Here is a 114478-nt window from a genome sequence, read left to right as displayed (position 1 = left end):
CGAAGCCGCCCGATGCGAACAGCGGCACGACATAGGGTTCGCCAAGACGATCCTGATCACCCGCGAGTTCCACGGCCACGGTGGCAGTGAAAGCAGGCCGGCTCGAACCGCCTACCGAAATGCGCGACACTGCGGCAGTCAGGCGGTAACCCTTGTAAACCATGTTGTTGTGAAGCATAAGCCTCCCGTCATTGATCAAAAGGCCCCAAGGGGCCTTCATTCACAAGGTGCGGATTTGCGTGGCGTGGGGGCCTTTGGCGCCCTGGGCCGTAACGTAGCTGACGCGCTGGTTTTCAAGCAGCACCTTGTGGCCGTCGCTCACGATTTCCGAGAAGTGGGCAAACAAATCCTTGCCGCCGTTCTCGGGCATGATGAAGCCAAAGCCTTTGGCGTCGTTGAACCATTTGACGATTCCGGTTTCCATAATCCATTCCTTTAAATAGCGGGCAGCGCCCGCGAATTGAGCCTGTCAAGGAAAGGACTGCGAACAATGAAGCGCCCCGCAGTGGGGGAGCAAGACCGGACGAAAATCACGATGCTCGAAAAGCTTCAAGTCCACTATGGGTGCAGGGGCAACTAATGTCAATCGGCGTTTCCAATTACCACCCTTATTGAATCTGGTCGCATCTATTGCCTGCTTTTCGCGCAAAAGCGGCCTTATATCCCGAAGAAATCACGTTATTCATGCGTTAAATCGTCTTTATGCGTTACACCCGGGGCTTTTTCATACGGCCCCGCGGCAAAGCGCGTATCCTGCAAAGAATGGTGCTTGAACGCGCGTCCCTCGCCGCATCGCCATGCACAGGAGCACGGCCATGAACAAGCAGCCGCAGCAGCACTCGCACGATTCGCAGTTTTCGACGCCCTCTTATTACGACTTCCCTCTTTACGACTTCCCTCGCCCCGTCCGCGCGCTACCGGCAGCGCTCACATGAGCGCCTTCAGGCGTTCCGTCGCGCGCTTCGCCAACGCCTGCGTCAAACTGCTGCCCAGCGCCTCAAGCCCGCCGCCGGGTGGAACGCCACGCAACGCATCGCACGCGGATGCCCGGCCCAGCCACGCTGCGATCTCATCGCCCTGGCGCATCTACCGCATCTACGCGCGCCCCGACCATCTGCTGATCCGCAATGAACATGGGCAGATTCTCGACCTGGGCATCATGAAGGGCAGCGAGCCCAATCTGGCGTACCGCTTGAATGCCCGGAACCTGCAGGGCCAGGGCTTCGCCACGCGCACCCTGCTGCTGGACGACATTGCGCGTCGCATCGAAGCCGGTGAAATCGGCCGCGAACTGCTCACGCTGCCCGAATGCAGCATGCCGCTGGGCGCCGACCTCGACCGTGGCACCCATACCGACGTTTCCATGAAACTGGCGCGCTAGCCAGTCTGCGACGCGAGCGCGTCAGAACGTCGGCAGCCGCTTCAGGCAGACGTCGGCCACCGCTACCACCGCCTTTTCCAGCCGCTCGCGCTCGGCGGCGGGGCCGGCGCTGATCAGCAGCTGTTCGTAGCGCTGGAAATCCTGCAGCGGCACCTTGTCCTGCAGGCCGTCCAGCACGCATTGGCAATAGCCCTTGGCCTTCGCATCGACATTGCCCAGGTCCGCGGGCGCCTTGGCCTTGAAGGCCTGCACGCAGGACCCATAGGTGGCGCGCTGCACCTCGGCCGGATACTCCACTTTCTTGCCGCAGGCGGCAAGCAGCGACAGCGCCATCACGCATGCGCCCAAGGCGCGGCACGACCCGATCGGCATGGCATTTTCCTGGTCCTGGAGACGAAGACCCGATTTTGGCACGAGCGGCCGGGGCTGTCCTCTTGCGACGGTCCTGTCTCGGCTGCCCTCTTGCGACCGCCTTCTCGCGCCAGTCCCGCAGTTGCCGCCGCCTTGGCGCGCGTGCTACAAGACGGCCCGTTGCCCCTTCCCTTATCGCCCCATGTTTTCAGTCTCGGCACTCAGCCTTTTCGTGGCCGGCATCGCTTTGGTGCTGGCCATGCCCGGCCCCACCAATACCCTGTTGGCCGCGGCCGGCCTGCGTCAAGGCTTTGCCCGTTCGGCCCGGCTGACAGGTGCCGAATTGGCCGGCTATCTGGTGTCGATCACGGTCTGGGGACGCTTTCTGGGCCAGGCCGCACAGATCGTGCCGTGGCTACCGACGGCAGTGCGCATCGCCAGCAGCGTGTACATCGCCTGGCTGGCCTGGCGCATGTGGCACGCGGCGCGTGCCGTGCCATCGGCCGCGCAACAGGTCATCGGCCTGCGCACCCTGTTCACAGCCACCTTGCTCAATCCCAAGGGCATCCTGTTCGCCAGCACGATCTTTCCCGCGGCGGCGTTCACCAGCTTGAGCGGCTATGCCATCTGCATGGCCGTGTTCTCCATGCTGCTGGTCCCCATCGGCCTGGGCTGGGTGCTGTTCGGCGCCATGCTGGGCGGCGAGCGGCTCAAGGAAATCGACCCGGCCCGGATGCAGCGTGCGGCCTCGATCGTGCTGGGCGCGTTTTCGGTCACGGTGGCCTGGTCGGTCTTCAAGTAGGCCCAAGACGCCAGGCGCCAGAACGGGCCGCGAAAGCGCCGGCAAGCGCAAGAACCGGATAGCCCGCGCGCGCGGCGATGCCTATCGTTCCGGGGTCAACCTCCCTCAAGGATCGATCATGCATCAATTGGCTGGCAAAGTTGCCATCATCACGGGCGCCAGTTCCGGAATCGGCTATGAAACGGCAAAGCTGTTTGCGCGCGAAGGCGCGCGGCTCGTGCTGGTGGCGCGGCGGCAAGCCGAACTGGACAAGCTGGTGGCCGACATCGAAGCCATGGGCACGCATGCCGCGGCGCTGGCCGGCGACGTGCGCGACGATGCACTGGCACAAGCCGCGGTGGCCACCGCCCTGGACCGCTTCGGCGGACTCGATATCGCCTTCAACAATGCCGGCATGACCGGCGACGCGACGCCTGTGCACAAGGTCTCGGCCGACGCCTGGCACGAGATCCTGGACACCAACCTCACCAGCGCCTTTCTCGGCGCGCGCCACCAGATTCCCGCCCTGCTCGAACGCGGCGGCGGCTCATTGATCTTCACGTCCACGTTCGTCGGCCACACGGCCGGCTTTCCCGGCATGGGGGCCTATGCGGCCAGCAAGGCCGGCGTGATCGGGCTGACGCAGGTCATTGCGGCGGAATATGGCGCGCAGGGCATCCGCGCCAATGCCCTGCTGCCCGGCGGCACCGATACGCCCATGGGCCGCGCCTCGATGAATACGCCCGAAGCGCGCCACTATGTCGAAAGCCTGCACGCGCTCAAACGGCTGGCCACGCCCGCCGAAATCGCGCGGTCGGCGCTGTACCTCGCGTCGGACGCATCCAGCTTCACGACGGGCACGGCGTTGCTGGTGGATGGCGGGGTGTCTATCAACCGCGGCTGACCGCCTCCGCCCGCCGATGCGCCACGGGCGGGTGCGGCGGGTCTCTGCCGCTTCAGGCCGCCAGGCGCAGGTCGTCGAACTGCACCTTGCCGCCCTGCACCACCAGCGGAATCCGTTCGCCCTGGCCCAACAGGCACGACACGTCGCGCAGCGGATCGCCGTCGACCACCAGCAGGTCGGCCATGGCCCCCGGCGCGATGCAGCCCAGCTTGCCCTGCATGCCCAGCACCTCGGCGCCCACCTGCGTCGCGCTGGCGATCACTGCCTGCGCCCCCAACACCTCGGCGCGCAGGCGGAATTCGTCGCTCTGCAAGCGCTGCGACGGCCCCAGCAGGTCGCTGCCGTAGCCCATCTTCACGCCCGCATCGCGGTAGATCTCCAGCGAGCGCAGCCCCGCATCGCGCACCTGCGAAATCTTGGCCACGCTTTCCGGCGGCAGGCCGAAGTCGCCGCCCTCGGTGGCCAGCGCTTCGTAGGTCACCAGCGTCGGCACCGCGTAAGCCTGGCTCTGCGCCATCAACCGTGCCGTTTCGGCATCGACCAGGTTGCCGTGCTCGATGGTGCGCACGCCGCAACGCACCGCGCGGGCGATGGCTTCGGCGGTGTAGGCATGGGCCAGCACATAGGTCTGGCGGCCGCGCGCCTCGGCCACGATGGCGCGGATCTCGTCTTCGGAATAGCCCCAGGCGCCCACCGGGTCGGTCGGCGAGGCCACCCCGCCCGATGCCATGATCTTGATCTGGTCCGCGCCCATCTGCAGTTCCTGGCGCACGGCGCGGCGCACGGCGTCCACCCCGTCCGCCACCCGCGCCAACGCCCCCACCCGCACGCAGCACGGGCACGGCGAATCGTCGTTCAGGAAATCGCTGCGGGCCCGCATGTCGCCATGGCCGCCGGTCTGACTGAGCGCACGGCCGGATACGAACAGCCGCGGCCCCTGCACCAGCCCCAGTTCGACCGCCTGCTTGAACGCGTGGCCGGCGCCGCCGGCATCGCGCACCGTCGTGAAGCCGCGCCGCAACATGCCGCGCAGGATCGGCGCCGACCGGAACGTGACCAGCACGTTGGGCATGTACACCTGCTGCGCCAGGTTCAGTTCCACTGCGATCACATGCACGTGCAGATCGATCAGGCCGGGCATCAGGGTCTTGCCCTTCAGGTCGATCACCCGCGCCGAGGCGGCCTGCAAGGGTCGGTCGGACACTTCCTTGATGAGGCCGTCTTCCACCAGCACGTCGTGATCGCCCTGCAATTCGGCCCGGGCCGGGTCGAGCAATGCGGCGTTCTTGAACAATAGGGTTTGCATGATGTTCCCGCGATCAAAGGGTGAGTAATGCCGGCAGCACCGCCGGCAGCGCCAGTTGCGCATACGGGCGGCACGCGGCAGCGTCGGCGGGGCCGTACCAATGGGCCGCGTGCAGCAGGTTCAGTGATCCGAGCGTGCGGCCGCGCCAACGGATCGGCATATTCAGCACGCTCTGGCAGCCCAGGGAATCGATCAGCGCGTGGTCCGAAAACACCTGCCGCAGGTCGTCCAGCGTCTGCCCGATATAGGCTTCGCCACGATCCAGCACCGCTTCGGTCCACGGCCCCTGCGCCACGGTCTTGCTGCCGCCGGCCGGGTACGCGTCCGGCAGGTTGGAATACAGGCGCGTCGCCAGCGATGTGTCGGGGTCGTAGGCCAGGATGGTGAACAGCCGGTGGCCGATCTGCGCGGCCAGCGCGCGGTCGACGGCGGCGAATACCGCCTGCGGCTGATCGGTGGCGGCATGGGCGCTTGCCACGGCGTCCAGTTCGGGCGCCACCGGTGCCGGCGGGCTTGTTCGGGTCATCTTCATTGCGTTTCTCCTGCGGCGATTTCCTCGAGCGAGCGGCCTCGGGTCGGCACGCCCATCAACACGACCACGGCGGCGCCCAGCAGCAGCACGATGGTCGTGATGCCGAACACCCCCATGAAACCGAAATTCGGATACAGATAGCCCACCAGGATCGGCGACACGATTGCGCCCACCCGCCCGATGGCCGACGCCAGGCCCGCACCGGTGGTACGCACGGCCGTCGGGAAGACCTCGGCGGTATAGGCGTAGACGCCCGCATAGGTGCCGTTCATGAAGAACGACATGCAGATGCCGGCCAGCATGATCTGCTCGTTGCTGCTGGAAAACGCCAGGCCCATCGCGCTGGCCCCGCCCAGCAGCATGTAGGTCGCGATCGTGGCCTGGCGCCCGATCTTCTCGTTGAACCAGGCGGCGCTGAAGTAGCCCGGCACCTGTGCGCAATAGATCGCCAGCGAATACGAGAAGCTCTTGGTGATGCTCATGCCGGTCTCGACCAGCAGGCCCGGAATCCACACGAAGAACGAGTAGTAGCTGAACGTGATCGACAACCACATGATCCACGTCATGATGGTGATGCGGGCCTGGCGCCCGGCCAGCAGCAGCATGAAGTTCTCGCGCAGCGTACCGCTCTTGCCGGTAGCCCCGGCCGGTTCGGGTTGCGGTGCGGCCAGCGTATGGCCCCGCCGAGCGAAATCCGCTTCGATTTTGTCCAGGATGCGCGAGGCCTCGTCCGTACGCCCCCGGCTTTCCAGCCAGCGCGGCGACTCGGGCAGCGCCCGGCGCCACCACAGCAGCATCACCACCGGCAGCGCCGTGATCACCAGCACCATGCGCCAGCCCTCATCGTGCGCCGGCACGATGAAATACCCCAGCAACGCGGCCGCCACGAACCCGAACGAGAAAAAGCCCGCCAGCGACCCCGTGAAACTGCCGCGAAAACGCCGGGCCACGAATTCGGCCAGGTACGGCGCGATGATGGCGCTTTCGGCGCCGGTGCCGATGCCCGCCACGATGCGCGCGGCAAAGAACGGCGGCCAGCTGTTCACGAAGGCGCTGACCAGCGAGGCGACGCAGTACAGCGCCAGCGCCCAGATCATCACGGTCCGGCGCCCGATCAGGTCGCCCAGGGTGCCGGCCAGCAAGGCGCCGAAGAAGAAGCCGATATAGGTGCTGCTGCCCAGCAGGCCGATCTGCACGCTGGACAGTTCCCAGGTCTTGCGCAGCACCGGCAGGATGAACGCCAGCACCGCAGCGTCCATGGCATCGAACATGTAGCCCAACCCGCCCATCAGCAGCAGGTGTCTATGGAAATGCGCGAACGGCAGACGCTCGATGCGTCCCGAAATCATGGACATGCGGTTCCCCTTGGTCGACGGCTTGGGCCGTACTGGATGAGAGAACGCATGATAGGCACGCGTGGTTTTATCGCACCAATTTATAGTTATGATGCCCTGCATCACCAATGTGAATGACCTGCCATGACCTTCCGTACGCTCGACCTGAACCTGCTCAAGGTGTTTGAAGCCCTGATGACGGAAGGCAGCGTCACGCGCGCCGCCAATGCGTTGTTCATGACCCAGCCGGCCGTCAGCAACGCGCTGGCCCGCCTGCGCGACGGGCTGCAGGACCCGCTGTTCGTGCGGTCCGGCAATGGCGTCATGCCGACCCAGCGCGCCGCCGTGCTGTGGGCCGAGCTGGGCGAAGCCCTGGGCCGCATGCGCGGCGCCCTGGACGCGCAGGCCTTCGACCCGGCCCTGGCCTCGGTGGAATTCAGCCTGTCGATGTCCGACTACACCGCCGGCGTCGTCATGCCGCGCCTGTGCAACCATCTGGCGCAAGTGGCCCCGCTGGCGCGCGTGCGCACGATGCCCAATACCGTCCTGAACATCGCCGACCAGCTCGAAGACAACCGCGTCGACTGCGTGCTGAGCGTCTACGTGAACGAAGCCCAGCACGCCAACCACATCCGCTCGCGTTCGTTGTGGCGGGTGGACTACGCCTGCTTCATGCGCGCCGGCCATCCGCTGGCCGCCATGAAGCGCTTGAGCACCCGCGCCTTCCTGGCGGCGCGCCACGTCGACGTCAGCTTGGCCGGCACCGCGCTGCCGTCCTACGACATCTACCTGGCCGCGCGCGGCCTGTCACGCAACGTGGTGGCCACCGTCAACCACTACGGCGTCGCCTACGAGATGGTGCGCCATTCCGACATGCTGGCGGTACTGCCGCGCAACCTGGGCGCGCAATCGCCGCACGCGCCCTACCTGCACACCATGCCGCTGCCCCTGCACGCCCCGCCGCGGATCCTGAGCCTGTTCTGGCATCAACGCAACGACACCGTGCCGGCGCAGCGCTGGCTGAGGCAGACGCTGGTGGACATGTTTGCGAGCGGGGAGAATGCGTAGGCGGCGTGAGCGGGCCAAGACCCTTTTTTTACCGGAACGCCGATTACACTCGTCATCCCGCGATCTCTACCCCCAGCCCCACCATGACGTCCCAGCCCGCCTATCCCGCCGCCATCGACCCCGACCTGGTCGGCGAATACCCCGCCCTGACCCATTCGGGCGGCGGCTATTTCTATGACGACGTGCTGGAATACCGGGTGTGGGTGCATCCCCACGCCGGCGGCGAAGACCTGTACGAGGGCGATGATTATTACTACGCCTTTGCCACCTTCGAGGAAGCCGCCGAATGCGCGGATGAAACGCCAGGCGCCGAGCATCCGCTGGTGCTGGTGCGGCAACGGGAATGCATCGGCGAGCCGACGCCGGGTGTGTTCGAGCATGTCACAGTCGAACGCATCACCGAGTGGCGCGTGGAATGGCTGGCGGACTGCAAGCGTACCGCCAACTCGATCCCCGACTTCCTGCGTAGCCGGGGCCAATAGGGCCTGCGGGCGCAGGCCCCGAGCCCTAGCTCATGTACACGCCGCCGTTGATGGCGTAGTTGGCGCCGGTCACGAACGCCGCCTCGTCCGAGGCCAGCCAGGCGCACAGCCCGGCCAGGTCTTTGGCTGTGCCCAGCCGGCCCACCGGCACGCTTTCGATGATGCGGTCCAGCAGTGCGGGCGGAAACGCCTTGACGGTGTCGTCGGCGATGAAGCCGGGCGACACCAGGTTGACGGTCACGCCGCGCGCGGCCACTTCCTGCGCCAGCGACCGGGTGAAGCCGATGACCGCACCCTTGGCCGTGGCGTAGTTGATCTGGCCGATCTGGCCTTTCTCGGCAGCCACGGAACCGATGTTGATGATGCGGCCCCAGCCGCGGTCGGCCATGCTGTCGACCACTTGCTTGGTGCTGTTGAACAGCGTGTCCAGGTTGCTGCGCAGCACCGCCGACCAGTCGGCGTGGCTCATCTGACGAAAGCGCATGTCCAGCATCGCGCCGGCGTTGTTGACCAGCACGTCGATGTCGCCGACCTCGCGGCGCACCTTGGCAAAGGCGGCCTCGGTCGAGACCCAATCGGTGGCGTCGCCTTCGGACGCGATGAAGTCGTAGCCCAACGACTTCTGTTCCTTCAGCCAATGATCCTTGCGTGACGAGCGCGGTCCGCAGCCGGCGACGACGCGGTGCCCCGCGTGGTGCAGTGCCTGGCAGATCGCGGTGCCCGTGTGGCCCATCCCGCTGGTGACGTAAGCAATGCGCAAAGCCATGAACGACCTCCTTTGAAGAAACAGGTCAGGCGACGGCGCCGACCAGGGGGAACAGACCGAATGCCAGGGCGGCCGCCAGCATCACCAGGCAGACCAGCGTGGCCCACTTGAGCGAATAGCGCTGGTGGTCGCCGAATTCCACGCCGGCCAGGCCCACCAGCAGGTAGGTGGACGGCACCAGCGGGCTGAGCAGGTGCACGGGCTGGCCGATCAGGGACGCGCGCGCCATTTCCACGGGGGTGATGCCGTAGCCCTGGGCGGCTTCGCTCAGGATGGGCAGCACGCCGAAGTAGAAGGCGTCGTTGGACATGAAGAAGGTGAACGGCAGGCTGACCAGCGCGGTGATGCCCGCCAGATAGGGGCCGAGCGCGTCGGGAATCACGGCCAGCAGGCTGCGCGACATGGCTTCGACCATGCCGGTGCCGGACAGGATGCCGGTGAATATGCCCGCCGCAAAAATCAGCGACACCACCGACAGCACGTTGCCGGCGTGTTGCGCCACGCGGCGGCGCTGTTCGGCCAGGTTCGGGTAGTTGATGATCAGCGCAATGGCAAAGGCGATCATGAACAGCACGGGCAGCGGCAGCACGCCCATCACCAGGCTGACCATCAGCGCCAGGGTCAAACCGGCATTGACCCACAACAGCTTGGGGCGGCGCAGGTCGTGGTCGACTTCGATCTCGGGCAAATTCTTGGGGCCATCTTCGTCGTAGCCGGCATGCAGCGAGGCGCCTTCCGGCAGGGCCAGCACGCCCAGGCGGCGACGTTCGCGCAGGCCCAGGAAGAAGGCCAGGATCAGAATGGCGACGATAGCCACGCCCATGACGGGCACGAGCGGCACGAAGATGTCGCCGGCATCCACGTGCAGGGCGCTGGCGGCGCGCGCGGTGGGGCCGCCCCACGGCGTCAAGTTCATGACGCCGCTGGCAAGCATGGCCAGGCAGGTCATGGACAGGGCGTTCATCTTCAGGCGCCGGTACAGCGGCAGCATGGAGGCGACGACGATCATGTAGGTGGTCGAACCATCGCCGTCCAGCGAAATGACGAGCGCCAGGACGGTGGTGCCCACGACGATTTTCAGGGGATCGCCTTTGACGGCGCGCAGGATGCGGCCGACGATGGGGTCGAACAGGCCGGCGTCGATCATGACGCCGAAGTAGAGGATGGCGAACATCAGCATGACGCCGGTGGGCGCGATCTTGCGGATGCCGTCGAGCATCATTTTGTCGATGCCGGCGCCGAAGCCGCCGAGCAGGGCAAAGATGATGGGGACGAGGATCAGGGCAACCAGGGGCGACAGGCGCTTGGTCATGATCAGCGTCATGAACGTGATCACCATGCCGAAGCCGAGCAGGGTCAGAAGCATGAGGGGGGTATCTCCGACTAGTCGTTGTTATGTGCGGCCTTGGCTTGCAAGGCGCTGGGGCGCAAGACTAGGAAGAAAAGCTGTCTGGAACCTGTCGGAAATATTGGGGTCGGGGCTGGGTTGGGGATTGTTGCTGTTGGGGGCGGTGGGTATGTAGGCCGTCCGGGGTGGCGTTCGCCTGGGAGGCCGCGCCAACGATTGCGGTCCGGCGCGCGGGCGCCGGACTGGCCTAGGCGGCCCCCCCCTTCGTCATCGTCGTACGCCTTCGGCTCCCTTCCGATTCCCTCGGGCGCATCGACGGCGCGGCCTCCCAGGCGAACGCCACCCCGGACTACGAATGTCTTGGCTTGGGGCGCTGCTGGGCCACGACGGGGCGGGAGAGAGGGGCGGGGCCCGCCATTTTTGGCCGCGCGGGCGGCCAAGAAATGGCTTACGCGGTGGGGTGCGTTGGCGGGGTGGTCGCTGCGCGCTTGCGGGGGGTGAAGTGCGGGTAGTGGTGGTAGGGGTATGGGGATTTTTGTGACAGATTGAACGTTGGCTGGTGGCTGGTCGGGTGGAGGGCGGCGGTGGGGGGCATGCGACAATTTGGGGATGCGGATACTCGTTATTGAAGATGATGAAGATTTGGCCGACGCGCTCGTGCGACGATTGCGGCGGCTCGGGCATGCCGTGGATTTTCAGGGCGATGGGCTCAGTGCGGATGGTGTGTTGCAGTACGAGACCTTTGATCTGGTGATTCTGGATATCGGGTTGCCGCGGATGTCGGGGTTTGATGTGTTGCATCGGTTGCGGGATCGGGGCAGCAAGACGCCGGTGTTGGCGTTGACGGCGCGGATCGATATTGAAGATCGGGTGCACGCGCTGGATACGGGGGCCGATGATTACCTGGCCAAGCCGTTTGATTTTCGTGAGCTGGAAGCGCGGTGCCGGGCGTTGTTGCGGCGGCCCAGTGCGCAGGCGGCGGGGGTGTTGCGGTTTGGGGAACTGGTGATCGATAGCGCGGCGCGGCATGTCAGCCTGGCGGGGCAGCGGATTGAATTGCCCAAGCGTGAATACAGCCTGCTTGAGATTTTGCTGGCGGGCATGAACCGGGCGGTGAGCAAGTCCGAGATCGCGAACAAGCTGTTTGCGTTCGATGACGACGCGGCGCCGAATGCGATCGAGGTCTATATCGCGCGGCTGCGCAAGAAGCTGGAAGGGTCGCCGCTGCGGATCGAGACGCAGCGGGGCACGGGGTATCTGCTGACGGCGGTGGACGAGGCTGGGGCGGTCCCCGCCGACACGGCCCCCACGCGCAATGCCGACTCGGCGACGGCATCGGCGCCCTTGCCCGAGCCTTCGCGAGACTGATTCGTGCAACCCGGGCGCATCTCCGTTCGCCGTCGCTTGCTGGCGATGCTGCTGGCGCTGTTCGTGGCGGGCCTGGGTGCGCTGTATCTGCTGGTGCGCGGCTATGCGCAGCAGACGGCCGATACGACCTATGACCAGTTGCTGCGCGCGTCCGTGCTGTCGATGGCCGACAGCCTGCAACTGGTGCAGGGCGACTGGCAGATGGACATGCCGTATGCGGCGCTTGCGCTGCTGGAGCAGGCGCCGCGCGACCGGGTGTTCTACCGGGTGGCGGCGGCCGATGGCGGCTTGATTTCCGGGTATGCCGATTTGCCGGCGCCACCTGCTCGCGGTGCGGACACGGCCGATACGCCGCAGTTATATGCGGCCAGCTACCAGGGCCAGCCGGTGCGGGTGGCCTGGATGGAACGCAAGGTGGCCGGCCCGCGCGCGACCGAAGCCGCGCGCATCCAGGTGGCGCAGACGCGCGAGGCGCGCGATGCGCTGGCCGACAGCATTCTGTGGCAAGGCACGCTGGCGTTGATTGGTTTTACGGCCGCGGCCTTGGCGCTGGCCTATTGGGGCCTGCACCGTTCGCTGTCGCCCATCCAGCGCATCGAACGCGAATTGGCCGGGCGCAGCGCATCGGACCTGCATCCGATTGCGGCGCCGGTGCCCGAAGAACTCGACACGCTGGTGCATTCGCTGGACGGCTTCATGGCGCGCCTGTCGGAAAACCTGGATACGCTGCGCCTGTTCATCGCCGAGGCGGCGCACCAGTTGCGCACGCCGCTGGCGGCGCTGCATGCGCAGATGGAAGTGGCGCTGGACGAGGAAGACCCGGCCGAACAGCGCCGCAGCCTGCTGGCCGTGCTGCGCAACGCGGAAAAGCTGTCGCGGCTGGTCAACCAGCTGCTCAGCGACGCCAGCGTCATTCACCGCAGCAACCTGCGAAAATTCGAACCCGTGGATCTGGCCGACCTGCTCGACCAGGCGGTGTACGACACGGTGCCGCAGGCAGATCCGCAGCCCGATGTGCGGCTGCACCTGCCGGACGCGAACACCCCGCCCGCCCGCGTGCCCGGCGACAGCCTGATGCTGCGCGAGGCCTTCAAGAACCTGGTCGACAACGCACTGCGCCACGGCGCATCGGCCGACGGGCACATCGACATCCGGCTGGAACCTGACGACGGGCACTGGCGCATCACCGTCTCCGACTGCGGGCCCGGCATTGCCCCCGCGTTGGCGCACAGCGCTTTTGAACGTTTTTCACGCGGGCCCAATCCGCGCACGCCCGGCGCGGGCCTGGGGCTGTCGATCGTCAAGCGCGTGGTCGACATTCACCAGGGCCGGCTCAGCCTGAGCAACCGGCCCGAGGGCGGCCTGCAAGCCCAGGTCATTCTGCCGATCAATCGCCATGACACGTAGACTCGCCCCCCTGGCCCGCGTGGCCGCCGCCTGCGCCGCCCTGCTGCTGGGCACGGCCAGCCAGGCCGTCGAAACCAGCGGCGACGGGCTGACGCTGGGCCCGGCCGCCAGCAAGCAGGTGCTGGTGGTGCATGCGTCCAACAGCGTGCAGGTGTTTCGCGGCGTGCTGGAAGACTTCAGCCGGCTCAACCCCGGCGTGCGGCTGGAATACACGGAACTGTCGACCCAGGCGCTGTACAACGACACCGTGGCGCGGGCGTCCCAGGGGCTCGATGCAAAGACCGGGCCGGACCTCATCATCAGCAGCGCCATGGACTTGCAGACCAAGCTGGTCAACGATGGCCATGCCCAGCCCCATGTATCGCCCGAGACGCGCGCCCTGCCCGCCTGGGCCAACTGGCGCGATGAGGTCTTCAGCATCGGCACCGACCCCATCGTGATGGTCTACAACACCCGCCAGCTGGACGCCGCCCGCGCACCGCGCACGCGCCGCGACCTGCTGGCGCTGTTGCAGGCGCCCGGCCAGCCGCTGGCGGGCCGGATCTCGACCTATGACGTGGAAGGCAGCGGCTTCGGCTATCTGGCCGCCACGCAGGACGCGCGCCTGGACAGCCTGGCCGGCGCCCTGCTGGCCGCCTTCGGCCGCAACCGGGTCGCCGTGCACGAGTCGACGGAAGACGCGCTGGACAAGCTGCAACGCGGCGACATCACGCTGGCCTACAACCTGCTGGAATCCTATACCCGCCACCGCATCGCCCAGGGTGCGCCGCTGGCGGTGATCTATCCGCAGGACTACACGCTGATGCTGTCACGCACCGCCCTCATTCCGCGGCAGGCGCCGCGCGCGGACCTGGGCGCCCGTTTCCTGGACTACCTGCTGTCTGCGCGCGGACAAGAGATGATCGCCCGCCAGTCCGGCATGCGGCCGGTGGCGGCCTCGATCGTGCCGGCTGCGGGCGTGCCGGCAGCCGGCGTGCGGCCGGTGGCGCTGGGCGTGGGCTTGCTGGTCTACCTGGACCCGTTGAAAAAACGCCATTTCCTGGACGTGTGGCGAGCCGCCGCACAGCCTCAGTAGCGGCACGCCTACCCTCCCAGCTGACCGCCCGCCCGCACCAGGTCGGCCAGCGTGCGCACCTGCATCTTGCGCATCACCCGTCCGCGCCGCACCTTCACGGTGATCTCGCTGACATTCAATTCGGCGGCGATCTGCTTGTTCAGCATGCCGCGCACCACCCGTTCCATCACGGCCTTTTCGCCGTCGGTCAACGTATCCCAACGCGCCCGCACCTCTTGCGACCCCGTCAGGTTGGCCAGCTGCGCGCGGTCTTGCTCGATTGCCGCGTGGATCGTGTCCAGCAAGTCCTGATCGCGAAACGGCTTGGTCAGGAAGTCCACGGCGCCCAGCTTCATGGCCGCCACCGACATCGGGATGTCGCCATGGCCGGTGATCATCACCACCGGCAGGCGCCGCTGCGCCTGTTGCATGCGGCGCAGCAGGTCCATGCCGCTCTGGCCCGGCAGGCGTACGTCCAGCACCAGGCAGCCGGGGCCGGCATCCGCACCGCTATCCAGGAATTCCTGCACCGAACCGTAGCCGCGCACCGGCAGGCCGACCGAATGCATCAGGTCTTCCAGCGACTCGCGCAGCGAGGCGTCGTCGTCGACGATATGGACGGTAGCGGGTTCAAGCCGCGCGGATGCATTCATGGTGATTCTTCCTCGGGGGCTGCCGGCAGCGTGAAACAGAACACCGCGCCGCCGCGCCCGGCAGGCTCGGCCCACAAGCGGCCGCCATGGCCTTCGATGATGCCGCGGCTGATGGTCAGGCCCAGGCCGGTGCCGTCCGGCTTGGTGGTCCAGAAGGTGTCGAACAGCCGTTCGCGCGCCTGCGGACTCAGGCCCGGCCCGCTGTCGGTCAGCGAAAACTGCACCAGCCCGGGTTCCTGCAAGGCCAGGCGCAGGATCAGGTGGCGCGCGCCCACCGGGGTGTCCTGCATGGCTTCGATGGCGTTCAGCACCAGGTTCACGACCACCTGCCCCAGCTGCACGCGGTCCCCCAGCACGGCGGGCACGCGTTCCTGGATACGGGTGGACAACGACACCTCGTGGCTGGCCAACTCGCCGCCGGCCAGTTCCAGCACGTCGCCGATAACGTCGGCCAGGTCCAGCCGCACGCGCTGCGGCGTGGCATTGCGGGCATCGCGGCGAATGCGCGCAACCACCTCGCTGGCGCGCGTCACATCATCGATCATGCGCTGCAAGGCTCGCAGGGCACGCTCGATGTTCGGGGGATCGTGTTCCAGCCAGCGCTGGCAGGCGCTGCCGCTGGTAGCAATGGCCGCCAGCGGCTGGTTGATCTCGTGGGCAATCGACGCGGTCAGCTCACCCAGACTGTGGATGCGAGCCATGCGCGCCAGTTGCGAGCGGGCCTCGAAGGCGGCGTCTTCCGCCGCTGCGCGCTTCAAGGCCAGGTACGCGGTGACGCCAATGGCCGCGATACTGATCAATGCGTTGATCACCCCCAGTTCGCGCAGCGCCCCGCCGTTGGGCGTCAGGTACAGGCTGAGCAGGGTCAGCACCGCGCACGCCACCGCCACCAAGGTCACCCCGCGCCGGGGCAGGAAGCTGAACGCGGCCAGGATCACGGCCACGTAGAAGACCGCCACCGCGATTTCCAGGCGGGTGAAGGTGTCGGCCAGAAACACCACCGCCATCAGCACGACGAGCAGCGCAATACCCGCGCCCGGGCGCTGTTTCAAATACCTGGCCGGCTTCTGGAACATGGCGCAACCACCCTGTTGGTAGGAAAGCGACGCCCGCGGACCGCCGCCGCGCGCCGCGACACGCCATTGTAGAGACAGGCAAGGCCCCCAGCCTACCTCGGGAAAGCGGGCGTATACCAATGTATATGCCGGCCAACCCATTCCCGCCTCGCGCCGCACCGGGCCGGTTTCTATAATTTTCCAACCCTCGGGGCGGCGCGGCCGTGCTGCCCTTCCTTCACCGCTCATCGGCAGCCTCCCATGAAACTTTCCATCAAGACGCTCTGGATCGCACGCGGCGCCGTGCTGGTCGGCATCTGGATCGCGCTGGGCGTGATCCAGATGCTGCACGGCGGCGCCTGATCGGCACGGCCTATCCTCCCCGACGCCACCACCGTTCATCCGCTCCAACGAAAAGGGCAAGACCGACATATCGGTCTTGCCCTTTTCAATGCCTCACCGTATCAGGGCAGCAGGCACAGGATGCCGCCCACGCCCAACGTCCAGACCAGCAGCATCGGCACCAGCAGCCGCAGCGGAATCAACGGGCCGTCCGGAATGTCGGGCAGGTCGCCCCCGCGGCGCGCCATGCGTTCGGATTCGTACTCATGCATGTCGCGCGAGAACTTGCGCATTTCCTCGAATGCCTTTTCCATGACGATTCTCCCGGCATGTCAGTACCACCGGCCGTAGCGGCGGATGTAGAACGTCTTGACCTGCTGCGTCAGCGCGATGTAGCCCAGGATCGTCAGCGCCAGCCAGCCGAAATACACGGGCGGCAGGGCCACGAACCCAATCGACTCGGCAATCGGCGAAAACGGCAGCCAGCACGCCAGCCCGATGGCCGCCGTGGTGGACAGCAGCACCGGCAGCGACGCCGTGCTTTGCAGGAATGGAATCTTGCGGGTGCGCAGCATGTGCACCACAAAGGTCTGCGACACCAGGCCTTCGATGAACCAACCGGAATTCATGATGGTCTGGCCACCGTCGCCGCCATGCAGCGCGTAGGCCGCCCCGGCGCCGAACACCGTCCACATCAGGAAGTACGTGGTGATATCGAACACCGACGACGTCGGGCCCAGCCACAGCATGAAGCGCTGGATGTTGCCCGCTTCCCACTTGCGTGGCTTCTTCAGGAACTCTTCGTCCATGCGGTCCCACGGCAGCGTCAGTTGCGAGATGTCGTAAACCAGGTTCTGGATCAGCAGCTGCAGCGACAGCATCGGTTCCCAAGGCAGCCACGCGGATGCCACCAGCACCGAGAACACGTTGCCGAAGTTCGAGCTGGCCGTCATGTTCAGGTACTTGAGGATGTTGCCGAAGGTCTCGCGGCCCTTGATGACGCCCTGCTCCAGCACCATCAGGTCCTTTTCCAGCAGCACGATGTCGGCCGTTTCCTTGGCGATGTCGGCGCCGCTGTCCACCGAAATGCCCACATCGGCGTCGCGCAGGGCCGGCGCGTCGTTGATGCCGTCGCCCAGAAAGCCCACGGTATGGCCGTTGGCCTGCAGGGCCTTGACCACCCGCGACTTCTGCAGCGGCGTCAGCTTCGCGAACAGCACCGCCTTCTCGACCCGGCGGCACAGCGCCACGTCGTCCATCTGCTCGATATCGCTGCCCAGCACCACGCGGCCATCGCGCTCGGTGCCCAGGTCCAGGCCGACATCGCGGCAGACCTTGGCGGCCACGATGGGGTTGTCGCCCGTCAGCACCTTCACCGCCACGCCGTAATCGTTCAGCGCACGAATCGCGGCCTGCGCCGAATCCTTGGGCGGATCCAGGAACGTCAGGAAGCCGCGCACCACCAGCCCGCTTTCATCAGCGGTCTGGAACTGCGTGCGGCCCGTGTCTTCCAGACGGCGCGAGGCCACCACCAGCACCCGGAAGCCGTCGCGGTTGTAGGCCTCGGCGCTACGCAGCAGGCGCTTGCGCATGGCGGCATCCAACGGCTGTTCGCGGCCATTGCAGACCACGCCGGTGCTCACCGCCAGCATTTCCTCGACCGCGCCCTTGGTGATCATCTCCAGGCTGCCGTCGGCCCCACGCACCACCACGGACAGGCGCCGCCGCACGAAATCGAACGGAATCTCGTCGACCTTGCCGTAGGCGTCGCTGCGATCCCAGCCGCGCAGGTCCAGCGCGCGGGCCAGAATGGCTCGATCCATCAGGTTGCGCTGGCCGCTCTGGTTCACGCTGTTCAGCCACCCCAGGCGCAGCACCTCGTCGTCGATCTCGCCGTCGACGTTGAAATGGTGTTCAAGAATGATGCGGTCCTGCGTCAGCGTGCCGGTCTTGTCCGTGCAAAGCACGTCCATCGCGCCGAAGTTCTGCACCGAGTTCAGGCGCTTGACCACGACCTTGCGCCGCGCCATCGCCACCGCCCCCTTGGCCAGGTTGGCCGAGACGATCATGGGCAGCATCTCGGGGGTCAGCCCCACCGCTACCGCCAGCGCGAACGTCAGCGCGGTGACCCAGTCGCCCTTGGTGACGCCGTTGATGACGAACACGATCGGCACCATCACCAGCATGAACTTGATCAGCAGCCACGACACGCTGTTCACGCCGCGGTCAAAGCTGGTCTCGACCCGCTTGGTCGACACCACGTTCTTGGCCAGCGAGCCAAAGTACGTATTGGCGCCCGTGCCCACCACCACTGCCGTGGCGGTGCCGCTGACCACATTGGTGCCCATGAAGCAGATGTTGGCCAGGTCCAGCAGCTCGGCGTTTTCACCGGCCTGGGCGTCCGCACGCTTGGCGCTGACGCTGCCCAGGGTGTCGTACTTTTCCACCGGCAGCGCCTCGCCGGTCAGGATGGCCTGGCTGATGAACAGGTCGCGCGATTGCAGCAGCCGGATGTCCGCCGGAATCATGTCGCCCGCTTGCAGCTCGACGATGTCGCCGGGCACCAGCTCATTCATCGGCACCTCGCGCCGCGCCGGCTCACTGGCCTGGCTGTCGCGGCGCAGCACCGTGGCGGTGCTGCGCACCATGGACTTGAGCTTTTCCGCGGCGCGGCCCGAGCGGTATTCCTGGATGAAACGCAGCAGGCCGCTGATCGACACCATCGTCAACATGATGATGATGCCGGTCCAGTCACGGTCCGCCGGATTGGCAAACTGGATGTCGGTCAGGTACGACACCGCCGCCAGGCCCAACAGCACGAGCACGAACGGATTGCGGAACGCGCGCAGCAACTGCAGCCAGGCGGGCGCCGGCTTGTCGTGCGCCACTTCATTCAGGCCATCGACCGCGCGCCGCACCACCACGTCGGCCTCGGCCAGGCCGGACCGCTGCGTCTGCAACGCCTGCAGGCTGTCGTGCACCGACAGCCCCGCATGGCGCGCCACCGGCATGGTTCGGCGCTTGTCCGCCGCCGCATCCGGCGTGCGGTTCTTTTCGCTACGCGGCCCGCCCGGGGCCGGCAGCGTCGCTTCTTGGACTTGTTTCATGTTCGCTGCTCCCGCCCGCGCTCATCGTCGGCCGGGGTGTGCCGGCGCGCGAGCGCAGGCGTCCCCGGTCCATGGCGAGCGCGGGCTCGATGGATATGGAAAATCGAAAAAGGTTGAATCAGAGGTGCGTCGGCGCCACCACCGGCGCGGGCTGCGCACGGGCCGCTGGCGACACGCCCACGCGCAGCGTCTGCACGCCCATGTCGCGGCACAGATCGCTGAGCCAGGTGATCAAGGGCCAGGGGTTGCCCGTGTCGCTACGCAAGCTGATGGCCGTGCAGGCCTGGTCGCCGTCGGCGGAATAGCGAACGTCGGCCACGCTTTCGTCGCGTTGGCGCAGTTCCTCGTACAGCCGCTTGCGGATCGAGGCCAGCACGGCGGGGCTGCCGTAGAACGTCAGGGTGATGAAGGCCGGCGCGGTCGGCGCCCGGCGCACGGAGGTCGGGGATTGGGTCGAGAAATGCATGCGCGTCTCCTGGAAACAGGGAGATCCGCCCGAAGGCGTTCTGGTGGCGCATGCGTGGCGCGGCTCCGTTATCGGGATGCGCGCGGCGGCTGGCAATACGTGTCGTGCAGACCTGTCATGCCCGGCATGCGCCGTCGGTTCGGGTACTTCCGTCGTCTTCCACGGCGGGCTCCTTTAGGTTTGCGACAAGCGGCAGTGTAGGGGCGGCCCCGCGTTCCAAACAGGCCGGTGGGCATATACCTTGGTATCGATCGTGCGCGACTAGACGTTTCCACTACTGGGGAAGACCCTGAATTCAGTATCAGACGGGTCCTAGTCAACCACCGACGCCATGAACGGTAGGGTCTTGCCTTGCGAATCACAAAGGCATCTCGCCATGGTTTCGAACACGCTCACGCCCTCTCTGCCCTGCCCCTCGGCAGCCGACGAATCGCCGGCATCGCCGGACACCACCTTGCATCCGATCAGCCCGCGGCTGCACAACGCCGACCTGGCCCCATCCCAGGTCGAGGGCCGGCGCTGGGGCGCCTACAGCCTCTTTGCGCTCTGGACAAACGACGTCCACAACATCGCCAACTACACCTTTGCCATCGGCCTGTTCGCCATGGGTATGTCGGCAGGCCAGATCCTGGCGGCCATGGCGCTGGGCGCCACCCTCGTGTACCTGCTGATGAACCTGTCCGGCTACATGGGCCAACGCACCGGCGTGCCGTTTCCCGTCATCAGCCGCTTGAGCTTCGGCATTCGCGGGGCGCAGTTACCCGCCCTCATCCGGGCGGTCATCGCCATTGCCTGGTTCGGCATCCAGACCTACCTGGCCTCGGTCGTGCTGCATGTGCTGCTGGCTGCGGTAGCGCCCGACCTGACCCGCTACGACCACGGCAGCCTGCTCGGGCTGTCGGGCCTGGGCTGGGCCTGCTTCCTGGCCGTCTGGCTGGCGCAACTGGCCATCCTGGCCTACGGCATGGAAATGGTGCGCAAGTTCGAAGGCTGCGCCGGCCCCGTCATCCTCATCACGATGCTGGCCCTGGCGGTCTGGATGGTGTCTCGGGTCGACGGCCGCATCGCCTGGTCCACCGGCGCCGCCCCCACCGGGCTGGCCGCCTGGAACAGCGTGTTCTCGGCGGCAGCCTTGTGGCTGTCCATCTATGGCACGCTGTTGCTCAATTTCTGCGACTTCACCCGCTCGGCCCCCAGCGAACGCAGCATCCGGCGCGGCAACTTCTGGGGGCTGCCGATCAATATCCTGGTGTTCGCGGGCATCAGCGCCGTCTTGGCCGGCGCGCAATTCAGCATCGACGGGCGCGTCATCACCAGCCCCGCCGACATCGTCGCGGCCATTCCCGACAAGCTGTTCCTGGTGCTGGGCTGCCTGGCGCTTCTGATCGTGACGCTGGCCGTGAACCTCATGGCCAACTTCGTCGCCCCCGCCTTCGTACTCACCAACCTGGCGCCGCGCTACCTGACCTTTCACCGCGCCGGCCTCATCAGCGCCACGCTGGCGGTGTTGATCCTGCCCTGGAAGATCTACGGCAACCCCGTGGTCATCGTGTATTTCCTGTCGGGGCTGGGCGCGCTGCTGGGGCCGCTGTACGGCATCATCATGGCCGACTACTGGTTGATCCGAAAAACCCGCGTGCACGTCCCCGACCTGTATACCGAGGCCAGCGCCGGCACCTATTTCTATACTCGCGGCGTCAACCCGCGCGCCCTGATCGCCCTGGCCCCATCGGCCACGCTGGCCATCGTCATCGCGCTGGCGCCGGGGCTGGAAGCCCTGGCCCCTTATTCCTGGTTCCTGGGCGCCGCGGTCAGCGGCGGGCTGTACTGGCTGATTTCCGACCGCCGGCGCCTGCATGTGCATGACGCGGGCGAACACCTGGCGGTGGCCAGCGGCAGGCATTGAGGCGCCTGGCCCCGCCAGGATGGTCCGATCCGCCCTCAGGCCAGGTACTCGGCCACTTCGTCCGGCGTCAAATACCGCGTGAACGTCATCAATGGCTGCTGCGCGTCGTGGATCGCGCCATTGAAGCCCGACCAATTGCGCTTGATGCCTTCGTCCGTTTCCAGTGCAATCAGCACACGCTTGCCGGCCTTGGCGGCGTTGTCGCGCAGCGCCGCCTCGCCCCAGGCCAGGCGCATGATGTTCTGCAGCGCGCCGTCGGCGTAGGCGTCCACCTGCAACCACTGAAAATCCGCGGTGTCGCCGTCCGCATCCGGCTCGCGCGGCGCGATCTCGCGCCGCACGCCCAGCGCCTGGGCATGCTCGCCGATCAAGATCTGCAATAACGTAAAGGCATGGAAATTGTTGTTGATGCCGTGCGCCCGGGCCACGAAGCCCGTGCCCGACGCCGGCAACAGCACCACCAGTTCGTCCTCATAGCTGATGCGCGAGGCCAGCCACAGAAAATGCAGCTGCTCGAACGGCAGGCTGTCGTTCATGGTGGTCATGGCATACAGGCGCTGCAACAAGACATCGTCGTCGATCAGCGCCTGATGATTGCGCCGATCGCGCATCACCATCGCCATCATCGGCAGCACCAGCGTATCCACGGCTTCAACCCGCGCCTCGACCTGCCAGCGCTGGTCGTCCGGCAACGCCTCGAGCCGGGCCTGCGCGTCGCGCCAGGCCTGGCGATCCGCTTCCTCGACCTCGTCGTCATCCTCTTCGACTTCCTGCGCGCAATACGGCTGCAAGGTCTCCAGCCACGGGCGCAGCAGCGCCCGCAGCGTCGGAAAGAGCAACACCGGATCGGCGCCGTCTTCCACCAACGACCCGCACATCAACGCCAGCGCCGAGGCGCGGCTGGGATGCAGGGTCGGCAGCAGGTCGGCGCAGAATCGCAAGGCGGCGTCGGCCTGCTCCGGCTCCTGGATGTCGCCGTAGAACGCGCTGACTTCCGGACGCTTGAAGAACGTCTCCAGGGAATCCAGGTCGGCGGGGGTGCGGACCGGGGTCTGCAGGGCGGCGGCGAGAGCGGTGTGGGAGGCGGGCATCTGATATGAGTCAAGAGAAAGGCGCAGACCAGTTTACAGAATGCCCAAGCGCTACCGCCAGGCCAGGCAACTCGTCAAGCTGGAAGCAATAGGTATGATCTGCCCTATCGCCTAGCATTCGCCCTCGGAGCCCGCATGCCCATCCCCGACATCGCCACCGCCCTGGATGCCCCCGCCGACGTCCTGGACGCCGACGAACAGCGCTTCGTCAGCCAGATCCGCGAACACGGCTGGTTTCGCACCGAGATCTTCGCCGAAGGCGACCAGCCCGGTTTCTCGTTCACCTGCGGCTTCTGGGTGGGTCACGGTTTTCCCGAGGTCATCGTCTTTTCCCTGCCCCGCGAAGTCACCCACGACGTGCTGTGGAACCTGTACCGCATGATCGAGGCCGGCAACGCGCCGCCCATCGGCGTTCCCGTCGACACCCTGTTCCGCGGCTTCAACGCCCTGCTCGTGCCCGTCGACAAATCCCACTACCCCGATCACCTGGGCTGGAACCGCTGGTTCCATGGCGGCGACGACTTTCCCTGCGTGCAATTGTTCTGGCCCGACAAGGCCGGTGTGTTTCCGGGGCAAGCCGGGGCAACGGACGCGTTCAAGGCGTTGCAGCCGGATCTATCGGAAAGCGGCTGGGCATGGCCTGCCGCCCCCTCGAAACCGTCCCAAGGATAATGCCAGCATGGCCTCGATCAATCACGCCCAGGCCCTGAAGAAGCTGGCCGCAGACACCTTGGTACAAACGCTGGACGAAGACCTGGCCCGGCTCATGACACGCCTGATGGCCTATGCCCGGCACGATGAGGCCTTGGCAGCCAACCTTGGCGCCCGCGCGTTGCCACAGGTGCTGCGCCGCTGGAACTGTGTGCTGCAGGCAAACGACGACGCGGTGTCGGCCCTGTACCGCCAAAAGACCGCTGTCGCGCTGGTCATCCTGCTGCACAAGTACGGCATCGCCGACGCCACCCTCTCAGCACAGGCCGATGCCGCCATCGACGCCCTGAATGACGCGGTCGCGCTCAGCGACGACTTTCACCGCAAGACGCCGGATATCAAGCAGGCGTTCCTGCATACGCCGCCCACCCCGCTCAAGCGCGCCCCCGGGCAACCCGACAGCCTGACCTTCTACCGGGCCGGTGATGTCGTGTCCTACCAACTGGACGGCCGCTACCACGCCGCCTACGTCCATCGCTGCGCCAGCACCAACAGCAGTCCAATCATCGAGTTCTACGACGCGGTCTTCGACCACGTGCCATCGATGGATGAACTGAACGGCATCCCCGCCAGGGGCCGCCGCTACAACGATGGCACCGTGCGCATCGAACGCCTGTCGGTGTCCGGCATGAAATTCATGCCCGACCCGGCGGGACAGTTCGTGTTGGTCAAGGCTTGCGTGGAAACACCGCCGGATAACAGCCGCCTGCAAAAGAGCGTCGGGCTGTATGGGGTATCGGATGTGTTTGAGATACAGGAGCAGGTGGCGGGGATGTTCGGCGGATAATTCCGCTGAGAAATCCACGGTCAAAGCAATCTGGTGCTTTGCCCCAAGTGCCCGAGCCTATGGATCAAACCGTGGCCTTAGTCAGACTCAAAATGCGAAGGCTGGCAACAGGCTAGCTCTTGCTCAAACGCATCACGTACAGACTTCAGTCGGCTTTCAAGCGAAATCCGTTGGATGACGGCAGTAGCAGGAATGCCGTCCAACATTTGCTCCAGCTCTCGAATTTCTGAAGAAAGCACGTCACGGCGCTGAATCATGGCAAGACTCCCTGCTTTACCCGGCTTTGAATGAAAGGCTGCACAGCCGAAGCATCCTTGATACTGTTCCAAGCTGGAATCATGCACTTCTCTCTGAAATCGCGTCGATGTGGTGGCGCTGTGCGCCTGAACTCAAGCCACGATCATAGAGAATCACGCAGACACTTACAGCGAGATCTAGTCTGCTAATGCACGAAGATGCGACGCGCTCATCACTCCCCTCGCACGCCCAGGCCCGCCATGGTCTGCTGAAATTCGGGCAAGACGTATACCCTGGCCAGCGCCGCTTCCCATATCTTCACGACTTCTTGGGGCGTGTCCCTGAGTGCCATCACCAGGTACCCGAACGTGGCGTCGTAACCTTCCAGCGCCTTCACGCCTGATTGGCCTACGGTGGGAACGTCGGGCAGATCCGGGGCCCGCGTGCTGCCGGCCACCGCCGGCGCATAGGCGACGGGATGCTTCTTCGCGTGACGGGCATGGTCTGGAGGGAAGCCGCGCAGTCGTCGGACCACGCGGTGTATTTCATGGAGAGTTTGCGATTGGCGCGTTGATGGCGCACTCATCAATACCGGTAATTCACCCCCAGCATCGCGCTGAATGGCGCCCCGTAGTAATTGCTGTAGACGTTGGTGCTGGCGTAATACTTCTTGTCCAGCACATTATTCAGGTTCAGCGTGGCGGACCATTGGCGGTTGAACTGATATCGCGCCATCAAGTCCAGCAAGGCATAGGCGCCTTGTGAAGCCTCGGCCTGACGGCCGCCAGGCCCGCGGCTGGAATAGCCGCTCTGGCTTTCCCAGCGCACGCCGCCGCCTACCGTCAGGGCGCTCCAATCGCCAGGCAGGCGATAGGTGGTGTAGAGCTTGGCGATGTGGCGCGGCAGGCCCACCTGCGTCGTAAAGCCCTGGGGCAGCTTGCGGTCCACATAGGCGTACGACAGCTGCATCTGCCAGCCCGGCGTGAGCTCGCCGCTCACTTCCGCTTCTACACCGCGCATCACCGCGCCGTCGGCGGCAACGAACGCGCTGTCGCCGTTGGGCGCCAGGCGGTCGCCGTCCAGCATCGCGTAGTTGTCTTGCCGCGTGCGGAACAGGGCCACCGATCCGTTCAGGCGGCCGTCCAGCAGCGTCGTTTTCAGGCCCACTTCATACGTGTTGCCCTTGATGGGCGCCAGCACGCTGCCCGACACGCTCTGCGCCTGTTGGGGCAGTAAGATGCTGGTGTAGCTGGCGTAGGCCGACAGGTTGCTTGTCAGGTCGTAGACCACCCCGGCATAAGGCGTGTAGACGCCTTGCTCGCGCATGTCGTCCGGGTAGGAAGAACCATCGTTATAGGTATAGGACGCTTGCTGGTCCCACCACGTCACGCGCGATCCCAGCACCAGCGACAAGGCCTCGGTGGGACGCAGACGCACTGCCCCGTAGATCGACGCTTGCTTCTCGGTGTAATAGCGCTTGCCGGTCGACTGCCAATCCGGCTCGGGCATGTCGCCGTTCCACGCGCGGATGTCCGGAATCTTGGGGTCATAGCCGGGCGCCAGCCACAGCGGATAGGTGTCGTAGTCCGCCTTGGTACGCGACGCGTTGACGCCCAGCACCAGGTCGTGCTGGCGGCCCAGCGCGTTGAAGGCGCCGGACAGGCTGGCATCCACGGCGTTCTGGGTCTTGGGGATAGGCCATTTCGCGACCCAGACCGAGGCGCCCTGCCCCGTCTGCGGATTGGCCCAGCCGTTGCTGCTGAACCAGCCGTAGGTGCGGTCGTTGTCGTCGCCGGTGCGCGACAGGGTGACAGACCCTTTCCACAAGGGCGCAAATTCGTGGTCCAACGTGGCAAAGACGTTATAGCGCGTGCGTTCCTGGCGGCTCCAGTTGGTCGCCGAGTTGAAGCGCTGGGGAAAATCCGTCTCGGAGCCGTCCGCATACACGGCGGGAAAGCCGAAGTACGAGCACGCCGTGCATTTCTTGCGCTGATATTCCGCGCCCAGCGTCAACAAGGTGCGCTCGGCCAGGTCGGCCTCGACCACGCCATACAGCAGTTGCGAGTCCTGCTTGACGCGGTCGATGAACGAGCCGCCTTCCTGCCATGCGCCGACCAGCCGTCCGCGCAATTTGCCGGACTCGTCCAGCGGGCTGCCCAGGTCGAACTCGGTGCGCTTGTAGTCCCAGGACCCCACGGTGACGCCGGCGCCAGCCTCGAATTCCCGCGTGGGCCGCTTGCGCACAAGGTTGATGGATGCGGCAGGGTTGCCCGCACCGCTCAGCAGGCCGGTGGATCCGCGCACGACTTCGATGCGGTCGTACAACGCGGTGTCCAGGCCCAAGGCGTTGAAATCCTTGTGCGTCGGCACGCCGTCCACCTGCATGTTGGTGATTTCCATGCCGCGCGCGTACAGGCCTTTCTCGTTGTCATCGGCCGACCCCTTCTTCTTGAAGGTCAGGCCAGGCGTGTTGGCAATGGCGTCTTCCAGGGTGTTCAGGCCCTGGTCCGTCATCCGCTGGCGCGTCATGACCGACACGGACTGCGGCGTTTCGCGCAGGGTCATCGGCAGCCGGGTGGCGGTGGTGGACAAGCCGACGGTGTACGAGTCCGTTCCCTCGCTGGGCCCCGGCTCGCGCGAGCCCAGGACTTCCACCGGCGCCAGTGTCTGCGTGCCGGCGATGCGCAAACCGTAATTGTTGGCGCCCTGGTTGATGGCCTCCAGGCCGGTACCGGCCAGCATGGCGGCCAGGCCCGCGGCAACGCCATAGCCGCCTTGCAGCCCGGCGCTTTGCTTGCCCTGGGTCAGTTGCGCGTCGAACGACAGCACCACGCCCGCCTGGGCGGCGAACCGGCTCAACGCCAGGCCCAGCGGCCCCGCAGGAATGTCATAGTGGCGGGCGGTCTCGACATTGGGCGCGGCTTGCGCCTGCGCCGCAGGCGCGGCGCCGATCGCCATCGAGGCCGCCAGGACGGCCAGCGCCAACGGCGCGAAAGCAAAGAAAGGGCGGCAGGAAGCAGTAGTAGAGGACATGAACAAAGGTTTTCCGTGACTTGAATCCAACGTGATCCCTGCTAAGTCGGACGAGCACGAAAAAAGGACAATGCCTCTGGAAAATAAATCAGCCGCGTGCCACCACGCGGACGTAGTAGCGGGTGAAACGCGATATCTGGACCGGTAGCGCCCGCTCGACGGCGGCCAGCGCCCGGTCGGTGTCGTCGATGGGGAACGCGCCGGATACGCGCAAGGAAGCCACGGCGTCGTCGCACCGCAGCCGGCCGGGACGGTAGCGGTCCAGCTGGTCGATCAAGTCGCCCAGGCGCCAGTTGTCCACGATCAGCAAGCCCCGCGTCCAGGCGTCGGGTTCACCGGTGATGGCCCCGGCGTGACGGGCACCCGAGGAATCCAGGGTGCCCTGCTCGCCGGCCTGCAGGATCACCTCGTCGCCGCCCGCCGCCGCTTGCAACGCCACGGCATGGCGCAGCACGGCCACCTGCGTCCGGCCCTCTTGGCGATTGACGATGAAGCGCGTGCCCAACGGACGCACGGTGCCGTGCACGGTGGCGACGCGCAGCGGCGGCAGGCCCCGAGCCGCGTGTTCAGTGTCGATCAGGATTTCGCCCGAATGAACGGTGATCTGGCGACCCTGCGCGTCGATCTTGACGTCCACCGCGCTGGCGCTGTCCAGCCACAGCAGGGTGCCGTCCGCCAACCGCAGTTCGCGGCGCTCGCCCGTGCCGGTGCGATAGTCGGCCAGCAGATCATCCACGGGCAAGACGCGCCAGGCCAGCAGGCTTCCCGCGCCCAGCAACGCCACGGCGCCCAGGCCATTGCGCAGCACCGCACGGCGACGGGCAAAGTGGTGGTCGACCCGGTTCAGGGTGTCGGCCGCCAGCCGGGCGGGCGCGGCACCCAGGGTGCCGCGCAGACGTTCGACCTGGCGCCAGATGCGCGCGTGCTCCGGGTCTTGCGCCAACCAGCGGCCATGCGCGGCCAGGTCAGCAGGGGTGACGTCGTCCGCACATAACCGCGCATACCATTGCGCCGCGGTCGCGATTGTCTTGTCCGCCATGGCCGCCTACTGCCGGGCCAGCGCGTACACGAGGCAATGCTCGGTGGCGCGGGCCATGTATTTCTTGACGGAACTGACCGTGACGCCCAGGGTGGATGCGATCTCGGCGTAGCTGGCGCCCTCCAGTTGCGACATCAGGAAGGCCCGCCGCACCTTGTCGCCCAGGCCGCTCAGCATGGCGTCGATCTCGCGGATGGTTTCCAGCAGGATGGCTTGGGTCTCGGGAGAAATGGCGCTGGCTTCGGGCTGCTGCGCCAGCGTTTCCAGCCAGGCGCGTTCCAGCACCTGGCGGCGGATATGGTCGACCAAGGTGCGCTGGGCCACCGTGGCCAGGAAACTGCGCGGCTGACGGATGCCCTGCAATTGCGCCATGGATGCCGGCGAGGCCAGCAGGCGCAGGAAGGTGTCCTGCGCCAGGTCGGCCGCCTCGGCCGGCACGCTCAGGCGCCGCAGCAGCCAGCCGCGCAGCCAGCCATGATGATCGCGATAGAGCCTGCCGAGCTCGCGGTGCTCCAGGGATTCCGTGGACGACATGGCCGTGGGGTGACTGCTTTCAGATTTTCGGGAATGGGAATTGTAATCATTATTGATGGAAGCGAACAATCCGTCCGCCTCCGCTCCCCGTCATCCGGCCCCGGCGCCGTCCGCTAGAACTTGTAGCTGACCTTCATCCACACATTCCGGGGCGTCCCGTAGTTGTACCCGTTGTACCCGCCCAGCCCGCTGTAGTAGCGCTTGTCGGTCAGGTTATCGATGTTGATCGACGCGGCAACCTGCCGGCTGAATTCATAGCGGGCCATCAGCCCCAACAACGTCACCCCGCCCTGCGTCGCGCGGCCCAGGCCGCTGGATTCGTCGTAGTAGATCCCGCTCTGGTAGTTCACGCTGGCGCCGACCGTGAGCTTGCTCCATGCCCCGGGCAGGCGATAGCTGGCCGCCACCCGGAACAGACGCTCGGGGTAGTTCGGCAACAGCAAAACGCCTTCGTTATCGCGCTTGGCGAAGTAGGTATATCCGCCCATCAGCTGCAAGCCACGCGCGACTTCGCCGGCCACCGTCACCTCGAAACCCTTGCTGCGCGCCCCCGCCACGGACCGGTACGGCGTGCTGCCGTCCGGCAACGGCGTGCCGCTGGGGTCTTCGACCGGCACATTGGCTTCCTGGGTGCGGAAGACGGCAAAGCTGGTGTTGAGCTTGCCGTCCAGGTGCTCGCCCTTGAGGCCCAGTTCGTAGTTCTTGCCGGTTTGCGGCGGCAGCAGCGCATTGGCGGCGTCGCGTTCGGTGCGGGGAATGAAGATCCGCGTATAGCTGGCGTAGGCCGAGAACGTGTCGTTCAGGTCCAGCACCGTACCGGCATAGGGCGTGAATTCGCCATTCGCCTTGGCGGTGGGATTGGTGGTCCAGAGATTGGCGGGGCCGTTGTAGGACTTGGATTTTTCTTCGTACCAGGTGGCGCGGCCGCCCAGCACGAATGACAGCGGCTCGGCGATTTTCAGGCGGGCAGAACCGTAGACGGCGGTTTCCTTGGCGTCCAGGAAGGTGTTGTAGAAGGTGTAGAACTGGCTGGGCTTGGGGAAATTCTGCAGCTGGTAGAAATTGAGCGGCCGGCGGTCCCAGCCGTTGGGGTTGGCCGAATCCAGGTTCAGCTCGCTGGTGTAGTCGTTCACGCTCACGCCCAACGACGCCTGATGCTCCCTGCCGAATGCCTGGAAGGGGCCGGTGGCGTACAGGTCAAAGGACTTGTTGGTGGAGTTGGCCGGATTCTTGCGAATCTCGATAGTGGAATCGCCGTTCTGCTCGACGGGGAAGTATTCGAAGAGGTAGCCCCAGACCGCACGGCGTTCGTTCTTCAGGCGGCTCGCGTCCATCTTGATGCGCCAGCCGTTATCGAAGCGATGGTCCAGCGTGACGAAAATCTTGTCGCTGTACATGTCCCACTGGCTCCATGGGGTGCCGGGGTTGAACGAGCGCGGAAAGTCCGTACGCGTGCCGTCGCTGTAGAACAGGGGCGCCTGGCCGAAGTTGGCGCCGTCGATGGCGGTCTTCTGATGTTCGAAGCCCACGCTCAGCAGCGTGTTGGGCGTGATATCCGCTTCAAGAATGCCGTAGAAAACATCGTCGGACCGCTTGCGCTTGTCGATGAAGCTGTCGCCCGCAGTGCGCGAGGCGATGGCGCGGCCCCGCACGGAGCCGGAGCTGTTCAGCGGGCCGCCCAGGTCCATCTCCAGGTTGTAGTTGTTCCAGCGGCCCGCGCCGGCAGTGACATGGCCGGCGAATTCGCCGGTGGGCCGCTTGCGGATCAGGTTGATCGAACCGCCCGGCTCCCCCACCCCATTGAGCAGGCCGGCTGCGCCGCGCACGACTTCAATGCGGTCGTAGATGACAGTGTTGATCATGCCGACCTCGGCCGCGGGCGTCTTGAACGCAAACGTGGGCACGCCATCGATCATGGTGTTCATGGCGAAGCCGCGCGACGTGATGGTGACGCGCTCGTCCTGCTTGTCCGCCACGACGCCAGGGGTCTGGCGCAGCACGTCGTCCAGGGTCGTCAGATTCTGGTCATCCATCTGCTGCCGGGTGACGACGCTGACCGACTGGGGCGTCTCGCGCAGGGACAAGTCCATGCGGGTCGCCGACGAGGCCGCCCGCGTCGTGTACGAACCGGTGCCTTCGCTGACCGCGTCGCCGTCGCGGCTGCCCGTCACGGTGACGGCGGGCAGCGCGGTCACGTCCGCCTGGGGCTGGCGGCGCAGCGTGTAGCCGCCATCGGTCCGCCTCAAGGGCTCCAGCCCGCTGCCGTCCAGCAGCTTGCGCAAGCCCTCTTCGAAGCCATATCGGCCATTGAGCCCCGCCGTGCGCAGGTCGCGCGTCAGCGCCGGATCGAACGACAGCAGCACGCCGGCGCGCGCGGCGTAGGCCGACAACGCGGCGCTGAGCGGGCCGGGTTCGATCGCCACCGCGACCGGCGCGGCGGACGTCTGCGCAAGGACGGGCGCAGCCAGGGCAGCCAGCGGCAGCGCGAACGCGCGGGCGCCGCATAGGGCGCGACGGGACGCGCGGGCGCGCAGACGGGGAAAACGCGGGGGCATGACGGGGCACTCCAACTGTTGGTCTTACCCTCGTAGCCAGATGAGACGCGAAAAGTGCTAATCGCGTTACAAATTAGTTTTTCCGCCCCGCGGCAGCACGGACACCCAGTAGCGCGTGCGGTAGCGCACCTGCAGCGGCAGGGTGTCGGCGACGGTGGCCAGCACCCGGTCGATATCCCCCAGCGGGAATGCGCCCGAGATCGGCAGATGGGCCACTTCCGGCGCGCATTCGATCCAGCCGCTGCGGTAGCGTTGCAGCTCGGCCAGGAATTGCCTGAGCGGCATGCCGTCCACCTGCAGCATGCCGTGCTGCCAGGCCGACGGATCGCCCGCGATGGGTTCGGGGCGGTCGGCCAGGCCGTCGCCAAAGCGCAAGCCCATGCCGGCCGGCACCACCAGAGCGCCATCGGCAGCCGCGCCGCGCGGCGCCACGCGCACGGCGCCTTCCAGCACCTGCACGGCCGATACGCCGTCGTCGCGCCGCACCACGAAACGGGTGCCCAGCGCGGTGATGCTGCCTTCGCGGGTGCGCACGATGAACGGCCGGGCGATGCGTTCGGGATCGGGCGCAGTCTCGACCAGGATCTCGCCGGCATGCAGCGCGATCAGCCTTTGCTGGGCGTCGAACAGCACGTCCATCGCCGTGGACGTGTTCAAGACGACGCGGCTATGGTCGGCCAGCATCACCTCGCGTCGCCCTCCTGCCGGCGTGCGGTATTCGGCGACCCAGTTGCGCCAGGCGTCGTCGCGGTACGCCAGCCAGGCCGCACCGCCGGCGCTCGCCAACAACGCCAGCTTGCCCAGCACGCGTCGCCGGCCCACTGAGCGCGGACGGCCCAATACCGGCAGCAGGCCCTTGGGCAGCACCTCGAACCGGCGCGTCAGGGCTTCGGTGCGTTGCCAGGCTCGCTCATGTTCTGGATCGGCCCGGCGCCAGGCCTGCCAGGCCGCGTGGTCGGCGTCGCTGGCGGTGCCGGACGTCAACCGTAGAAACCATTCCACCGCGCCGTCCAGCGCGCGCGGGTCGATGCCCCCGCCGCTCACGGCGCCAGTTCCAGACATTGGCGCAAGGCGCGGGCGATGTACAGGCGCACCGACCCTACCGACACGCGCAGCGTCTTGGCGATCTCGGCATGGGTCATGCCTTCCAGCTGGCACAGCAGGAACGCACGCCGGGCCGCGACGGGCAGGCCGTCGAGCATGGCGTCGATCTCGCAAAGCGCTTCCAGGGCAAGCGCGCGGGATTCCGGCGAGGGAGCCAGGGGCTCGGGCAGATGCGCCAGCGTTTCCAGGTAGGCGCGTTCCAGGTCGCGGCGCCGCAGGTGGTTCACCATCAAACCGTGAGCGATGGTGGCCAGATACGAACGCGGCTCACGGATATCGCCGGGCTCGCGGCGGCTCAGGACCCGCAGATAGGTGTCGTGCACCAGATCGGCCGCATCGAATGCGCACCCCAGCTTTTTACGTAGCCAGCCCTGCAGCCAACCCTGGTGGTCCTGGTAGAGCGTGTGAAGCGTGTGCTGCGGGGTGGGGTCGGTGGCAGCCATGGAAGACGCGCGGGCATAGATGAGAATAACTATAATTTACAATATACCCGTCCGATATTGAATCTAGCGACATTGACCCATCATAAATAGAGGTTTAATCTCAATAAACCTACTTTTTTGATGGTTCATCGTGCCCACAAAGCTACACGCCTCCGACGCCGTTCCCACCGCTATCGCGAGCCGTCTGACGATGTGGGGCCGCGCCATACGTGCTCAACGGGTCGGCCAACACATCAAGGCCGCCGATCTATGCGCACGTATGAATATCTCCGAAGCGACACTGCGACGAATCGAACGCGGTGACCCCGGGGCAAGCGCCTCGACGTACCTGACCGCCTTGTGGGTATTGGGCATTTTCGAGGCCGCGGCGCCTGCCCTGGATGCCCGCTACTGGCAACCTATCGACCCGCGCGCACGCGCACGCAGTCCGGCGACAGACGATGACTATTTCTGAGAAACCGCTCTACGTCTATCTGCAGCGCCCCGATACGCATGAGTGGGTGACGGTAGGGAAATGGGCAAAAAAGGCTGACGAGACGTTCGGCACATTCGTGTACGCGCCCAGCTATCTTGAGGCCGCGCACCCGTGGGCCATCGACCCCGCCAACCTGCCGCTTATTGCCGACACAACCTATCTCGCGCACCGCTACCAGGGCCTGCACGACGTGCTGCGCGATACTTGTCCCGACGCGTGGGGACGCGCGCTGATCAATCGCAGGGAAGGCCTGCGCCACGACGCTGCAGACGTCGTCTACCTTGAAAAGGCCGGCAACAGCGACCGGTGGGGCGCCCTCGCCGTGGGACGGTCGCGCAAACCCGCCGTGGCGACGCTCAGGGTTCCGCGCCTGGGCCAGCTTGAAATTCTGGTCAGAGAACTGCAAGCCATGGCTATGCACAAGCCCCCGATCGACGCTGCCATGCGCAAAACGCTCACATCGTCGCCAAGTTTGGGAGGCGCAAGGCCCAAAAGCACGGTGTTGGATGACGACGGTATCCATTGGTTGGTCAAACCCCGCCTGAATACCGATATCACTGACGTTCCCTGGGTGGAATATTTCGCCATGCAATGGGGCGCCAAGGCGGGCATGCGCTTCGCCGAAACGGTGCTTCACGCAGACTCCGATGCACCGACAGTCCTGCGCATCAAGCGTTTTGACCGTATGGCGGGGCATCGCAACATGGCGATCAGCGCCGCTTCTTTGCTGGGCACGGAATACCCCAATGGCGACACCGAACGCTGGAGCTACCCTCTGCTTGCCCAAGCCCTGCGCAAAATTGGCGCGCCGCCTGAAGACCTGCAAGAGCTGTTCAATCGAATGGTTTTCAATGGCGTCGTGCGCAACGACGATGACCATCCGCGCAACCATGCCGCAATCTATGATGCCGACGCCCGTTGCTGGCGGCTGTCGCCCGCATTTGATGTGGTGCCCAACATGGCCGACGACGATGCGCGGCCTGCCCCTCTCATGATGCAGCTATCCCTGGGCAGGCGCGATGTCTCGCGTGATTCGATACTGGCAGATGCGGTTCATTTTGGTTTTCGCTCCCGCGAAATGGCGGCCGTCCATCTGGACCAACTGCTGGACCGCATCGAAGCCGCATTTCCGGAAGATATCGCCCAAGCCATGCCCCAAGGCTTGGCTGGGCAATTGCGCGATCAAACCCGGGTGTCGATGCGCGTCTTGCGCAAACACAAGTAGGTCGCGTGCGCGAGGCACGCGACCCGCGCCTTACTTTTTCTTGCCCGACGCGTCCTGCTCAACCACCATGTCCAGCACATACACCTTCGACGGCGCATCGGCGGGCGGGTTCTTCCAGTCGTAGCGCTTGACGCGCAGCACGGTGCGCACACCGTCGCGGTGGTCGTAGCCTTCGACCGACTGGTACAGCGGGTGCCATTCTTCCTGCGGCGGCAATTGCACGCCGGCGTCGTTATAGCGGCGTTCGCGCACCATCAGGCACTGGTAGTTCGGAATCATCGGATGGCTGCATTGGGTGCGCTTGGCGGCCACTTCCAGGAAGATGGTTTCACCGGCGCTGCCGTACAGGGTTTCCGGGGTCGGCTCGCCCACGAACTTGAGCACGCTGCCGTCCTGGGCCACCAGCGTCAGGCTGGGTTCCGAAGTGTCGCCGGCCAGCGTGGCGCGCAGGTCGCCCTTCAAGCGACGGCCGATTTCGGCGTCCAGCTGCATCAGGCTTTGCTCGCACGCCTTCATGGTGGATGCCAGGTTGGCCACGTGCAGCACGCCGTCTTTATAGGTGTAGCCGCCGAACTGACCGTTGCAGCCCCCGCGGATGTTCATGGCATCGGCCGAGAACGACAGGCGCAGCGGCTGTTCGATGCCCTTTTGCAGCGCGGCGATGGGCGTGCCCGATGCGTCGGTCGCGGCCGCCAGGCGCCAGTAGTACGCCGGCAGGCTCAGCGAGGTCGCGGACGAGGTAGCGGCGGTGGTGGGCATATTGGACGATCCTTGGCCAGGGTTGGAAACTGGTGCGCAGGCCTGAAGCAGCGCGGCGCAAGCAGACGCCAGGAGGATTATTTTTTTCATGGGTCGTTCCTTTCAGCCAGATGGCACTGAAGAAAAGCGGGATTCTACGTCCGCAGTATGGACGAAAAAGCCGAACCCAGCCTTGGCGAGTATCAAAATTTTGCAGGAAAACTGAATGGCGGCTGACAGAAACCGGCGGTCAGGTGGCCCCCTCGCCCTGCGCAAATCCCTGATGTGACGAGGGCTGCCAACACATTGGCAGCCCCGGATTCGCAATTACAGTCTGACACGCACACGTCGGATTTCCGTGCGACTGCGTCGCAACGATCCGCCCGATTGTGCAAAGGATTGCGGCGTCAAACCACTCGCAGGATCCCCGCCGCATCGCCGATGCGCCCCTGTGCGGCCAACATCGACACCGCCAGGCCGATGCGGGTTTCCGCATCCGCCAGGGTCCGCGACAGGCCCAGCAGCCGGCACACCGACTTGATCACGTCCGCCTTGGGGGCATTGCCGGTCATGGCCATCACCCGCAACACGCCGTTGGCCAACTCCTGCAGGCACACGTCGTCGATGCGGCGGCGCGAGGCCTCGTCGTCGCCCGCGCCGCGAAAGCCCGTCCAGGCATCCGGCTGCACGCCGGTGGGCCAGTAATAGGTCACCTCGCCTTCGCGGGTTTCGGCGACGTCGGCCGGCGTCAGGGTGCGCAGGCGTTCGACGATGCGCACGCCTGTGCGTTCCAGACCCCAGGCGCGAGCCACTCGCCGATGCAGCACGGTTTCAGGGATAGGGCCTTCGGTATCGATGACCTGGCGCAGCGCCTCGGCCAGCCTGGCATTGTTGGTCCGGGTGTAGAACGCGTCGCCTTCGCCGGGCGGCACATCGGCCACCTGGTAAGGCGTGATATCGCCCATGCGATCGATCAACGGCGCCGCCCCGGTCGACGCGCCGGACAGCGTCGTGGACGTGGCGGCCCCCGACCATCCCGCCACGCCCTCTTCGGTCGTGATCACGAATTCCCCGCCATCGGCAGCCGTGTCGTCTTCCGCCGGCACGTCTTCTTCGGCCGGCTCGTCCTCGCCCCGTTCCAACTCCGCCGCCAGGCGCGCCAGCAGTTTTTCCACTTCGCGCTCGGGGTTGATCCACCAATCCGTGGACCAGACCCGGTGCAAGCGCCAGCCCAGCCCTTCCAGCACCACCTGCCGCAGGCGGTCACGGTCGCGTGCGGTCGCGCCGGAATGGTAGGCGCGGCCATCGCATTCGATACCCAGCAAGTAGCGGCCGGGTGCGCGCGGGTCGACCACGCCCATGTCGATGCGGTAGCCGGAGCAGCCCACCTGCGGATGCACCACCCAGCCGCGTTCGCGCAGCACCTTGATGACCTGCGTCTCGAACGGGCTGTCGGGCTCGCGGCCGGTGGGCAGCGATTGCTCGACCAGCGCGCGCGGCCCCTTCAACGCGAATTCCAGGTAGTGCTTCAAATCGCGCACGCCGGCCGCGCGCACGCGCGACAGGTCGATCTGCTCGGGCAGCAGCGTGCTGTAGATCACCACGCCTTCGCGGGCCCGCGAGATCGCGACGTTCAGGCGGCGATGGCCGCCTTCGCCGTTGAGCGGTCCGAAATTCATCGTCATCTTGCCGGACGCATCGGGGCCGTACGTGATCGAGAAATAGATCACGTCGCGCTCGTCGCCCTGCACGTTCTCCAGGTTCTTGATGAAGAGCGGCTCGCGCGACTGCGCCGAGATGGCCTTGTCCAATTCCGCGTTGGCGCGGCGGCGGGCATCCAGCAGGGTTTCGATCAACGATTGCTGCGGTTGGTTGAACGTGACCACCCCCAGCGTCTGGCGGCGGCGCGCCTTGTCCAGGTAATGCTGCTCGATGCCCCGGACAATGGCTTCGGCCTCGGCCCGGTTGGTGCGGCTGCCGCCGCGATCGTAGACGCCGGACACGCGTTCCAGCCGCACGGCCACGTCATCGGTGACAGGCGACGGAAAGGTGATCAGCTGCGAGTCGTAGTAGGTGACGTTGCTGAAGGTGATCAGGCTTTCGTGCTTGCTGCGATAGTGCCATTGCAGCCGCAGGCGGTTCATATCGGCGCCCAGGCATTCGTCCAGGATGCTTTCCAGGTCTTCCACCTGGCCGTCGTCGACGGCGCCTTCTTCATCGTTGGTGGACTTGCTGAAAAAGCTGGTGGGCGGCAACTGCTTGGTATCGCCCACCACCACCAGTTGCTGGCCGCGGGCAATGGCGCCCACCGAATCCCAGACGGGAATCTGCGAGGCCTCGTCGAACACCACCACATCGAATTGCGAATGGCCGGCATCCAGGTACTGCGCCACCGACAGCGGCGACATGAGCAGGCAGGGTTTCAGCTTGGGCAGCAGCGACGGCAGGCGCTGCATCAATTGGCGCACCGGCACGTGGCGGGTTTTCTTCTGCAACTCGCGACGCAGCAGGCCCAGTTCGCTGTCGGGGCTGACCAGGATGCCATTGCCGGCCGGCACTTTGCCCGCGAGCCGCGCGCCGATATAGGCCGACGTCAGTTGCTGGAAGCGGTCATCGGCCTGGCGGAATTCGCGGATCTTGCGTTCGTGGTCGGCGCTGGAAAAAGACCGCAGCACCGGCGAACGGTCGATGGTCTTCTTGACCCACCAATTGCGATAGCTGAATTCGAAATGGGCTTCGACCTGGGCCAACGGCACGCGCCCCTGTTCCAGCGATGCCACCAGGCCCTGCAATTGCAACGCAATGGCCTGCCCGCGGGCCTGGCGCCACACACACCAGGGCATCAGGGTCTGCCGGTTGTGTCGCCAACCGGCCAGCACGGCCTGAATACGCTCCAGGGCGCCGTTGTCGTCGGCATTGCCTTGCAGCGGTTCGGCTGGCTGGGCTTGCGCCTGAACCGCGGCCAGCTTGTCCTGCAGGTCGCGCCAGGCATTACGGGCGTCCAGTAAGTGCTTGCCCAACGCGGCGCCGGGTTGCAGAAAGGCGCGATTCTCGCCCACCAGGGGTTGCAGCCGCGTTCGCAGGTCGGTCGCTGCCGACGGATCGCCCGCCATCAGCGTGACCGCTTCGGCAAATCGCTCGGCCCATTGCTCATGCCGCGCCACCTGTTCCCAATCCGTGGCCAGGCCGGCGTAGTCGTCCTGCAGCAGGCGCTGCGCGTCGGCCTGCAAGGCGGCCAGCGCCTGGTCTTCGGCATTGACCAGCGCCAACGGCGCCAGCACGGCGTGGATGGCGCTGTCGTCCGGGCGTTGGCCGTCAGTGCGCAGCAAGGCCACGCGCTTGCGGATGCCGCGCTTGGCAAACGCCGACTTGGGCCACCAAGTGGCGCACGCGGCCTGCCATTCGGCCTTCAGCGCCTTGGCGTCCACGTCTGCCAATGACGCATGCCATGTCGTGCCCACCTGCGCCCAGTGCGCATTGCGCGCCAATCCATGGCGAGCCAAGGCCTGCACCCGCTGCCGCGCGGCGGGGTCATGCGCCTGGGCCGCCAGGCCTGCCGGCACCTGCGGCGCGGCCAGCAGTACGTCGATCAAGCCGTCCAGCCGGGCATAGGCGTCCAGGCTCAGACCTGCGGCCGGCAGGCCCAGGCCATCGCCCGCGGCGCCGATGCAGGACTTGAAGGCGTCCACCGCCTCGTCCAGCGCCTGGGCCGACGCCAGCAGCGCGTCTTGCCAGCTGGGGCTCCAGTCGGCCATGCCGATGTGGGCCAGCGGGTGGCCATGCAACGCGCCCAGCTCACCGGACAAGGTCGCCATGCGCCGCGCGGCCTCGCGCAGCTGCGCCAGGTCGTCGTAGCCATGAGCCTGGGCGTCGGGCCAATACATGGGCGACGGCTCCTGCCCGGCATGCTGGATGCTGGTGCCGATGGCGTCATACACCGTCAAGCCGTTGGGATGCAGGAAATGCAGCGCATCCACCAGGCCGTTCAGATCCTGGCGCAGCACCGCCAGGCGCTCGGCCTCGCGCTGCCAATCTTCGCTGGTGCGCTGGCCGCCCAGCTCAAGCGCCTTGCCCAGCTGCTGCAACACTTCGGATTTACGCGCCTTGGACGAATGCAGTTCCAGGCAGAACGGCCCCAGGCCGATGCTGGCCAGGCGGCGGTGCACCACTTCCAGCGCCGCCATCTTTTCCGAGACGAACAGCACGGTCTTGCCGCTGGCGAGCAGGTGCGCAATCAGGTTGGTGATGGTCTGGCTCTTGCCGGTGCCCGGCGGGCCTTCCAGCACCAGGTCGCGGCCGGCATCGACCGCGCAGATCGCTTTCAGCTGCGACGAATCCGACAGCAGCGGCGTCATCAGGTCCTGCGGGCGGTAGCTTTCGTCCAGCCGGTCGAAGCGCGCGTCCCAGGGCGTCTGGGCAAAGGCCTGGCCGGGATGGTCGATCAGGTGCTGCACCACCCGGTTGGCCTTGAGTTGCGCGCTGCGGTCCTGCAGATCCTTCCACATCAGGTACTTGGTGAACGAGAAGATGCCCAGGTGCACCTGCTCCAGCACCTCCCACCCGGCAATCTCGCGCACCGCCAGGCGAAACGCCTGCAACACGCGGGCCACGTCCACGCCCTTGTCGTCGGCCGGCAACGCATCCAGGCCGGGAATGCGCAATTCGTAGTTGTTGCGCAGCATCTGCAGCAACGTGGGGTTGATGATCGTCTCGTCATCGTGGCGCACCAGCCGGAAGCCGCTGCGCACGGATTGACGCTGCAGCGACACCGGCACCAGGATCAGCGGCGCCAGGTGCGCGCTTTCCGCAGCCGGGTCTTCGGTCCAGCGCAGCATGCCCATGGCCAGGTACAGCGTATTGGCGCCGCCCTCTTCCAGGCCCGTGCGCGCCGCGCCGAAAATGGTCAGCAGGTTGGCGTCCAGCGCCTCTTGCGGCACCCGCGCGATCAATTCCTGGTTGCCCAGCGCTTCCAGCGCCATGTCGTCCAGCGGCGCACGGCCGCCGCGATCCACGTGCACCTGCGCCACGCGCGGGTCGCTGCCTTCCATCAGCGCCGTCGGCAGCGGCCGGATGCGGAACTCGCTGCCGTCGGCAATCGCGTCTTCCAGGCGCGCCAGGTCCGGCGCCACCAGCGGCAGCGTGGACTTGGTGTTCTTGAAATTCAAGAGCCGGTTGCGCAACGTCAGGTCCAGCAGGCGCGACTTCCACTTGGCCAGGCGCCCTTCGGGCGTGTCGTCGGCCGGCTCGAGATTGATGACGAATTCGGGGTCCAGCGGCGGCAGGTCGGGCGTGGGTTCGATGGCGGCGGGCGGCTCGGCGGCCTCGGCCTCGCCCGGCACGGCGCCAACGCCCCGCGACGGCAGCGGCTTGATCTGCAGTTCGCGCGCACGGTGCACGTCGATGGCGTAGCGGAAGGTGTCCTCTTCGCGCAGGTGCGCCGCGCCCTGTTCCAACGCCCGCCGCAGCGACGGCCGGAAATTCGGGTGCTGGGCGATACCGGTCGTCTCGAAGACCAGGAATTCACCGCTGTCCACGCGCTTGCGCACCGCCTGCACATCGTCGGTCAAGGGATCCGCGAAGCAGGCCGGGTGCAGCCATACGCCGACCCAGGCGTGCCCTTCCTTCATCAGGATCACCGGACGCAGGCCCGCCTGCTCCAGGCATGAAGAGAACAGCATCGCCAGGTCCAGGCAGGTCGCCACGCGAGCTTCCAGGATGCGGTCCGGGGTGCGGATCTTCTGGCCGTCCACGCCGAACGATGCCGGCGGCTCGGCGTAATGCAGGCTTTCGGCGGCCAGCGTGCTGTAGATGGCCGACACCTGCTTCCAGACCACGTCGCGGCTCTTGGACTGATAGCCGTTCAGGGTCAGCTCGGCGTGCTGGCTGCGCAGCAGCCGCGCGGCCTTGCCGATCAGCACGTCCACGGCGGGATTGTTCGGCATCGAGAACGCGGCCAGCAATTCCGGCAGGGCGCGCATGCCGGCCCATTGGTCATAGGCCAGCACGGCAACGGGCTGCGAGGCGCGGCCCAACTCCTGCGTGCGGGTCGATTGCAAGCCGCTTTCCTGCCCACCGGTCTGCACCACCACGTCGATGCTGGCGCGCTGCGATTCCTGCAGATCGGCCAGGTAGGCATGGTCCGGCGTCAGGTCGAGCGGCGAGATACGACGGATTTCGCCGGGCACCAGCACGTCAAAACGCAGCCGCACGGGCTGCGCAAAGGCCGGATTGCAGCGGACATGCACCTCAAGATTCTCGAAGGTGTCCTGCGAACGGTTGGTCAAACGCAAGGACCGCACGATCGGCACGGCGTTCTGGATCGAGGCATAGCCCAGGGTAGGGTCAGCCTCGATATCGACGGCGATCGCGTCGCGGGCAAGCGGTTCCGGACCAGGCTGCGACACGGCATGCGCCGCGCCTTCCTGGACGGCCGGGGGTTCCAGGTCTTGTCGCTTATCCATCGCTATCTCTTGGTTTGGTTCAGCCCCGGAAATATAGACCGAAATACCAGGCTGGCCGGGCTTGTGTCCGATTTTTTTAGGGGCAGAACCCAGGCTTTTGCAAGAGATCATGTCGCACTTGGAATCACTCCGGGAAAGCGGCTCGCATCACGCATGGAATATTCGGGCGTGCCGCAACGTCCATACCCATGCAGCGCCAATCGCCCTGTGCCTTCCTCAACCCGCCGGCCGCGCGCAGTCCGGGCGCATGCCGGTATCCGCCGGAGCTTTCCCGATATGAAGTCGAACACGCTGCTGGCCGGCGCCGTCATGGCGCTGGCATCCCTGGCCGCCCACCCCGCCTGGGCCGCGCAAGACCTGAATGTCTATGGCCCCGGCGGCCCCGCCCCCGCCATGAAAGAAGCCGCCCAGGCCTTCGGCAAACAGCATGGCATCCAGGTCAACGTCACTGCGGGCCCCACCCCGGCCTGGGCCGAACAGGCCAGGCAGAACGCCGACGTGCTGTTCAGCGGCGCCGAGAACATGATGAGCGGCTTCGCCACCGCCCTGCCCGGCGTGTTCGACCTGCGCGACGCACGCACGCTGTACCTGCGGCCGTCGGCGATCCTGGTGCGTCCGGGCAACCCCAAGGGCATCCAGGGCTTCAAAGACCTGCTCAAGCCCGGCATCAAGGTCATGGCGGTTTCCGGCGCGGGCCAGACCGGCCTGTGGGAAGACGTGGCCGGCCGCCTGGGCGACATCGATACCGTGCGCGCCTTTCGCGCCAACCTGGTCCTGCCCGAGGCCGGCAACAGCGCCCAGGCCCGCAGCCAATGGACCGACGACAAAAGCATCGACGCCTGGCTGATCTGGAACATCTGGCAGGTCTCGAACCCCACGTTGGCCGACGTGGTGCCGGTAGAAGAACCCTATCGCATCTACCGCGATGCCGGCGCCGTCGTCACCCGCCACGGCAAGGCCAATCCGCAGGCCCAGGCCTTCGTGGACTATCTGGCATCGGCCGATGGCCGCGCCATCTTCAAGAAGTGGGGCTGGAAAACGGACTGACCATGCGTGGGCACGAGGCGGCCATCGCAAGCATCGGCGCGGTTTTCCTGACAGTTTGCTGAGCGAATCTGCCGCTGGCCAGCCGCCGCCGTTCAGCGATAATCAGGCAACTCAACCACCGCCTGGTTTCATCGATGCGCCCGCGTTCCGCCTTGCTGCTCTGCCCGTTGATCTACGCCCTGCACGCGCCCATGGCGCTGGCGGACACCCGGGTGCAATCCCTGGACCAGGTGCCCGGCGCCATCAAGACCCAGGACGCACGCAAACTGTACGACGCCCAGATGAGCGGCGCGCCCCAGCCCGACGGCCTGGGCGCGCAACTGCCGGCGGGGTTCACCGAAGCGTTCCTGTTGCAGCAGCTGGCGCCCGGCCAGAATCCCAAGCGGCTGCTGGTGGCCGGCGCCAAGGCCTGGCCGCAACGCGCAGGTTCGTTCGTCGCCCTGGTCTGCCTGGCCGCTACGGCCGAACGCGCCGACCGGCTCAAGAAATTCGGCGGCGGCGGTTGCGACAATCTGTCTCGCGATGAAGACAAGAACGAGGTCTGGCTCGGCGTGTTCGAATCGGTCGCGGGCGGCGCGCCCAAGCTGATCGCGCGCACCGACGGCCCCGTCACCACGCAGACCGATTGGCGCGACACCGACATCGACCTGCCCATGGATCTGGATATGGCCGACGCCGGCACCCCGCGACTGTCGCCGCCGCAAAGCTGGAAACGTTTTGATCTGGCGCCCTACAGGATCGCCGCGGACACCGTGGCCTTCGGCCTGCGCGCCGGCTGGAACGAAGGCTATTCCGGCGGCGGCGCCGACTTCGAAGCTCTGTACCTGTTCCGCATCGACGGCACGACCCTGCGTGCCGTCTTCGCCCAACCCATGTCGTTCAGCAAGTCCATCGCAGGCGACTGGAACCCCGACGGCACCCGCGAACACGACGTGTCCGACGCCAGCAACTCACTGGTGATGCTGCCCGGCAAGACCAACGGCTATTTCGACATCCAGCTGCGCCAGCAAGGCGGCAAATGGAAGCGGACGTTCAAGTGGTCGACCGAAAAAGCGGCGTACGAGTGATTGGCGCGAATCATTCCTGAGCCAAGTTCGAGGTCACGCCGCATCCACATAATTGGGCTTACCCCCCAGGAACTGCAGCAATTCCTCGGGCTTGTCCACCGAGGCCAGCGGAATGAAATACACCTCGTCGGCCACGTCCTGGCGCTGCACGGGAATAATCTGCAGATAATCCGGCGTCAGCGCGATCAGTTCGATCTTGTCGTTTTCATAATCGGATTCGAAGCGGCTGCCATTCTGTTCCAGCACGAAACGGTCGGCATAGAACCGCGCCGTGCCCCGCAGCTTATCGGCGCCTTTGAAGATGGTCTTGCGGATCATGCGCTTGAGCACCCACTTGGGCGTGGGTTGCCCATTGCCCATGCCCTTGATGATGCGGCGCGTCTTGGCCGCTGCGATGAAGCTCAGCGCCATCAGCAGCATCACGCTGGCGAATACCGCGGTGTGGGCGCCGACCTTGCCGGTCGTCAGCTTTTCGATGGCGACGATCACGATGGATGCCAGGAAGGAGCCGTGGCGCACCCAGGTCCAGGTGCGCGTGGCGTCCTTGATGACGTCCACGGCGCGCTGGCGCTGGGCCAATAAATGGGATTCCAGCGTCTCCAGCGGCAGGTCGTATTCGGCTTGGCTGATGGGTACGGCGTCGGTCATACGGAAGAACCTTTCTTGGCGCGGGAAAAAAGAAGGATTATGCCTTCTTGATCCCGCATTGCGCCTGGCCACCATCAACGCAAGCCAGATGTGACCGCCGCCCGCGACCCGCTATCGCTGGCTGAACAGCCCCCGCGCCATCGACAGCGACACCAGCGCCATCACCGCCACGGCCAGCAGGTAGTAGCTGGGCGACAGGCGCGACCCCGTGCTGTCGATCAGCCAGGTCAGGATGAACGGCGCAAAGCCGCCGAATATCGTGACCGCGATGTTGTAGCCCAGCGAAAGCCCCGTCGTGCGGACCTGCACCGGGAAAATCGCGGACATCAGGGCGGGCATGGGCGCAAAGTACGCCGTGGCCAGCAGGCCCAGCACCACCTGCACGCCCATCAGCACCGGCACCGTCGGATGCGACACCAGCACGTAGAACAGGGGATAGCACAGCACGGCAGTCAGTGCGGCGGTCGCCGTCATGATGCGGGCAGGCCCGATGCGGTCGGCCCAGGCGCCGACAAAGGGTGACCCCACGGTCATGATCACGCCGGTCACCAGCGTCGCCAGAAAGCCGATGGTGGCCGGCAGGCCCAGTTGGCGGATCGAGTAGGTCGGCATGTACAGGGCCAGGTAGTTGCCCACCGAGCCCAGCGCCACGAAGCCCACCGTGACGGCCAGGCGCAGCTTCTGGCCGGCGAACATGTCGCCCAGCGGCGATTCCGAGGCCTCGGCCGCGCTGAATTCGGGGGTTTCGTCCATGTGCCGCCGGATGTAATACCCCACCGGCGCGATCAAGAGGCCGAAGATGAACGGCACGCGCCAGCCCCAGCTTTCCAGCTGCTCCTGCGTCAGGCCGGCGTGCAGCGCTGCCCCGAACAAGGCGGCCAGCAGGATGGCCGCGCCTTGGCTGGCGACCTGCCAGCTGGCGTAGTAGGCGCGCCGGTCCGGCGCATATTCAATGAGGAACGCCGTGGCGCTGCCGAATTCGCCGCCCGCGGAAAAGCCCTGAATCAGCCGTGCAACCAGGATAATCACCGAGGCCGCCACGCCGATCTGTGCGTGGGTCGGCACCAGCACGATCAAGAGCGTGCCGATCATCATCAGGAAGATCGACGCGGTCAACGCCGCCTTGCGCCCTGCGCGGTCGGCATAGGTGCCCAGCACGATGGCCCCCAGCGGCCGCATCAGGAACGACACGCCGAAGGTCGCCAGCGCCATCAGCAGCGACGAGCTTTCGCTGGCCGACGGAAAATACAGCTTGGCGATGACCAGCGCGAACGTGCCGTACGCGATCATGTCGAACCATTCCAGCGCATTGCCGATGGACGCGGCGATCACCGCGCGTCGCGCCTGCTTGCGGCGATGGGAATCCGTGGTGGGTAACGGAACTGCACTGGCCGCGCCCAGCGGCGCGCTTTGCGAAATACTCATTGCTCTTTCCCTTTGATTTATCAAGTTGACGATGCCTTGGCCTTGTTCAATCGGCCATTTGCAGGTGATCCGCAAGCTTTTCCATGAAACGCTCGCAGGCGCGGATCTGATCCAGTTCCACGTATTCGTCGGCGCGGTGCGCCTGTTGCAGGTTGCCCGGGCCACACACCACGGCGGTCATGCCGGCCCGCTGGAACAGGCCGGCTTCGGTGCAATAGGCCACCTTTTCCGTCGTCCGCGAACCGGACAGCGCCTGCACCAGCCTGGCGATTTCTGCCTGGGCCTCGGTATCGAAACCAGGCACTTCGGCCAGGACATCCAGTTCGATGTCCGCCGCCGGGCTTTCGGCCTTGATGCGTTCGCGCAATTCGCCGGTGATGTAACGGCGCAGCCCGCCGATGACGTCAGAGGCCAGCACGCCCGGGATGGTGCGAAATTCGAATTCGAACTGGCAGCGGTCCGGAATGGTGTTGACCGACAGGCCGCCGCGGATCAAGCCGGTGTTGGCGGTGGTGAACGGCACCTCGAAATCGCGGTCGAACGGACCGTTCTGGCGATGGCCGTCCGCCATGTCGCGGATGTGGCAGATGGCCCGGGCCGCGTATTCGATGGCGTTCACGCCATGCGGCGTCAAGGACGAATGCGCGGCATGGCCGTGCACGGTGCAGCGGTACAGGTTGCTGCTCTTGTGCGCCGAGATCACCCGCATGTCGGTGGGTTCGCCCACGATGCAGCTGTCCGGCCGGATGCCGATGCGGGCCAGCTCGCGCAGCATGGCGTCGGCGCCCAGGCAGCCCACTTCTTCGTCGTAGCTGAAGGCCAGGTGCAGCGGCACCCGCAGGCGCCGCGAGGCGAAGGCGGGCAGCATGGCCAGCGCCACGCCGATGAAGCCCTTCATGTCGCACACGCCGCGGCCATACAGCCGACCGTCGCGCACCTCGGGGACGAACGGGTCGCTGCTCCAGTCCTGCCCGTCAACGGGCACCACGTCCGTATGCCCCGACAGCACGATGCCGCCTTGCGTGGCGCCATCGTGGGCCGGCAGCGTGACGAAAAGATTGGCCTTGGTCTGCTCCGCGTTGTGGAACAGGCGGGGGCTGTGCCCCGCCGTCGCCAGGTGGTCGCGGACGGCTTCGACCAGTCCCAGGTTGGATAGCCGGCTGGTGGTGTCGAACCGCACCAGGCGGTCGATCCAGGGGAGTGAATGGGGAAGATCAGGACGCGTCATGGGTCAACTTCCGGAATGAAAAGCCGGCACGATACGCCGGCGGGCGGGCCTGCCGGTCAAGAGAGGCTCAATCGGCCTGGCCGCGGTGCTGCGCCAGGTAGCGCGACAGCCGCGCCACGCCTTCGTCCAGGCGCGCGTGCTCGCTGGCATAGCACCACCGCAGATAGCCCTCGCCTTCCGGCCCGAAAGCCACGCCGGGCGCCAACCCCAGGCCGCCGCGTACCACCAGGTCTTTGCAGAAGGCCAGGCTGTCCGTCACGCCATCGACCCGGAAGAACGTGTACATGGCGCCGGGCGCGCTGCCCGCCAGCGTGATGCCGGGCACGGCTTGCAGGCGCGAGGCCAGGTGGTCGCGCGCGGTGCGCAGGCGCGCCACGGTCCGCGCGATGACCGGTTCGCCCTGCTCCAGCGCGCACTGCGCGGCGGTCTGCACGAAGCCGGGGGTGCAGGTGTTGCTGTATTCGATCAGCTTGCCGATCTCGGGCAAGAGCGCGCGCGGCACCGTCAGCCAGCCGATGCGCCATCCCGTCATCAGCCAGGCCTTGGAAAAGGAATTGCAGCTGACCACCCGGTCATCGGGTTCGGCGATGTCCAGGAACGTGGGCGCCGCCGCGCCGTCGTAGTAATAACGTTCGTAGACGTCGTCGGCGATGATCCAGATGCCGTGCTTGCGGCAGTGCGCCAATACCGTGCGCTGCTCGTCGGCGGATAGCACCCAGCCGGTGGGATTGTTCGGCGAATTCACCAGCAGTGCGCGCACGTCCGGGGTCAGGGCGCGCAGCAGCGCGTCCAGGTCCAGGCGCCAGCCGGATTCGGCAAATTCCAGCGCCACCGTGGTGACGCGGGCGCCCAGCACCTTCGGCATTTCCACCAGGTTGGGCCACAGCGGCGTCACCGCCACGACGTGGTCGCCATGGCCCACCAGCGCCTGCACCGCCGTCATCAGCGCCGACGTGCCCGAGCTGGTCACCGCGATGTTGTCGACGTCGCGGCGGCCGTGCAGGCGGCTGACGTAGGCCGCCAGACTTTCGCGCAAGGCCGGCGTGCCCAGGGTCTGCACATAGAAGGTCTGGCCGGAGGCGATGTGCGCGATGGCGGCATCGCGAAAGGCCTGCGGCGTCTGCTCGTCCGGTTCGCCGAACCAGAAAGGTAGTACGTCGGGCTTGCCCAGCCCGGCGTTGGCGACCTCGCGGATCTGCGAAGACCGCAGGCTGCGCACGGCGGTGCGGGCGCCCAGGAAGTTATCGGGGGAAAGCGTATCTATGTTCATCATGGAATCTGCCAGGAAGATGAGTCGTCAGCAGCCGCTCAGGCACACGCTGCCGCGAATTGCGCCCGGGCCTGCCGGGCACCGCGCGCCAGCCAGGCCACGTCGGAATGCAGCGCAATGAACTGCACTCCGCGCTGGCGATAGCGAGCCGCTTCCTCGGCGCTGTTGGCGAAAATGCCGACCGCCTTGCCATGGGTTCGTGCCGCCTGCATCACCGCATCCACGGCGTCGACCACGGCGGCGTGCGTCATGTCGCCCAGGTGCCCCAGGCTGGCCGCCAGGTCGGCGGTGCCGATGAACAGGCAGTCCGCGCCCGGCAGCGCGGCAATGGCGTCGATATTGCGTACCGCCTCTGCCGACTCGATCTGCAGAATCGCGCAGGCCTGCCCGTTGGCCTCGGCCACGTAAGCCGGGTCCTGGCCATAACGCCCTGCCCGCACCAGCCCGGCCACGCCGCGCAGGCCACCGTTGCCATTGGACGGAAAACGCATCGACGCAATCGCACGGCGCGCGTCGTCCACGGTGTCCACATTGGGAAACACGATGGTCTGCGCGCCGCAATCCATGGCGCGCTTGACCAGCACCGGATCGTTGGCCGTCACCCGCACGGCGGCATGCGTGGCCGCGCCCTGCGCTCGGGCGGCATCCACCGCTCGCAACTGCGCCGTGGTGCTGTCGACGTCATTGGGCGCATGCTCCATATCGACCACCAGCCAATCAAAGCCGCAGTGCGCAATGGCTTCGGCAACGGCGGGGCTGGCCAGGGTCAGCCAGCACCCTTCAGTGGGCGTGAGCGCGAGCAGGGCTTGGCGGATGGGGTTGGGATGGTTCACAGCGGCTCCTCTTGATCGATCTTTTTTCAGGGGTTGCAAACCCCGTTCAAGTTCGACAAAGATATCCGCGATCCGGCGAAGAAATTTCGTGATTTTTGGCCGGCTTGTGTAAAAATTTAGAATGAAATAGCCGCCTAGACAGATTTCTTGGATAAATCATGCAAAGCAAGAATTTCGACCCGACGGACATGCAGATCCTGGCCGCTTTGCAGGCCGATGGACGCCTGTCCAGCGCCGAATTGGCCGAGCGCGTTTCCCTCACGCCGTCACCCTGCTGGCGGCGGGTGAAACGGCTGGAAGACGATGGCGTCATCCGCGGCTACCGGGCCGATGTCGACGTCAAAAAGCTGGGGTTCGGCGTGACCGCCTTCGTCTGGATTTCGCTGGACAAGAAAGGCGCCGAACACGTCCGGGCATTCGAGGACGCCATCCGCACCATTCCGGAAGTACTGACCTGCCACTGCGTCTCGGGCCGCTACGACCACCAACTGACCGTGATCGCCCGCGACCTGGACACCTTCGGCGACCTGACGCGTTACGTGCTGGGCGCGCTGCCGGGCGTGAAAGAGGTGTACACCTCTTTCGTCCTGAAGGAAGTCAAAGGCGCCGGACAGGCGGTTTCTCTGCCGCTGGCCTGACAGACAACGAAAGCAAAAAACCCGCAGGGCCCGAGCAGGGCCATGCGGGTTTCAGCGTCGTTGCCGGGCGGTTGGCGCCCGGCAAGCGCGGGATCAGCCAAACACTCGGAAGCGCTCGGCGTCGTCCATGAAGGCCTTTTCGCCAAAGCCGTTCTCGTTCGAACCGAACGGCATCTGCGCGCGCAGCTTCCAGTAGGCCGGCACATTCCACTCGCGCGCCACGGCAGCGTCGATCAGCGGGTTGTAATGCTGCAGGCTGGCGCCGACACCGGCGTTGGCCAGAGCAGTCCAGGCCGACAGCTGGGCCATGCCGCCCGCTTGTTCCGACCACACCGGGAAATTGTCGGCGTACAGCGCAAACTTCTCTTGCAGGCCGCGTACCACGTCCTGGTCTTCGAAGAACAGCACGGTGCCCACACCTGCTGCAAAGCTCTTGAGCTTGGCTTCGGTCTTGTCAAAGCCTTCGGCCGGGGCCACCTTGCGCACTTCTTCAATGGCCAGGTTCCAGAGCTTTTCGCTTTCGGCGCCGAACAGGATCACCGCGCGCGAGCTTTGCGAGTTGAACGAAGACGGGCTGTGCTTGATCGCGTCCTGGATCAGCGTCGTCAGTTCCTCTTTCGAGGCGGTCAGGTTGCGGCCCAGCGAATACTGCGTGCGGCGCTTCTTCAGTGCGTCGATATATGCGTTGCTCATGAGGATATGCCTTTCGACTAGTAGATAGAGGGGTTGCCAGTGCACAAATTCTACTGGCCGCAGAAGACGCCGACCACCCGCAAAGCGCACTTTTTCCCGGAACAAACTGTTCCAGTTTTAGAGCGAATGGCCGGATGACGCTTCGATTGCGCGTCAGTGCGCCGCACAGGCATCACGCCGCCGGCCAACGCGCAGAACCTGGCCACGCCCTGTGATCAAGCCTTGCCGCGGTGGGGCATCTCCCTCCGCCCGGACGGCAACGACCACGAAATGGTGTCAGACTGCGCTTTTGCGCCCCCGGGGATCCGATCCATGCTCAAAGACCGCACGTTTCAGATAGGACTGGCCTTGTTTGCCGTCGTCGCCGGCACACTGATCTACTTGCTGTGGCCCAAAAGCAGCGGCTACCCGTCAATCGGCGGTGGCGGCTACGACTTGTCCGGCTTTGTCTACACGCTGTCCCTGTTGGCGTTCAGCGGCCTGTGGACGCTGGTGACCGTGATGGTGGCCTTGAGCCGGCGCGATGCCCTGGCGGCCAAGCGCTGGAACGGATGGGCCGCAGTCGGTGCCGCGACCTTCGTGATAGCGGCCGTGGCGTTTGGCCACAACCTGCGGTAGGAAGGCCTCGTCGCGACCACGCAACGATCCGTCACGACTGGAACCGGTCAACTCCCCGGGCGGCGGCGTTACGGCGAGCACATCTCGGCCCGATGTTTGGCTATATAGGCCTGGGCCTGCGCCCACATATCGTTGTGCGCGTCGACCGACACTTTGGCAACGTCATCGGACGCGAGGTCGCCAAAATAGTAGGCGATCTTGCGCCCAGCCAATTCTTCCTCGGTCAACGTGGACAATTCAGATTCCTCCACCCGGCCCCTGCGCTGATACGCCTTCAACGCATGGTTCGCCTGGCTCAATTTCTGATTGAATACCTCTTGGGCCATGGCGTGAAACCACGCTTGGGGCACGGCGGAAAAATAAGCCTGAAACACGGGATTGGCCGACCGGCCCAGCCAATAAGCCACGTCGTACCACTGTGAAAGCTGGTCGGGGGTCAAAGGAATATCGGTTTCCAATGATTCGAAAAGTGCGGCCTTGGCCGCATCGACTTGCGCGAACGCCTTGACGACGGAATCCAGTTGCCCTTCTTGAACCAGGGTTTTCTTCATCGCCATCAGCACCGCTACATTTTGCTGACCCTCGACCGGATCCACGGATTCCGTGAAGTATTGCTGCAACATTCCAAGCACATCGCGGGCATTGCGCAGCGGTGCGGTCTCGGCGCTTGTCATCCAGCGTAAAGAGCCCCGGTATTCGGCCTCTGACATCTGGTCGATAGCCCATAACGCCCCCGTATTGACCATTGCATTGGCCGGGCCTGGACGCTGAAGATAACGGTAATAGGCGCCGCCGACCGTCTCTACGTAAGCCCGATAGGTCGGGTCCAGCAGCCGCTCTGCTCCAGGCTTGGCGCAGCCCGAAAACACCACCGCGCGCCTCAGTTGGGGCTCCGCCTGAATCAGAACGATATAGCGCTCGCGCCAGGCTTCGTAGACGGACGGTGGACGCTTTTGCGCGTCCAGGAATTGCTGTTGACGCGGCGTGATGGCGGGCGTCGCGGCTTGCGTCAGCGACGGCCACGCAAGCGCCAACAGCGCGGCGCTGAACCACTTGATGTACATCCTCATTTTTATTGTCCTGACGCCCCATTTCCGACAAACGCGGCAGTGTAGGCCTGATTCACGCTATCCAATCGCTGGAAATAACCACTTTTCGCAGCGGGCGCCTGACCGCAAAAGCAAAAAGCCCGCTGAAACTTGCGTTTCAGCGGGCTTTATTTGCGACCTGCTCGGCTACCGTCTTCAAGACGGCGACCTGCACGAGGAATTCTTGGTGCCGACGGCGAGACTCGAACTCGCACAGCTTTCGCCACTACCCCCTCAAGATAGCGTGTCTACCAATTTCACCACGTCGGCAAATCTGACCAGAAAAGACGTGCTTTCCTGGAAAGTCGAACATTCTAACACGCAAATCGGAAATCTTGGCAACCGGGCCTGATCCGGCCCGGTACGCCCCGGATCAGTTGATCTGCAGGTTCGTCGCCTTGACGACCTCGCCCCACTTCTTCGTTTCGCTTTCCATGAAGGCCTTGAACGCTTGCGGCGTGTTGGGCGGCGGGGGCATCAGGAAGCCGTTGGTCTGGTAGTTGGCGGCCAGGGCGGCATCGGACGTCAGCGCCTTGTTGATGGCGGCGTTCACCTTCTGCACGATTTCCGGCGGGGTGCCCGCGGGCGCGAACAGGCCGAACCAGGCGGCCACGTCAAAGCCCGGCACGCCGGATTCGGCGATGGTGGGAATTTCCGGCGCGAACGGCACGCGGCTGGCGGTGGTGACGGCCAGGCCGGTCAGCTTGCCGGCGCGCACGTGCGGCAACAGCGGCGGCAGGTTGTCGAAGATCGAATCGACCTGTCCGCCCAGCAGGTCGGCCACGGCCGGGCCGCTGCCGCGATAAGGCACGTGCAGGATGTCGATGCCGGCCTTCATCTTGAACAGCTCGCAGCCCAGGTGCGCGGACGAACCGTTGCCGGGCGACGCGCAGGTCAGCTTGCCGGGGTTCTTCTTGGCGTAGGCGATGTATTCCTGCACCGACTTGACCGGCACGTTGGCGTTCACGGCCAGGATGTTGGGCACCACGTTCAAGAGCGCGACGGCGTCCAGGTCCTTGAGCGCGTCGTACGACATTTTCGAATACAGCGACTGGTTGATCGCGGTGGAAATCGAACCGACGAACAGGGTGTAGCCATCGGCCTGCGCACGGGCGACGGTTTCGGCGCCGATGTTGCTGTTGGCGCCTGGCTTGTTCTCCACCACGAAGGTCTGGCCGAATTCCTTGCCCAGCACGTCCGCGATCATGCGGGCGCTGATGTCGGTGGTGCCGCCCGGGGCGTAGCCCACGACCAGCCGGACGGGCTTGGACGGGTAGTTGGCTGCCTGGGCGTGAGCCTGCCCGGTCATGGCGCACGCGAGCACGGCGGCAACGCCGGCCAGCTTGGAATAGATTTTTTTCATGTCTCCTCCTGTCGATGAAAAGGGATCGGCGCGCACGCAGCGGCGCGCCTGTTTTTTGTTTTTCGGAACCACCCTGCCCCGTCAACGAGGCGCTGCGCCTTGCGCTCAACGCCTCGTCTGGCGAGGAACCGCCTAGGCCGGGCAGGCCACGCGCATCGGCGCAATCAGGTCGGATGTGACGTCCGCCAGCGTGCGGCAACCAAGCAGCGCCATGTTGGTCGAGATTTCGCTGCGGAATATCTCGGTCACCTTGCGGATGCCGGCATGGCCGCCGACCGCCGCGCCGAACAGCTGGGGTCGGCCGGTGAAGACCAGCGTCGCCCCCAGGGCCACCGCTTTGAGCACGTCGCTGCCGCGACGAAAGCCGCCATCCACCATCACCGGGAAGCCCGCGGGCACGGCTGCGACGACGTCGGGCAGCGCCTGCAAGGGCGAAATGCAGCCGTCCAGCTGGCGCCCGCCGTGGTTGGACACGATCACCGCGTCGGCGCCGGCCTCGTGCGCCAGGCGGGCGTCATCGGCGTGCATCACGCCTTTCAGGATGAGCTTGCCTGGCCAGTTCTGGCGAATCCAGCGAATGTGATCCCACGACAGCTTGTCGCGCTCGCCGCGAAAGCCGTTGGGCGGGTCCTGGGTGATGGGCGGGCCGATGTCTTCGTACAGGTTCGAAAACCGCGGCACGCCGCTGCCCAGCAGCGTGCGCATGAAGACGTTCAGGCTCCAGCGCGGATGCCGCATGCCGTCCAGCACCACGCTCGCGCTGAGCTTGAAGGGCACGGTGAAGGCCAGCTTCTGCAGGTTCTCGCGGTTGGCGCCCACGCAGGTGTCGATGGTGACCACCAGCACGGGAATCTCGGCGCGGCGCAGGCGGTCCAGCAGTTTGCCGATGCGGTCGATGTTGCCCGGCAGATAGGCCTGATACCAACAACGCTTGCCCGTGGCTTCCTGCAGCCGTTCCAGCGGCACGCTGGACGCGCCGCTGATGATGAAGGGAATCTGCGCGTCCTGGGCGGCGCGGGCCAGCGCCAGGTCGCATTCATGCATGACGATGGCCGAAAACCCGGTGGGCGCAAACCCCACGGGCATGGCGTAACGCTCACCGAACAGGCTCACCTGGCTGCTGCGCTGGTCCACCACGCGCAGGCCACGCGGGCGAAAGCCGATATCGTTCGGGGCGCGCACGCTCTCTTGCAGCGACGCGCCGTCTTCCGTGCCGCCGCAGACGTAGCCTTCGACGCAGCGCGGCATGATGCGCCGCGCCTCGCGTTCGAAGTCCCGCACCGACAGGCAGCGATCCAAACGGCTCATGCGGCCACCGGCGTACCGGCGTGTGCGCCCAGCGCTTGCAGGCAAGCGGCCAGCGAGCGGTCCTGGGTGTCCTGGTACAGCGTCAGTTCGTCCTGCACCGCGGCGCCCAGCGCCTGTTCGAACGCCGTCTGGCTGGCGTTCTGCGCGTATTCGGCCTGGGCCTTGTCGCCCAGGTTCGACTGGAAGATGCCCGCGGCGCTGACCGGCAGGAAGTCTTCGTACACCAGCGGTTCGAAACGGATGTAGCCCTGGTCGATCAGCGTGCGCAGGTCGCTGTCCGGCGCCGCGCCTTCCTTGCCGGTCAGGAAATAGCGGAAGTACGCCAGCCCCTGGTCATGCAGTTGCGCGTAGTCGTCCGGGAACGTCGCAAAACAGTCCTGCAGGTTCTGCATGTAGGCATCGGCGTTGCTTTCGTTGGGCGCGCCGCTGATGCGGCTGCGCGCCAGGTCCAGCAATTGGTCGTACAGGGCCCGGCCCTTGCGGGTCAGGGCCACGCCGCGCTGCTCGATCTCGCCGAAACGGGCGGTGTGGCTGCCCACGGCCGCCTTGCCGTCGGCGCCCGCAAACCAGACCGATTCTTCCAGCGCCTTGAAGCTGGTCTGGCGCAGCAGGATCGGGCACTTGCGCGGCGGCGGGCCTTCGATGACGGCCTTGGCCGACACGCCGCGGCGCGGCATCTCGGCCTGGGCTTCGTCGATATCCAGCGTGCGCGGAGTCAGGTGATTGATGTGCGGGCCCTTGAAGGCCACCACGTCGGCGATCAGGCGATGCAGGCCGTGCAGTTCACGGTAATCGTCCAGGCTGACGGTGGCCTCGCTGTGCCAGCGGAACGTATGCAGGGCCTCGGCCACGAATTCGCGGGCGTCGGCATCGTTCAGGCCGCCTTGCGTTTCGAACTGGCCGGCCAGTTCCAGCGCGCGGGCCGTGAAGATCTGGCGCGCGGCCAGGATGCGGGCGGCTTTTTCGCGCAGGGCCGCATCGTCGATCAGTTCCAGGCGCAGCAGCGACGTGAAGACGCGGAACGGGCTGGTCTGCAGCGCGGCTTCGTGGGTCGCCCGAAACGCCGTGGAATGCACCGGCACGCCGGCCGGCGACAGGTCGTAGTAGCCCACCGGCTGCATGCCCATCACGGCAAACACGCGGCGCATGTTGGACAGTTCTTCCGCCGTTCCCACGCGGATGGCGCCGTGGCGTTCGATGTCCAGGCGCTCGATCTCGCCGGTGCGCGCCAGTTGCGCGGCCAGGTCCGGCTGTTCGGCCAGGGTCTTGGCGTTGACGTCGGCCACCAGGTCCAGCAGGGTGTCGTACAGGGGCACTTCCGACTTGTACATGTCGGACATGGCGCGGGAGAACCAGGCGCGGACCTGATCCGGATTGACGAAATTCTGACTCATGGCGGACTCGGCACATCGATAAACAAGATGGCCCGCATGAAATCATGCCCGGCGGGGGCAATCAAATGAAAAAAATCGGCCTAATCAGTCCGTTTTTTCATGGATCGCGCGCGCCGGGCGTCGGCCGCGCGCTTTTGCTCGGCCTCGCCTTCGACCCAGGCGACGAATTGCTTGATCTTGGGCACTTCGGCCGAATGCTCGGAATACGCCACGAAATAAGCGCCATCGCTGGGCTGCACATAGCCCCAGGGAATCACCAGCTTGCCCGCCTGCAGCTCTTCTTCGGCGAGCAGCCTGGGCGTCAGGGCGATGCCGCAGCCGCCTTCGGCGGCGCGCACGCACATGTAGAACGTGTCAAAGCGCGGGCCGTGGTAGCTGCGGTCGGACTGGAACTGCTGGTGCGAGAAATAGTCGTGCCAGGCTTCCGGGCGCGAGGCGCACTGGATCAGCACCTGCTGGCTCAGCGCATCCAGGCTGGCCACCTGGTTGCCGGCCAGGAAACCAGGCGCACAGACGGGCACGACTTCAGCACCGAACAGCTCGCGGCACTGGGCGCCCGGCAGGGTGCCGTGGCCAAAAAAGAACGAAATGTCGATCTTGGCCTGCATCAGGTCGAACGGCCGGGTCTCGCTGCGCACCTTCACCTGGATATCGGGATGCGCAGCCATGAAGCGCTGCAACCGCGGAATCAGCCAGCGCGAACCGAAGGTCGGCTGGGTGCCGATGGTCAGCACCTGGGTTTCGCTGCCGTAGGTCAGGATGTAGCGCGAGGACATGTCGACCTGGTTCAGGATGGCCCTAACCTCGGACTGGTACAACGCCCCCGCCGGCGTCAATTGCAGGCGCCGGCGCACCCGCAGGAACAGCGGGTTGCGCAGCAGCGCTTCGAGTTGCGCGATCTGCTTGCTGATCGCGCTCTGGGTCATGTGCAGTTCTTCGGCGGCGCGCGTGACGCTCATGTGCCGCGCTACCGCCTCGAAACATTGCAGCGCCATCATCGATGGCATCAAACGCTTTTCCATGGGGCCGATCCGGATATTCCTGGCACGGCAGGCTGGCCGGGAAAGTGGCCGGCCGCCGCGCCTGGCGCATTATCGCAGGCGGCGCGGCCGCCCAGGTTTGCCGCACCCATGAAAAAAGCCGGCTTGCGCCGGCTTTTTCCCACTGCGAAAGACTTACTTCGCAGGCGTTTCGGCGGGCTTGTCGCCGGCCGCGGGGGCCGACGGCACCGACGCGTCGGGCTTGGCGGCCGGAGCCGGCGCCGAAGCGGCGCCCGGAACCGACGAAGCCCCCGGCACCGAAGCGCCACCCGGCACGGACGACGCACCCGGCGTGGCGGGCGCTGCACCCGGCACTTGCGGCACCGAACGGTCGGCCGGGAAGCTTTGCATCACGCCGCTGTCGACAGCGGTGGCACCCGTGCCCTTGTGGCTGACATAAGCCAGGCCAGCGGTGGACGCGAAGAAGACCACGGCGGCCCACTTGGTGGCGCGCGACAGGAAGTTGGCCGCGCCGGTGGCGCCGAACAGGCTGCCCGACGAGCCGCTACCGAAAGCGGACCCCATGTCGGCGCCTTTGCCCTGCTGCAGCAGGACCAGCACGATGATAGCCAGCGCCGAAATCACTTGGACGGCCAGCAGAAGTTTGAGCATCAAGGGCATTACAGACTCCGGAACGGAAACTTAGATGGCGGCGATTCGCAAAAATTCTTCGGCCACGAGCGACGCGCCGCCGACCAGGGCTCCGTCGATATCAGTCATGGCGAACAAACTGGCGGCATTGGCAGCTTTGACGCTGCCGCCGTACAAAACTTGCACCTGGGCCGCGCCCAGCGCGGCCAAGGCGGCGCGGATGGCGCCGTGGACTTCCTGCGCCTGCTCGGGGCTGGCGGTGCGGCCGGTGCCGATGGCCCAGACGGGCTCGTACGCCAGCACCATGCGCGAGACGGCCTCGGCGCCCAGGGCCAGCACGGGCTTGAGCTGGCGCTCGATGACGGCCAGCGTGTTGCCGGCTTCGCGGTCGGCCAGGGACTCGCCCACGCAGACCACCGGGGTCAGGCCGGCTGCCAGGGCAGCGCGGGCCTTGTCGGCGACGATCTGGTCGGTTTCACCGTGCAGCACGCGGCGCTCGGAGTGGCCGGCCAGCGCGTAGCGGCAGCCGAATTCCTTGAGCATGGGGCCGGAGACTTCGCCGGTGTAGGCGCCCTTGTCGTGCGCGCTGACGTCTTGCGCGCCCCACGACACGGCGCTGCCGGTCAGGGCCGACGCGGCCTGGGCCAGGTACGGAAACGGAACGCAGACGCCGATCTCGCAGTGGCTCGCGGCATCCGCGGCGCGCAGCTCGGTCAGCAACGCAGCGTTCTCAGCCAGGTTGCCGTGCATCTTCCAGTTGCCCAGCACGAGGCGGGCGCGGTTTTCGACTGAAGTCATGGCGCAAATGTCAGAGTGGATGAACCCGCGGGAAAAGCACACGCCCACGGGCTGGCCTGGAAATAATTCCAGGCGAAACCCGAGATTGTATCCTGTTGCGCGGCGCTGCGCCGGACGCCGCGCGTTTCTTACATCGTCAGGATGATTTTGCCGATGTTCTCGCCGCTTTCCATCATGGCGTGGGCCTGGGCGGCCTGGGCCAGCGGGAAGGTGGCGTGGACGATGGGCTTGATGGCGCCCTGCTCGAGCAGGGGCCAGGCGTGCTGGCGCAGCGCCTGGGCAATGGCGCCCTTGAAATCGACGGGTCGGGGACGCAACGTGGAGCCCGTGATGGTCAGGCGGCGGCGCATGACCTGGCTGGTGTCCACATTGGCCTGGGCCCCGCCCAGCTGAGCGATGATGACGATGCGGCCGTCATCGGCCAGGCACTGCATGTCGCGGGCGATGTAGTCGCCGGCCACCATGTCCAGGATCACGTCGACGCCGCGGCCGCCGGTGGCGTCCTTCACTTCCTTGACGAAGTCCTGGGTCTTGTAATTGATGCCCAGGGTGGCGCCCAGGGCTTCGACGGCGCGGGCGCGATCGTCGCTGCCCACCGTGGCGTAGACCTTGTGGCCCAGCGCGCGCGCCAGCTGGATGGCCGTGGTACCGATGCCGCTGGCGCCGCCGTGCACCAGCAAGGCCTCGCCGGCCGACAGGCGGCCGCGGTCGAACACGTTGCTCCAGACGGTGAAGTAGGTTTCCGGCAGGCCGGCGGCTTCGATGTCGGACAGCCCCTTGGGAATGGGCAGGCACTGGGCGGCAGGCGCGACACAGTATTCGGCGTAACCGCCGCCGGCCACCAGGGCGCAGACCTTGTCGCCCACCGAGAAACCGCTGCCGGCCAGGTCGCCGCCGACGATTTCACCGGCCACTTCCAGGCCCGGCAGGTCGGACGCGCCGGGCGGCGGGGCGTAGTTGCCCTTGCGCTGGAACACGTCGGGGCGGTTCACGCCCGCGGCGCTGACTTTGATCAGGACTTCGCCCTTGCCGGCTTCGGGCGTGGGGCGTTCAACGGGGACCAGGACCTCGGGGCCGCCCGGACGGGAGATTTCTACAGCGTGCATCGCGTGCCTCCTTCGCAGCAAATAGATTATTATTGCGCCCTTTACGGCAGGTCGCGTTTTCAACGGGCAGAGTGTTTGCCTGGCGGCCGGATCGCCGCAGCAGCAGTACATTGCAACACCAGGAAGCGTGGCAGAGTGGTCGATTGCACCGGTCTTGAAAACCGGCAAGGGGTTAAACCCTTCGTGGGTTCGAATCCCACCGCTTCCGCCACCCCCTCCCCCATCTCCCGGGCGCGAGGCGTGCAAGCAAACTTGCACTTCATCAGGCTGTTTTTTGTTAACAGCTGAACAACTCCTGAACGAAACGGAATTCGTCTAAGATCGGCGCATTCCGGGCGGCAGCGGTGGCAAGCCCGGCAAAAAAACCGGCGATACAGCCAGGTTGACCATGCCCAAACTGAAAGACGCATTGAAGTCAGGTTTGTTTCGCCTGTCTCCCGCGCTGGCGGCGCGCTGCGGCGTGCAATTTCCCTTGCGGGCGCCCAATCGGGCATTTCTCGAACAGCAGGTATTCGGCTACCTGAACCACCTGGCCGATGGCCCGCAAGGCCCGGGACGCTGCCTGTTCCTGGGCATGGGCGAATACACCTGGCATTACCCCCGGCTGCTCAAGCCGCAATTCCATTCCCTGGACATGGACCCCGCGCAGGCTCGCTACGGCGTGCCCGGCCGGCACCTGACGGGCAGCGCCACCGAGATGGCGGCGTTCTACGAACCTGGCTTTTTCGATGTGGTGGTAGCCAACGGCCTGATCGGCTATGGCCTGAACGACCCGGCCGGCTACGAACGCATGCTGCAGCAGTGCCACGCGGTGCTCAAGCCCGGCGGCCTGCTGGTGCTGGGCTACAACGACACGCCCGAACGCGCGCCGTTCCCGGTGCACATCGACGCCCTGGGGCTGTTCACGCCGATCGTGCCGCCGATCCCCGGGGTAGTCCACTCGCGCCATCCCATGCGCGACAAATACCACCACGTGTTCATCTTCGGTCAGCGGCGCGAAGCCGAGGCAATCGCCGCGTAGGTTTTCGGTATTCCCGCCGCCGCCACGCCGCTGCGCAAGGTTTCCTCGGGCAACGACGTCGCCAGCAGGTCGCGCGCGGCCAGCAGTTGGCCCAGGTCCACGCCGGTCCGGTAGCCCATGCTTTCCAGCATGAACACCAGGTCTTCGGTGACGATGTTGCCCGACGCGCCCGGCGCGAACGGGCAACCGCCCAGGCCGCCCAGGCAGGCGTCGAACGCGCGGATGCCTTCGTCCAGCCCGGCCAGCGCATTGGCCAGCCCCAGCCCCATCGTGTCATGCAGATGCAGCTTGACCAGCCTTGCGCCGATGGCGTCCTGCGTGGCCCGCACGGCATCGCGCACCAGCGCCGGGTGGGCATAGCCCACCGTGTCGGCCAGGGCGATCTCGTCGGCGCCGGCGCGCGCCACCGCCGCGGCCACCTGCGCCACCCGCCGCACCGGCACCGCGCCTTCCATCGAACAGCCAAAGGCCGTGGCGACGGCCGCGTCCACCCGCACCGGCCGCGGCTGCGCCCGCAGCCAATCGACCATGGCCGCCACCGCCTGCACCTGCGCGTCCGTGCCCTTGCCCACGTTGGCGTGGCTGTGCGTGTCGCTGACCGACACCGGAATGGCGATCACGTGGGCGCCCGCCTCGTACGCCGCGATGGCGCCCTTCAGGTTGCAGGCCAGCGCGCACACGGTCACGCCGTCCAGGCCCAGCGTTTCGGGCAGCACCTGGCCCGTATCGGCCATCTGCGGCACCAGCCGGGGCGAGACGAAGCTGCCCACCTCGATCTCGCGCAAGCCGGCCGCGGCCAGCTGCCGTATCCAGCGCAGCTTGTCGGCAGCCGGCATCATGCCGCGCGCCATCTGCAACCCGTCGCGCGGGCCGACCTCGCACAGCCTGACTTCCTGATCCATGATGGTTTCCTTGTTCAATGCGCCGCGGCTATTGCTGCACCACGATGCCGGCCGCGGCGATGGTCTGGCGGGCCTTGCCGATATCCGAGCGGATCAGCGCAGCGAACTGGTCTGCGGACACGGGATCGGTCTCCAGCCCTTGCGACGCCAGGGCGTCCTGCACGTCCTTGCGGGCCAGCAGCTTGTTGAAATCGGCGTTCAGCCGCGCCACCACGTCGGCGGGCGTCTTGGCCGGGGCCAGCACGCCGTAGTAGGTCACCACGCTGAAATCCTTGTAGCCCAGCTCGGCCACCGTGGGCACGTCGGGCAGCGCCGGGTTGCGCTTGGGCGAAGTCACGGCCAACGCGCGCACCTTGCCCGCCTTGATCAACGATGCCGCCGACGAGATCGACGACCCGGCGAACTGCAGGTGTCCGCCCATCAGGTCGGCCAAGGCCGGCGCCGATCCCTTGTAGGGCACGTGCTGCATCTTGAAGCCGGCTTCGTGCTGCAGCATCTCCATGGCGATGTGCACGCCGCCGCCCGTGCCGGACGTGCCGTACGACATCTTGTTGGGGTCCTTCTTGGCGGCCTCGATCACCTCGGGCAGCGTCTTGTAGGGCGAACTCTCGGACACCAGCAGCACCATCGGCGTGGTCGCCACCAGCGCCACCGGCGCCAGGTCCTTGACCGGGTCGTACGCCACCTTCATCAGCAGCGGAATCAAGGTGACGTTGTCGGACTGCCCGATCACCAGGTCATAGCCCTGGGCAGGCGCGCGGGCCGCTTCGGCCAGGCCCAGCGCGGTGCCTGCGCCCGGCTTGTTCTCGGGCACCACGGCCCAGCCGTTCAGTTCGTGCAGCTTGTTGCTCATCAGCCGCCCGATATAGTCGGTGCCGCCGCCCGGCGTCGACGGAATGATGATGCGGATGGGTTTGTTGGGATAGTCCTGCGCGTGCGCCGCGCATGCGACGGCCAGGCTGGCCACCGCCAAGAGTTTGCGGATCATCGGATAGTCTCCTCTTTGATGGATGTCTTGGCGGTCTGCGCCGCCTCGACGGGGACAGGTTCTACGACCTGTTCATCGGCCTTCGCAACGGATGATTCCCGCCGTGTGCAAGGCCTCGATGCGCGCGGCATCCAGGCCCAGCCCCCGCAGGATGGCTTCGGTATGGCGGCCCTGTGCGGGCGGATCGGAACGCTTGCCCGCCTTCTGCCCATCGAACTCGATGGGCAAGGCGGCGGCCGCGATCTCGCCGCCGTCCGGCAAGACCGTGGCCAGCAGTGCGCCTCCGGCGTTCAGGTGTTCGTCCTGCAGCAGGTCGTGCGGCTGGCGGATGGGGCCGTACGACAGATTCGCAGCCTCCAGCGCGGCGCACAGCGCGTCGGTCTTCCAGGTCTTCAGGATTTCACCCACGCCAGGCACCAGCCACGAGCGCGCCGCCTCGCGGTCCACGGCGGTCGCCAGGCGCGGGTCGGCGGCCCATTCAGGCGGCAGGAATTTCTGCGCGAAATTGCGCCATTGCGCATCGCCCACCACGGCCACGAAGACCCGGCCATCGGCCGTCTCGAACACGTCGTACACGCCCCATGGCGGCTTGCGCTCGGCGCCGAAAGGCTTGGGCGCCGTACCGGTCAACTGGAACTGCGCGATGAACTGCGCCACCAGCAGCAGGTTGTTCTCGAACAGGCCCGAACGCACATGGCGGCCGCGCCCGGTGGCATGGCGATCGTGCAGCGCGGCCAGCGCGCCCACCACGCCGAAGGTGCCGCCCAGGATGTCGTTGACCGACGCCGCCACGCGCTGCGGCGTATCGGCGCCGCCATTGATGTACGCCAGCCCGCCCATCATCTGCACCACCTCGTCCAGCGCGGTGCGATGCTTGTAGGGCCCCGACAGGAAGCCCTTGAGCGACACGTAGATCAGCCCGGGGTTCTCGGCCGACAGGCTCTCGTAGTCCAGCCCGTACTGCGCCAGGCTGCCGTCGCGAAAGTTCTCCACCACCATGTCCGCCTGCAGCGCCAGCTGGCGCGCCAGTGCCTGCCCTTCGGCGGACTTCAGGTCGATGGACAGGCTTTGCTTGTTGCGGTTGAAGACCGGAAAGTAGCCGCTGCCCGAGCCCTTCAGGCGGCGCGTGCGGTCGCCGTCGATGGGTTCCACCTTGATCACTTCGGCGCCCAGGTCCGCCAGCGCCAGGCCGGCGGCGGGCCCCATGATCATGTGGGACAACTCCAGCACCTTGATGCCGCGCAGGGGCAGTTCGCTGCTGTCCATGAAGGGTGAAGCCGGTGCTGCTGTCATCAACATTTCCTCTCGCCGTGGACTGAGGCCGCGGGTCATGCCCAGGGGCCGGTACGCAGCCATCATCGCGACCGGCGCAGGTTCGGAAAAGCGGTCTTTCAGCACCGGGGCATTCTCGTTTGGGAACGTCCGGGTTAGCCCTAGGCCATGGGGGCAAGGTATCTTGCAGCGCAGCACATTTCGGCGCACTACAGTTCGGCGGACTACAAGCTAAGGCTTGGGCACGGCCCCCAGATGGGCCAGCAGCGCACGTGCCGCGGGCGGCAAGGCGTCCAGTTCGCGCACCGCAATGCACAACGGCGTGCCGGACCAGGGGCCGGACAAGGCGATGAAGCAGATGTCCTGGCTGGCATGGCGCGGCTTCAGATACATGGGCACCACCGCCACGCCCATGCCGCGCGCCACCAGGTTGCAGATGGTCTCGTGCGAACTCACGCGCGCACTGATGCGGCGGCTGACGCCGGCCTCTTGCGCAGCGCGCTCGAACACCGCGCTGATGCCGTTGTCGCGGTTCAGCTCGATCAACTCATACGGCAGCAACTGGGCATAGTCCAGGATCTCGCTGTCGGCCAGCAGATGCCGCGCGGGCACCACGGCCGCCAGTTCGCAATAGCCGCAGGGAAACACTTGCAGGCCGTCGTGGCCGAAGTCCGACCCTACCGCCACGTCGGCGCGCCCTTCCAGCACTTCGTGGAAGACCTGCTGCGTGGTGCTTTCCTCCAGCGCGATCTCGATCTGCGGATAGGCCCGGCGAAACGACTGGATCTGCGCCGGCAGGTCGCCCGACAGCGCCGCCACGCTGGCCGCCAGCCGGATGCGGCCGCGCACGCCGGTGGCAAAGCCCGCCATCTCGCGGTGCATGCGGTCCATCTGCTGCAACAGCAGCCGGGCGTGGCCCGCCAGCCCCTGGCCGGCGGGCGTGGCCTGCACGCCCTTCACGCCGCGCGCCAGCAACGGCACGCCAAACGCTTCTTCCATCTCGATCATGCGTTTGCTGACCGCCGACGGCACGATGTTCTCGCGCGCCGCGGCGCGGGCCAGGCTGCCCTCTTCCAGCGCCGCCAGGAACAGGCGCAGGGAAACCGGGTCGATGTCGCGGGGATGAGGTGGGGCGGGTGTGGGACGCTTCATGGCGGGAAGTGTCCCGCGTTGGCGGCGCGGACAGGGATCGGGGTTTTCCCCAGCCGGCCGCGCCCGGGTCCGATACACTGCGCGTGGCCGTCGCCTCGCGGGACGCCGGATCGGCTGTCGCTCGATCGGCAACCCGACACCCACAACCAGAACAAGACTCCGACCATGCAGTGCCCCCAATGCAATTGGCAGAACCCGGCCTCTCATACCCAATGCTTCAGTTGCCGTGCACCGTTGCCGGTACCGACGGCGCCCCCCGCGGCCGCCAAAGCCACCTATGCCAAGGCCGTGCCGCCCTTTCCCGGCATCTGGCCCCGGCTGATGGCCAGCGTGGTGGATGCGGCCACGATGATCACGGCCATGTTCGCGTTCTCGTCGGCCGCCTCGCTCAGCTATGAAGCGCTGCTGGGTCAACCGCGTCCCGGGGTAGTGCCGCTGCTGGCCGGGCTGATCGGCCTGCTGCTGCCAGCCCTGATGGACGCCTGGGGCGCGGGTTCGCCCGGCAAGCGGCTGTTCAAGCAGCGCGTGGTGACGCGCAGCGGACAAAGCCCCGGCCTGCTTCGATCTCTCTGGCGGCACCTGATGAAGTTTCCGTTGAACCTGGCGCTGCCCGGCCTGTTCCATCACATCCAGCAAGCCATCTTCGGCGATCGCGCCATGCACAACTGGGCCGCCGGCACCTATGTGGTGTCCAGCCAGGCCGATCCGCGGGCAGTGCTGGCCGCTCTGGGGCAGGCGCGGTCGGTCACCGGCTTCGGCAAGTTCCTGCTGTTCGCCGCAGGCGCGGCCGTGCTGGTGCTGGGCGGCTTCGTGCTGGCTGCGCTGACCCTGGGCAAGCAAGAGGCCGACAGCCCTTTGGCGGCCGACGTACGGCGGCTGGACCTGGTATCGGACCCGGTCAGGATGCTGGCGGAAAACCATTACCGCAGCGCCGGCCGCTACGCCGCGACCTTGCAGGAACTGGGCGTGACGCGCGAATCGCTGGCCGCCAACGGATTCTCGAACCTGGAACTGAATCCGGTGAACGGCGTGCTGCGCTTCACCATCGCCGGCCCGGCCAGCGCGGACGGCGAACCGACCCTGGCCGGCAAGCACCTGGTCTATCTGCCCGAACTTCGCACCGAGCGCAAAGGCGGCGGCATCCGCCGATGGCAGTGCGGCAGCGATGACATCGCCGCCACCGACCGCCCCTACAAATGCCGCCACGCCGCGGCGCCCTGATCGCGCACGCCTCGCCCCTCCCTGACGCGCCTGGCGGCGCGTCGCCCCAGGAATTCCGCATGTCCAACCTGATCGAATCCATCCTGCGCGCCGACGACGGCGATGACCACCCGCAGATGCTCGCCCTGTGCAAACAAGCGGTGCGCGAACAGCCCAACGTCGCCCTGACGTGGGCGCTTCGCGCCCGCTGCCACGACAAACGTGGCGCCCCGACTGAGCGCGATGCCGACCTGGCGCGTGCGCTGGCGCTGGACCCACACTGCGCCGACGCCCTGCGCGTACGCGCCACGTCCCTCTACGACGACGGCGACCATGAGGCCGCCTGGCGCATCCTGCGCGACGCCCGCCAGCGCATGCCCTCGCACTACGGCCTGCTGATGGCCGAGGCCTATGTGCTGATCAACGATGAAAGGCTGCAGGACGCCATCGACGGCTGGACCCGCGCGATCCAGCAGCGGCCGCAGGCCGGGGCGCCGCACTGCTACATCGCATCCAACCTGGCCAATGCCGGGCGCCATACCGAGGCCGTGCCCTACTTCGAGCGCGCCGTCGCGCTCGCCCCCGGCAATGGCCGCTTCATGTACGACGCCGGCAACACCTATCGCCGCCTGGGCGACCTGGACAAGGCCATCGCGATGTTCGACCGGTCGCGCGCCATCCTGGGCGAACAGAACGCCATCCAGCACAACCGGGCGTCCTGCCTGCAGGCCATGGGCCGCCACGCCGACGCCGTCGAGGAATGGACCAGCCTGCTGCGCCGCGAGCCCGACTGGGATTGGCCGCTTGAGGGCAAGGCCCGCTCGCTGCACCGGCTGGGCCGCGCCGACGAGGCCAGGCCGTTGTGGCGGCGACTGGACGCGCTATCGGACAACGGCTGGGAAGGCCGCAAGGAACAGGCCCGCGAATATGTGCGCAGCGGTGAGCCCGAGCTGGCCGAACAGGCACTGGGCGATCTGGATCCCCTGTCCAGCGGCGATGCCCAGCTGCTGTTCGTGGCCGGCAACGCGCAGCGCGACCAACGCCATTGGGAACAAGCGCTGGCCTATTACCTGCAAGGCTATGAACTGGCGCCGAACGACGACTTTCTGCCCGGCAACGCGGCCGACATGCTCGTCCGCCTGGAACGCCACCGCGAAGCCCTGCCCTTGTCGGAAGTCGCCATCACGCTGGACCCGGATTGGGTGAAATGGCGCCGTGTGCGCATCGATGCGCTGATCGGGCTGGAACGCGGCGCCGAGGCCGCGGCCGACGGCGAACGCGCCTTGCAGCGCTGGCCCGACAACAGCATGCTGCAGGCCGACTATGTCAACGCCCTGATCGCCGCCCGCCGCCACGACGACGCGCTGGCGGCCTGCGACCGCCTGGTCGCGATGGACCCCGAATACCGCGACTGGGCCTTGTATTCGCGCGGCGAGATCTACGGCGCCATGAAACGCCATGCCGAATCCGCATCCGCCTTTCGCCAGGCCGCGGCGGCCTATCAGCAGAACGGCAAGCCGCAATATCAGGAACTGTCGCTGGAAAACGCGCGGGCGGCGGACCAGGCGGCCACCGCGTCGCGCGGCCTGCTGGGACGTCTGTTCGGCCGCAAATGAGCGAGACGGGTGGCGCTCTGCATGCGCCCGTCTCATAGCCAGTCGTAGTTTTCCAGCAGGCCCAGCAGACAACGCCGGGCGATGGCCACGGCTTCATCCCGCAACGCGTCGGCGCGCCAGCCCATTTCAATCGCGTAGCCCGGCATGGCGATGGGACACGGCAGCCGCCGCAGCCCTGTCACCGCTGCCAGGCCGCGCGCCGCGTGGGCCGGCAAGGTCGCCAGCGCATCGCCGCCCTTCATCAGGAACGGCAACGCCGCGAAATGCGTGGTGGCCGCCAACACCCGCCGCGTCTGCCCCATGCCGTGCAGCACCTCGTCCACCACGCCGATGAAGCCGCCGGACGACACCAGCACGTGCGGACGCCGCGTGAACGCCTCGACGGTCAAGGCCGTCTCGCCCGGCGCCAGGCTGGCCCCATCCACCAGGCAGGCATAGCCACCCTGCCCGACCGTCACCCGTTGCAGGGCCGGCGCGATCAGGCCGCCGGACGCAATCACCAGGTCGACCTCGCGCGCCATCAACATGTCCGCCGCCAGCCGGCTGTGCGTCTGTCGAAAGATCAGACGCAATCCGGGCGCGGCCTGTTCCAGCGCGGTGATCGCGGCGTGGCCCAGCGCAATCTCGAAATCGTCCGACAGCCCCAGCGTCACTGAGCGCCCGGCGAAGCCTGCCGCGCCCGGCCGAGCCAGCGACAGGCTCTGGCGGCACTTGTCCAGCGCCTCGCCGATGATCGGCCGCAGTTCACGCGCCCGCAGGCTGGGCGACAGGCCGCGGCCGGTGCGCACGAACAGCGGGTCCGCATACAACGTGCGCAGCCGCGCCAGCGCCGCGCTGACGGCCGATTGCGTCACGCCCAGCCGCAGCGCCGCGCGGCCCGCGCCGCCCTCGTCATAGATCGCCTCGAATACCTTGAGCAGGTTCAGGTCGGTCGATTCGATATCAATCTGGCTCATATCATTTATCTTCAAGCGGGATTGATTGATTTTAGGCTCGCCCCGACACTGGTGGCATCCCCCCACGCCAAGGAACCCGCATGACCGCCCAGACCGTCGCTGCACTGCAAATCGGCGCTTCACCCGAAGGCAAAGAGAAAACCCTCGAACAGATCCTGGCCTTCGAGGCCGACATCACCGCGTCCGGCGCGGTACTGGTCGTGCTGCCGGAGGCCCTGCTGGGCGGCTACCCCAAGGGCGAGATCTTCGGCACCCGCCTGGGCTATCGCCTGCCCGAAGGCCGCGAGGCCTACGCCCGCTATTACGAAAACGCCATCGACGTGCCCGGCCCCGAAACCGACGCCCTGGCCGCCCTGTCGCAACGCACCGGCGCCAGCCTGGTGATCGGCGTCATCGAACGCGCCGGCAGCACGCTGTACTGCACTGCCCTGTATTTCGACCCCGCCAAGGGCCTGGCCGCCAAGCACCGCAAACTGATGCCCACCGGCACCGAACGCCTGATCTGGGGCCAAGGCGACGGCTCCACCCTGCCCGTGCTGGATACCGCCGCCGGCCGCATCGGCGGCGCCATCTGCTGGGAAAACCACATGCCGCTGCTGCGCACCGCCATGTACGCGAAAGGCGTACAGATCTGGTGCGCCCCCACGGTCGACGAGCGCGACATCTGGCAATGCTCGATGCGGCACATCGCCCACGAAGGCCGCTGCTTCGTCATCAGCGCGTGCCAGGTACAGCCCTCGCCGGCCGAGCTGGGACTGGACGTGCCGGGATGGGACCCCAAGCGCCCCCTCATCAATGGCGGCTCGCTCATCGTCGGCCCGCTGGGCGACGTGTTGGCCGGCCCCTTGCACGGCCAGACAGGCCTCTTGACCGCCCAGGTCGACGTCGACGAACTGGTGCGCGCCCGCTACGACTTCGACGTGGTCGGCCACTACGCGCGGCCCGACGTGTTCAGCCTCAGCGTCGACGAACGGCCCCGCCAATCGGTCCAGTTCATTGCGTGATTTCCCCTGGCGAACGCGCTCCAGGGCGGAACCGCCGGTCCCAAGTGGTATAGTCACGCCCGCCGGATATCGCCCGCGTCCACAGGACGCGCAACATATCCCATTGCCGCCCCGCCTTGGGGCCGCAATGCCCGAGTGGTGAAATTGGTAGACACAAGGGACTTGAACTAATTTGAGCCCTTTGGAGGAAACTCCAAAGGTGTAGCCCGTCAAACTCGGCGAATGCCCTGGACCTGTTCCGAGCCAACGCCGAGCCAAGCCCGGTTTGAAAGAACCGGGAAGGTGTAGAGAGCAGACGGCGGGCACCTAAGGCCGCAAGGCTATGGTGAAGGCGTGCTCCAGACCACGAACAGCGCTCACGCGCTGGCGGCGAAAGCCGAAGTGGTAAGAAAATCCCTCGGCCGCAAGGCCGTACCGGTTCGATTCCGGTCTCGGGCACCACCCTCTCCGCGTAATCACGCGTCAGCGCCCACACGGCGCAGCTTGGCCCTGAAGTCCTCGCACGCGGCCCGATCGTCCGCTTGGACCCGGGATGCATAAATGATGCCCTCTCCATTCACCGTCAAACGAATGACGCACACCAACGGCGCCATGCTCGTCGAGAAGCCGGGTGATTGGGAAGCGGCGTTGTACACATAGGGGCGCGACGTCCATGACCAGACTGTCGCCCCCTTGTCCGGATCGTCTGGCGACCCCGCAAACAAGGGATTCAAGTACAACTTGGAGTTGGGTGGCCCCAGTTGCCAGGCCACTTGGCTCACCGGTTTGCCATGCAAAGCACTCAGCGTGTTCTCCATGGGATGGAGCCATGCACATCCCGCGAGCACGCCGCCCATCGCAATGCTCAGCCATACTTTCATGTTTTCCCTGCCTGATAATCAGTGTTGAATATCACCTGTTGCAGCCCACCCGCTTTACCATGCCGGCAACTGAAACTGAAACCACTCGCAGGTGCTTCTTGCGTTGGTATGAATGTCGTAGCCATAAATAATTCCGTCGTCGCCCACCACCAGTTCCATCGTGCACGATGCACTGCCAGCGGGTTCATAGGTGTAGCGGGTTTCTGAATACGAGGTTCGACCTTTGTCAGACTCCCTGTATACGACGGCATGGCTGGGAATTGCACGATATTGCTCCGTGGCCGGCGAGGTCCAGGACCACAGAGACTTACCGTTGCTGCTGTTATTGATGGGTACCAGTGGCAAATCCGCTCCCGGCCCTGTGCCGGTGCCTGCTGCCGCTAGAGGCCTGGCGGGCTCCGGAGCCGTCAATCGAATGACAGACTGAGGGTTCCCCAACGACGCCACTACTTTACTTACCGGCTTCCCGCGCAGGGAACTCAAAGTGTGTTCCATCGGCAGCAAGTTGCACCCGCTCAAGGACGCCAATACCGCCAGACCCAAGATTCTTTTCACGCCTGATTTCCTCGCTGTTTTTATAACAACACCGGCAGCTCATCCTCACGCCCGGAACCAGCTCATTCATTTTGTCGTAGCGATTATCTCTATAACCATGGCGTGATTGGACGGCCGCATCTCCTGGCAACCAAAGACCGATTTCACCGTATTACATGGCGGGACCGGAGCCACGTGCCCCTTGCCCCTTGTCCCTTGTCCCTTGTCCCGCGCACGGTACGAGAAAAACTATTATTCTTCTGCCTCGACCTTCTGACGCCCTACCGCCAAGCAGGCCCGGGCACACCCGCGCCGGCCGCGGCGACTTGCCCACCTTGACCGCCCCCACTCCCCCCTTCATCGTCCTGGATGCCTGCGTCCTCATGTCCGGCATCCTGCGGCGTCTGCTGTTGCGCCTGGCCGATGCCGGCGTGTTCGCGCCCGTCTGGACGGAGCGCATCGGCGAGGAATGGCGCCGCAACGCCTCGCGCATCTGGGACATTCCGCCGGAAGTGCTGGATGAATTCTGGGCCGAGATGAACGCGCGCTTTCCAACGGCCAACGAGGCCGACACGCAGGTCTACGAGGCCTCGCTGCGCTACAGCGACCCCAAGGACTTTCACGTCATCGCGGCCGGACTGGCGCGGCGCGCGCGTTGCGGCCTGGCCAAGACGCCTGTCGTGCAGGTGCTGACCTGGAACCTGAAGGATTTCAATCGTTCTGAACTACGCCGCCAGGGGCTGGACGTGTACAACCCGGATCGCATGCTGGCGCAGTGGTGGCAGGACGACGCCGGCCGCATGCGCGAGGCCATCGCGCAGATCCCCGCGGACTACATCGCGCTGGGACGCGAACCGGAACCGTTGGCCACGACCTTGCACCGCGAACGCCTATACCGCCTGAAGAATCAGGTGGGGCGTGATCCGGAACTAAGCGCCCGCTGAGACGCCACGCGGCGCGCGCCGCCGCGCCGCGTCAATGGTCGTGATTGCTGGCCGCGAAACCGGCTGCATTCAGGATATCGATCACTTCCTGGATATGTTCCGGCCCGCGCGTCTGCAGCACGAAGTCCACTTCCACATTGCGCACCGGCAGCGACGTGAATGCGCGCTGGTGATGCACTTCGGTGATGTTGGCCTGCGCATCGGCGATCAGCTTGGTGGCATGCGCCAGCGCGCCCGGCAGGTCGCGTAGATCCACGCGGATGCGGGCCAGACGCCCCGCGCGCACCATGCCGCGTTCGATCAGTTCGCCCAGCATCAGGGGGTCGATGTTGCCGCCCGTCAGCACCAGGCCGATGCGCTTGCCCTTGAACTGCTCGCTGCCCGCTTCTTGCGCGCGCAGCAGGGCCGCCAGCCCGGCCGCGCCGGCGCCTTCGACCACGGTCTTTTCAATTTCCAGCAGCACCACGATGGCGTGCTCGATGTCGGCCTCGCTGACCAGCTCGATGTGGTCGACCAGCTTGGCCACGATGGGCTGCGTCAGCGCGCCGGGCGACTTCACGGCGATGCCTTCGGCAATGGTGTACTGGCCCTGCGGCATGGACACGCCCTTGACCGCGGCATACATGGCCGGGAAGCGTTCGGTCTGCACGCCGATGATCTCGATGCCCGGCTTGAGCGCCTTGGCCGCGGTGGCGATGCCCGAGATCAAGCCGCCGCCGCCAATCGCGATGACCAACGTGTCCAGTTGCGGCTGATCTTCAAGCATTTCCAGGGCTACGGTGCCCTGCCCCGAAATGACGGCTTCGTCGTCATACGGATGGATCATGATCAGCCCGCGCTGCTGGGCCAGCTCGTAGCCATGCGCCTTGGCGTCATCGAAGGTATCGCCCGCCAGCACGACTTCGGCGCCGAAGCGGCGCGTGTTGGCGACCTTGACGGTGGGCGTGAAGCGCGGCATCACGATCACGGCGGGCACGCCCATGCGCTGCGCGTGGTAGGCCACACCCTGCGCATGGTTGCCGGCCGACACTGCGATGACGCCCGCGCGGCGTTCGTCTTCGGACAGCGTCAGCATGCGGTTCAGCGCGCCGCGCTCCTTGAAGCTGGCGGTGAACTGCAGGTTCTCGAATTTCAGCCAGATTTCGGCACCGAAAATGTCGGACAGGGTCCGCGACAGCGTGAACGGGGTCTTGAGCACCTGGCCACGCAGGTTCTCGCGGGCGGTCTGGATGGAAGCGATATCGATCACGATGGAAAATCCCGTTTAGCGCACTGGCAGGAAATTGAACAGCAACAGGCCTTGCGCATAGTTGATGCCGATGCGCCGCGAGTTCTCGCCCAGCAGATTGGCGATCAGGTCGAGACGGCCGATGATGGCGCCGAACTCACGTTCGAAACTGAGGTTGGTGGCCGTCTGCGACATCTCGTTGGCCAGCAGCAAGGGCTCACCCTGGTTGTTGCGCCGCGACGCCAGCAGCCAGGCCGCCGCCTCGACGTTCCGTGCGGCATTGTAGACCCGCTGTCCGTCCAGCGCGTCGGTGGCATACAGCCGGGTCTTGCCGTTGTGGGCCGCGATGATGGTGTCGGCCAGGCCGTAGATGAAGGCTCCCACCCGGTCCCCGGAATAGTTCGGGTCCAGCGACACCGCCAGGATCTGGATGTCGTGCAGGCCCGCCAGGTCGGCCGGCGGGATGCGCACTTCGATGGCATGTTTGACCCGCGACACCGCGGTCGCATGATCCGGCGCGCCCGTCTTGCGCCATTCGCGCGGATTGCGGCGGTACAGCTTGTCCAGCAGGCTGTACAGGCTGGCCAGGTTGTCGCGCACTTCCAGCGTGACGGTACGGTTGAAATCGGTCTGGACCAGCTGGTCCGCCGACATGCCTTCGCCCTTGGGGGACCCCTGGCCGGGGCCCGGGCTGGACATGCAGCCTGTCAGCAACGCGGCGCCCAGCAATGCGAGCGCTGCGCCCGCCCAGGGTCCTTGCCATCGCGTCATGCCCGATCCATCCCGATCCCCCTGTCTGGCGCCTTGCCGGCCTGTCGCCGGCGTCGGCGCTCGTCTCGTACGCGCAAGACTTTACCGTAAGGCACGCGAAGATGGGAGATGCCGGAGATACCAAGACGAAAGAAGATGAATCAGCCCCGCGCGGGCAATAAAAAACGGCGCCTTGCGGCGCCGTTCTCGACAAGCTTGCAGCAGGCCTTATTCGGCTTGCGATTCGGCTTGCGGGGCTGCTTCGGGCGCGGCAGCGGCTTGCTGCTGCTCGATGCCGCCGATGGCCTTGATGGACAGGCGCAGGCGGCCCTTGTCGTCGGCCTCGATGACCTTGACGCGGACTTGCTGGCCGACCTTCAGCACATCGTTGATGTTCGCGATGCGGTAGTTGGCGATTTCCGAGATGTGCAGCAGGCCGTCGCGGCCCGGCAGCACTTGCACGATGGCGCCGAAGTCCAGCAGACGCAGGACCGAACCTTCGTAGATCTGGCCCACTTCGACGTCGGCGGTCAGCTCGACGATGCGGCGCTGGGCTTCTTTGGCCTGCGCTTCGTCGACGCTGGCGATCACGATCGTGCCGTCGTCGGAGATGTCGATCTGGGTGCCGGTTTCTTCGGTCAGCGCGCGGATGGTGGCGCCGCCCTTGCCGATCACGTCACGGATCTTCTCGGGGTTGATCTTGATGGTCAGCATGCGCGGGGCGAAAGCCGACAGCTCGCCACGCGAACCGTCCAGCGCTTCCTTCATCTTGCCCAGGATGTGCAGGCGGCCTTCGCGGGCTTGCGCCAGCGCCACTTGCATGATTTCCTTGGTGATGCCCTGGATCTTGATGTCCATCTGCAGTGCGGTGACGCCGTTTTCGGTGCCCGCGACCTTGAAGTCCATGTCGCCCAGGTGATCTTCGTCACCCAGGATGTCCGTCAGCACGGCGAACTTGCCGCCGTCCAGGATCAGGCCCATGGCCACGCCGGCCACGTGATCCTTGACCGGCACGCCAGCGTCCATCATGGCCAGCGAGCCGCCGCAGACCGAAGCCATCGACGACGAGCCGTTGGACTCGGTGATTTCCGACACGATGCGGATGGTGTACTGGAAGTCTTCCGGGGCCGGCAGCAGCGGAATCAGCGAGCGCTTGGCCAGGCGGCCGTGGCCGATTTCGCGGCGCTTGGGCACACCGATGCGGCCCGTTTCGCCGGTGGCGAACGGAGGCATGTTGTAGTGCATCATGAAGCGGTCACGGTACTCGCCCATGAGCGCGTCGATGATCTGTTCGTCTTGCTTGGTGCCCAGCGTGGCCACGACCAGCGCCTGGGTTTCACCACGGGTGAACAGGGCGCTGCCGTGTGCACGGGGCAGCACGCCCAGACGCACGCTGATCGGACGCACGGTGCGGGTGTCACGGCCGTCGATACGCGGCTCGCCGTTCAGGATCTGGCCGCGGACGATTGCCGATTCCAGCGAGAACATGATGTTGTCGACGGTGACGGCGTCAGGCAGCGACTCGCCCTTTTCAGCAGCGGCGGCGGCCAGCTTGGCCGACACGTCGGCCGACACTTCACGCAGCTTGGCGGTGCGGGCTTGCTTTTCGCGGATCTGGTAGGCGGCGTTCAGGCCTTCCTGGGCAGCCGAGGTCACGGCGGCGATCAGGGCTTCGTCCTTGGCAGGCGCTTGCCAGTCCCAGTCGGGCTTGCCGGCGTCCTTCACGAGTTCGTGAATGGCGTTGATGACGGCTTGCATCTGCTCGTGGCCGTAGACCACGCCGCCCAGCATGATTTCTTCGGACAGCTGTTGGGCTTCCGATTCCACCATCAGCACGGCGTTTTCGGTACCGGCAACCACCAGGTCCAGCTTCGAGGACTTCAGCTGCGAAGCCGTGGGGTTCAGCGCGTATTGGCCGTCGATGTAGCCCACGCGGGCGGCACCGATGGGGCCATTGAACGGGATGCCCGAGATGGCCAGCGCGGCCGAGGCGCCGATCATGGCGGCGATGTCGGGATCGATTTCAGGATTGACCGACAGCGTGTGGATGACCACCTGGACTTCGTTGTAGAAGTCTTCGGGGAACAGCGGACGCAGGGGACGGTCGATCAGGCGGGAGGTCAGCGTTTCCTTTTCGGACGGCTTGCCTTCGCGCTTGAAGAAACCACCGGGGATACGGCCCGCGGCGTAGGTCTTTTCGATGTAGTCGACGGTCAGCGGGAAAAACGTCTGGCCCGGCTTGGCCTTCTTGGAAGCCACGACAGTGGCCAGGACGACGGTGTCCTCGATCGACACCACAACGGCGCCGGAGGCCTGGCGAGCGATTTCGCCAGTTTCCAGGACGACCGTATGCTGGCCGTACTGGAACGATTTTGTCACTTTATTGAACATGACGATTATTCCTTACAAATGAAAAACCGTGGCCGTCGCGACATACGTCGCACCGACCACGGTTGCGTCATGGGGAGCCAGCCCCGTCGATCACTTGCGCAGACCGAGTTTTTCGATCAGTGCGCGGTACGAATCGGGATTGCGGCCCTTGAGATAGTCGAGCAGCTTGCGGCGACGGCTGACCATACGCAGCAGACCGCGGCGCGAGTGATGGTCCTTCATGTGTTCTTTGAAGTGACCGGTCAGTTCGTTGATACGGGCGGTGAGCAGAGCCACCTGAACTTCGGGGGAGCCGGTATCGCCTTGAGCGCGTTGGAACTGCGCAACGATATCGGATTTCTTGATGTCAGCTACAGACATTGATGACCTCTTCGGACATGCGACAGGGCCGAGGCGCCCTGACGTGGTTTGGAAAAATTCGCGGCTGGCCAAGCTTTTAATTGCGTTCTCACTGCAGCTTGCCGGCGCAAAGCATCGTGCACAGTCACCTTGCAAAACTGCCACGCAAAGTCGATGCACGCGATAAAGCTCGATGATTATAGCTGATTCGCTAGAATTACCCCAGTGGCGGCGCAAGGCCTCCTGTCCAGCGACCGCCCCCGCCCCTGCCGGCGGCAAGAGGAGCAACAATATGTCAAAACGTTACAACTTTGCCCGCATCACCCTGGCCGCTGCCGCGCTGGCCAGCCTGGCTGCCTGCGCCAATCTTGCCCAGGTCGCCCCCGGCACGCCCCTGGCCGACGTGCAGGCCCAGTTCGGCACCCCCAACTTCGAATGCCCGCAGGCCGGCGGCGGGCGCCGCGTCATCTGGACGCAACAGCCCATGGGCCAGTACGCCTGGGGCGCCAACGTCGGCACCGACGGCCGGGTCGACCGCGTCCTGCCGCTCCTGACCGACGCCCACTTCAAGGTGCTGGAACAGGGCCAATGGGGGCCGGACCGCGTGCGCTGCGAATTCGGCCCGCCCGCCCGCATCGAAGAAGCCGGCCTGGGCGAAAAACGCGAAGTCGTGTGGTCCTACCGCTACAAGGAAAGCGGCGTCTGGAATTCCCTGATGTATGTGTACATGGGCCGCGACGGCAATTCCATGACCCACTTCCATCCCGGGCCGGACCCGATGTATGACGATGACCGCTTCATGTGGCGGTGACCCGTCATTGAAGCCATCCCATGAAAAACCCGCCTTCAGGCGGGTTTTTCATTCGTGCGGGCGTCCGGATCAGGACGACTGGCTGCGGCGTTCCTGTTGCAGGCGGCGCGCGCGGTTCCAGCGCCAGGCCCAGATGACCCAGCCCGAAAACCCGTACAGCACGAACAGGCCGAACAGCACCACCGGGGGATCGCTGGACACGAACACGAACACCGCCACCACCAGCAAGATGCCCCAGAACGGCACGCTGCGACCCAGTGCAAAGCTCTTGCCACTGAAGAACGGCGCATTCGACACCATGGTGATGCCGGCGTACATGGTCAGCGTGAACGCCACCCAGGCCATCACACTGTCATGGATGGGCAGCTTGTTGTCCACGGCCAGCCACACAAAGCCGGCCACCAGCGCCGCCGCCGCCGGGCTGGGCAGCCCCTGGAAGTAGCGCTTGTCGACCACGGCAATATTGGTATTGAAGCGGGCCAGGCGCAGCGCGGCGCCCGCCACGTACACGAACGCGGCCAGCCAGCCCCAGCGGCCCAGGTCGTTCAATATCCATTCGTACATGACCAGCGCCGGCGCGACGCCGAACGAGGTCATGTCCGACAGCGAGTCATATTGTTCGCCGAACGCAGACTGCGTATTGGTCAGGCGAGCCACCCGGCCGTCCATGCCGTCCAGCACCATGGCCACGAAAATGGCGATGGCGGCGACCTCGAAGCGGTTGTTCATGGCCTGCACCACGGCATAGAACCCCGCGAACAAGGCCGCGGTGGTAAATGCATTGGGCAACAGGTAAATGCTTCGGTGGCGGTTCTCGGAATCGCGCATGGAAAAATTGGGCATAGTCTCAATTACTTACGACAGACATTGAAAGGTTAACTCATCTAGCCGACAAGCGGGCCGCAGCAAGGGCCATGCCTGGCTCGATAAGCCCCCCAACTCCGAAAATAAAAGCGGCATGCCCTCGCAGGCATGCCGCTTCGACCCGTGCGCGCGGGGCCAAAGCCCCGCGCAGATGCCAGGATCAGTTCTTGGACTTGTCCACCAGCTTGTTGGCGGCAATCCAGGGCATCATGGCGCGCAGCTTGCCGCCCACTTGCTCGATCTGCGATTCCGCGTTGATGCGGCGGCGCGAGGTCAGCGTCGGGGCGCCGGCGGCGTTTTCCAGAATGAAGCGCTTGGCGTATTCGCCGTTCTGGATGTCCGTCAGGCACTGGCGCATGGCCTTGCGGGTTTCGTCGGTGACGATCTTCGGGCCGGTTTCGTACTCGCCGAATTCGGCGTTGTTCGAAATCGAGTAGTTCATGTTGGCGATGCCGCCTTCGTAGATCAGGTCGACGATCAGCTTCAGTTCGTGCAGGCACTCGAAGTACGCCATTTCGGGCGCGTAACCGGCGTCCACCAGCGTGTCGAAACCGGCCTTGATCAGTTCGACGGTACCGCCGCACAGCACGGCCTGTTCGCCGAACAGGTCGGTTTCGGTTTCTTCGCGGAAGTTGGTTTCGATGATGCCGGCACGGCCGCCGCCGTTGGCGCTGGCGTACGACAGAGCGACGTCACGGGCAGCGCCCGACTTGTCCTGGTACACGGCCACCAGGTGGGGCACGCCGCCACCTTGCTTGTACGTGTTGCGCACCGTGTGGCCGGGGGCCTTCGGGGCGATCATGATGACGTCGATGTCTTCGCGCGGCACGACCTGGCCGTAGTGCACGTTGAAACCGTGGGCGAAAGCCAGCGCGGCGCCCGCCTTGATGTTGGCGTGCACTTCCTTGTTGTAGACCGAAGCGATGTTCTCGTCGGGCAGCAGCATCATGACGATGTCGGCCGACTTGACGGCCTCGGCGACTTCCTTGACTTCCAGACCGGCGTTGGCGGCCTTGTTCCACGAAGCGCCGCCCTTGCGCAGGCCGACGATGACCTTCACGCCCGATTCATGCAGGTTCTGCGCATGCGCGTGACCTTGCGAACCGTAGCCGATGATGGCAACGGTCTTGCCTTTGATGAGGGAGAGATCGCAGTCTTTGTCGTAGAAAACTTTCATGTTGTGCTCCAGATTCCAGTATTTGGATATTCGATGGGTTCAGATGTAGGGTGCGGCTTGGCCTGGAAGGCCGGTCAAATCTTCAAAATCCGTTCACCGCGGCCGATGCCGGACACGCCGGTGCGTACGGTTTCAAGGATGGCACTGCGGTCCAGGGCTTCCAGGAAGGCCTGTACTTTTTCCTGCACCCCGGTCAATTCGATGGTGTAGGACTTGTCGGTCACGTCGATGATGCGGCCGCGGAAGATATCCGCCATGCGCTTCATCTCTTCGCGTTCCTTGCCGACCGCGCGCACCTTCACGAGCATCAGCTCGCGCTCGATGTGGGCGCCTTCGGTCAGGTCCACGACCTTGACCACGTCAACCAGGCGGTTCAAATGCTTGGTGATCTGCTCGATGACTTCATCCGAGCCGGTCGTGACGATGGTCATGCGCGACAGCGTGGCGTCTTCGGTGGGCGCCACGGTCAGGGTCTCGATGTTGTAGCCCCGCGCGGAGAACAGGCCCACCACGCGCGACAGCGCGCCGGGTTCGTTCTCGAGGAGGACGGAAATCACGTGCTTCATGGGGGCCTCCTTACAGGTCTTCAGAGCCAAGCAGCATTTCGGTCAGCCCGCGGCCGGCCTTGACCATCGGCCACACGTTTTCGGTGCGGTCGGTGATGAAGTCCAGGAAGACCAGGCGATCCTTGTGCTTCTTGAAGGCTTCGCGCAGCGCCGGCTCGACATCCGCCGGGCGTTCGATGCGCAGACCCACGTGGCCATAGGCCTCGGCCACTTTGACGAAGTCGGGCAGCGAATCCATGTACGACTCGGAATAGCGCGAACCGTAATCGATCTGCTGCCACTGCCGGACCATGCCCAGGAAGCGGTTGTTCAGGCAGACGATCTTGGGCGTCAGGCGGTACTGGGCGCAGGTCGACAGTTCCTGGATGTTCATCTGGATCGACGCTTCGCCGGTGATGACGGCAATGTCATGCCCCGGATTGGCCATCTGCACGCCCATGGCGTACGGCAGGCCCACGCCCATCGTGCCCAGGCCGCCGGAATTGATCCAGCGGCGCGGCTTGTCGAACTTGTAGTACTGCGCCGCCCACATCTGGTGCTGGCCCACGTCGGACGTGACGAAAGCGTCGCCGCCGGTCACTTCCCAGAGCTTTTCCACCACGTATTGCGGCTTGATGACTTCGTCCGAGTTGGCGAACTTCAGGCATTCCTTGCCGCGCCAGGTCTCGACCTGCTCCCACCACTTGGTGATGGACGCCGGCTTGTGTTCGGCGGCGGCGACCTCGTACTGGGCGCTCAGGTCGGCCAGCACATCCTTGACGTTGCCGACGATCGGGACGTCCACGCGCACGCGCTTGGAAATCGACGACGGGTCGATATCGATATGGATGATCTTGCGGGCGTTCTGCGCAAAGTGCTTGGGATTGCCGATCACGCGGTCATCGAAGCGGGCGCCGATGGCCAGCAGCACGTCGCAGTGCTGCATCGCCATGTTGGCCTCGTACGTGCCGTGCATGCCGGGCATGCCCACGAACTGGCCGCTGCTGGCGGGGTAGCCGCCCAGGCCCATCAGGGTGCTGGTGCAGGGCGCGCCCAACTGCGACACGAGCTTGTTCAGCTCGGGCGCGGCGTTCGACAGGATGACCCCGCCGCCGGTGTAGATCATCGGCCGCTCGGCGGCCAGCAGCATCTGCACGGCTTTCTTGATCTGCCCCTGGTGGCCCTTGTTGACGGGCGCGTAGGAACGCATCGAGATCTCGCCCTTGGGCGGGGTGTACTTGCACTGCGCGACGGTGATGTCCTTGGGGATATCCACCAGCACCGGGCCGGGACGGCCGGTACGCGCGATGTAGAACGCGCGGCGCATGGTTTCGGCCAGGTCCTTGACGTCACGCACCAGGAAGTTGTGCTTGACGCAGGGACGCGTGATGCCGACGGTGTCGCATTCCTGGAAGGCGTCCTCGCCGATGGCCGCAGTGGGCACTTGCCCGCTGATGATGACCATGGGGATGGAATCCATATAGGCGGTGGCAATGCCGGTGACGGCATTGGTCACGCCCGGTCCGCTGGTCACCAGGCAGACGCCGACCTTTTGCGACGAGCGCGAATAGGCATCGGCGGCGTGCACGGCGGCTTGCTCGTGACGAACCAGGATATGCTGAAATTTGTCTTGCTTGAAGATCGCGTCGTAGATGTAAAGCACAGCGCCGCCGGGGTAGCCGAAAACGTGTTCCACGCCTTCATCGGCCAGGCAGCGCACGACGATATCGGCGCCATTCAGTTCCATGTTGTATTTCCTTTCAGTACCGGCCCTGCAACCCTGACTGCTGCCCGCCCGGATACGGCGGCAACGGAACCCATACCGGCTACGACAACATGATCCGGCGCTTAGCGGCTCACGGAGCCACGCCACCCGGACACCTTGCCGACCCGGCACACGCTCGACAGAACGCAGTGCAAACGCCCCTGGGGGACGCTGGAGGTCGAAATGGAAGCCTTGGCAACACACGCTTGTGGCGCGGCCAACGGCAGGTGTAACTGCTGCAGGATGGCTGGGAGGTGACCCTGACCATCCGCCTCAACGCGCCGGTTTCGGATAGGCAGACCGGCGCAAGTGGAGCAATTTACCGCGTTGCGGCAAAGGTAGCAAATCGACGGTTTTCGAACCGTTGCGAGAAGGTTGCAGGGATGTCGTTTGGTCCGGATTCGTAAAGGTTGCGGGAAACTCCGTAACCATCTGACCCCAAAAATCCGGCCGCTCTCTCTATACTTGTTTGGTCTTTCGCAATCGAACACGCGCCCCATGGATCTGCGCATTGCCAGCATTCGCCGTTTCCTCTACAGCCACTACTTCTTCGGCGGAGTGCGGCAGGGGGTGGGCATGCTGTTGCCGGTGCTGGTGCTGGGCGGGCTGTTCGGCCACTACACCACGGGCCTGGTCGCCACGTTCGGCGCACAGTGCCTGGCCATCATCGACCAGCCCGGCGGCCCGCAGCGGCACCGCACCAACGAAATGCTGGGCGGCGCGGCGCTGGGCACACTGACCGTCATCATCACCGGCCTGGCCTCCACCCACCCCGTGCTGATCTGGCTGGTGGTCATTGCGCAGTGCTTCGTCTATTCCATGTTCACCGTGTTCGGCAAGCGCGGCGGCCTGATCGGCTTTGCCGGCCTGCTGCTGATGACGCTGACCATGCATTCGCCGCTCGAACCGCACGAGGTCCTGGCGCATGCCGCTGCCACGCTGGGCGGGGCGCTGTTCTACGTCGTCTTCAGCCTGGGCTTCTCGCGCCTGTTCTGGCTGCGCGAAGAACAACAGGCCATGTCGGTGGCGCTGTTCGCCACGGCCGACTACGTCGCCGCGCGCGCCGCCTTCTATGACGAAACCGCAGACCTGGACGAGGCCTACCGCAACCTGATCCAGCGCCAGTCGGTCATGACCGAAAAGCACCAGGCCGCGCGCGACATGGTGCTGCGCGCCCTGCCCCGCGGCAAGGGCATGGGCGACCGCCAGCGCGTGATGATCTGGAACATGTTCGTGGACATGCTGCAGCTGCTCGACACGCTGGTGGCCACGCATACCGACTACGCCGCGCTGCGTCGCGCGCTGGCCGGCAATGACTGCCTGATGTTCATGCGCGACGCGCTGGTGAAGATGTCGCTGGAACTGAACCGCATCGCGCTGGACGTGTCGCGCGGGCGCAAGGTGCAGTACCGCAGCAGCGCCAAGGCAGAATTGCGCGCCATCGAATACGAGATCGAACAGCTCAAGCAGCAGGGCCTGGGCGAACGCGAACCGGAAATGCTGGCCCTGATCGTGCAAGTGCTGCGGCGCCTGCGCAATTCCGCCCGCATCGTCGACCGCCTGGCCGACCATACCGCGGCCTCGCCGCACGCCAAACCCACCGACGTGCTGCGCATCAACAAGTCGCTGACCCGCTTCATCTCGCGCCAGGAATTCCGCTTCGGGCTGCTGACCAGCAACCTGCGGCTGGACTCGCCGCACTTTCGCTATGCGCTGCGCGTCACCGCCGCGGCCGCCATCGCCATGACGCTGGCCAGCCGCTGGCTGTCGCCCGCGTTCTCGGCGCACAACTACTGGATCATGCTGACCATCGTCATCATCATGAAGCCGGGCTTTGCGCTGACCCGCCAGCGCAATGGCTGGCGCCTGATGGGCACCCTGATCGGCTGCATCTGCGCCCTGCTGCTGTTCAACGTCACGGATCGGGCCGAACTGCTGTTCGCCGTACTGCTGGCCGCCTGCATCATGGGCAACAGCCTGGTGCAGCTGAACTACATGGCCAGCGCCATCTTCAACACGCTGTTCGTGGTGCTGGTGTTCCACTTCGTCTCGCCCGGCACGGTATCCATGGCGGTGATCGGCGAACGCGCCATCGACACGCTGCTGGGCTGCGCGCTGGCGCTGGTGTGCAGCTACATCCTGCCCTGGTGGGAGGCGCGCTATCTCAAGCCGCTGGCCGCGGCCGCCACGCGCGCCAACCGCGAATACCTGATGGCCGGCCTGCGCTACGTCGAAGCCATGCAGGCCCACGGCGCGCCGGTCGGGGCCAGCGCCGACGAGATTCCGGCCGTCACCGACGCCGACCTGGCCTGGCGGCTGGCGCGCAAGAACGTGCACATTGCGTTCAGCAACTTCGCCGAGGCCTTCTACCGCATGATGAGCGAGCCGAAATCGCATCAGGTCAGCGTGCCCGAACTGAACAACCTGCTGATCCAGAACCACGTGCTGGCCTCGCAGATCACCGCGGCCATCCCGATCCTGGCGGCCCTGCCCGCCACGCCCGAAGCTGTGCAGCAAGCGCTGACCGGCATGGTCGACCTGCTGGACGAAAACCGCGCCCAGCCACCGTCCAACCTGCCCACCCAGTTCGACACCGAAGGCGAACAGGCGGCGCTGGTGTATCCGGTCAAGCAGATGCTGAAGGCGGCGCACATGATTCGCCAGGAACTCCACGCCCTGGCGGACCCGCAGCATGCGCCGCCGGTGGCAGCGCCGGCTTGAGATCAGGCTTCGCAGAAAACAAAACGCCGGCCCCGCAAGAGGCCGGCGTTTTCACTTCGATGGCGCCGCTCAGACCTTGCGGCGAAACACCAGCTTGTCCTCGGACGAGGCCGAGGCGTCGAACTTGTAGCCTTCCAGGTCGAAGCCGTGCAGGCCTTCGGGCTTGGCGACCTTGTGCTGGATCGCGTAGCGCGCCATCAGGCCGCGTGCCCGCTTGGCATGGAAGCTGATGATTTTCCAGGCGCCGTTCTTCCAGTCCTGGAACACGCACTGCACCACGCGGGCCTTGAGCGCCTTCAGGTCGACCGACTTGAAGTATTCCTCGGACGCCAGATTGACGATCACCGGCGCCTTCTGACCGGCCTGCCGCTCGTTCAGGTAGTCGGCGATGCCGCTGCCCCAGTACTCGTAGAGGTTCTTGCCCTTGGACGTTTCCAGCCGCGTGCCCATTTCCAGGCGGTACGGCTGCATCAGGTCCAGCGGCCGCAGCACGCCGTACAGGCCGCTCAGGATGGCCACGTGCTCTTGCGCCCAGTCCAGCTGCTTGGCCGACAGGGTCGAGGCATCCAGCCCTTCGTAGACATCGCCATTGAAGGCCAGCACGGCCTGGCGCGAATTGGCCTGCGTGAACGTGCGCTTCCAGTGCGCGTAGCGCTGCACGTTCAGCTCGGACAGGGCCGGGCTCAGGCTCATCAGGTCGGAGATATCGTCGGCGCTCTTGGTCTTGAGCACCTTGATCAGGCCGGCGGCCTGGTCCACGAACAACGGCTGGGTATGGGTCTCGACGTGCACGGGCGAGTCATAGTCCAGCTTCTTGGCGGGGGAAAGCAAAAACAGCATTCGAAGTTCCTTTATCAGCGCGCCGTCCAGCCGCCATCGACGGAAACGGTCGTACCAGTGATTTGCGCGGCGGCGTCGGACGCCAGGAAAACGGCCGTGCCGCCCAATTGCTCGGGCGTGACGAACTGCAGCGACGGCTGCTTTTCGCTGAGCAGGTCGCGGGCGGCGGTTTCCTGGTCGACGCCATTCTTTTCGGCCAGCGCCGAGATCTGCTTTTCAACCAGGGGCGTGCGCACCCAGCCCGGGCAGATGGCATTGGCGGTGATGCCCTGGCCGGCGGTTTCCAGGGCCGTCACCTTGGTGAAGCCCACCACGCCGTGCTTGGCGGCCACGTAGGCCGACTTGTTGGCCGAGGCCACCAGGCCATGCGCCGACGCGATGTTGATGATGCGGCCGAAGCCCTGCTTTTTCATGTGCGGCAGGGCCGCCGCGGTGCCGTGGAACACGGCCGACAGGTTCAGCGCCAGGATGGCGTCCCACTTGTCGGCGGGAAAATCCTCGATCAGCGCGGTGTGCTGGATGCCGGCGTTGTTCACCAGGATGTCGATGCGGCCGGCCTGGCGCACGGCGTTGTCGATCAGGCCGCGCACGGCATCGCCCTTGGACAGGTCGGCGCCGTCGTACAGCACCTTGACGCCATGCTGGGCCGCCAGGGCCGCGCGCAGCTTCTCGATTTCGGCGGCATCGCCGAAGCCATTCAGGACGATATCGGCGCCTTGCTGGGCCAGGGCCGTGGCGATACCCAGGCCGATCCCGCTGGTGGAACCGGTGACGACTGCGACTTTTCCTTTGAGCATAGATATTCTCCTGTGGCGGGGCGCGGAATGCGGGCGGCGGCCGAAACGCGCCGGCCGGCGCCGCGGGCGAAACACGGGCTGAAAAAACAGCGTCAAGTGTAGCTGCCCGGCAAGGCGCCAATCATGCCATGCCCCCACGGCCCGCGGGGTCAAGCGGCGGGCTTGTCCGGTTGCGGCCGGGCCGGCTGCGCGCCCTGTCCTGCCGGCGGCGGCTCGACGCCGGGCGGCGGCGAACCAGGCTCGGATTCGGATTCGGCCGCAGGTTCCACGACCGGCAGATCCGCCATGCCGCCCAGGCGCTCGGGCACGCGTTCGAGCAGCTTGATGAGAATGGGCACCACGCCCATCGATATCGCCACCACCACGGCCAGCACGTCGCGCTGGTCCAGGTCCATCAGGTGGTTGCTCCAGGCCTCGTTGAAGATCGCGAAACTGAATTCGCCGCCCTGCGCCAGCACCATGGCGAACAGCAGGCGGTGATACCGCGGCAGCCCCAGGAAGCGGGCAAAGGCGTAGAGCACCCCCGCCTTGACCATCAGCAGCGCCGTCACGCCGGCCAGGATGAAGGCCCAGTGGTCCGCCACCACGTGCAGGTTCACGGACATGCCGATGGCCACGAAGAACAGCCCCAGCAGCAGGCCCTTGAAGGGATCGATGGCCCTTTCCAGTTCGTCGCGATAGCGCGACTCGGCCATCAGCACGCCGACCAGGAATCCGCCCAGGCCCGCCGACAGCCCCGCATAGTTGAACAGCTGCGCCGTGCCGATCACCATCAGCAGCGCCGCCGCCGTGAACAGTTCGTTCACCTGGGCCTTGGCGGCCCAGCCCAACAGGCGCAGCCGATAGGCCACGGCCACCACCGCCACCGCGATCAGGGCTTCCTTGAAGGACGGTTCGGACGCGCTGCCCGCCCCCAGCAGGCCGGCCGCGACCAGCATGGGTATCGCCGCCATGTCCTGGAACAGCAGCACCCCCAGCGCCGACCGGCCCATCGGGGTGCGCGTCAGCCCGCGTTCGTCCAGCAGACGCAGGGCCACGGCGGTCGATGACAAGGCCAGCGACAGCCCGCACAGCACCGCCGCCTGCCACTCCATGCCCGCCAGGTGGCGCAGCGCCGCGCCGAACACCAGCCCCAGCAGCAGGCCGCACACCAGCATCTGCAGCGAACCCAGCGCAAACACCTCGCGGCGCATGGCCCACAGCCGCTTGGGCGCCAGTTCCAGGCCGATGATGAACAGCATCATCACCACGCCCCACTGCGACACGTTGACCATGTCGCCCACGTCGGTCACCAGCTTCAGGCACGACGGCCCCACCAGCACCCCGGCCAGCAGGTAGCCCGGAATGGCCCCCAGCCCCAGCCGCTGGGTCAAGGGAACGCACAGGACAGCGGCGAGCAACAGGATGAGGATCAGGTTCATCGGGGCCAGGCGACGGGGACGAGACAGTCCGATTCTGCGCAAAGAATGCCCGCCGCGAAAGCCGATGAAACTCCCTGTAGCCGACGAAACCGAGGGGCTTTACACAAATTATTTTTTTGCTGTAGAATTGCGGGCTTCGCTGCTCCGACAACGCAGATTCTTCCGACCAGGGATCTGATTGTGAAAGGAAAGGCGCTGATGGCCTAACCCCCATTTGCGCAAGACCAGACGCCGTTACGGAATCCAGCCACGGAGAGGTGGCAGAGTGGTCGAATGTACCTGACTCGAAATCAGGCGTACGGTATCCCCGTACCGTGGGTTCGAATCCCACCCTCTCCGCCAGTATTCCAAAAAGGCCAATCCCTCGGGATTGGCCTTTTTCTTTCTCAGCCCAACGTCTCAGCCCAACGCCCGCAGGCGCTGGACAGACTCAGTACGCCGCGATTCGCAGCGCGGGGCCCGACGGATGGTCGGTCGACCCCGTGGATGCCAAGGCCGGCCGACCCGCCACCTGGCTGCCGCCCGGCAGCTTGAAGGCGCTGACGGCTCGCGTGAGTTCCGCCGCCTGGTCCTGCATGGAACCTGCCGCCGCGGCAGCCTCTTCCACCAGCGCGGCATTCTGTTGCGTCACCTCGTCCATTTGAGAGACAGCGCGGTTGACCTGCTCGATGCCGTCGGCCTGCTCGGCGGAGGCGGCGGCGATCTCGCCCATGATGTCGGTCACGCGCTGCACCGAACTCACGATTTCCTGCATCGTCGCGCCCGCGCGTTCCGCGCTGCCCGATCCCTGGCGGATCTTGGACACGGTGTCTTCGATCAGGACCTTGATTTCCTTGGCCGCCTGGGCGCTGCGCTGCGCCAGGGTGCGCACCTCGGCCGCGACCACGGCGAAGCCCTTGCCTTGCTCACCTGCCCGCGCGGCTTCCACCGCGGCATTCAAGGCCAGGATGTTGGTCTGGAAGGCAATGCCATCGATCACGGAAACGATATCGGCGATCTTGACCGAACTGGCCGAGATCGCGCTCATCGTGCTGACGACCTCGGAGACGGTGGCGCCGCCCCGCGATGCGGTGCCCGACGCCGCCGCCGCAAGCTGGTTCGCCTGCTTGGCGCTGTCGGCATTCTGCTTCACGGTGGACGACAGCTCCTCCATGGACGCAGCGGTTTCTTCCAGCGACGCCGCCTGCTGCTCCGTACGGGAAGACAGATCGGTATTGCCCGCCGCGATTTCACCCGATGCGGACGCGATGCTGTCGACACCGGTGCGGATTCTGGCCACGGTACCCACCAACGTGGCATTCATGGATTGCAGCGCCTGCATCAGCTGGCCGATCTCGTCGCGCGAAGTCACGTTGATGTTGCTGGTCAGATCGTTGGCAGCCACCGTGCGCGCCACGCGCACCGCCTGCGACAGCGGCCGGGTAATGCCGCGCGTCAGCAAGACCGCCAACAGCAGGCCGCTGACGACCGCGAGGGAGCCGATGGCGATCATCCAGAAATTGGCCGCCCCATACGCTTTCTCGATGCCGGCGCCTTGCGCGTCGATATCGGCACGCTGCAGATTGGATAGCTTCGTGATCTGGTCGATGAATTGGCGCGTGGCCGGCAGGAATTCCTGCGTGAAGATCTTGTTGGCCGCTTCCACATTGCCTTCCTGCTTGGCCTTGAAGATGCCATCGCGCGTACGCAAGTATTCCGCCCGCGATTTGCCGATGCCTTCCCAGAGCTGCCGCTCTTCGGGGCTTTCGATCATGGGTTCGATCTTTTGCTGCAACGCTGACGAATTGCGCGTGGACGTGGCGGCCTCTTCCGCGAAGAAGCCAGCCAGGCTGGCGTCGGCGCTCTTGGCGATCGCGGTGGTGCGGGTAACGCCCGTCTGGATATTGCGGGCCCAATCGTTGATCAGGCGCTCTTTGATCAACGACCGCTGCGTGACGGTCTCGACCGATGCGTTGATGTTGGCCAGGCTCACCAGCCCCACGATGCACATCGTGAGAATCATGGCCAGCAAGACGGCAAATCCACCCGCCAGGCGGGTTCCAAGCTTCAAGTTATTCATACTGCCTCCAGCTGCCACCCAGGCAGGATCGAAGGCATGTTCCGGCGGTTGCAGTGGCATCGCATGAAACTGCGCTGCCAATGTCGACCAGATGCCCGCAAGCCCTGGATGGTCCGCCCCTAAATAGTAGTCATCATGCGTCAAGGAAAGTGCCGCCGGAGAGTTCGAATTCGAGGATTCTCGCGAGGGTCCCGATGATGCTAGCAGTCCGGATTTCGCCGACATCCGGCGAAATGCAGACCTATTTGACGGAAGTTCCCCTGTTTGCCTCATCCGCCCCGGCGGGCGAGCGCCCATCTTGCATCCGCCGGCCTGCCCGCACGTTGACGGCGCGCAAGAAAAAGGCGGCCCGACGGGCCGCCTTGCTCATCGATGCCGCGCCCGCTCAACCCTCGGCCACGATCTTCGCGTCCTGGATGGTCTTGGCGTATTTGCGCTGTTCGTCGCGCATGAAATCGGCAAAGCGCTGCACGCTGCCGCCGCCATCCTCGGCCCCCACTTGCGCCAGCTTTTCCTGCACGTCGGCCATGGCCAGCACCCGGTCGATATCCTGATTCATGCGCTGGACCATGGCGGCGGGCATCTTGGCCGGACCGACCATGCCGAACCAGATACTGGCCTCGAACCCCGGGTAGCCTTGCTCGGCCACGGTGGGCACATTGGGCTGGCTCTTGGAGCGCTGCTGCAAGGTCTGCGCCAGCGCCATCACCTTGCCCGACTGGATCAGCGGCGTGGCGGTGGTCATGCCTTCGAAGCAATACTGCACGTGGCCGCCCATCAGGTCGTTCATCAATGGCGCCGACCCCTTGTAGGGCACATGCAGCACATCGATATTGGCGCGCGCCTTGAAGATTTCCAGCGCCAGGTGCTGGGCCGAACCGCTGCCCGCGGACCCGAAGATGATCTTGCCCGGCTGGGCCCGGCACAGCGCCACCAGGTCCGGCAGGTTCTTGGCGGGCTGGTCCGCGCCGCCGATCAGCAGCGTGGGGGTCTTGCCCACCAATGCAATGGGCGAGAAATCCCGCTCGGCGGAATAGCCCAGCTTGGGCTGCAGGCCCGGCGCGATGCCGTGGCTGTTCACGTGGGCCATCAGCAGCGTGTTGCCATCACCCTGCTGGCGCGCCACCTGTTCGGCCGCGATGATGCCGGCCGCGCCCGCGCGGTTTTCGACGATCACCGGAATACCCCACATCACGCCCAGCTTCTGACCCAACAGGCGCGCCAGCACGTCCGTGCCGCCGCCCGCCGGAAACCCCACCACGATCTTGACGGGGCCGGGCGGCAAATCCTGCGCCCGCGCCGACGGCAGGACGAGCGCCGCCCCCAGCGCCGCGGCGCCGGTAATGAAATGCCTACGTTGCATGCTTGTCTCCTCGCGCGCCGGGTTCATGCCCGGCGACTGTTTAAGTAAGCCCTGCTTGCCGCCCGCCAGGCCAGCCACGATGCGGCTTGCCTCTCGGGCGGCTTGTCCTGCCCGTGGCTTAAACCACCGGCGCCGCCAGGCGCTGTGCCAGCTGCGCCGCCTGCGCGTCGGTCAATTCCACCAGCGGCGGACGCACCGTCGCCCACACCGGATCGTTGCGCCGCTGCGCGATCGCCGCCTTCATCGCCGGAATCATCGGATACGACTGGAAGATGGCGCGGGTTTCATTCAACGCGCGCTGCCGGTCTTCGGCACCGGCCTCCTTCCATGAGCGGTACAGCGCCACGATGGGACCGGCGTTGACATTGCCGGTGGCGGTGATGCAGCCGGCGCCGCCCGCCCGCATCGTCTCCAGCAACACGGTTTCGGTGCCCGCGAACACGTCAAAGCCGCGCGGCTGGAAGTCGCGCAGCATGGCCTGCGTATTGGCCCAGTCGCCCGAGCTGTCCTTGATACCGGCAACGATGCCGGGAAATTCACCCAGCAGGCGGTCGATCAGCCCCAGGCTGATGGGCACGCCCGACACCGGCGGGATGTGATACAGGTAGATGCGCAGACGCTCGTCGGCCACCCGCTCGATCACGTGCGCGAAGGCGCGGAACAGGCCTTCATCGCTGACGCCCTTGTAGTAGAAAGGCGGCAGCATCAGCACCCCGCCGCAGCCGGCGTTGACCGCGTGGCGGGTCAGCTCCACCGCGTCGGGCAGCGCGCACGCGCCGGTGCCCGGCATCATGCGAGCAGCCGGCAGGCCCGCATCCAGCAAGGCATCGAGCAGGTGGCGCTTTTCGGCCACGCTGAGCGAGTTCGCCTCGGAGTTCGTACCGAAGATCGCCAGCCCCGCGCCCTGCTCCAGCAGGCCGCGGCAGTGCCCGACAAAGCGCGGCGCGCTGGGCGACAGGTCTGCGTTGAAGGGCGTAAGGACCGGGGAATAAACGCCTTGCGGCCGGTCCGCGGCTCGGGTGCTCATGAATGCTCTCCTTGTCAGCGGCCGATGCGGGTCCACTTGCCGTAACGCTCGACCATGCGTTCGTCGAAACCGAATCCCAGGCCGGGTTCCTGGTGCAGCACCACGCGGCCTTCCTTATGGGTCAGTTGACGGTCCACCAGCTTGCGGAAATTCAGGACCTGATCGTCCCAGAAAAATTCAACATAGCGCGCATTGGGCGTGGCGGCCACCAGCGGCGCGTGCACATCGTGGAACCAGTGCGGGCACACCACCACGCCGTAGCTGGCGGCAGTCGCGGCGATGCGCTTCCATTCCGTGATGCCGCCACACACCGCGGCGTCGGTCTGCAGGATGCCTGCCGCGCCCTTGTCCAGCAGCTCCTTGTGGTACCAGCGCCCGTAGCCGATTTCAGCGGTGGCGATCGGCAGGTGCGTCAGGCGCGCCAGCTTGGCGTGGCTGTCGATGTCGTCCGGCCCGAACGGCTCTTCGATGAAATAGGGTTCGTACTGCTCGAAACGGCGGATGTACTGCATGGCCTGGGTCACGTCCTGCCAGGCGTTGTTGCAGTCCATCATCAGTTCCACGTCCGGCCCCACGGCTTCGCGCGCGGCCTTCAGGCGCGCTTCTTCTTCGCGCGGCGACAGGCGGCCCGTCTTCATCTTGACGGCCTTGAAGCCCTTGGCGACGTAGCTGGCCATTTCCTCGCCCAGGTGCTGCGGCGTCTTGCCGTCCAGGTAGTAGCCGCCGCTGGCATAGGCCGGCACGGTTTCAAGTTCCATCGCGCCCAGGAATTTGTGCAGCGGCAGGCCGGCGCTCTTGGCGTTCAGGTCCCACAGGGCGATGTCCAGCGCGCTGAGCGCGCGCATCACCGTGCCCTGGCGCCCTTGCAGCAGCGCTTCCTGGTACATGGCCTGCCACAGGCCTTCGACCGCGTGCGAATCGCGGCCCAGCAGCACGGGCGCCAGCAGGCTCTGCACCGCGGCTTCGAAGATCGCGCCCCCGGCGCTGCCGACGTAGCAAAAGCCGATGCCCTCCACCCCATCGGCGCTGCGGACCTTGACCAGGCCGTAATGGCGGGTGGAGACGGTGCGGTTCGAGAACGAAGTGACCTTGTCCAAGGGCACCGCGGCGGCGCAAACGTCGATGGATTCAATGATGGGCACGGCTGGCTCCTGATAAGGGAATAGTGCGGGTTACGCCGCCGGCGCGCTTTGCGCCGGCGCAACGCTGAACCGCATTCTTGCCCTCAGCAAAGAAACAAACAATTATCCTGAACCATCTTTAGAATATGGAAAAAACATCTTCCAAGAGCGCTCTCCCGTGGATTCGAGATTTCTGCAGACCTATGTACACGTGGTGGAACTGGGCTCCATCGCGCAGGCGGCCCGCCATCAGGGGCTGACGCCCGCCACGGTGCAGCAGCGGCTGCGCGCACTGGAAGCGGACATGGGCAGCGCGCTCATCGCGCGGTCGGGCCGCACCGTCAAGCCCACCGCGGCCGGCACCCGCATCCTGGAACGCGCCCGCAACGTGCTGCGCGATCTGCGCGACCTGCGCTCGGCCGCCACCGAATCGGACCTGCCCGCCGGCCCGCTGCGCCTGGGCGCCACGCCCACCGCCCTGACCGGCATCATGCCGCCCGTGCTGCGCACCTGGGCGGCGCGCCACCCGCATATCGAGATCTACATCGAACCGGCGCCCACCACCCTGCTCTACAGCAAGGTGCTGGCCGGCGAACTGGACGGTGCGCTGCTGGTGCACCCCATGTTCACGCTGCCGAAATCCTGCGTCTGGCGCGACCTGCGGCGCGAGCCGCTGGTGCTGGTGACGCCGGTGGACATGGTGGTGGACGACCCGCTGGCCGTGATCGCACGCGAGCCCTATATCCGCTACGACCGCAGCGTGGTGGGCGGCCGCATGGCCGACGACTACCTGCGCGCCCGCAACCTGCGTCCGCAGGTACGGTTCGAGCTGGACGGCATCGATTCCATCGCCAAGCTGGTGTCGGAAGGGTTGGGCGTGGCGCTGTTGCCCGATTGGGCCACCACGGGCGCATCGACCGCGCCCGTCAAGCGGTGGCCGCTGCCCGCGCCCTGCCCCACGCGCACGGTCGGCGCGATCTGGCCGCGTTCGGGCGTGCGCTCGGAACTGATGCGGGCGTTCGTGGAACTGGCCGAACGCTAGGCCGCCACGTCGCCCAGCAATTGGCCATGGCGCGCCACGACGCGGCCGCCTGACACCACCAGACGGCGCGGCGCGCGTTGCGCCACGGCTTCGGCCACACCGCTGGCCTGTACCAGTACCAGGTCGGCGCGCGCGCCCGGCGTCAGACCGTAGTCGGCAAAGCCACAGGCACGGGCCGCGCCGGCACTGACGCAATCAAACGCCCATTGCACTTCGTCGTCGCGGCGCAGGTCGTTGCGCAGGCCGATCATCATGGCGCGCGCCAGCATGTCGGGGCTGCCATAGGGCGTCCAGGTATCGCGGATGCCGTCGTTGCCGCCAAAGATCGTGACGCCGGCCTCGCGACAGGCGCGCACGGCCGGCACGGGACGCGACGGCGGCGCCGTGGTCAGCACGGCCACGTCCAGCGCGGCCATGCGCTTGAGCAGGCCGTCCAGGCGCTTGGCATCGACCGCGCCCAGACAGAATGCATGGCTGATGACGACCCGGCCGGCCAGGCCCAAGGCCTGCGTGCGATCCAGGATCAGGTCGAGCGTGAAGGCGCCCAGGTCTCCGGGCTCGTGCAGATGGATATCGATGGGTTTGCCATGCTTGTCGGCCAGCCCGAACAGCACGTCCAGCGACTGCGCCGGGTCGCGGTCGATGGCGGACGGATCCAGCCCGCCCAGCACGTCGGCGCCTTGCGCCAGCGCCTGGTCCAGCAGCGCCGCGGTGCCCGGCCGGATCAACAGGCCCGACTGCGGGAACGCCACGGTCTGGATTTCCACCTGTCCGGCCAGCGCTTCGCGGGTCTGGTGCACGCCGTCCAGATGGCGCAGCCCGGCGTCGGTATCGACGTCGACATGGCTGCGGATGCGGGTCGTGCCTTCGCGCAGGAAGGCCAGCGCCAGGGCACGCGAATGGGCGGCAGCGTCGTGCCCGCTGGCGGCGCGCCAGGCGCGCTCGTTGTCGATGCGGTCGGTCAGGGCCGGCCCCACCTGGTTCACGTACCAGGGCGAATCCCAGGTGGTCTTGTCCAGATGGGTATGCCCTTCCACCAGCCCGGGCAGCAGCAGCGCGCCGTCGCCCGCTTCATGCGGCACGCCGGCAGGCGCTTGCAGGTTGGGGCCGATGCGTTCGATACGGCCGCGGCTTACCAGCACGTCGGCCGCGGTGCCGTCAGGCAGGCGAACGTTGTTCAACAACAGGTCAGTCATGGAAGCGTCCTTGACGCGCAGTGCAGGCGATGCGCGGCGCCAGGGCCGCGCCGGCTCAGGCTTGCTGCGGCGGTTCGATCCAGAAGAAACGCTGTCCCTGGCGAATCATGTCGGCCACGCCTTCGGCGCCCAGGCGATAGTCGGTGCCCATGAGCGTGGCGCCGCCGTCTTCATGGATATGGATGACGGCCAGCGGGTCGGAGGCCATGGTGTACCAGTAGTAACCGGGCTTGAGATCATGCAGGTCTGTGTTCATGGTTCGAGTATACAAACAACGCCCGGGCGTATTCAAAAAGACACACAATTAACCCTTTGCCTGACATGGCGGCGACGACGCGTCATACTGTTCGTGCGAGGCTTCATAAAGCCCGCCATGTTGGCACGCGTCGACTCGGCCGCAGCATCATTAGCGCGCAAGCGTTGATCGTGAGGGGAACAGCGAGCGTATGAAAAGGCAGGCACTTCAATTCAGCGAGCCGCTCAAGCAAGCCATCCTGGACGGCTATAAGGTGCAAACCCGGCGCATCGTCAAACCGCAGCCCACCAAGCTCACCACCGCCTGGTATGCGGATGCATCCGATTCCGGGAAATGGGTCGCCATGGGGCCCGCCAAGGACGGCTCGGCAGAACTGCGCAAGACCTCGCCATGGGTCAGTTGCCCGTATGGAAAATCGGGCGAGAGCATTATCCTCACCGACGAAATGGGCAAGCCATTTGCCACCGCGGTCGTGGTCGGCGTGCGCATCCAGCGCCTGCAGAAACTGTCGGACGCCGACGCCCGCGCCGAAGGCACGCAAGCGCTCTACCAATCGTCCGCGCTCTTGCCCGGGGTGCCATTGCAAACAGCGTTTGCCTTGACCTGGTGCGAACGCTACGGCGCTCACGCCTGGGCCGCCAATCCCTGGGTCTGGGTCGTGGAATTCCGCTGCCAGCAACCCGGCGAGGCCTGACCCGCCCCCCCAGGGCAGGCGTACCGGTGTTGCCATCATGGGAATCGCCGCGCCCCGATGGTGACCGCCTGTAACCCCGCCTCGGGACGTCAAGGCATTCCGCCGTATTTCAGTCGATTTCAACTGCGGGTTTACCAGAGCGGGACGGATCTGCGGCAACGCAACAAGCGGATCGCCAGGCGCGCGGCAACCGTTGCGGATTGTCGCTATTGAGGCAGGCCCGCTTACCCACGCCGAACCGAAAAGACCGAAAATGGTCCTAACGAATACTCAACTTTGCTGCGTCACGCAGTAGGCAGGTGCAACATGAAAAAATGGCTAATCGCAGGTGTGGGTGCAGCGGGTCTGCTGATCTCCAGCGTCGCGTTGGCTCGCGTGGACGTCGGGATCTCCATCGGCGTGCCCGGGGTGGTCTACCCGGCCCCGGTGTATGTCGCCCCCGCCCCCGTCTATGTGGCGCCGGCGCCGGTCTACGCGCCGCCGCCCCCGGTCTATTACCGTCCGGCGCCCGTCTACGTCGCGCCCCCGGTGGTCTACCCCGCCCCGGTCTACATCCGCGGCGGCGGCTACTGGCGCGGCCATGGCCACGGCTACTACCGCGGCCCCGGCCCGGGTTATTACCACGGCCGCGGCGACTGGCGCCGTTGATGCCTCGCCGGCAGGCCCTGCCGGCGTACCCTGCAAAACAAAGGCCACTCTAGCGAGTGGCCTTTTTTTCTGCGGGGCAATTTCCGGTACCCCGGAGAAAGCGTGTCAGGCTGCGGGAGCCTGGACGGGTTTGCCTGCCGAGACGACGGGCGGATGCTGCGGCGCCGGGGTGGGCTTGCCATCAGCCCAACGCGGCGTTTCTTGAACAAGATCGATCCAGCGGCGCGGCGCACTCGACGCCCGCCACCAGCCATTATGCGGACGCATGAGCAAACTCCGGTTCACCGTTGAAACGCACACCATTGATTTCTTCAAACAATTGCCGGCTTTCCTGTTCTGCTTCGTGCAAGCTTGCGAACGGTGCCTGTCCCGGCACGGTCCAGCATTTTTCCGGTGCGGTTCCGCCTACGCGGCGAGTCCATATCTGCACGCGGAAGCCCTGCTCGTCATCTTGAGCCACAGAGCATCTCACACGAAAATCTCCAATCATTCTTGAAGTCATGGACAACTCCTTGTTATATAAGTGAATGAAGCGTGTAGAACGCATGCGTATTGTGCCGTAACTATCTGGCCCTTTTATTGAAAATACACAATTGCTCACATCAAAATCAAGCACTCACGCGTTGAGCATAATCTCCCAACAAGTCAGAAATATGTCTCGATGATAGGCAGGCGGGGTTATTCGCTCCATCCGCCTTGTGGCGTATGGCGCGCGGCGGGACAAGCCATTCATTGCCAACGGCAATAAAAAAACGGAGCCGAGGCTCCGTTTTTTTATTTTGCGAATACCTCGACAGGCGTCAGGGCTTCAATACCGTCAGGCCACCCATGTACGGCTGCAGCGCTTCGGGAACCAGGACGCTGCCATCGGCTTGCTGGTGGTTTTCGAGCACGGCCACCAGCGCGCGGCCCACGGCCAGGCCGGAACCGTTGAGCGTGTGCACGTATTCCGGCTTGCCCTGGGCATTGCGGAAACGCGCCTGCATGCGGCGGGCCTGGAAGGTTTCGCAGTTGGACACCGACGAGATCTCGCGCCAGGTGTTCTGCGCCGGCAGCCAGACTTCCAGGTCGTACGTCTTGGCCGAGCCGAAACCCATGTCGCCGGTGCACAGCAGCACCACGCGGTACGGCAGGCCCAGCAGCTGCAACACGCGTTCGGCGTGACCGACCATGTCTTCGAGCGCCGCGTAGGACTGGTCCGGCTGCGTGATCTGCACCATTTCGACCTTGTCGAACTGGTGCTGGCGGATCATGCCGCGGGTGTCGCGGCCGCCGCTGCCGGCTTCGGAACGGAAGCACGGCGTGTGGGCGGTGAGCTTGAGCGGCAGGTCGGCGGCAGCCTGGATGGTGTCGCGCGCCACGCTGGTGAGCGTGATTTCCGAGGTGGAAATCAGGTACTGGTCTTCCCGCACGAAGGGCTTGCCGTGCTCGTCGACCTTGGGATCGTCGTCGCCGCCGCCCTTGGACACGGCGAACATGTCGTCCTTGAACTTGGGCAGCTGGCCCGTGCCGTACAGGGTCGAGGCGTTGACGATGTACGGGGTGTAGCACTCGGTGTAGCCGTGGGTGCCGGTCTGCAGGTCCAGCATGAACTGCGACAGCGCGCGGTGCAGGCGGGCGATGGGGCCGCGCATGAACGAGAAGCGCGCGCCCGACAGCTTGGCGGCCATGTCGAAATCCAGGCCCAGCGGTTCGCCGATGGCCACATGGTCGCGGGCCTCGAAGGCCAGCGGCTGCGGATTGCCGTCGGCACCGGCCGCGGCGGGCAGCCAGCGGCGGACTTCGACGTTGTCGTCGGCCGATTCGCCCAGCGGCACGCTGGCGTGCGGCAGGTTCGGCACCGACATCAGCAGCTCGTTCAGCGGCTGCTGCAAGGAGGCCAGTTCCTCTTCCAGCTGCTTCAGGCGTTCGGGCACGGCCTGCGATTCCGCCATGACGGCGCTGGCGTCTTCGCCCTTGGCCTTGAGCTGACCGATCTGCTTGGCCAGCGCGTTGCGGCGGGCCTGCAGGGATTCGGTTTCGGTCTGGACGGCCTTGCGGCGAGATTCCAGCTCGTTGAACCGTTCCGTGTCGAAGGACACGCCACGGCTCTTGAGGCGGTCTACGACGGTTTGCAGGTCTTTGCGCAGCAGTATCGGGTCTAGCATAGTGGTGTCGGTGAGGTTGCGAGAAGCAACGGGCGGCGCCCGTTACCGTTTCTTGGCACGTTCTTCTGCGTCCAGCTGGCGCAGAAATGCCAACTTTTGCTGGATTTTAGCCTCCAGGCCGCGATCGGTTGGCCGATAGAAGGACGGATTGAGCCCATCGGGGAAATATTGCTCGGCCGCGGCGTAGCCATGGGGCTCGTCGTGGGCATAGCGATAGGCCTTGCCGTGGCCCAGTTGCTTCATGAGCTTGGTGGGCGCATTGCGCAGGTGGATGGGCACCGGCGCGCTGCCGTGCTCGGCCGCGAACTTGCGGGCCTGGTTGTAGGCGTTGTAGACGGCGTTGGACTTGGCCGCGCAGGCCATGTAGACCACCGCCTGGGCCAGCGCCAATTCGCCCTCGGGCGAACCCAGCCGTTCGTAGATGTCGGCGCCGTTCACGGCCAGGTCGGTGGCGCGCGGATCGGCCAGGCCGATGTCCTCGACGGCCATGCGCACCAGCCGGCGCGACAGGTATTTCGGGTCGGCGCCGCCGTCGATCATGCGGCAGAACCAGTACAGCGCGGCGTCGGGGTTGGAGCCGCGCACCGACTTGTGCAGCGCGCTGATCTGGTCGTAGAAGGCGTCGCCGCCCTTGTCGAAGCGCCGCAGGTTCTGCGACAACGAGATTTCCAGCCACTCGGCATCGACCGTGTCGCGGCCGGCGGACTGGGCGGATTCGGCCACCACTTCCACGGCGCTGATGAGCCGGCGCGCGTCGCCGTCGGCCCAGGCCGCGAGTTGTTCGCGCGCATCGGGTGCGATGTGGATCCTGGCGTCGTCCTCCAGGCCATCGTTGAGCGCCTCGGCGGCGCGGTCGACCAGTTGCTGCAGTTCTTCCGCGGTAAGCGATTGCAGCACGTAGACGCGGGCGCGCGACAGCAACGCGGAATTGACCTCGAACGAGGGGTTTTCCGTGGTCGCGCCGATGAAGGTGAACAGGCCGCTTTCGACGTAGGGCAGGAAGGCGTCCTGCTGCGCCTTGTTGAAGCGGTGCACCTCGTCGACGAACAGGATGGTGCGGCGGCCCTGGCCCTGGGCCACCTGGGCCACCGTGACCGCGTCGCGGATGTCCTTGACCCCGCCCAGCACGGCGGAAATGGCGATGAACTGGGCGTCGAAGCCGTCGGCCATCAGGCGCGCCAGCGTGGTCTTGCCCACGCCGGGCGGCCCCCAGAAGATCATGGAGTGCGGACGGCCGGATTCGAAGGCGACGCGCAGGGGCTTGTCTGGGCCCAGCAGGTGCGACTGGCCGACCACGTCGGCCAGCGAACGCGGGCGCAGGCGTTCGGCCAGGGGCACATAGGGCCGATGCGCAGGATCGGCCGCGAAGAGATCGTTGCTCATTGGCAGCAGATGGGGGAAGACGGCAAGGAAATCAAGCCAGTATTACACCATGCCGGACCAGTTCCCTGCCGCAGGTCAGGGGCAGGCCCTGCTGCCGATTTCAGCCTGGCGCTGCCCCTTGCGCAACCGCGCGGCCCGGCTTGCGGGCCGCGTCAGCCGTCAGGCCAGTTGCGGCGCCGCGAAACGGCGGTTGGCCAGCACCGGCAGCACCTTGCGGGCATGCGCCAGGCGTTCCGGGTCGATGTCCGCGAACACCAGGGCCGGCGCCTCGCCGGCCTGGGCCGTGACCACGCCCAAGGGGTCCACCACCATGCTGCAGCCGATATTGCGCTCGCCGCATTCGCCGGTGGCCGCGATGTAGCAGGTGTTTTCCAGCGCGCGGGCCGTGACCAGCACTTCCCAGTGCTTTTCCTTGAGCGGGCCGCGGACCCAGGCCGCCGGCAGCACCAGCAGGTCGGCGCCGTCCAGCGCCAGGCGGCGCGCCAGTTCGGGGAAGCGCACGTCGTAGCAGGTCATCAGGCCGATCTTCAGGCCGCCGAGTTCGAGCAGCGGCGGGATGTCGTTGCCCGGGGTGACGTTGGTGGATTCCTTCATGGTGAAGGCGTCGTACAGATGCAGTTTGCGGTACTGCGACACGATGCGGCCGTCCTGGATCGTGACCAGCGTGTTCCAGACGCGGCCTTCGCCGGTGGGCACGTGCACGCACATCATGGTCGCCAGGTCTGAACCCCGGCTGGCCTCGAGCAAGCGCGTCATGAAGGGGCCGTCCAGCGGCTGCGCGGCCTTCAGGACGATCTGGGGATCGGTGATATCGCGCGCCAGGATGCCTTCGGGCAGCACCAGCAGGCCGGCGCCGCCCTCGCGGGCGCGCCGCATGAGATCGACACAGACCTGGGCGTTTTCTTCCCAGACGCGGCTGACGGCGAACTGGCCCAAAGCGACTTTCAGCATGACTCTTCCTTGTATGGGGCGGCGGGCGCGCAGGCCCGCGAATTCCTCGGCGAATTGCCTATTGTCGCGCCAACCGGTCCGACCTGCCGCCTACGGGTAACTCCCAACTGCCGCTTGTAAATTCTTTTCACGATAATGAAAAAAAACGGATTTGCCGTAAATATTTTCCATAAACAGGCGCCCACCATGCCCCATTCCTCCTCCCCCGCAGCCCCTCTGGACGTCAACGGCAAAGGCCTGGGCGCCTTCCCCGAGGCCTGTACGACCGCCGACGTGGCGGCGCTGAACTGGAACCTGCTCGCCGAAGACGTCAGCCTGCCCGTGGCGGTGCTGTACGAGGCCCGGGTGCGGCACAACCTGCAATGGATGCAGCGCTTCATGGAAGCGTACCGCGTCAAGCTGGCGCCGCACGGCAAGACCACCATGAGCCCGGCGCTGTTCAAGCGCCAGATCGACAACGGCGCCTGGGGCATCACGCTGGCGACCGCCCCGCAGGTGGCCGCCGCCTACCAGCACGGCATCCGCCGGGTGCTGATGGCCAATCAACTGGTCGGCCGCGCCAACATGGCCTTGATCGCCAAGCTGCTGCGCGACCCCGCCTTCACCTTTTTCTGCATCGTCGACTCTGCCGCCAACGCCGCCCAGCTGGGCCGCTATTTCGGCGAGCAGGGGCTGGTGCTGCCCGTGCTGATCGAACTGGGCCCCACGGGCGGGCGCACCGGCGTGCGCGACGACGCGCAACTGCAGGCCGTGGTCGAGGAAATCGGCCGCTGGCCCGGCCTGGCCCTGGCCGGCATCGAAGTCTACGAAGGCGTGTTGCAGGAAGAGGCCGCCATCCGCGCGTTCCTGCGCCGCGCCACCGACGCGCTGCGTGGCCTGGCCACCGCCGGCCGCCTGCGCAAGCACGGCCCGGCGCTGATCTCCGGCGCCGGTTCGGCCTGGTTCGACGTGGTGGCCGAGGAATTCTCGCAGCTGGACATCGGCGCGCCGCTGGAAATCGTGCTGCGCCCGGGTTGCTACCTGTCCCACGACGTGGGCGTCTACCGCTCGGCGGCCGAACGCATCAACGCCCACAACCCCGTGGCCCACAAGATGGAGCCGGGCCTGCAGCCCGCGCTGCAAGTCTGGGCCTACGTGCAATCGCTGCCCGAGCCGGGCCGCGCCATCGTGGCCATGGGCAAGCGCGACGCGGCCTTCGACGCCGGCCTGCCGACGCCGTCACTGCACTACCGCCCCGGCCAGGCCGCCCCGCAGGGCGCGCCCGCGCAATGGAAGCTGACCGCCATGATGGACCAGCACGCCTTCATGCAGATCGGCGAGGCCGACGACATCCAGGTCGGCGACATGATCGCCTTCGACATTTCCCACCCCTGCCTGACGTTCGACAAGTGGCGCCAGGTGCTGCTGGTGGACGAGCAGTACCGCGTCACCGACGTGGCCGAGACCTTCTTCTGAACGCCCCCAGCCTGACGCCTTAGCGCCAGGCCCCGAGGGGGCAAAAGAAGACTTGGGGAACCCGGCGCCTTTTCCGAATTACGCGACAACCTGTTTTTGACCCTCTGGAGAGAGAATCATGAACTTCCGTACCTCCCGGCGAGGCGGTGGGCTGAAGAGCCTGCTCGCGGCCGGCGCAATTGGCTTGACCGCATTGTCGACCCCCGCCCTCTGTGCCACGCCGGTCAAGGGAGGCACGATTTCGGTGGCCACCATCGGTGAACCGCCGACGCTGGACCCGATGAGCAGCACCGCCGACCTGGTGGGCATCCTGACCCAGCATTTCTTCGAAACGCTGTACACCTTCGACGCCAAGTGGAACCTGACCCCGCTGCTGGCCGACAAGATGCCCGACGTGACGCCGGACGGCCTGGTCTACACCATCGCCCTGCGCCAGGGCATCACGTTCCATGACGGTTCCAAGATGGATTCGTCGGACGTGCTGGCCTCGCTCAAGCGCTGGACCGAGACCGCCACCCGCGGCAAGATGGCCGCCAAGGTCATCGCCAACATCGAAGCGCCCGACGCCAACACGATCCGCATCACGCTCAAGCAGCCCTACGCGCCGCTGACCGCGCTGCTGGCCATGAACAACGCCGCCGCCGTGATCATGCCCAAGGGCAAGATCGCCCCGGTGCTGACCGAGATCGTCGGCACCGGCCCCTACCAGCTCAAGGCGCGCGTGCCGGACCAGTACATCCAGCTGACGCGCTTCGAAGGCTACAAGCAGCGCGAAGGCGAGCCCGACGGCTACGGCGGCGCACGCAAGCAATACCTGGACGAAATCCGCTTCGTGCCGGTCGGCAACGCCAACACGCGTTCCGAAGCCGCCGCCGCGGGCCAGTTCGACTACGTCGATTCGCTGCCGGTCGAAGCGCTGGACAAGCTCAAGGGCGGCCGTTCCGACCCGGTGATGCTCAAGCCGTTCGGCTGGCCCCGCCTGGTGCTCAACACCAAGCAAGGCATCATGTCCAACCTGGCGGTGCGCCAGGCCGTGCAGCTGGCGCTGAACGAAGAAGACATGCTGTACGCCGCCTTCGGCAACAAAGAGTTCTACAAGCTCAACGGCGACCTGTATCCGGAAGGCTACCCCTGGGCCACGTCGCTGGGCGGCAAGGTCTACAACAAGGCCGACACCGCCGCCGCCAAGAAGCTGCTGGACGGCGCCAATCTGCAAGACAAGAAGATCCGCATCCTGACCAGCCAGCAGTACGAGTTCCATTACAAGATGGCACTGGTGGCCGCGGAATACCTGAAGGCCGCCGGCTTCACGGTGGACATGCAGGTAGTGGACTGGGCCACGCTGACCCAGCGCCGCCAGGACCCCGCCGTGTGGGACATCTTCATTACCCATAGCGTGTTCCTGCCCGAACCGGCGTTGATCGACTTCCCGTCCAAGGACGCGCCGGGCTGGTGGGACACGCCGCGCCGCGCGCAGGTGATGGACGCCTTCAACCAGGCCCGCACCCAGGAAGAACGCGTCAAGCGCTGGGCCGACGTGCAGCAGGCCGTGTACGACGAAATCCCCTTCGTGAAGGTGGGCGACTTCAACGCCCAGGCCGCCCGCTCGCCGTCGCTGCAAGGCGTCAAGCCCGCGCCGTGGCCGTACTTCTGGAACGCCTGGAAGTCGGCGAAGTAACAGCCGCCCCCGCAAGCCAGGCCCCGGGATGGGCCGACACCGGCCCATCCCGCCCGGCGCCTGCCGTCCGCGCACTGATCTTTAGGATTCCACTGTGTTGCGTTATCTCTTGAACCGGCTGATCGGGCTGGTGGCCGTGATGTTCATCGTCGCGACCATCGTGTTCGTGATCATCCGCGTCACGCCCGGCAACCCCGCGGCCGTGATGCTCGGGCCCCAGGCCAGCCAGGCGGACATTGCCGCGCTGGAACATCAACTGGGGCTGGACCGCCCCCTGCCCGTGCAGTACGTCTCGTGGCTGGGCAAGCTGGTGCAGGGCGACCTGGGCCAGTCCATCTTCATGAACAAGCCGGTGCTGTCGGCGCTGGCCGATCGCGCAGAACCGACCCTGCTGCTGACGCTGATGTCGCTGCTGATCGCCACCGCCATCGCGTTGCCGGTGGGCATCCTGTCGGCGGTCAAGCGCGGCACCACGCTGGACCAGTCGGTGCTGTCGTTCTCGATGTTCACGTCCAGCGTGCCCAGTTTCTGGCTGGGCCTGCTGCTGATGCAGCTGTTCTCGGTGAAGCTGGGCTGGCTGCCGGTGTCCGGCTATGGCGGCCCCGATGCCTCGCTGGCAACCCGCGTGTCGCACCTGATCCTGCCCGCCGTGGTGCTGGGCCTGGTCAATTCGGCGCTGATCACCCGCTTCATCCGCGCCAGCATGCTGGACGTGCTGCGTGACGACTACGTGCGCACCGCCCGGGCCAAGGGCCTGCCGGAAAGCAAGGTCATCCTGAAGCACGCCGTGCGCAACGCGCTGATCCCGATCCTGACGGTGCTGGGGTTGACGACTGCCTTGCTGATCAGCGGCGCCGTGGTGACCGAAACCGTGTTCGGCCTGCCTGGCGTGGGCAGCCTGGTGGTGTCGGCCGTGCTGCGCCGCGACTACCCCGTCATCCAGGGCGCACTGCTGATCATTGCCGCGATCTACGTCCTGATCAATCTGTTCATCGACCTGCTCTACCTGCTGGTCGACCCCCGGGTGCGTTACTAATATGGCCATCGCAACTTCCCCAACGTCCGGCGTCGACCGCTGGCAGGTCTTGCGCCTGCTGGTGGCGCGCAAGACGGTGCTGATCAGCCTGATCGTCATCGTCGTGCTGGTGGCCGCCGCGCTGCTGGCCCCCTGGGTCAGCCCGTTCGACCCCTACAAGCTGTCGATCATGAACCGGCTCAAGGCGCCCAGCGCCACCCACTGGTTCGGCACCGACGACTTCGGTCGCGACGTGTTCAGCCGCGTCATCCACGGCGGCCGGCTGTCGCTGATGGTGGGCTTCTCGGTGGTGATCCTGTCCAGCGTGCTGGGCATTGCCCTGGGCCTGATCGCGGGCTTTTTCCGCTCGGCCGACAAGTTCGTGTCGCGCCTGATCGACGCCATGATGGCCTTCCCGGACATCCTGCTGGCCATCTCGCTGGTGGCCGCGCTGGGCCCGTCGCTGGTGAACGTGGTGATCGCGCTGGGCATCGTGTACACGCCGCGCCTCGCCCGCATCGTGCGCGCCTCGACGCTGGTGATCCGCGAACTGCCGTTCGTGGAAGCCGCCCGCGCGCTGGGCGTCAGCACCTGGCGCATCGTCACGGTGCACGTGCTGCGCAACCTGCTGTCGCCCATTCTGGTGCAGGGCACTTTCATCTTCGCCTACGCGATCCTGGCCGAAGCCGGCCTGTCGTTCCTGGGCGTGGGCGTTTCGCCCGACATTCCCACCTGGGGCACCATGATCAACGCCGGCCAGCAGTACATGGGTTCGGCCGACTGGATCATGATCTTCCCCGGCATCGCCATTGTCCTGTCCGTGCTGTCGCTGCAACTGGTCGGCGACGGACTGCGCGACGTCCTCGATCCGCGCCTGCGCAAGGAGCTGTAATCATGACCGCAAGCACCCGAGACGTCGTGCTGTCGGTGGAAGGCCTGAAAACCTGGTTCCACAGCCGCGACGGCATCGCCAAATCGGTGGACGGCGTCACCTTCGACCTGGCCCGCGGCGAAACGCTGGCCATCGTGGGGGAATCCGGTTCCGGCAAGTCCGTGACCAGCCTGTCGATCATGGGCCTCTTGCCCAAGCCGGCCGGCCGCATCGAGGCGGGCAAGATCCGCTTTCGCGATCGCCGCGGCCAGGAACACGACCTGGCCCACGCGTCGGCCTCGACCTTGCGCCGCATCCGCGGCGCCGAGATCGCGATGATCTTCCAGGAACCCATGACCAGCCTGAATCCGCTGTACACGGTGGGCGACCAGATCGCCGAGGCCGTGCTGCAGCACGAAGGCGGTTCGCACGCGGCGGCCATGAAGCGCGCCCGCGAGATGCTGGACCGCGTCGAGATTCCGGCGGCTGACCGGCGCGTGAACGAGTATCCGCACCAGATGTCGGGCGGCATGCGCCAACGCGTCATGATCGCGCTGGCGCTGGCCTGCAACCCGGCCGTGCTGATCGCCGACGAGCCCACCACCGCGCTGGACGTGACGGTGCAGGCGCAGATCCTGGACCTGCTGCGCCGCCTGCAGGCCGAGATGAACATGAGCATCCTGTTCATCACGCACAACCTGGGCGTGGTGGCCGAGATCGCGCATCGCGTGGCCGTGATGTACGCCGGCCGCGTGGTCGAGGACGCCGGGGTCTACGACCTGTTCGAAAAGCCTACCCACCCCTATACCCGCGGCCTCTTGTCCTGCCTGCCGACCGCGGCGCTGCTGGCCTCCGGCGAGCGCCTGCGCGCCATTCCGGGCAACGTGCCCAGCGTGCTGTCGCTGCCTGCCGGCTGTACGTTCGCGCCGCGCTGCGAGCTGGCTGACGACAGTTGCCTGCGCGCCGTGCCCGACCTGGTGACGGTGCAAGACCAGCACCGCGCCCGCTGCATCAAGGTGACCCCGCTATGACCGCAAGCCCCCAGCCCATCCGCGCTGCCGATCCGCTGGTGCGCATCGAGGACCTGAAGGTTCATTTCCCCACGTCGCAGGCCCGCAACGCCCCGGTGGTGCGGGCCGTGGACGGCGTCAGCTTCGACGTGCCGCGCAACACCATCGTCGGCCTGGTGGGAGAATCCGGCTCCGGCAAGACCACCACCGGCCGCGCCCTGCTGCGCCTGTTCGCACCCACCGCCGGCCGCCTGCTGTTCGACGGCCAGGACATCACGCACCTGTCCGAAAAGCAGATGCTGCCCTGGCGCCGCCGCATGCAGATCGTGTTCCAGGACCCCTACGCCAGCCTGAACCCGCGCATGACGGTCGCCGAGATCCTGGGCGAGGCGCTGGACACCCACCGCCTGGCCCAGACCCGCCGCGACGCGCGCATCGGCGAATTGCTCGAACGCGTCGGCCTGAACGCCGACCACAGCCGCCGCTATCCGCACGAGTTCTCGGGCGGGCAGCGCCAGCGCATCGGCATTGCCCGAGCATTGGCGGTGGAACCGGACTTCATCGTGGCCGACGAGCCCGTATCGGCCCTGGACGTGTCGGTGCAGGCGCAGGTGCTGAACCTGCTGCAGGACCTGCAGCGCGACCTGGGCCTGACCATGCTGTTCGTGGCGCACGACCTGGCCGTGGTCGACTACCTGTGCGACGAAGTGGTGGTGATGTACCTGGGCCGCGTGATGGAACGCGGACCGACCAGCGAAGTCTATGCCCGGCCGCGCCATCCCTACACCCGCGCACTGCTGTCGGCCGCGCCGGTGCCAGATCCGCGCGCACCGCGTTCGCGTATTCTGCTCAAGGGCGATATCCCCAGCCCGGTCAACCCGCCGTCGGGATGCGTATTCCGCACCCGCTGCCCGCACGCCATCGAGGCCTGCGCCACCACCGAAGCGCGCGACGTCAATGTCGGGCCAGGCCATTTCGCGGCCTGTTCGCGCCTCGGCGACCCTGAGCTGGCCGCGTAGGGACACACGCCCGCCCGAATCGATCCAGGAATTGCACATGAACATCATCCGCGACATCGTCTTCCAGATCCGCAGCCGCCGGGACGACCTGAGCGTGACCGAACGCAAGGTGGCCGACGCCATCCTGGACAACATCATCTGGAGCGCCAGCGCCACCGTCGACCAGCTGGCGGCCAAGGCCGGCGTCAGCATCGCCACGATCTCTCGCTTTGCCCGCACGGTCGGCTGCGACGACACCCGCGATCTGAAGATGAAGCTGGCCCAGGCCAGCACCGTGGGCAGCCGCTTCCTGGACCAGAACGCCCCGGCCGAGGAAAGCACGTTCTACGCACGCATCTACGCCGACATCGAAAGCACGCTGCGCGCCCACCTGCCGAACTTCACCGAGCCGCTGTTCGAGGCCGCAGCGTCCATCGTCGACGGCGCCCGCATGATCTACGTATTCGGTATGGGCGGCGCATCGGCCGTACTGGCGCAGGAAGTGCAGTCACGCCTGGTGCGCCTGGGCTATCCCATTGCCGTCTACAGCGACGCCGTGTTGCTGCGCATGGTCGCCGCCACGCTGGACGAGCGCGACGCCGTGCTGGTCCTGTCGGCCTCGGGCCTGACGCCGGAAATCGTCGGCGCCGCCCGCATCGTCAAGCAGTACCGTGCGCGCCTGGTCGCCATCACCGACGCGACCTCCGAGCTGGCCAAGCTTGCCGACGTGGTGCTGCCGATCCGCACGGACGAAACCGACTTCATCTACAAACCATCGGCGTCGCGCTACGCGATGATGCTGGCCATCGACCTGTTGTCCACCGAACTGGCCATGCTGAACCAAGAAGAGAACCGCGAACGCCTGCGCCGCATCAAGCTGGCGCTGGACGAACACCGCGGCGGCCCCAACCGGCTGCCGCTGGGCGATTGAACCTGGAAACCATGATGTACGACACCCTCATAGGCAACGTCCGCGTCCTCGACGGCTCGGGCGGCGCCGACTACGTCGCCAGCGTCGCGCTGGCCGACGGCCGCATTGCCGCCATCGGCGAACTGCCCGGCGCCACGGCGCGCCAGGTCATCGACGGCAGCGGCCTGGCGCTGGCCCCCGGCTTCATCGACGTCCACACCCACGACGACACCAACGTCATCCGCACCCCGGGCATGCTGCCCAAGCTGTCGCAGGGCGTGACCACCGTGGTGGTGGGCAACTGCGGCATCAGCGCCTCGCCCGTCTCGCTGCGCGGCGACCCGCCCGATCCGATGAACCTGCTGGGGCAGCGCGACGACTTTGCCTACCCCACCTTTGCCGCCTACACCCGCGCCATCGAAGCCGCACAACCGGCGGTGAACGTCGCCGCGCTGGTGGGCCACACCGCCCTGCGCAACAACCACATGGACCGCCTGGACCGCGCCGCCACCCGCGATGAAGTCCTGGCCATGCGCGAACAGTTGCGCGACGCCCTGGCGCACGGCGCCATCGGCCTGAGCACCGGCCTGGCCTATGGCTCGGCCATCGAAGCCGACACCGCCGAGGTCAAGCTGCTGGCCGAAGCCCTGGACGAATTCGGCGCGCTCTACACCACCCACCTGCGCTCGGAATTCGCCGCCATCCTGGAAGCCATGCAAGAGGCCTTCGACATCGCCCTGCACGCCCGCGTGCCGGTGGTGGTGTCGCACCTGAAATGCGCCGGCGCCGGCAACTGGGGCCGCACCAAAGAAGTGCTGTTCAAGCTGGAAAACGCCGGCCGCCTGCAACACGTCGGCTGCGACTGCTACCCCTATTCCGCCAGCTCGTCCACGCTGGACCTCAAGCAGGTCACCGACGAATTCGACATCGACATCACCTGGTCCGTGCCGCACCCCGAACAGGCCCGCCGCAAACTCGCCGCCGTCGCCGCCGACTGGGGCGTCAGCCTGCTCGAAGCCGCCCAGCGCCTGCAACCTGCCGGCGCGGTCTATCACAACATGCACGAAGACGACGTGCGCCGCGTGCTGTCGCACCGCCTGACCATGGTCGGCTCAGACGGCCTGCCCAACGACCCCATGCCGCACCCGCGCCTGTGGGGCGCCTTTCCCCGCGTGCTCGGCCACTACAGCCGCGACGTCGGCCTGTTCCCCCTGGCCGAAGCCGTGCACAAGATGACCGGCCTGTCCGCCGCCCGCTTCGGCCTGGCCGAACGCGGCCTGATCCGCCAAGGCTTTCACGCCGACCTCGTGCTCTTTGACCCCGACACCGTCATCGACCGCGCCACCTTCGCCGCCCCCGTCCAGACCGCCGCCGGCATCGAGGCCGTCTGGGTCAACGGCGCCCTGTCCTATCACCAGGGCCAGCCCACCGGCGACCGCGCCGGCCGCTGGCTGCCCCGCAACGGCGACCTGCGCGCCAGCTTCGCCGCGTCCACCCCTTCTTCCACCCAGGAGCCCACATGAGCAACGCACCCACCCCCGACAACAACGGCATCACCCGCTACGGCGTCGCCGGCGGCACCGGCCAAGGCGGCTCCCACATGCCCTTCGCCCGCGCCGTCGCCGCCGACGGCTGGCTCTACGTCTCGGGCCAGGTCCCCATGGAAAACGGCGAAGTCATCGAAGGCGGCACCGTCGCCCAATGCCACAAAGCCATCCAGCAAGTCCTGGCCATCCTGAAAGAAGCCGGCTACGGCCCCGAACACGTCATCCGCTGCGGCGTCTGGCTGGACGACGCCCGCGACTTCCCGTCGTTCAACAAGGTGTTCAAGGAATACTTCGGCAACAACCCGCCCGCACGCGCCTGCGTGCAGTCCCCCCTGATGGTGGACGCCAAGGTAGAAATTGATTGTGTGGCGTATAAGAGCCCCCACGCCGCGCTCACTGCGTGAGCTTGCTGCCCCCCAAGGGGGCTGCCCGGCCTTCGGGCGGCCGCGCGGCCGGGCGACTATCCTAGCGTGGCACCTGGGAAAGACACTACGCCAGCGCGCAGCGCCAACACCACGACGCAGCACACTGCCGAAGCCCCAAAAGGCCGCCCGCGCGGTCGGCCTGGGGCAAGCGACGCAAACCTCTCCCCAACCCTCGGTCTAGCAGACCCCCATTTCTCGCAACCGGTAGCCCGGCGCGGGGTGCGCATACGCTGAGCGCGCCGTCGATGCGCCCGAGGGAATCTGAAGGGAGGGCCGAAGGCCCGTACGAAGATGACGAGGGGGAAGTCCGGAGCGAAGGCTCCGGACCGCAATCGTTGGCGCGCTCAGCGTATGCGCACCCCGTGCCGGGCGGCCTACGAAGCAATGTCCCACGCCAGCAAAGAAAACAACCAAAACAAAAAGACCGCGCCCGTCGCGCGCAGCGACTAGGCCTCAAGCCTACATCTTGACCACATCAACGCCTTTAGGCGCCACAAACTGAAACTCTTTATCCGCCAACTTGGGATTAGGCACAATCCCGGAAAGATCCACCCGCGTCGTCTGCCCAAAAGAATCCAGCAATTCGACTCGAACCGGCAGATTGTCCTTCATCCCGATATCCACCCGCGAAAACCCCGCATCCGCGGTCCGCGGCTTGGCCCGCAGCCAATCGACGCCATCCTTGGAAGGCAACGCAGACACATCGAACGACTGCTCCAGCGACCCCGACCCGAACAGGATCGCGGCCGGCGACGTGCCGATCGCCGCATCCACCTTGCGCTCGGTCACCTGCGCCAGATCCGGATCGAACTGGAACACCTGACGGCCGTCCGAAATCACCAGCTGTTCATACGGCTTTTGCACCGCCCACTTGAACTTCCCCGGCCGCTGGAAGGAAAACACCCCCGTCTGCGCCGGCTGCGTACGCCCTTGCGTATTCACCGTGTACTGCGAAAAAGACCCCGTCGCCGCCGTCACCGTGCTGACGAACGAGCGCAACTGTTCCTGCGCGCTGGCCGCCACGGCCGAAACCGGAACCAGCGCGGGAGCCACGCAAAAAGCCAGGGCTGCGGCCAGGCCACGAAACGTCTTCATCATGCTTCCTCTCGAGCGGCGGCGGCAGGAACCAGGATTTCCCGGTTGCCATTGGACTGCATCGCCGACACCATACCCGATTGTTCCATCTGCTCGAGTAACCGCGCCGCACGGTTGTAACCAATGCGCAAATGGCGCTGCACCAACGAGATCGAGGCGCGGCGGTGCTTGAGCACCACCTCGCAGGCCTGGTCGTACATCGGGTCGGACTCGGCGTCGCCGCCGATGCCCGTGACGCTGCTGGCGCCTTCGCCGCCGTCACCATCCAGCCCACCTTCCAGCAGGCCTTCGATGTAGTTCGGTTCGCCCTGCGCCTTCAGGCTTTCGACCACCCGGTGCACTTCATCGTCGCTGACGAAAGCCCCGTGCACACGCACCGGCAGCCCCGTGCCCGGCGGCATGTAGAGCATGTCACCCTGGCCCAGCAGCGTTTCAGCGCCCATCTGGTCAAGAATGGTGCGCGAATCGATCTTGGACGACACCTGGAACGCAATGCGGGTCGGGATGTTGGCCTTGATCAGGCCGGTGATCACGTCCACGCTGGGGCGTTGCGTCGCCAGGATCAAATGGATGCCGGCCGCACGCGCCTTCTGGGCCAGGCGGGCGATCAGTTCTTCGATCTTCTTGCCCACCACCATCATCAGGTCGGCCAGCTCGTCGATGACCACCACGATGGTGGGCAGCGGCGCCAGCGGCTCGGGCTGGTCGGGCGTCAGCGAGAACGGATTGGGAATCGGCTCTTCGCGCTTGATCGCGTCGCGGATCTTGGTGTTGTAGCCGGCCAGGTTGCGCACGCCCATCTTGCTCATCAGACGGTAGCGTTTTTCCATTTCGCCCACGCACCAGTTCAGCGCATTGGCGGCCTGGCGCATATCCGTAACCACCGGCGCCAGCAGGTGCGGAATGCCTTCGTAGACGCTCATTTCGAGCATCTTCGGGTCGATCAGGATCACGCGCGTGTGGGAGGCGTCGGCCTTGTAGAGCAGCGACAGGATCATGGCGTTGATCCCGACGGACTTGCCCGAGCCGGTCGTGCCCGCCACCAGCAGGTGGGGCATCTTGGCCAGGTCGGCCACCACCGGGTTGCCGGCAATGTCCTTGCCCAGCGCCATGGTCACGACCGAATGGCTGGCGTGATAGGTCTGCGACCCCAGGATCTCCGACAGCCGAACCATCTGGCGGCGCGGGTTGGGCAGTTCCAGGCCCATCAGGTTCTTGCCCGGAATGGTTTCCACCACCCGGATGCTGACCAGGCTGAGCGCCCGGGCCAGGTCCTTGGCCAGGTTGACG

General features: G+C 66.0%; 103 protein-coding genes and 3 tRNA genes (2 of these 106 running past the window's edge). 38 read left to right on the top strand and 68 right to left on the bottom strand.

The window, feature by feature from the left end:
• Together HV798_RS00795 and HV798_RS00790 are read right to left on the bottom strand one after the other, a co-directional pair.
• Positions 1–178, bottom strand: the 5' portion of a protein-coding gene (locus HV798_RS00795; RefSeq protein WP_175190946.1) for a hypothetical protein. 80 nt of this gene lie to the left of the window's left edge; only the first 178 of its 258 coding nucleotides appear in the window; it begins with the start codon at positions 176–178; the stop codon falls past the left edge of the window.
• 42 nt (positions 179–220) lie between these two features.
• Complete coding sequence (locus HV798_RS00790; RefSeq protein ID WP_025137012.1) at positions 221–424, bottom strand: cold-shock protein; 204 nt, start codon at positions 422–424, stop codon at positions 221–223.
• Positions 425–931: 507 nt separating this feature from the next.
• Between HV798_RS00790 and HV798_RS00785 the strand changes: the two genes are divergently transcribed.
• The gene (locus tag HV798_RS00785; RefSeq protein ID WP_025137011.1) at positions 932–1381 is read left to right on the top strand and encodes a hypothetical protein; all 450 of its coding nucleotides are present in this window, start codon (positions 932–934) and stop codon (positions 1379–1381) included.
• 21 nt (positions 1382–1402) lie between these two features.
• Here the strand turns inward: HV798_RS00785 and HV798_RS00780 are convergent, their stop codons facing one another.
• Positions 1403–1753, bottom strand: coding sequence for a hypothetical protein (locus HV798_RS00780; RefSeq protein WP_246288537.1), 351 nt, complete (start codon positions 1751–1753; stop codon positions 1403–1405).
• A 181-nt stretch (positions 1754–1934) separates the two neighbouring features.
• Here HV798_RS00780 and HV798_RS00775 point away from each other — a divergent pair, with 181 nt between their 5' ends.
• Together HV798_RS00775 and HV798_RS00770 are read left to right on the top strand one after the other, a co-directional pair.
• Positions 1935–2534, top strand: coding sequence for a LysE family translocator (locus tag HV798_RS00775; RefSeq protein WP_175190945.1), 600 nt, complete (start codon positions 1935–1937; stop codon positions 2532–2534).
• A gap of 118 nt (positions 2535–2652) precedes the next feature.
• A complete protein-coding gene (locus HV798_RS00770; protein WP_175190944.1) occupies positions 2653–3417 on the top strand; it encodes an SDR family oxidoreductase in 765 nt (254 codons plus the stop codon).
• A gap of 52 nt (positions 3418–3469) precedes the next feature.
• Here the strand turns inward: HV798_RS00770 and HV798_RS00765 are convergent, their stop codons facing one another.
• Genes HV798_RS00765 through HV798_RS00755 form a run of 3 tightly spaced genes read right to left on the bottom strand, consistent with a single transcriptional unit; the run spans position 3470 to position 6610 of the window.
• Positions 3470–4723: a metal-dependent hydrolase family protein gene (locus tag HV798_RS00765; RefSeq protein WP_175190943.1), complete on the bottom strand. Its 1254-nt coding sequence runs from the start codon at positions 4721–4723 to the stop codon at positions 3470–3472.
• A 13-nt stretch (positions 4724–4736) separates the two neighbouring features.
• Positions 4737–5255 carry a GAF domain-containing protein gene (locus HV798_RS00760; RefSeq protein ID WP_246288536.1) on the bottom strand — a complete coding sequence of 173 codons (519 nt, stop codon included), beginning with the start codon at positions 5253–5255 and terminating at the stop codon, positions 4737–4739.
• The gene (locus HV798_RS00755) at positions 5252–6610 is read right to left on the bottom strand and encodes an MFS transporter (RefSeq protein WP_175190942.1); all 1359 of its coding nucleotides are present in this window, start codon (positions 6608–6610) and stop codon (positions 5252–5254) included. The genes HV798_RS00760 and HV798_RS00755 overlap by 4 nt, the downstream gene beginning before the upstream one ends.
• Before the next feature lie 123 nt (positions 6611–6733).
• Here HV798_RS00755 and HV798_RS00750 point away from each other — a divergent pair, with 123 nt between their 5' ends.
• Positions 6734–7657, top strand: a complete 924-nt coding sequence (locus tag HV798_RS00750; RefSeq protein WP_175190941.1) for a LysR family transcriptional regulator — start codon at positions 6734–6736, stop codon at positions 7655–7657.
• 83 nt (positions 7658–7740) lie between these two features.
• Positions 7741–8139 carry a GCN5 family acetyltransferase gene (locus HV798_RS00745; RefSeq protein WP_175190940.1) on the top strand — a complete coding sequence of 133 codons (399 nt, stop codon included), beginning with the start codon at positions 7741–7743 and terminating at the stop codon, positions 8137–8139.
• A 25-nt stretch (positions 8140–8164) separates the two neighbouring features.
• On the opposite strand, the gene HV798_RS00740 is transcribed toward HV798_RS00745, so the two are convergent.
• Both HV798_RS00740 and HV798_RS00735 read right to left on the bottom strand, forming a co-directional pair.
• On the bottom strand, positions 8165–8905 hold the full coding sequence (locus tag HV798_RS00740) for an SDR family oxidoreductase (RefSeq protein ID WP_175190939.1): 741 nt from the start codon (positions 8903–8905) through the stop codon (positions 8165–8167).
• A gap of 25 nt (positions 8906–8930) precedes the next feature.
• On the bottom strand, positions 8931–10271 hold the full coding sequence (locus HV798_RS00735; protein ID WP_175190938.1) for a CitMHS family transporter: 1341 nt from the start codon (positions 10269–10271) through the stop codon (positions 8931–8933).
• Between the two features lie 591 nt (positions 10272–10862).
• Between HV798_RS00735 and HV798_RS00730 the strand changes: the two genes are divergently transcribed.
• From HV798_RS00730 to HV798_RS00720, 3 genes are read left to right on the top strand one after another with little or no spacing between them, the layout of a single operon-like run.
• Positions 10863–11621 (top strand): response regulator transcription factor, encoded by a 759-nt coding sequence (locus HV798_RS00730; RefSeq protein ID WP_175190937.1) that lies wholly within the window; start codon positions 10863–10865, stop codon positions 11619–11621.
• A 3-nt stretch (positions 11622–11624) separates the two neighbouring features.
• Positions 11625–13028: a sensor histidine kinase gene (locus HV798_RS00725; RefSeq protein WP_217481137.1), complete on the top strand. Its 1404-nt coding sequence runs from the start codon at positions 11625–11627 to the stop codon at positions 13026–13028.
• Positions 13018–14103 carry an ABC transporter substrate-binding protein gene (locus HV798_RS00720; RefSeq protein ID WP_175190936.1) on the top strand — a complete coding sequence of 362 codons (1086 nt, stop codon included), beginning with the start codon at positions 13018–13020 and terminating at the stop codon, positions 14101–14103. The genes HV798_RS00725 and HV798_RS00720 overlap by 11 nt, the downstream gene beginning before the upstream one ends.
• 8 nt (positions 14104–14111) lie before the next feature.
• Here the strand turns inward: HV798_RS00720 and HV798_RS00715 are convergent, their stop codons facing one another.
• The 5 genes from HV798_RS00715 to HV798_RS00695 form a co-directional block, all read right to left on the bottom strand.
• Positions 14112–14735, bottom strand: a complete 624-nt coding sequence (locus HV798_RS00715; RefSeq protein WP_175190935.1) for a response regulator transcription factor — start codon at positions 14733–14735, stop codon at positions 14112–14114.
• On the bottom strand, positions 14732–15787 hold the full coding sequence (locus HV798_RS00710) for a sensor histidine kinase (RefSeq protein ID WP_217481136.1): 1056 nt from the start codon (positions 15785–15787) through the stop codon (positions 14732–14734). The genes HV798_RS00715 and HV798_RS00710 overlap by 4 nt, the downstream gene beginning before the upstream one ends.
• Positions 15788–16254: 467 nt before the next feature.
• Positions 16255–16446 (bottom strand): hypothetical protein, encoded by a 192-nt coding sequence (locus HV798_RS00705; protein WP_025136995.1) that lies wholly within the window; start codon positions 16444–16446, stop codon positions 16255–16257.
• Positions 16447–16464: 18 nt separating this feature from the next.
• Complete coding sequence (gene mgtA / locus HV798_RS00700; protein WP_175190933.1) at positions 16465–19239, bottom strand: magnesium-translocating P-type ATPase; 2775 nt, start codon at positions 19237–19239, stop codon at positions 16465–16467.
• Positions 19240–19357: 118 nt separating this feature from the next.
• Positions 19358–19705, bottom strand: a complete 348-nt coding sequence (locus HV798_RS00695; protein WP_175190932.1) for a hypothetical protein — start codon at positions 19703–19705, stop codon at positions 19358–19360.
• Between the two features lie 376 nt (positions 19706–20081).
• On the opposite strand from HV798_RS00695, the gene HV798_RS00690 reads away from it, so the two are divergent.
• Entirely contained in the window at positions 20082–21611 is a 1530-nt protein-coding gene (locus tag HV798_RS00690; RefSeq protein ID WP_175190931.1) for an NCS1 family nucleobase:cation symporter-1, read from the top strand.
• Between the two features lie 35 nt (positions 21612–21646).
• Here HV798_RS00690 and HV798_RS00685 read toward each other — a convergent pair whose 3' ends face one another.
• Entirely contained in the window at positions 21647–22702 is a 1056-nt protein-coding gene (locus tag HV798_RS00685) for a hypothetical protein (RefSeq protein ID WP_175190930.1), read from the bottom strand.
• 135 nt (positions 22703–22837) lie between these two features.
• Here HV798_RS00685 and HV798_RS00680 point away from each other — a divergent pair, with 135 nt between their 5' ends.
• On the top strand, positions 22838–23374 hold the full coding sequence (locus HV798_RS00680) for a DUF4262 domain-containing protein (protein WP_175190929.1): 537 nt from the start codon (positions 22838–22840) through the stop codon (positions 23372–23374).
• Positions 23375–23381: 7 nt separating this feature from the next.
• Positions 23382–24200 carry a hypothetical protein gene (locus HV798_RS00675; RefSeq protein WP_175190928.1) on the top strand — a complete coding sequence of 273 codons (819 nt, stop codon included), beginning with the start codon at positions 23382–23384 and terminating at the stop codon, positions 24198–24200.
• Positions 24201–24277: 77 nt separating this feature from the next.
• On the opposite strand, the gene HV798_RS00670 is transcribed toward HV798_RS00675, so the two are convergent.
• The 8 genes from HV798_RS00670 to HV798_RS00635 form a co-directional block, all read right to left on the bottom strand.
• Positions 24278–24529: a hypothetical protein gene (locus HV798_RS00670; RefSeq protein ID WP_175190927.1), complete on the bottom strand. Its 252-nt coding sequence runs from the start codon at positions 24527–24529 to the stop codon at positions 24278–24280.
• A 140-nt stretch (positions 24530–24669) separates the two neighbouring features.
• Entirely contained in the window at positions 24670–24972 is a 303-nt protein-coding gene (locus HV798_RS00665; protein WP_175190926.1) for a type 2 periplasmic-binding domain-containing protein, read from the bottom strand.
• A 50-nt stretch (positions 24973–25022) separates the two neighbouring features.
• Entirely contained in the window at positions 25023–27470 is a 2448-nt protein-coding gene (locus HV798_RS00660) for a TonB-dependent siderophore receptor (protein WP_175190925.1), read from the bottom strand.
• Positions 27471–27558: 88 nt separating this feature from the next.
• Positions 27559–28509: a FecR domain-containing protein gene (locus HV798_RS00655; RefSeq protein WP_175190924.1), complete on the bottom strand. Its 951-nt coding sequence runs from the start codon at positions 28507–28509 to the stop codon at positions 27559–27561.
• A gap of 6 nt (positions 28510–28515) precedes the next feature.
• A complete protein-coding gene (locus HV798_RS00650; protein ID WP_025136978.1) occupies positions 28516–29043 on the bottom strand; it encodes a sigma-70 family RNA polymerase sigma factor in 528 nt (175 codons plus the stop codon).
• Positions 29044–29156: 113 nt separating this feature from the next.
• Positions 29157–31598, bottom strand: coding sequence for a TonB-dependent siderophore receptor (locus tag HV798_RS00645; RefSeq protein ID WP_175216320.1), 2442 nt, complete (start codon positions 31596–31598; stop codon positions 29157–29159).
• A 66-nt stretch (positions 31599–31664) separates the two neighbouring features.
• A complete protein-coding gene (locus HV798_RS00640) occupies positions 31665–32642 on the bottom strand; it encodes a FecR domain-containing protein (protein WP_246288535.1) in 978 nt (325 codons plus the stop codon).
• Positions 32639–33145 carry a sigma-70 family RNA polymerase sigma factor gene (locus HV798_RS00635; RefSeq protein ID WP_175190921.1) on the bottom strand — a complete coding sequence of 169 codons (507 nt, stop codon included), beginning with the start codon at positions 33143–33145 and terminating at the stop codon, positions 32639–32641. The genes HV798_RS00640 and HV798_RS00635 overlap by 4 nt, the downstream gene beginning before the upstream one ends.
• Before the next feature lie 259 nt (positions 33146–33404).
• On the opposite strand from HV798_RS00635, the gene HV798_RS00630 reads away from it, so the two are divergent.
• Together HV798_RS00630 and HV798_RS00625 are read left to right on the top strand one after the other, a co-directional pair.
• A complete protein-coding gene (locus tag HV798_RS00630; protein ID WP_175190920.1) occupies positions 33405–33599 on the top strand; it encodes a hypothetical protein in 195 nt (64 codons plus the stop codon).
• A complete protein-coding gene (locus HV798_RS00625) occupies positions 33586–34845 on the top strand; it encodes a type II toxin-antitoxin system HipA family toxin (protein ID WP_175190919.1) in 1260 nt (419 codons plus the stop codon). The genes HV798_RS00630 and HV798_RS00625 overlap by 14 nt, the downstream gene beginning before the upstream one ends.
• Positions 34846–34875: 30 nt before the next feature.
• On the opposite strand, the gene HV798_RS00620 is transcribed toward HV798_RS00625, so the two are convergent.
• Both HV798_RS00620 and HV798_RS00615 read right to left on the bottom strand, forming a co-directional pair.
• On the bottom strand, positions 34876–35604 hold the full coding sequence (locus HV798_RS00620; RefSeq protein ID WP_217481135.1) for an META and DUF4377 domain-containing protein: 729 nt from the start codon (positions 35602–35604) through the stop codon (positions 34876–34878).
• A gap of 386 nt (positions 35605–35990) precedes the next feature.
• The gene (locus tag HV798_RS00615) at positions 35991–42044 is read right to left on the bottom strand and encodes a DUF3320 domain-containing protein (RefSeq protein ID WP_175190917.1); all 6054 of its coding nucleotides are present in this window, start codon (positions 42042–42044) and stop codon (positions 35991–35993) included.
• 276 nt (positions 42045–42320) lie between these two features.
• Between HV798_RS00615 and HV798_RS00610 the strand changes: the two genes are divergently transcribed.
• Together HV798_RS00610 and HV798_RS00605 are read left to right on the top strand one after the other, a co-directional pair.
• On the top strand, positions 42321–43091 hold the full coding sequence (locus tag HV798_RS00610) for an extracellular solute-binding protein (RefSeq protein ID WP_175190916.1): 771 nt from the start codon (positions 42321–42323) through the stop codon (positions 43089–43091).
• 134 nt (positions 43092–43225) lie between these two features.
• Positions 43226–44158, top strand: a complete 933-nt coding sequence (locus HV798_RS00605; protein WP_175190915.1) for a hypothetical protein — start codon at positions 43226–43228, stop codon at positions 44156–44158.
• A gap of 33 nt (positions 44159–44191) precedes the next feature.
• Here the strand turns inward: HV798_RS00605 and HV798_RS00600 are convergent, their stop codons facing one another.
• From HV798_RS00600 to HV798_RS00580, 5 genes are all read right to left on the bottom strand, one after another.
• Positions 44192–44806, bottom strand: coding sequence for a hypothetical protein (locus tag HV798_RS00600; RefSeq protein ID WP_175190914.1), 615 nt, complete (start codon positions 44804–44806; stop codon positions 44192–44194).
• Between the two features lie 111 nt (positions 44807–44917).
• Positions 44918–46231: an MFS transporter gene (locus HV798_RS00595; protein ID WP_175190913.1), complete on the bottom strand. Its 1314-nt coding sequence runs from the start codon at positions 46229–46231 to the stop codon at positions 44918–44920.
• Between the two features lie 46 nt (positions 46232–46277).
• On the bottom strand, positions 46278–47459 hold the full coding sequence (gene argE, locus HV798_RS00590; protein ID WP_175190912.1) for an acetylornithine deacetylase: 1182 nt from the start codon (positions 47457–47459) through the stop codon (positions 46278–46280).
• A gap of 67 nt (positions 47460–47526) precedes the next feature.
• The gene (locus tag HV798_RS00585) at positions 47527–48732 is read right to left on the bottom strand and encodes a pyridoxal phosphate-dependent aminotransferase (RefSeq protein WP_246288534.1); all 1206 of its coding nucleotides are present in this window, start codon (positions 48730–48732) and stop codon (positions 47527–47529) included.
• Positions 48733–48767: 35 nt separating this feature from the next.
• A complete protein-coding gene (locus HV798_RS00580) occupies positions 48768–49562 on the bottom strand; it encodes an HpcH/HpaI aldolase family protein (RefSeq protein ID WP_175190911.1) in 795 nt (264 codons plus the stop codon).
• A gap of 158 nt (positions 49563–49720) precedes the next feature.
• Here HV798_RS00580 and HV798_RS00575 point away from each other — a divergent pair, with 158 nt between their 5' ends.
• The gene (locus HV798_RS00575) at positions 49721–50200 is read left to right on the top strand and encodes an Lrp/AsnC family transcriptional regulator (RefSeq protein ID WP_025136953.1); all 480 of its coding nucleotides are present in this window, start codon (positions 49721–49723) and stop codon (positions 50198–50200) included.
• Positions 50201–50293: 93 nt separating this feature from the next.
• On the opposite strand, the gene HV798_RS00570 is transcribed toward HV798_RS00575, so the two are convergent.
• On the bottom strand, positions 50294–50893 hold the full coding sequence (locus HV798_RS00570; protein WP_175190910.1) for a nitroreductase family protein: 600 nt from the start codon (positions 50891–50893) through the stop codon (positions 50294–50296).
• Between the two features lie 312 nt (positions 50894–51205).
• Here HV798_RS00570 and HV798_RS00565 point away from each other — a divergent pair, with 312 nt between their 5' ends.
• Positions 51206–51511, top strand: coding sequence for a hypothetical protein (locus HV798_RS00565; RefSeq protein ID WP_175190909.1), 306 nt, complete (start codon positions 51206–51208; stop codon positions 51509–51511).
• A 68-nt stretch (positions 51512–51579) separates the two neighbouring features.
• Here HV798_RS00565 and HV798_RS00560 read toward each other — a convergent pair whose 3' ends face one another.
• The 9 genes from HV798_RS00560 to HV798_RS00520 all read right to left on the bottom strand — a co-directional run bounded on the left by HV798_RS00560 (position 51580) and on the right by HV798_RS00520 (position 60199).
• On the bottom strand, positions 51580–52581 hold the full coding sequence (locus HV798_RS00560; protein ID WP_175190908.1) for a hypothetical protein: 1002 nt from the start codon (positions 52579–52581) through the stop codon (positions 51580–51582).
• 203 nt (positions 52582–52784) lie between these two features.
• Positions 52785–52869, bottom strand: a tRNA-Leu gene (locus tag HV798_RS00555).
• A 103-nt stretch (positions 52870–52972) separates the two neighbouring features.
• Positions 52973–53962 carry a Bug family tripartite tricarboxylate transporter substrate binding protein gene (locus HV798_RS00550; protein ID WP_175190907.1) on the bottom strand — a complete coding sequence of 330 codons (990 nt, stop codon included), beginning with the start codon at positions 53960–53962 and terminating at the stop codon, positions 52973–52975.
• Between the two features lie 132 nt (positions 53963–54094).
• Positions 54095–55270 (bottom strand): alpha-hydroxy acid oxidase, encoded by a 1176-nt coding sequence (locus HV798_RS00545; RefSeq protein WP_175190906.1) that lies wholly within the window; start codon positions 55268–55270, stop codon positions 54095–54097.
• A complete protein-coding gene (gene hglS / locus HV798_RS00540) occupies positions 55267–56664 on the bottom strand; it encodes a 2-oxoadipate dioxygenase/decarboxylase HglS (RefSeq protein WP_175190905.1) in 1398 nt (465 codons plus the stop codon). Before hglS ends, HV798_RS00545 begins: the two co-directional genes overlap by 4 nt.
• An 80-nt stretch (positions 56665–56744) precedes the next feature.
• A complete protein-coding gene (locus tag HV798_RS00535; protein ID WP_175190904.1) occupies positions 56745–57686 on the bottom strand; it encodes a LysR substrate-binding domain-containing protein in 942 nt (313 codons plus the stop codon).
• Positions 57687–57839: 153 nt separating this feature from the next.
• Positions 57840–58325, bottom strand: a complete 486-nt coding sequence (secG, locus tag HV798_RS00530) for a preprotein translocase subunit SecG (protein WP_025136945.1) — start codon at positions 58323–58325, stop codon at positions 57840–57842.
• Between the two features lie 21 nt (positions 58326–58346).
• On the bottom strand, positions 58347–59093 hold the full coding sequence (tpiA, locus tag HV798_RS00525) for a triose-phosphate isomerase (RefSeq protein ID WP_025136944.1): 747 nt from the start codon (positions 59091–59093) through the stop codon (positions 58347–58349).
• Between the two features lie 128 nt (positions 59094–59221).
• Positions 59222–60199: an NAD(P)H-quinone oxidoreductase gene (locus tag HV798_RS00520; RefSeq protein ID WP_175190903.1), complete on the bottom strand. Its 978-nt coding sequence runs from the start codon at positions 60197–60199 to the stop codon at positions 59222–59224.
• Between the two features lie 121 nt (positions 60200–60320).
• Between HV798_RS00520 and HV798_RS00515 the strand changes: the two genes are divergently transcribed.
• Both HV798_RS00515 and HV798_RS00510 read left to right on the top strand, forming a co-directional pair.
• Positions 60321–60410, top strand: a tRNA-Ser gene (locus HV798_RS00515).
• A gap of 177 nt (positions 60411–60587) precedes the next feature.
• Entirely contained in the window at positions 60588–61220 is a 633-nt protein-coding gene (locus HV798_RS00510) for a class I SAM-dependent methyltransferase (protein ID WP_175190902.1), read from the top strand.
• Here HV798_RS00510 and HV798_RS00505 read toward each other — a convergent pair.
• From HV798_RS00505 to HV798_RS00490, 4 genes are all read right to left on the bottom strand, one after another.
• Positions 61187–62122 (bottom strand): hydroxymethylglutaryl-CoA lyase, encoded by a 936-nt coding sequence (locus HV798_RS00505; RefSeq protein WP_175190901.1) that lies wholly within the window; start codon positions 62120–62122, stop codon positions 61187–61189. The two genes, HV798_RS00510 and HV798_RS00505, sit on opposite strands and share 34 nt — an antisense overlap.
• Before the next feature lie 28 nt (positions 62123–62150).
• A complete protein-coding gene (locus tag HV798_RS00500; protein ID WP_175190900.1) occupies positions 62151–63110 on the bottom strand; it encodes a Bug family tripartite tricarboxylate transporter substrate binding protein in 960 nt (319 codons plus the stop codon).
• A 72-nt stretch (positions 63111–63182) separates the two neighbouring features.
• A complete protein-coding gene (locus HV798_RS00495) occupies positions 63183–64403 on the bottom strand; it encodes a CaiB/BaiF CoA transferase family protein (protein WP_175190899.1) in 1221 nt (406 codons plus the stop codon).
• A gap of 210 nt (positions 64404–64613) precedes the next feature.
• Positions 64614–65534, bottom strand: coding sequence for a LysR family transcriptional regulator (locus HV798_RS00490; RefSeq protein ID WP_175190898.1), 921 nt, complete (start codon positions 65532–65534; stop codon positions 64614–64616).
• Positions 65535–65822: 288 nt separating this feature from the next.
• Here HV798_RS00490 and HV798_RS00485 point away from each other — a divergent pair, with 288 nt between their 5' ends.
• Both HV798_RS00485 and HV798_RS00480 read left to right on the top strand, forming a co-directional pair.
• Positions 65823–66755, top strand: a complete 933-nt coding sequence (locus HV798_RS00485; protein WP_246288533.1) for an RDD family protein — start codon at positions 65823–65825, stop codon at positions 66753–66755.
• Positions 66756–66814: 59 nt separating this feature from the next.
• The gene (locus tag HV798_RS00480; RefSeq protein ID WP_175216319.1) at positions 66815–68350 is read left to right on the top strand and encodes a tetratricopeptide repeat protein; all 1536 of its coding nucleotides are present in this window, start codon (positions 66815–66817) and stop codon (positions 68348–68350) included.
• 32 nt (positions 68351–68382) lie between these two features.
• On the opposite strand, the gene HV798_RS00475 is transcribed toward HV798_RS00480, so the two are convergent.
• Positions 68383–69306, bottom strand: a complete 924-nt coding sequence (locus tag HV798_RS00475) for a LysR family transcriptional regulator (RefSeq protein ID WP_175190895.1) — start codon at positions 69304–69306, stop codon at positions 68383–68385.
• Positions 69307–69386: 80 nt separating this feature from the next.
• Between HV798_RS00475 and HV798_RS00470 the strand changes: the two genes are divergently transcribed.
• The gene (locus HV798_RS00470; RefSeq protein ID WP_175190894.1) at positions 69387–70310 is read left to right on the top strand and encodes a carbon-nitrogen hydrolase family protein; all 924 of its coding nucleotides are present in this window, start codon (positions 69387–69389) and stop codon (positions 70308–70310) included.
• A gap of 455 nt (positions 70311–70765) precedes the next feature.
• Here HV798_RS00470 and HV798_RS00465 read toward each other — a convergent pair whose 3' ends face one another.
• Entirely contained in the window at positions 70766–71170 is a 405-nt protein-coding gene (locus tag HV798_RS00465) for a hypothetical protein (protein ID WP_175190893.1), read from the bottom strand.
• A 917-nt stretch (positions 71171–72087) separates the two neighbouring features.
• Here HV798_RS00465 and HV798_RS00460 point away from each other — a divergent pair.
• Positions 72088–72648 carry a PIN domain-containing protein gene (locus HV798_RS00460; RefSeq protein WP_246288546.1) on the top strand — a complete coding sequence of 187 codons (561 nt, stop codon included), beginning with the start codon at positions 72088–72090 and terminating at the stop codon, positions 72646–72648.
• A 31-nt stretch (positions 72649–72679) separates the two neighbouring features.
• Here HV798_RS00460 and HV798_RS00455 read toward each other — a convergent pair whose 3' ends face one another.
• From HV798_RS00455 to rpsO, 4 genes are all read right to left on the bottom strand, one after another.
• Positions 72680–73897 carry a threonine ammonia-lyase gene (locus HV798_RS00455; protein WP_175190891.1) on the bottom strand — a complete coding sequence of 406 codons (1218 nt, stop codon included), beginning with the start codon at positions 73895–73897 and terminating at the stop codon, positions 72680–72682.
• A gap of 15 nt (positions 73898–73912) precedes the next feature.
• Positions 73913–74647 carry a hypothetical protein gene (locus HV798_RS00450; RefSeq protein ID WP_175190890.1) on the bottom strand — a complete coding sequence of 245 codons (735 nt, stop codon included), beginning with the start codon at positions 74645–74647 and terminating at the stop codon, positions 73913–73915.
• A 207-nt stretch (positions 74648–74854) separates the two neighbouring features.
• Entirely contained in the window at positions 74855–77017 is a 2163-nt protein-coding gene (gene pnp, locus HV798_RS00445) for a polyribonucleotide nucleotidyltransferase (RefSeq protein ID WP_175190889.1), read from the bottom strand.
• A 90-nt stretch (positions 77018–77107) separates the two neighbouring features.
• On the bottom strand, positions 77108–77377 hold the full coding sequence (rpsO, locus tag HV798_RS00440; RefSeq protein ID WP_006223612.1) for a 30S ribosomal protein S15: 270 nt from the start codon (positions 77375–77377) through the stop codon (positions 77108–77110).
• A 271-nt stretch (positions 77378–77648) separates the two neighbouring features.
• On the opposite strand from rpsO, the gene HV798_RS00435 reads away from it, so the two are divergent.
• A complete protein-coding gene (locus tag HV798_RS00435; RefSeq protein WP_175190888.1) occupies positions 77649–78167 on the top strand; it encodes a hypothetical protein in 519 nt (172 codons plus the stop codon).
• 69 nt (positions 78168–78236) lie between these two features.
• Here the strand turns inward: HV798_RS00435 and pssA are convergent, their stop codons facing one another.
• The 4 genes from pssA to HV798_RS00415 all read right to left on the bottom strand — a co-directional run bounded on the left by pssA (position 78237) and on the right by HV798_RS00415 (position 82554).
• Positions 78237–79010: a CDP-diacylglycerol--serine O-phosphatidyltransferase gene (pssA, locus tag HV798_RS00430; RefSeq protein WP_025136926.1), complete on the bottom strand. Its 774-nt coding sequence runs from the start codon at positions 79008–79010 to the stop codon at positions 78237–78239.
• Between the two features lie 181 nt (positions 79011–79191).
• Positions 79192–80208 (bottom strand): ketol-acid reductoisomerase, encoded by a 1017-nt coding sequence (ilvC, locus tag HV798_RS00425; protein WP_175190887.1) that lies wholly within the window; start codon positions 80206–80208, stop codon positions 79192–79194.
• A 74-nt stretch (positions 80209–80282) separates the two neighbouring features.
• Positions 80283–80774 (bottom strand): acetolactate synthase small subunit, encoded by a 492-nt coding sequence (gene ilvN / locus HV798_RS00420; RefSeq protein ID WP_006217868.1) that lies wholly within the window; start codon positions 80772–80774, stop codon positions 80283–80285.
• Between the two features lie 10 nt (positions 80775–80784).
• Positions 80785–82554, bottom strand: a complete 1770-nt coding sequence (locus tag HV798_RS00415; protein ID WP_255358781.1) for an acetolactate synthase 3 catalytic subunit — start codon at positions 82552–82554, stop codon at positions 80785–80787.
• 462 nt (positions 82555–83016) lie between these two features.
• On the opposite strand from HV798_RS00415, the gene HV798_RS00410 reads away from it, so the two are divergent.
• Positions 83017–85239, top strand: coding sequence for an FUSC family protein (locus HV798_RS00410; protein WP_175190886.1), 2223 nt, complete (start codon positions 83017–83019; stop codon positions 85237–85239).
• Between the two features lie 69 nt (positions 85240–85308).
• On the opposite strand, the gene yaaA is transcribed toward HV798_RS00410, so the two are convergent.
• The 3 genes from yaaA to HV798_RS00395 all read right to left on the bottom strand — a co-directional run bounded on the left by yaaA (position 85309) and on the right by HV798_RS00395 (position 88297).
• Positions 85309–86079 (bottom strand): peroxide stress protein YaaA, encoded by a 771-nt coding sequence (yaaA, locus tag HV798_RS00405; RefSeq protein ID WP_175190885.1) that lies wholly within the window; start codon positions 86077–86079, stop codon positions 85309–85311.
• Between the two features lie 14 nt (positions 86080–86093).
• Positions 86094–86876 (bottom strand): 3-hydroxybutyrate dehydrogenase, encoded by a 783-nt coding sequence (locus HV798_RS00400; protein ID WP_025136921.1) that lies wholly within the window; start codon positions 86874–86876, stop codon positions 86094–86096.
• Positions 86877–87025: 149 nt separating this feature from the next.
• On the bottom strand, positions 87026–88297 hold the full coding sequence (locus HV798_RS00395) for a cation:proton antiporter domain-containing protein (RefSeq protein ID WP_175216318.1): 1272 nt from the start codon (positions 88295–88297) through the stop codon (positions 87026–87028).
• Between the two features lie 251 nt (positions 88298–88548).
• On the opposite strand from HV798_RS00395, the gene HV798_RS00390 reads away from it, so the two are divergent.
• Positions 88549–88639: transfer RNA gene (locus HV798_RS00390), tRNA-Ser, on the top strand.
• Between the two features lie 88 nt (positions 88640–88727).
• Here HV798_RS00390 and HV798_RS00385 read toward each other — a convergent pair.
• The 4 genes from HV798_RS00385 to HV798_RS00370 all read right to left on the bottom strand — a co-directional run bounded on the left by HV798_RS00385 (position 88728) and on the right by HV798_RS00370 (position 93888).
• Positions 88728–90356 carry a methyl-accepting chemotaxis protein gene (locus HV798_RS00385; protein ID WP_175190883.1) on the bottom strand — a complete coding sequence of 543 codons (1629 nt, stop codon included), beginning with the start codon at positions 90354–90356 and terminating at the stop codon, positions 88728–88730.
• A gap of 385 nt (positions 90357–90741) precedes the next feature.
• On the bottom strand, positions 90742–91719 hold the full coding sequence (locus HV798_RS00380; protein WP_175190882.1) for a Bug family tripartite tricarboxylate transporter substrate binding protein: 978 nt from the start codon (positions 91717–91719) through the stop codon (positions 90742–90744).
• Between the two features lie 118 nt (positions 91720–91837).
• A complete protein-coding gene (locus HV798_RS00375; protein ID WP_175190881.1) occupies positions 91838–92746 on the bottom strand; it encodes a dihydrodipicolinate synthase family protein in 909 nt (302 codons plus the stop codon).
• A 14-nt stretch (positions 92747–92760) separates the two neighbouring features.
• On the bottom strand, positions 92761–93888 hold the full coding sequence (locus tag HV798_RS00370) for a mandelate racemase/muconate lactonizing enzyme family protein (protein WP_025136916.1): 1128 nt from the start codon (positions 93886–93888) through the stop codon (positions 92761–92763).
• 157 nt (positions 93889–94045) lie between these two features.
• Here HV798_RS00370 and HV798_RS00365 point away from each other — a divergent pair, with 157 nt between their 5' ends.
• Positions 94046–94909, top strand: coding sequence for a LysR family transcriptional regulator (locus HV798_RS00365; protein WP_025136915.1), 864 nt, complete (start codon positions 94046–94048; stop codon positions 94907–94909).
• Here HV798_RS00365 and HV798_RS00360 read toward each other — a convergent pair.
• Both HV798_RS00360 and HV798_RS00355 read right to left on the bottom strand, forming a co-directional pair.
• Positions 94906–96105: an amidohydrolase family protein gene (locus tag HV798_RS00360; RefSeq protein ID WP_175190880.1), complete on the bottom strand. Its 1200-nt coding sequence runs from the start codon at positions 96103–96105 to the stop codon at positions 94906–94908. The two genes, HV798_RS00365 and HV798_RS00360, sit on opposite strands and share 4 nt — an antisense overlap.
• 55 nt (positions 96106–96160) lie before the next feature.
• Complete coding sequence (locus HV798_RS00355; protein ID WP_042884660.1) at positions 96161–96361, bottom strand: hypothetical protein; 201 nt, start codon at positions 96359–96361, stop codon at positions 96161–96163.
• 190 nt (positions 96362–96551) lie between these two features.
• On the opposite strand from HV798_RS00355, the gene HV798_RS00350 reads away from it, so the two are divergent.
• Both HV798_RS00350 and HV798_RS00345 read left to right on the top strand, forming a co-directional pair.
• On the top strand, positions 96552–97055 hold the full coding sequence (locus HV798_RS00350) for an ASCH domain-containing protein (RefSeq protein ID WP_175216317.1): 504 nt from the start codon (positions 96552–96554) through the stop codon (positions 97053–97055).
• Between the two features lie 306 nt (positions 97056–97361).
• Positions 97362–97703, top strand: coding sequence for a virulence factor (locus tag HV798_RS00345; RefSeq protein WP_025136912.1), 342 nt, complete (start codon positions 97362–97364; stop codon positions 97701–97703).
• Positions 97704–97956: 253 nt separating this feature from the next.
• Here the strand turns inward: HV798_RS00345 and HV798_RS00340 are convergent, their stop codons facing one another.
• The 4 genes from HV798_RS00340 to HV798_RS00325 all read right to left on the bottom strand — a co-directional run bounded on the left by HV798_RS00340 (position 97957) and on the right by HV798_RS00325 (position 102184).
• A complete protein-coding gene (locus HV798_RS00340) occupies positions 97957–98205 on the bottom strand; it encodes a hypothetical protein (RefSeq protein ID WP_082380555.1) in 249 nt (82 codons plus the stop codon).
• Positions 98206–98503: 298 nt separating this feature from the next.
• Positions 98504–99850, bottom strand: coding sequence for a serine--tRNA ligase (gene serS, locus HV798_RS00335; RefSeq protein WP_175190878.1), 1347 nt, complete (start codon positions 99848–99850; stop codon positions 98504–98506).
• Between the two features lie 42 nt (positions 99851–99892).
• Positions 99893–101233 carry a replication-associated recombination protein A gene (locus tag HV798_RS00330; protein ID WP_175190877.1) on the bottom strand — a complete coding sequence of 447 codons (1341 nt, stop codon included), beginning with the start codon at positions 101231–101233 and terminating at the stop codon, positions 99893–99895.
• Positions 101234–101392: 159 nt separating this feature from the next.
• Entirely contained in the window at positions 101393–102184 is a 792-nt protein-coding gene (locus HV798_RS00325; RefSeq protein ID WP_175190876.1) for a deaminated glutathione amidase, read from the bottom strand.
• 186 nt (positions 102185–102370) lie between these two features.
• Here HV798_RS00325 and HV798_RS00320 point away from each other — a divergent pair, with 186 nt between their 5' ends.
• The 9 genes from HV798_RS00320 to HV798_RS00280 all read left to right on the top strand — a co-directional run bounded on the left by HV798_RS00320 (position 102371) and on the right by HV798_RS00280 (position 112072).
• Positions 102371–103639, top strand: coding sequence for an amino acid deaminase (locus HV798_RS00320; RefSeq protein WP_175190875.1), 1269 nt, complete (start codon positions 102371–102373; stop codon positions 103637–103639).
• Positions 103640–103757: 118 nt separating this feature from the next.
• The gene (locus tag HV798_RS00315; protein ID WP_029953681.1) at positions 103758–105317 is read left to right on the top strand and encodes an ABC transporter substrate-binding protein; all 1560 of its coding nucleotides are present in this window, start codon (positions 103758–103760) and stop codon (positions 105315–105317) included.
• Between the two features lie 94 nt (positions 105318–105411).
• Entirely contained in the window at positions 105412–106353 is a 942-nt protein-coding gene (locus HV798_RS00310; protein WP_025136906.1) for an ABC transporter permease, read from the top strand.
• A gap of 1 nt (position 106354) precedes the next feature.
• A complete protein-coding gene (locus tag HV798_RS00305) occupies positions 106355–107224 on the top strand; it encodes an ABC transporter permease (protein WP_025136905.1) in 870 nt (289 codons plus the stop codon).
• A 2-nt stretch (positions 107225–107226) separates the two neighbouring features.
• Complete coding sequence (locus HV798_RS00300; protein ID WP_175190874.1) at positions 107227–108234, top strand: ABC transporter ATP-binding protein; 1008 nt, start codon at positions 107227–107229, stop codon at positions 108232–108234.
• Entirely contained in the window at positions 108231–109232 is a 1002-nt protein-coding gene (locus tag HV798_RS00295) for an ABC transporter ATP-binding protein (protein ID WP_175190873.1), read from the top strand. The genes HV798_RS00300 and HV798_RS00295 overlap by 4 nt, the downstream gene beginning before the upstream one ends.
• A gap of 37 nt (positions 109233–109269) precedes the next feature.
• Positions 109270–110142, top strand: a complete 873-nt coding sequence (locus HV798_RS00290) for a MurR/RpiR family transcriptional regulator (RefSeq protein ID WP_175190872.1) — start codon at positions 109270–109272, stop codon at positions 110140–110142.
• 14 nt (positions 110143–110156) lie between these two features.
• Positions 110157–111644, top strand: coding sequence for an N-acyl-D-amino-acid deacylase family protein (locus tag HV798_RS00285; RefSeq protein ID WP_175191112.1), 1488 nt, complete (start codon positions 110157–110159; stop codon positions 111642–111644).
• Positions 111641–112072 (top strand): RidA family protein, encoded by a 432-nt coding sequence (locus tag HV798_RS00280; RefSeq protein WP_175190871.1) that lies wholly within the window; start codon positions 111641–111643, stop codon positions 112070–112072. Before HV798_RS00285 ends, HV798_RS00280 begins: the two co-directional genes overlap by 4 nt.
• Before the next feature lie 480 nt (positions 112073–112552).
• Here HV798_RS00280 and lolA read toward each other — a convergent pair whose 3' ends face one another.
• Positions 112553–113188 carry an outer membrane lipoprotein chaperone LolA gene (gene lolA / locus HV798_RS00275; protein ID WP_025136899.1) on the bottom strand — a complete coding sequence of 212 codons (636 nt, stop codon included), beginning with the start codon at positions 113186–113188 and terminating at the stop codon, positions 112553–112555.
• On the bottom strand, positions 113188–114478 hold the 3' portion of the coding sequence (locus HV798_RS00270) for a DNA translocase FtsK (RefSeq protein WP_025136898.1). Its footprint extends 1088 nt past the window's final position; 1291 of the gene's 2379 nt are visible here — the last part of the coding sequence; its start codon lies beyond the right edge, outside the window; it ends in the stop codon at positions 113188–113190. Before HV798_RS00270 ends, lolA begins: the two co-directional genes overlap by 1 nt.

It is taken from the genome of Achromobacter deleyi, from assembly GCF_902859705.1.
Taxonomy (GTDB): domain Bacteria; phylum Pseudomonadota; class Gammaproteobacteria; order Burkholderiales; family Burkholderiaceae_B; genus Achromobacter; species Achromobacter deleyi.
This window is presented reverse-complemented; position numbering and strand designations above follow the sequence as displayed.

Bases quoted from the DNA above. Each gene is read 5' to 3' on its own strand.
- HV798_RS00790 (WP_025137012.1), bottom strand. From the start codon at position 424: ATGGAAACCGGAATCGTCAAATGGTTCAACGACGCCAAAGGCTTTGGC.
- HV798_RS00785 (WP_025137011.1), top strand. From the start codon at position 932: ATGAGCGCCTTCAGGCGTTCCGTCGCGCGCTTCGCCAACGCCTGCGTC.
- HV798_RS00780 (WP_246288537.1), bottom strand. From the start codon at position 1,753: ATGCCGATCGGGTCGTGCCGCGCCTTGGGCGCATGCGTGATGGCGCTG.
- HV798_RS00775 (WP_175190945.1), top strand. From the start codon at position 1,935: ATGTTTTCAGTCTCGGCACTCAGCCTTTTCGTGGCCGGCATCGCTTTG.
- HV798_RS00770 (WP_175190944.1), top strand. From the start codon at position 2,653: ATGCATCAATTGGCTGGCAAAGTTGCCATCATCACGGGCGCCAGTTCC.
- HV798_RS00765 (WP_175190943.1), bottom strand. From the start codon at position 4,723: ATGCAAACCCTATTGTTCAAGAACGCCGCATTGCTCGACCCGGCCCGG.
- HV798_RS00760 (WP_246288536.1), bottom strand. From the start codon at position 5,255: ATGAAGATGACCCGAACAAGCCCGCCGGCACCGGTGGCGCCCGAACTG.
- HV798_RS00755 (WP_175190942.1), bottom strand. From the start codon at position 6,610: ATGTCCATGATTTCGGGACGCATCGAGCGTCTGCCGTTCGCGCATTTC.
- HV798_RS00750 (WP_175190941.1), top strand. From the start codon at position 6,734: ATGACCTTCCGTACGCTCGACCTGAACCTGCTCAAGGTGTTTGAAGCC.
- HV798_RS00745 (WP_175190940.1), top strand. From the start codon at position 7,741: ATGACGTCCCAGCCCGCCTATCCCGCCGCCATCGACCCCGACCTGGTC.
- HV798_RS00740 (WP_175190939.1), bottom strand. From the start codon at position 8,905: ATGGCTTTGCGCATTGCTTACGTCACCAGCGGGATGGGCCACACGGGC.
- HV798_RS00735 (WP_175190938.1), bottom strand. From the start codon at position 10,271: ATGCTTCTGACCCTGCTCGGCTTCGGCATGGTGATCACGTTCATGACG.
- HV798_RS00730 (WP_175190937.1), top strand. From the start codon at position 10,863: ATGCGGATACTCGTTATTGAAGATGATGAAGATTTGGCCGACGCGCTC.
- HV798_RS00720 (WP_175190936.1), top strand. From the start codon at position 13,018: ATGACACGTAGACTCGCCCCCCTGGCCCGCGTGGCCGCCGCCTGCGCC.
- HV798_RS00715 (WP_175190935.1), bottom strand. From the start codon at position 14,735: ATGAATGCATCCGCGCGGCTTGAACCCGCTACCGTCCATATCGTCGAC.
- HV798_RS00705 (WP_025136995.1), bottom strand. From the start codon at position 16,446: ATGGAAAAGGCATTCGAGGAAATGCGCAAGTTCTCGCGCGACATGCAT.
- mgtA (WP_175190933.1), bottom strand. From the start codon at position 19,239: ATGAAACAAGTCCAAGAAGCGACGCTGCCGGCCCCGGGCGGGCCGCGT.
- HV798_RS00695 (WP_175190932.1), bottom strand. From the start codon at position 19,705: ATGCATTTCTCGACCCAATCCCCGACCTCCGTGCGCCGGGCGCCGACC.
- HV798_RS00690 (WP_175190931.1), top strand. From the start codon at position 20,082: ATGGTTTCGAACACGCTCACGCCCTCTCTGCCCTGCCCCTCGGCAGCC.
- HV798_RS00685 (WP_175190930.1), bottom strand. From the start codon at position 22,702: ATGCCCGCCTCCCACACCGCTCTCGCCGCCGCCCTGCAGACCCCGGTC.
- HV798_RS00680 (WP_175190929.1), top strand. From the start codon at position 22,838: ATGCCCATCCCCGACATCGCCACCGCCCTGGATGCCCCCGCCGACGTC.
- HV798_RS00675 (WP_175190928.1), top strand. From the start codon at position 23,382: ATGGCCTCGATCAATCACGCCCAGGCCCTGAAGAAGCTGGCCGCAGAC.
- HV798_RS00660 (WP_175190925.1), bottom strand. From the start codon at position 27,470: ATGTCCTCTACTACTGCTTCCTGCCGCCCTTTCTTTGCTTTCGCGCCG.
- HV798_RS00655 (WP_175190924.1), bottom strand. From the start codon at position 28,509: ATGGCGGACAAGACAATCGCGACCGCGGCGCAATGGTATGCGCGGTTA.
- HV798_RS00650 (WP_025136978.1), bottom strand. From the start codon at position 29,043: ATGTCGTCCACGGAATCCCTGGAGCACCGCGAGCTCGGCAGGCTCTAT.
- HV798_RS00645 (WP_175216320.1), bottom strand. From the start codon at position 31,598: ATGCCCCCGCGTTTTCCCCGTCTGCGCGCCCGCGCGTCCCGTCGCGCC.
- HV798_RS00635 (WP_175190921.1), bottom strand. From the start codon at position 33,145: ATGGCTGCCACCGACCCCACCCCGCAGCACACGCTTCACACGCTCTAC.
- HV798_RS00630 (WP_175190920.1), top strand. From the start codon at position 33,405: ATGAATATCTCCGAAGCGACACTGCGACGAATCGAACGCGGTGACCCC.
- HV798_RS00625 (WP_175190919.1), top strand. From the start codon at position 33,586: ATGACTATTTCTGAGAAACCGCTCTACGTCTATCTGCAGCGCCCCGAT.
- HV798_RS00620 (WP_217481135.1), bottom strand. From the start codon at position 35,604: ATGCCCACCACCGCCGCTACCTCGTCCGCGACCTCGCTGAGCCTGCCG.
- HV798_RS00615 (WP_175190917.1), bottom strand. From the start codon at position 42,044: ATGGATAAGCGACAAGACCTGGAACCCCCGGCCGTCCAGGAAGGCGCG.
- HV798_RS00610 (WP_175190916.1), top strand. From the start codon at position 42,321: ATGAAGTCGAACACGCTGCTGGCCGGCGCCGTCATGGCGCTGGCATCC.
- HV798_RS00605 (WP_175190915.1), top strand. From the start codon at position 43,226: ATGCGCCCGCGTTCCGCCTTGCTGCTCTGCCCGTTGATCTACGCCCTG.
- HV798_RS00600 (WP_175190914.1), bottom strand. From the start codon at position 44,806: ATGACCGACGCCGTACCCATCAGCCAAGCCGAATACGACCTGCCGCTG.
- HV798_RS00595 (WP_175190913.1), bottom strand. From the start codon at position 46,231: ATGAGTATTTCGCAAAGCGCGCCGCTGGGCGCGGCCAGTGCAGTTCCG.
- argE (WP_175190912.1), bottom strand. From the start codon at position 47,459: ATGACGCGTCCTGATCTTCCCCATTCACTCCCCTGGATCGACCGCCTG.
- HV798_RS00585 (WP_246288534.1), bottom strand. From the start codon at position 48,732: ATGATGAACATAGATACGCTTTCCCCCGATAACTTCCTGGGCGCCCGC.
- HV798_RS00575 (WP_025136953.1), top strand. From the start codon at position 49,721: ATGCAAAGCAAGAATTTCGACCCGACGGACATGCAGATCCTGGCCGCT.
- HV798_RS00570 (WP_175190910.1), bottom strand. From the start codon at position 50,893: ATGAGCAACGCATATATCGACGCACTGAAGAAGCGCCGCACGCAGTAT.
- HV798_RS00565 (WP_175190909.1), top strand. From the start codon at position 51,206: ATGCTCAAAGACCGCACGTTTCAGATAGGACTGGCCTTGTTTGCCGTC.
- HV798_RS00560 (WP_175190908.1), bottom strand. From the start codon at position 52,581: ATGAGGATGTACATCAAGTGGTTCAGCGCCGCGCTGTTGGCGCTTGCG.
- HV798_RS00550 (WP_175190907.1), bottom strand. From the start codon at position 53,962: ATGAAAAAAATCTATTCCAAGCTGGCCGGCGTTGCCGCCGTGCTCGCG.
- HV798_RS00545 (WP_175190906.1), bottom strand. From the start codon at position 55,270: ATGAGCCGTTTGGATCGCTGCCTGTCGGTGCGGGACTTCGAACGCGAG.
- hglS (WP_175190905.1), bottom strand. From the start codon at position 56,664: ATGAGTCAGAATTTCGTCAATCCGGATCAGGTCCGCGCCTGGTTCTCC.
- HV798_RS00535 (WP_175190904.1), bottom strand. From the start codon at position 57,686: ATGGAAAAGCGTTTGATGCCATCGATGATGGCGCTGCAATGTTTCGAG.
- secG (WP_025136945.1), bottom strand. From the start codon at position 58,325: ATGCCCTTGATGCTCAAACTTCTGCTGGCCGTCCAAGTGATTTCGGCG.
- tpiA (WP_025136944.1), bottom strand. From the start codon at position 59,093: ATGACTTCAGTCGAAAACCGCGCCCGCCTCGTGCTGGGCAACTGGAAG.
- HV798_RS00520 (WP_175190903.1), bottom strand. From the start codon at position 60,199: ATGCACGCTGTAGAAATCTCCCGTCCGGGCGGCCCCGAGGTCCTGGTC.
- HV798_RS00510 (WP_175190902.1), top strand. From the start codon at position 60,588: ATGCCCAAACTGAAAGACGCATTGAAGTCAGGTTTGTTTCGCCTGTCT.
- HV798_RS00505 (WP_175190901.1), bottom strand. From the start codon at position 62,122: ATGGATCAGGAAGTCAGGCTGTGCGAGGTCGGCCCGCGCGACGGGTTG.
- HV798_RS00500 (WP_175190900.1), bottom strand. From the start codon at position 63,110: ATGATCCGCAAACTCTTGGCGGTGGCCAGCCTGGCCGTCGCATGCGCG.
- HV798_RS00495 (WP_175190899.1), bottom strand. From the start codon at position 64,403: ATGACAGCAGCACCGGCTTCACCCTTCATGGACAGCAGCGAACTGCCC.
- HV798_RS00490 (WP_175190898.1), bottom strand. From the start codon at position 65,534: ATGAAGCGTCCCACACCCGCCCCACCTCATCCCCGCGACATCGACCCG.
- HV798_RS00480 (WP_175216319.1), top strand. From the start codon at position 66,815: ATGTCCAACCTGATCGAATCCATCCTGCGCGCCGACGACGGCGATGAC.
- HV798_RS00475 (WP_175190895.1), bottom strand. From the start codon at position 69,306: ATGAGCCAGATTGATATCGAATCGACCGACCTGAACCTGCTCAAGGTA.
- HV798_RS00470 (WP_175190894.1), top strand. From the start codon at position 69,387: ATGACCGCCCAGACCGTCGCTGCACTGCAAATCGGCGCTTCACCCGAA.
- HV798_RS00465 (WP_175190893.1), bottom strand. From the start codon at position 71,170: ATGAAAGTATGGCTGAGCATTGCGATGGGCGGCGTGCTCGCGGGATGT.
- HV798_RS00460 (WP_246288546.1), top strand. From the start codon at position 72,088: ATGTCCGGCATCCTGCGGCGTCTGCTGTTGCGCCTGGCCGATGCCGGC.
- HV798_RS00450 (WP_175190890.1), bottom strand. From the start codon at position 74,647: ATGACGCGATGGCAAGGACCCTGGGCGGGCGCAGCGCTCGCATTGCTG.
- pnp (WP_175190889.1), bottom strand. From the start codon at position 77,017: ATGTTCAATAAAGTGACAAAATCGTTCCAGTACGGCCAGCATACGGTC.
- rpsO (WP_006223612.1), bottom strand. From the start codon at position 77,377: ATGTCTGTAGCTGACATCAAGAAATCCGATATCGTTGCGCAGTTCCAA.
- HV798_RS00435 (WP_175190888.1), top strand. From the start codon at position 77,649: ATGTCAAAACGTTACAACTTTGCCCGCATCACCCTGGCCGCTGCCGCG.
- pssA (WP_025136926.1), bottom strand. From the start codon at position 79,010: ATGCCCAATTTTTCCATGCGCGATTCCGAGAACCGCCACCGAAGCATT.
- ilvC (WP_175190887.1), bottom strand. From the start codon at position 80,208: ATGAAAGTTTTCTACGACAAAGACTGCGATCTCTCCCTCATCAAAGGC.
- ilvN (WP_006217868.1), bottom strand. From the start codon at position 80,774: ATGAAGCACGTGATTTCCGTCCTCCTCGAGAACGAACCCGGCGCGCTG.
- HV798_RS00410 (WP_175190886.1), top strand. From the start codon at position 83,017: ATGGATCTGCGCATTGCCAGCATTCGCCGTTTCCTCTACAGCCACTAC.
- yaaA (WP_175190885.1), bottom strand. From the start codon at position 86,079: ATGCTGTTTTTGCTTTCCCCCGCCAAGAAGCTGGACTATGACTCGCCC.
- HV798_RS00400 (WP_025136921.1), bottom strand. From the start codon at position 86,876: ATGCTCAAAGGAAAAGTCGCAGTCGTCACCGGTTCCACCAGCGGGATC.
- HV798_RS00395 (WP_175216318.1), bottom strand. From the start codon at position 88,297: ATGAACCTGATCCTCATCCTGTTGCTCGCCGCTGTCCTGTGCGTTCCC.
- HV798_RS00385 (WP_175190883.1), bottom strand. From the start codon at position 90,356: ATGAATAACTTGAAGCTTGGAACCCGCCTGGCGGGTGGATTTGCCGTC.
- HV798_RS00380 (WP_175190882.1), bottom strand. From the start codon at position 91,719: ATGCAACGTAGGCATTTCATTACCGGCGCCGCGGCGCTGGGGGCGGCG.
- HV798_RS00375 (WP_175190881.1), bottom strand. From the start codon at position 92,746: ATGAGCACCCGAGCCGCGGACCGGCCGCAAGGCGTTTATTCCCCGGTC.
- HV798_RS00360 (WP_175190880.1), bottom strand. From the start codon at position 96,105: ATGACTGACCTGTTGTTGAACAACGTTCGCCTGCCTGACGGCACCGCG.
- HV798_RS00355 (WP_042884660.1), bottom strand. From the start codon at position 96,361: ATGAACACAGACCTGCATGATCTCAAGCCCGGTTACTACTGGTACACC.
- HV798_RS00350 (WP_175216317.1), top strand. From the start codon at position 96,552: ATGAAAAGGCAGGCACTTCAATTCAGCGAGCCGCTCAAGCAAGCCATC.
- HV798_RS00345 (WP_025136912.1), top strand. From the start codon at position 97,362: ATGAAAAAATGGCTAATCGCAGGTGTGGGTGCAGCGGGTCTGCTGATC.
- HV798_RS00340 (WP_082380555.1), bottom strand. From the start codon at position 98,205: ATGACTTCAAGAATGATTGGAGATTTTCGTGTGAGATGCTCTGTGGCT.
- serS (WP_175190878.1), bottom strand. From the start codon at position 99,850: ATGCTAGACCCGATACTGCTGCGCAAAGACCTGCAAACCGTCGTAGAC.
- HV798_RS00330 (WP_175190877.1), bottom strand. From the start codon at position 101,233: ATGAGCAACGATCTCTTCGCGGCCGATCCTGCGCATCGGCCCTATGTG.
- HV798_RS00325 (WP_175190876.1), bottom strand. From the start codon at position 102,184: ATGCTGAAAGTCGCTTTGGGCCAGTTCGCCGTCAGCCGCGTCTGGGAA.
- HV798_RS00320 (WP_175190875.1), top strand. From the start codon at position 102,371: ATGCCCCATTCCTCCTCCCCCGCAGCCCCTCTGGACGTCAACGGCAAA.
- HV798_RS00315 (WP_029953681.1), top strand. From the start codon at position 103,758: ATGAACTTCCGTACCTCCCGGCGAGGCGGTGGGCTGAAGAGCCTGCTC.
- HV798_RS00305 (WP_025136905.1), top strand. From the start codon at position 106,355: ATGGCCATCGCAACTTCCCCAACGTCCGGCGTCGACCGCTGGCAGGTC.
- HV798_RS00300 (WP_175190874.1), top strand. From the start codon at position 107,227: ATGACCGCAAGCACCCGAGACGTCGTGCTGTCGGTGGAAGGCCTGAAA.
- HV798_RS00295 (WP_175190873.1), top strand. From the start codon at position 108,231: ATGACCGCAAGCCCCCAGCCCATCCGCGCTGCCGATCCGCTGGTGCGC.
- HV798_RS00290 (WP_175190872.1), top strand. From the start codon at position 109,270: ATGAACATCATCCGCGACATCGTCTTCCAGATCCGCAGCCGCCGGGAC.
- HV798_RS00285 (WP_175191112.1), top strand. From the start codon at position 110,157: ATGTACGACACCCTCATAGGCAACGTCCGCGTCCTCGACGGCTCGGGC.
- HV798_RS00280 (WP_175190871.1), top strand. From the start codon at position 111,641: ATGAGCAACGCACCCACCCCCGACAACAACGGCATCACCCGCTACGGC.
- lolA (WP_025136899.1), bottom strand. From the start codon at position 113,188: ATGAAGACGTTTCGTGGCCTGGCCGCAGCCCTGGCTTTTTGCGTGGCT.